This is a genomic window from Lysobacter auxotrophicus (assembly GCF_027924565.1).
Lineage (GTDB): Bacteria > Pseudomonadota > Gammaproteobacteria > Xanthomonadales > Xanthomonadaceae > Lysobacter_J > Lysobacter_J auxotrophicus.
Genome location: NZ_AP027041.1, coordinates 1,417,211 through 1,532,553, shown reverse-complemented (window position 1 = coordinate 1,532,553; position 115,343 = coordinate 1,417,211). Strand labels below are relative to the sequence as shown.

97 protein-coding genes, 4 tRNA genes and 1 pseudogene (2 of these 102 running past the window's edge) are annotated in these 115,343 nt (G+C 68.8%); 48 read left to right on the top strand and 54 right to left on the bottom strand.

Features of this window, described 5'->3' with window-relative positions; all coding sequences use genetic code 11:
• From LA521A_RS06900 to tpiA, 7 genes are all read right to left on the bottom strand, one after another.
• Positions 1-675, bottom strand: partial view of an NADH-quinone oxidoreductase subunit D gene (locus tag LA521A_RS06900; RefSeq protein ID WP_281781570.1) — the 5' portion only. The gene continues 606 nt to the left of window position 1, outside the view; the window shows 675 of its 1,281 coding nt (coding positions 1-675); its start codon is at positions 673-675; the stop codon falls past the left edge of the window.
• 23 nt (positions 676-698) lie between these two features.
• A complete protein-coding gene (locus tag LA521A_RS06895) occupies positions 699-1,442 on the bottom strand; it encodes an NADH-quinone oxidoreductase subunit C (protein ID WP_281781569.1) in 744 nt (247 codons plus the stop codon).
• Position 1,443: 1 nt separating this feature from the next.
• Positions 1,444-2,016 (bottom strand): NuoB/complex I 20 kDa subunit family protein, encoded by a 573-nt coding sequence (locus LA521A_RS06890; protein WP_281781568.1) that lies wholly within the window; start codon positions 2,014-2,016, stop codon positions 1,444-1,446.
• Positions 2,007-2,363 (bottom strand): NADH-quinone oxidoreductase subunit A, encoded by a 357-nt coding sequence (locus LA521A_RS06885; RefSeq protein ID WP_281781567.1) that lies wholly within the window; start codon positions 2,361-2,363, stop codon positions 2,007-2,009. The genes LA521A_RS06890 and LA521A_RS06885 overlap by 10 nt, the downstream gene beginning before the upstream one ends.
• A gap of 169 nt (positions 2,364-2,532) precedes the next feature.
• A tRNA-Leu gene (locus tag LA521A_RS06880) sits at positions 2,533-2,617 on the bottom strand.
• A 137-nt stretch (positions 2,618-2,754) separates the two neighbouring features.
• Positions 2,755-3,252 carry a preprotein translocase subunit SecG gene (gene secG / locus LA521A_RS06875; protein ID WP_281781566.1) on the bottom strand — a complete coding sequence of 166 codons (498 nt, stop codon included), beginning with the start codon at positions 3,250-3,252 and terminating at the stop codon, positions 2,755-2,757.
• A gap of 59 nt (positions 3,253-3,311) precedes the next feature.
• Positions 3,312-4,064 carry a triose-phosphate isomerase gene (tpiA, locus tag LA521A_RS06870; RefSeq protein ID WP_281781565.1) on the bottom strand — a complete coding sequence of 251 codons (753 nt, stop codon included), beginning with the start codon at positions 4,062-4,064 and terminating at the stop codon, positions 3,312-3,314.
• 90 nt (positions 4,065-4,154) lie between these two features.
• Here tpiA and LA521A_RS06865 point away from each other — a divergent pair, with 90 nt between their 5' ends.
• A complete protein-coding gene (locus tag LA521A_RS06865) occupies positions 4,155-4,697 on the top strand; it encodes a DNA-deoxyinosine glycosylase (RefSeq protein WP_281781564.1) in 543 nt (180 codons plus the stop codon).
• A gap of 11 nt (positions 4,698-4,708) precedes the next feature.
• Here the strand turns inward: LA521A_RS06865 and LA521A_RS06860 are convergent, their stop codons facing one another.
• Positions 4,709-5,698 carry an isopenicillin N synthase family dioxygenase gene (locus LA521A_RS06860; protein ID WP_281781563.1) on the bottom strand — a complete coding sequence of 330 codons (990 nt, stop codon included), beginning with the start codon at positions 5,696-5,698 and terminating at the stop codon, positions 4,709-4,711.
• A 136-nt stretch (positions 5,699-5,834) separates the two neighbouring features.
• On the opposite strand from LA521A_RS06860, the gene LA521A_RS06855 reads away from it, so the two are divergent.
• The gene (locus LA521A_RS06855) at positions 5,835-7,682 is read left to right on the top strand and encodes a DUF3413 domain-containing protein (RefSeq protein WP_281781562.1); all 1,848 of its coding nucleotides are present in this window, start codon (positions 5,835-5,837) and stop codon (positions 7,680-7,682) included.
• Positions 7,683-7,739: 57 nt separating this feature from the next.
• Here the strand turns inward: LA521A_RS06855 and glmM are convergent, their stop codons facing one another.
• From glmM to trpB, 4 genes are all read right to left on the bottom strand, one after another.
• On the bottom strand, positions 7,740-9,080 hold the full coding sequence (gene glmM, locus LA521A_RS06850; RefSeq protein WP_281781561.1) for a phosphoglucosamine mutase: 1,341 nt from the start codon (positions 9,078-9,080) through the stop codon (positions 7,740-7,742).
• Positions 9,077-9,964, bottom strand: coding sequence for an acetyl-CoA carboxylase, carboxyltransferase subunit beta (gene accD / locus LA521A_RS06845; protein WP_281781560.1), 888 nt, complete (start codon positions 9,962-9,964; stop codon positions 9,077-9,079). Before accD ends, glmM begins: the two co-directional genes overlap by 4 nt.
• 99 nt (positions 9,965-10,063) lie before the next feature.
• Positions 10,064-10,882 (bottom strand): tryptophan synthase subunit alpha, encoded by an 819-nt coding sequence (gene trpA / locus LA521A_RS06840; RefSeq protein ID WP_281781559.1) that lies wholly within the window; start codon positions 10,880-10,882, stop codon positions 10,064-10,066.
• A gap of 133 nt (positions 10,883-11,015) precedes the next feature.
• The gene (trpB, locus tag LA521A_RS06835; protein ID WP_281781558.1) at positions 11,016-12,224 is read right to left on the bottom strand and encodes a tryptophan synthase subunit beta; all 1,209 of its coding nucleotides are present in this window, start codon (positions 12,222-12,224) and stop codon (positions 11,016-11,018) included.
• Positions 12,225-12,303: 79 nt separating this feature from the next.
• Between trpB and LA521A_RS06830 the strand changes: the two genes are divergently transcribed.
• A complete protein-coding gene (locus LA521A_RS06830; protein ID WP_281781557.1) occupies positions 12,304-13,191 on the top strand; it encodes a LysR family transcriptional regulator in 888 nt (295 codons plus the stop codon).
• A 29-nt stretch (positions 13,192-13,220) separates the two neighbouring features.
• Here the strand turns inward: LA521A_RS06830 and LA521A_RS06825 are convergent, their stop codons facing one another.
• From LA521A_RS06825 to prmB, 8 genes are all read right to left on the bottom strand, one after another.
• Complete coding sequence (locus tag LA521A_RS06825) at positions 13,221-13,862, bottom strand: phosphoribosylanthranilate isomerase (RefSeq protein WP_281781556.1); 642 nt, start codon at positions 13,860-13,862, stop codon at positions 13,221-13,223.
• Positions 13,859-14,662 carry a tRNA pseudouridine(38-40) synthase TruA gene (truA, locus tag LA521A_RS06820; RefSeq protein WP_281782041.1) on the bottom strand — a complete coding sequence of 268 codons (804 nt, stop codon included), beginning with the start codon at positions 14,660-14,662 and terminating at the stop codon, positions 13,859-13,861. The genes LA521A_RS06825 and truA overlap by 4 nt, the downstream gene beginning before the upstream one ends.
• A 228-nt stretch (positions 14,663-14,890) precedes the next feature.
• Positions 14,891-16,795, bottom strand: a complete 1,905-nt coding sequence (locus LA521A_RS06815) for a motility hub landmark protein FimV (RefSeq protein ID WP_425494575.1) — start codon at positions 16,793-16,795, stop codon at positions 14,891-14,893.
• A 123-nt stretch (positions 16,796-16,918) separates the two neighbouring features.
• On the bottom strand, positions 16,919-17,944 hold the full coding sequence (locus LA521A_RS06810) for an aspartate-semialdehyde dehydrogenase (protein WP_281781555.1): 1,026 nt from the start codon (positions 17,942-17,944) through the stop codon (positions 16,919-16,921).
• Between the two features lie 85 nt (positions 17,945-18,029).
• Positions 18,030-18,398, bottom strand: coding sequence for an NIPSNAP family protein (locus LA521A_RS06805; RefSeq protein WP_281781554.1), 369 nt, complete (start codon positions 18,396-18,398; stop codon positions 18,030-18,032).
• A gap of 76 nt (positions 18,399-18,474) precedes the next feature.
• Positions 18,475-19,497, bottom strand: a complete 1,023-nt coding sequence (locus LA521A_RS06800; RefSeq protein WP_281781553.1) for a 2-hydroxyacid dehydrogenase — start codon at positions 19,495-19,497, stop codon at positions 18,475-18,477.
• Positions 19,490-20,593: a chorismate synthase gene (gene aroC, locus LA521A_RS06795; protein ID WP_281781552.1), complete on the bottom strand. Its 1,104-nt coding sequence runs from the start codon at positions 20,591-20,593 to the stop codon at positions 19,490-19,492. The genes LA521A_RS06800 and aroC overlap by 8 nt, the downstream gene beginning before the upstream one ends.
• Before the next feature lie 211 nt (positions 20,594-20,804).
• Entirely contained in the window at positions 20,805-21,743 is a 939-nt protein-coding gene (prmB, locus tag LA521A_RS06790; protein WP_281781551.1) for a 50S ribosomal protein L3 N(5)-glutamine methyltransferase, read from the bottom strand.
• Positions 21,744-21,832: 89 nt separating this feature from the next.
• Between prmB and LA521A_RS06785 the strand changes: the two genes are divergently transcribed.
• Entirely contained in the window at positions 21,833-22,489 is a 657-nt protein-coding gene (locus LA521A_RS06785) for an SCO family protein (RefSeq protein ID WP_281781550.1), read from the top strand.
• Positions 22,490-22,579: 90 nt separating this feature from the next.
• Positions 22,580-23,425 (top strand): archaetidylserine decarboxylase, encoded by an 846-nt coding sequence (asd, locus tag LA521A_RS06780; RefSeq protein ID WP_281781549.1) that lies wholly within the window; start codon positions 22,580-22,582, stop codon positions 23,423-23,425.
• Positions 23,426-23,527: 102 nt separating this feature from the next.
• On the opposite strand, the gene LA521A_RS06775 is transcribed toward asd, so the two are convergent.
• From LA521A_RS06775 to LA521A_RS06765, 3 genes are read right to left on the bottom strand one after another with little or no spacing between them, the layout of a single operon-like run.
• Complete coding sequence (locus tag LA521A_RS06775) at positions 23,528-24,181, bottom strand: lysoplasmalogenase (RefSeq protein ID WP_281781548.1); 654 nt, start codon at positions 24,179-24,181, stop codon at positions 23,528-23,530.
• Positions 24,178-24,825 carry a DUF6891 domain-containing protein gene (locus LA521A_RS06770; protein ID WP_281781547.1) on the bottom strand — a complete coding sequence of 216 codons (648 nt, stop codon included), beginning with the start codon at positions 24,823-24,825 and terminating at the stop codon, positions 24,178-24,180. Before LA521A_RS06770 ends, LA521A_RS06775 begins: the two co-directional genes overlap by 4 nt.
• A 57-nt stretch (positions 24,826-24,882) precedes the next feature.
• Positions 24,883-26,439: a transglycosylase SLT domain-containing protein gene (locus tag LA521A_RS06765; RefSeq protein WP_281781546.1), complete on the bottom strand. Its 1,557-nt coding sequence runs from the start codon at positions 26,437-26,439 to the stop codon at positions 24,883-24,885.
• Between the two features lie 221 nt (positions 26,440-26,660).
• On the opposite strand from LA521A_RS06765, the gene LA521A_RS06760 reads away from it, so the two are divergent.
• The 5 genes from LA521A_RS06760 to LA521A_RS06740 all read left to right on the top strand — a co-directional run bounded on the left by LA521A_RS06760 (position 26,661) and on the right by LA521A_RS06740 (position 31,208).
• Positions 26,661-28,190 (top strand): helicase HerA-like domain-containing protein, encoded by a 1,530-nt coding sequence (locus LA521A_RS06760; RefSeq protein WP_281781545.1) that lies wholly within the window; start codon positions 26,661-26,663, stop codon positions 28,188-28,190.
• A gap of 38 nt (positions 28,191-28,228) precedes the next feature.
• Positions 28,229-28,735: a copper resistance protein NlpE gene (locus LA521A_RS06755; RefSeq protein ID WP_281781544.1), complete on the top strand. Its 507-nt coding sequence runs from the start codon at positions 28,229-28,231 to the stop codon at positions 28,733-28,735.
• 236 nt (positions 28,736-28,971) lie between these two features.
• A complete protein-coding gene (greB, locus tag LA521A_RS06750) occupies positions 28,972-29,472 on the top strand; it encodes a transcription elongation factor GreB (RefSeq protein WP_281781543.1) in 501 nt (166 codons plus the stop codon).
• Entirely contained in the window at positions 29,469-29,936 is a 468-nt protein-coding gene (locus LA521A_RS06745) for a GNAT family N-acetyltransferase (RefSeq protein WP_281781542.1), read from the top strand. Before greB ends, LA521A_RS06745 begins: the two co-directional genes overlap by 4 nt.
• Before the next feature lie 33 nt (positions 29,937-29,969).
• Positions 29,970-31,208: an MgtC/SapB family protein gene (locus tag LA521A_RS06740; protein WP_281781541.1), complete on the top strand. Its 1,239-nt coding sequence runs from the start codon at positions 29,970-29,972 to the stop codon at positions 31,206-31,208.
• An 80-nt stretch (positions 31,209-31,288) separates the two neighbouring features.
• Here the strand turns inward: LA521A_RS06740 and rimO are convergent, their stop codons facing one another.
• Positions 31,289-32,620: a 30S ribosomal protein S12 methylthiotransferase RimO gene (gene rimO / locus LA521A_RS06735; protein ID WP_281781540.1), complete on the bottom strand. Its 1,332-nt coding sequence runs from the start codon at positions 32,618-32,620 to the stop codon at positions 31,289-31,291.
• Positions 32,621-32,753: 133 nt separating this feature from the next.
• Here rimO and LA521A_RS06730 point away from each other — a divergent pair, with 133 nt between their 5' ends.
• The 9 genes from LA521A_RS06730 to pcp are packed head-to-tail and all read left to right on the top strand — an operon-like array spanning position 32,754 to position 38,809.
• Positions 32,754-33,422, top strand: coding sequence for a dienelactone hydrolase family protein (locus LA521A_RS06730; RefSeq protein ID WP_281781539.1), 669 nt, complete (start codon positions 32,754-32,756; stop codon positions 33,420-33,422).
• Positions 33,419-33,847, top strand: a complete 429-nt coding sequence (locus LA521A_RS06725; protein WP_281781538.1) for an HIT domain-containing protein — start codon at positions 33,419-33,421, stop codon at positions 33,845-33,847. The genes LA521A_RS06730 and LA521A_RS06725 overlap by 4 nt, the downstream gene beginning before the upstream one ends.
• A complete protein-coding gene (gene pxpB / locus LA521A_RS06720) occupies positions 33,844-34,569 on the top strand; it encodes a 5-oxoprolinase subunit PxpB (RefSeq protein ID WP_281781537.1) in 726 nt (241 codons plus the stop codon). The genes LA521A_RS06725 and pxpB overlap by 4 nt, the downstream gene beginning before the upstream one ends.
• Positions 34,569-35,510 carry a 5-oxoprolinase subunit C family protein gene (locus LA521A_RS06715; protein ID WP_281781536.1) on the top strand — a complete coding sequence of 314 codons (942 nt, stop codon included), beginning with the start codon at positions 34,569-34,571 and terminating at the stop codon, positions 35,508-35,510. Before pxpB ends, LA521A_RS06715 begins: the two co-directional genes overlap by 1 nt.
• A gap of 25 nt (positions 35,511-35,535) precedes the next feature.
• Positions 35,536-35,700, top strand: a complete 165-nt coding sequence (locus LA521A_RS06710) for a LiaI-LiaF-like domain-containing protein (protein ID WP_281781535.1) — start codon at positions 35,536-35,538, stop codon at positions 35,698-35,700.
• Between the two features lie 20 nt (positions 35,701-35,720).
• Positions 35,721-36,476, top strand: a complete 756-nt coding sequence (locus LA521A_RS06705) for a LamB/YcsF family protein (protein ID WP_281781534.1) — start codon at positions 35,721-35,723, stop codon at positions 36,474-36,476.
• Positions 36,473-37,201, top strand: a complete 729-nt coding sequence (locus LA521A_RS06700) for a DUF969 domain-containing protein (protein WP_281781533.1) — start codon at positions 36,473-36,475, stop codon at positions 37,199-37,201. Before LA521A_RS06705 ends, LA521A_RS06700 begins: the two co-directional genes overlap by 4 nt.
• Positions 37,188-38,153: a DUF979 domain-containing protein gene (locus LA521A_RS06695; RefSeq protein ID WP_281781532.1), complete on the top strand. Its 966-nt coding sequence runs from the start codon at positions 37,188-37,190 to the stop codon at positions 38,151-38,153. The genes LA521A_RS06700 and LA521A_RS06695 overlap by 14 nt, the downstream gene beginning before the upstream one ends.
• Positions 38,150-38,809 carry a pyroglutamyl-peptidase I gene (gene pcp / locus LA521A_RS06690; protein WP_281781531.1) on the top strand — a complete coding sequence of 220 codons (660 nt, stop codon included), beginning with the start codon at positions 38,150-38,152 and terminating at the stop codon, positions 38,807-38,809. The genes LA521A_RS06695 and pcp overlap by 4 nt, the downstream gene beginning before the upstream one ends.
• 60 nt (positions 38,810-38,869) lie before the next feature.
• Here pcp and LA521A_RS06685 read toward each other — a convergent pair whose 3' ends face one another.
• The 3 genes from LA521A_RS06685 to apbC all read right to left on the bottom strand — a co-directional run bounded on the left by LA521A_RS06685 (position 38,870) and on the right by apbC (position 41,587).
• Positions 38,870-39,664 carry a M48 family metallopeptidase gene (locus LA521A_RS06685; protein WP_281781530.1) on the bottom strand — a complete coding sequence of 265 codons (795 nt, stop codon included), beginning with the start codon at positions 39,662-39,664 and terminating at the stop codon, positions 38,870-38,872.
• Positions 39,665-39,802: 138 nt separating this feature from the next.
• Positions 39,803-40,375: a dCTP deaminase gene (gene dcd, locus LA521A_RS06680; RefSeq protein WP_281781529.1), complete on the bottom strand. Its 573-nt coding sequence runs from the start codon at positions 40,373-40,375 to the stop codon at positions 39,803-39,805.
• Between the two features lie 132 nt (positions 40,376-40,507).
• Positions 40,508-41,587: an iron-sulfur cluster carrier protein ApbC gene (gene apbC / locus LA521A_RS06675; protein ID WP_425494586.1), complete on the bottom strand. Its 1,080-nt coding sequence runs from the start codon at positions 41,585-41,587 to the stop codon at positions 40,508-40,510.
• A 164-nt stretch (positions 41,588-41,751) separates the two neighbouring features.
• Here apbC and LA521A_RS06670 point away from each other — a divergent pair, with 164 nt between their 5' ends.
• From LA521A_RS06670 to rnfB, 4 genes are all read left to right on the top strand, one after another.
• Positions 41,752-44,574: a TonB-dependent receptor plug domain-containing protein gene (locus tag LA521A_RS06670; RefSeq protein ID WP_425494574.1), complete on the top strand. Its 2,823-nt coding sequence runs from the start codon at positions 41,752-41,754 to the stop codon at positions 44,572-44,574.
• A gap of 135 nt (positions 44,575-44,709) precedes the next feature.
• The gene (locus tag LA521A_RS06665; RefSeq protein ID WP_281781527.1) at positions 44,710-45,159 is read left to right on the top strand and encodes a DUF2147 domain-containing protein; all 450 of its coding nucleotides are present in this window, start codon (positions 44,710-44,712) and stop codon (positions 45,157-45,159) included.
• A 220-nt stretch (positions 45,160-45,379) separates the two neighbouring features.
• Positions 45,380-47,467 (top strand): methionine--tRNA ligase, encoded by a 2,088-nt coding sequence (metG, locus tag LA521A_RS06660; RefSeq protein ID WP_281781526.1) that lies wholly within the window; start codon positions 45,380-45,382, stop codon positions 47,465-47,467.
• Between the two features lie 87 nt (positions 47,468-47,554).
• Positions 47,555-47,956 (top strand): Rnf electron transport complex subunit RnfB, encoded by a 402-nt coding sequence (gene rnfB / locus LA521A_RS06655; RefSeq protein WP_281781525.1) that lies wholly within the window; start codon positions 47,555-47,557, stop codon positions 47,954-47,956.
• Between the two features lie 216 nt (positions 47,957-48,172).
• Here rnfB and LA521A_RS06650 read toward each other — a convergent pair whose 3' ends face one another.
• From LA521A_RS06650 to LA521A_RS06625, 6 genes are all read right to left on the bottom strand, one after another.
• Positions 48,173-49,210, bottom strand: a complete 1,038-nt coding sequence (locus LA521A_RS06650) for a TraB/GumN family protein (RefSeq protein WP_281781524.1) — start codon at positions 49,208-49,210, stop codon at positions 48,173-48,175.
• Between the two features lie 17 nt (positions 49,211-49,227).
• Complete coding sequence (locus LA521A_RS06645; RefSeq protein WP_425494585.1) at positions 49,228-50,139, bottom strand: DUF1684 domain-containing protein; 912 nt, start codon at positions 50,137-50,139, stop codon at positions 49,228-49,230.
• A 32-nt stretch (positions 50,140-50,171) separates the two neighbouring features.
• The gene (mutL, locus tag LA521A_RS06640; protein WP_281781522.1) at positions 50,172-52,007 is read right to left on the bottom strand and encodes a DNA mismatch repair endonuclease MutL; all 1,836 of its coding nucleotides are present in this window, start codon (positions 52,005-52,007) and stop codon (positions 50,172-50,174) included.
• 135 nt (positions 52,008-52,142) lie between these two features.
• The gene (locus LA521A_RS06635) at positions 52,143-53,837 is read right to left on the bottom strand and encodes an N-acetylmuramoyl-L-alanine amidase (RefSeq protein ID WP_281781521.1); all 1,695 of its coding nucleotides are present in this window, start codon (positions 53,835-53,837) and stop codon (positions 52,143-52,145) included.
• An 87-nt stretch (positions 53,838-53,924) separates the two neighbouring features.
• Positions 53,925-54,398, bottom strand: a complete 474-nt coding sequence (tsaE, locus tag LA521A_RS06630) for a tRNA (adenosine(37)-N6)-threonylcarbamoyltransferase complex ATPase subunit type 1 TsaE (RefSeq protein ID WP_281781520.1) — start codon at positions 54,396-54,398, stop codon at positions 53,925-53,927.
• A complete protein-coding gene (locus tag LA521A_RS06625) occupies positions 54,395-55,912 on the bottom strand; it encodes an NAD(P)H-hydrate dehydratase (protein ID WP_281781519.1) in 1,518 nt (505 codons plus the stop codon). The genes tsaE and LA521A_RS06625 overlap by 4 nt, the downstream gene beginning before the upstream one ends.
• A gap of 52 nt (positions 55,913-55,964) precedes the next feature.
• Here LA521A_RS06625 and queG point away from each other — a divergent pair, with 52 nt between their 5' ends.
• Positions 55,965-57,035, top strand: coding sequence for a tRNA epoxyqueuosine(34) reductase QueG (gene queG / locus LA521A_RS06620; RefSeq protein WP_281782038.1), 1,071 nt, complete (start codon positions 55,965-55,967; stop codon positions 57,033-57,035).
• A 112-nt stretch (positions 57,036-57,147) separates the two neighbouring features.
• Here queG and pgi read toward each other — a convergent pair whose 3' ends face one another.
• From pgi to pcnB, 6 genes and pseudogenes are all read right to left on the bottom strand, one after another.
• A complete protein-coding gene (gene pgi, locus LA521A_RS06615) occupies positions 57,148-58,659 on the bottom strand; it encodes a glucose-6-phosphate isomerase (protein ID WP_281781518.1) in 1,512 nt (503 codons plus the stop codon).
• Between the two features lie 6 nt (positions 58,660-58,665).
• Positions 58,666-59,046: an aspartate 1-decarboxylase gene (gene panD, locus LA521A_RS06610; protein WP_206859352.1), complete on the bottom strand. Its 381-nt coding sequence runs from the start codon at positions 59,044-59,046 to the stop codon at positions 58,666-58,668.
• Between the two features lie 148 nt (positions 59,047-59,194).
• A complete protein-coding gene (gene panC, locus LA521A_RS06605; protein ID WP_281781517.1) occupies positions 59,195-60,043 on the bottom strand; it encodes a pantoate--beta-alanine ligase in 849 nt (282 codons plus the stop codon).
• 34 nt (positions 60,044-60,077) lie between these two features.
• Positions 60,078-60,896, bottom strand: coding sequence for a 3-methyl-2-oxobutanoate hydroxymethyltransferase (panB, locus tag LA521A_RS06600; RefSeq protein WP_281781516.1), 819 nt, complete (start codon positions 60,894-60,896; stop codon positions 60,078-60,080).
• A 27-nt stretch (positions 60,897-60,923) separates the two neighbouring features.
• Positions 60,924-61,454, bottom strand: a complete 531-nt coding sequence (gene folK, locus LA521A_RS06595; RefSeq protein ID WP_281781515.1) for a 2-amino-4-hydroxy-6-hydroxymethyldihydropteridine diphosphokinase — start codon at positions 61,452-61,454, stop codon at positions 60,924-60,926.
• Positions 61,451-62,755 (bottom strand): annotated as a pseudogene (pcnB, locus tag LA521A_RS06590) (polynucleotide adenylyltransferase PcnB); the annotation flags it as partial. The gene folK and the pseudogene pcnB, both read right to left, overlap by 4 nt.
• Positions 62,756-62,894: 139 nt before the next feature.
• Here pcnB and LA521A_RS06585 point away from each other — a divergent pair.
• Together LA521A_RS06585 and fdxA are read left to right on the top strand one after the other, a co-directional pair.
• Positions 62,895-62,970 (top strand) — tRNA-Glu (locus LA521A_RS06585).
• Positions 62,971-63,145: 175 nt separating this feature from the next.
• Positions 63,146-63,469 carry a ferredoxin FdxA gene (gene fdxA, locus LA521A_RS06580; protein ID WP_206859357.1) on the top strand — a complete coding sequence of 108 codons (324 nt, stop codon included), beginning with the start codon at positions 63,146-63,148 and terminating at the stop codon, positions 63,467-63,469.
• A 131-nt stretch (positions 63,470-63,600) separates the two neighbouring features.
• Here fdxA and LA521A_RS06575 read toward each other — a convergent pair whose 3' ends face one another.
• Both LA521A_RS06575 and dapA read right to left on the bottom strand, forming a co-directional pair.
• Positions 63,601-64,101, bottom strand: a complete 501-nt coding sequence (locus tag LA521A_RS06575) for a hypothetical protein (RefSeq protein WP_281781513.1) — start codon at positions 64,099-64,101, stop codon at positions 63,601-63,603.
• 18 nt (positions 64,102-64,119) lie between these two features.
• A complete protein-coding gene (dapA, locus tag LA521A_RS06570; protein ID WP_281781512.1) occupies positions 64,120-65,025 on the bottom strand; it encodes a 4-hydroxy-tetrahydrodipicolinate synthase in 906 nt (301 codons plus the stop codon).
• Between the two features lie 236 nt (positions 65,026-65,261).
• Between dapA and LA521A_RS06565 the strand changes: the two genes are divergently transcribed.
• The 7 genes from LA521A_RS06565 (at position 65,262) to LA521A_RS06535 (ending at position 72,481) form a co-directional block, all read left to right on the top strand.
• Positions 65,262-65,822, top strand: coding sequence for a glycine cleavage system transcriptional repressor (locus LA521A_RS06565; RefSeq protein WP_115840728.1), 561 nt, complete (start codon positions 65,262-65,264; stop codon positions 65,820-65,822).
• 29 nt (positions 65,823-65,851) lie between these two features.
• The gene (locus tag LA521A_RS06560) at positions 65,852-66,334 is read left to right on the top strand and encodes a peroxiredoxin (RefSeq protein ID WP_281781511.1); all 483 of its coding nucleotides are present in this window, start codon (positions 65,852-65,854) and stop codon (positions 66,332-66,334) included.
• 178 nt (positions 66,335-66,512) lie between these two features.
• A complete protein-coding gene (locus LA521A_RS06555) occupies positions 66,513-67,910 on the top strand; it encodes a PhoH family protein (protein WP_281781510.1) in 1,398 nt (465 codons plus the stop codon).
• Between the two features lie 278 nt (positions 67,911-68,188).
• The gene (locus LA521A_RS06550) at positions 68,189-68,869 is read left to right on the top strand and encodes a YoaK family protein (protein WP_281781509.1); all 681 of its coding nucleotides are present in this window, start codon (positions 68,189-68,191) and stop codon (positions 68,867-68,869) included.
• On the top strand, positions 68,866-69,687 hold the full coding sequence (gene thiD, locus LA521A_RS06545) for a bifunctional hydroxymethylpyrimidine kinase/phosphomethylpyrimidine kinase (protein WP_281781508.1): 822 nt from the start codon (positions 68,866-68,868) through the stop codon (positions 69,685-69,687). The genes LA521A_RS06550 and thiD overlap by 4 nt, the downstream gene beginning before the upstream one ends.
• Positions 69,680-70,537 (top strand): alpha/beta hydrolase family protein, encoded by an 858-nt coding sequence (locus LA521A_RS06540; RefSeq protein WP_281781507.1) that lies wholly within the window; start codon positions 69,680-69,682, stop codon positions 70,535-70,537. The genes thiD and LA521A_RS06540 overlap by 8 nt, the downstream gene beginning before the upstream one ends.
• 192 nt (positions 70,538-70,729) lie before the next feature.
• Positions 70,730-72,481, top strand: coding sequence for a sulfatase-like hydrolase/transferase (locus tag LA521A_RS06535; protein WP_281781506.1), 1,752 nt, complete (start codon positions 70,730-70,732; stop codon positions 72,479-72,481).
• A gap of 55 nt (positions 72,482-72,536) precedes the next feature.
• Here LA521A_RS06535 and galE read toward each other — a convergent pair whose 3' ends face one another.
• Positions 72,537-73,625: a UDP-glucose 4-epimerase GalE gene (gene galE, locus LA521A_RS06530; protein WP_281781505.1), complete on the bottom strand. Its 1,089-nt coding sequence runs from the start codon at positions 73,623-73,625 to the stop codon at positions 72,537-72,539.
• 244 nt (positions 73,626-73,869) lie between these two features.
• Between galE and LA521A_RS06525 the strand changes: the two genes are divergently transcribed.
• The 11 genes from LA521A_RS06525 to LA521A_RS06475 are packed head-to-tail and all read left to right on the top strand — an operon-like array spanning position 73,870 to position 86,154.
• A complete protein-coding gene (locus LA521A_RS06525; protein WP_281781504.1) occupies positions 73,870-74,499 on the top strand; it encodes an XrtA/PEP-CTERM system exopolysaccharide export protein in 630 nt (209 codons plus the stop codon).
• Entirely contained in the window at positions 74,496-76,103 is a 1,608-nt protein-coding gene (locus LA521A_RS06520) for an XrtA system polysaccharide chain length determinant (protein ID WP_281781503.1), read from the top strand. The genes LA521A_RS06525 and LA521A_RS06520 overlap by 4 nt, the downstream gene beginning before the upstream one ends.
• Positions 76,100-76,867, top strand: coding sequence for a P-loop NTPase family protein (locus LA521A_RS06515; RefSeq protein ID WP_281781502.1), 768 nt, complete (start codon positions 76,100-76,102; stop codon positions 76,865-76,867). Before LA521A_RS06520 ends, LA521A_RS06515 begins: the two co-directional genes overlap by 4 nt.
• A gap of 45 nt (positions 76,868-76,912) precedes the next feature.
• Complete coding sequence (locus LA521A_RS06510) at positions 76,913-78,271, top strand: outer membrane beta-barrel protein (protein ID WP_281781501.1); 1,359 nt, start codon at positions 76,913-76,915, stop codon at positions 78,269-78,271.
• A complete protein-coding gene (locus tag LA521A_RS06505; protein ID WP_281781500.1) occupies positions 78,237-79,442 on the top strand; it encodes a glycosyltransferase in 1,206 nt (401 codons plus the stop codon). The genes LA521A_RS06510 and LA521A_RS06505 overlap by 35 nt, the downstream gene beginning before the upstream one ends.
• Before the next feature lie 7 nt (positions 79,443-79,449).
• The gene (locus tag LA521A_RS06500) at positions 79,450-80,619 is read left to right on the top strand and encodes a glycosyltransferase (RefSeq protein ID WP_281781499.1); all 1,170 of its coding nucleotides are present in this window, start codon (positions 79,450-79,452) and stop codon (positions 80,617-80,619) included.
• Positions 80,600-81,958 (top strand): O-antigen ligase family protein, encoded by a 1,359-nt coding sequence (locus tag LA521A_RS06495; RefSeq protein WP_281781498.1) that lies wholly within the window; start codon positions 80,600-80,602, stop codon positions 81,956-81,958. Before LA521A_RS06500 ends, LA521A_RS06495 begins: the two co-directional genes overlap by 20 nt.
• Positions 81,955-82,992, top strand: coding sequence for a polysaccharide deacetylase family protein (locus tag LA521A_RS06490; RefSeq protein WP_281781497.1), 1,038 nt, complete (start codon positions 81,955-81,957; stop codon positions 82,990-82,992). Before LA521A_RS06495 ends, LA521A_RS06490 begins: the two co-directional genes overlap by 4 nt.
• Positions 82,993-83,015: 23 nt before the next feature.
• On the top strand, positions 83,016-83,777 hold the full coding sequence (locus tag LA521A_RS06485) for a polysaccharide deacetylase family protein (protein WP_281781496.1): 762 nt from the start codon (positions 83,016-83,018) through the stop codon (positions 83,775-83,777).
• On the top strand, positions 83,774-84,907 hold the full coding sequence (locus LA521A_RS06480; RefSeq protein ID WP_281781495.1) for a glycosyltransferase family 2 protein: 1,134 nt from the start codon (positions 83,774-83,776) through the stop codon (positions 84,905-84,907). Before LA521A_RS06485 ends, LA521A_RS06480 begins: the two co-directional genes overlap by 4 nt.
• The gene (locus LA521A_RS06475) at positions 84,907-86,154 is read left to right on the top strand and encodes a glycosyltransferase family 4 protein (RefSeq protein WP_281781494.1); all 1,248 of its coding nucleotides are present in this window, start codon (positions 84,907-84,909) and stop codon (positions 86,152-86,154) included. The genes LA521A_RS06480 and LA521A_RS06475 overlap by 1 nt, the downstream gene beginning before the upstream one ends.
• Here LA521A_RS06475 and LA521A_RS06470 read toward each other — a convergent pair.
• The gene (locus LA521A_RS06470; RefSeq protein ID WP_281781493.1) at positions 86,151-86,897 is read right to left on the bottom strand and encodes a YdcF family protein; all 747 of its coding nucleotides are present in this window, start codon (positions 86,895-86,897) and stop codon (positions 86,151-86,153) included. The genes LA521A_RS06475 and LA521A_RS06470 overlap by 4 nt on opposite strands.
• 16 nt (positions 86,898-86,913) lie before the next feature.
• On the opposite strand from LA521A_RS06470, the gene LA521A_RS06465 reads away from it, so the two are divergent.
• Positions 86,914-88,845 (top strand): choice-of-anchor Q domain-containing protein, encoded by a 1,932-nt coding sequence (locus tag LA521A_RS06465; RefSeq protein ID WP_281781492.1) that lies wholly within the window; start codon positions 86,914-86,916, stop codon positions 88,843-88,845.
• A gap of 355 nt (positions 88,846-89,200) precedes the next feature.
• On the opposite strand, the gene LA521A_RS06460 is transcribed toward LA521A_RS06465, so the two are convergent.
• From LA521A_RS06460 to LA521A_RS06440, 5 genes are read right to left on the bottom strand one after another with little or no spacing between them, the layout of a single operon-like run.
• A complete protein-coding gene (locus LA521A_RS06460; protein WP_281781491.1) occupies positions 89,201-90,694 on the bottom strand; it encodes an oligosaccharide flippase family protein in 1,494 nt (497 codons plus the stop codon).
• Between the two features lie 4 nt (positions 90,695-90,698).
• Positions 90,699-91,580, bottom strand: coding sequence for an alpha/beta hydrolase family protein (locus tag LA521A_RS06455; protein ID WP_281781490.1), 882 nt, complete (start codon positions 91,578-91,580; stop codon positions 90,699-90,701).
• The gene (locus LA521A_RS06450; protein WP_281781489.1) at positions 91,577-92,386 is read right to left on the bottom strand and encodes an alpha/beta hydrolase family protein; all 810 of its coding nucleotides are present in this window, start codon (positions 92,384-92,386) and stop codon (positions 91,577-91,579) included. The genes LA521A_RS06455 and LA521A_RS06450 overlap by 4 nt, the downstream gene beginning before the upstream one ends.
• Entirely contained in the window at positions 92,383-98,508 is a 6,126-nt protein-coding gene (locus LA521A_RS06445) for a non-ribosomal peptide synthetase (protein WP_281781488.1), read from the bottom strand. The genes LA521A_RS06450 and LA521A_RS06445 overlap by 4 nt, the downstream gene beginning before the upstream one ends.
• Entirely contained in the window at positions 98,505-105,788 is a 7,284-nt protein-coding gene (locus tag LA521A_RS06440) for a polyketide synthase (RefSeq protein ID WP_281781487.1), read from the bottom strand. Before LA521A_RS06440 ends, LA521A_RS06445 begins: the two co-directional genes overlap by 4 nt.
• A 442-nt stretch (positions 105,789-106,230) precedes the next feature.
• On the opposite strand from LA521A_RS06440, the gene LA521A_RS06435 reads away from it, so the two are divergent.
• The gene (locus LA521A_RS06435; protein ID WP_281781486.1) at positions 106,231-106,923 is read left to right on the top strand and encodes a J domain-containing protein; all 693 of its coding nucleotides are present in this window, start codon (positions 106,231-106,233) and stop codon (positions 106,921-106,923) included.
• Between the two features lie 211 nt (positions 106,924-107,134).
• On the opposite strand, the gene LA521A_RS06430 is transcribed toward LA521A_RS06435, so the two are convergent.
• Both LA521A_RS06430 and LA521A_RS06425 read right to left on the bottom strand, forming a co-directional pair.
• Complete coding sequence (locus LA521A_RS06430) at positions 107,135-108,529, bottom strand: TIGR03013 family XrtA/PEP-CTERM system glycosyltransferase (protein WP_281781485.1); 1,395 nt, start codon at positions 108,527-108,529, stop codon at positions 107,135-107,137.
• A 138-nt stretch (positions 108,530-108,667) separates the two neighbouring features.
• Positions 108,668-109,516 (bottom strand): 4'-phosphopantetheinyl transferase family protein, encoded by an 849-nt coding sequence (locus tag LA521A_RS06425; protein WP_281781484.1) that lies wholly within the window; start codon positions 109,514-109,516, stop codon positions 108,668-108,670.
• A 260-nt stretch (positions 109,517-109,776) separates the two neighbouring features.
• On the opposite strand from LA521A_RS06425, the gene tviB reads away from it, so the two are divergent.
• Both tviB and LA521A_RS06415 read left to right on the top strand, forming a co-directional pair.
• A complete protein-coding gene (gene tviB, locus LA521A_RS06420; RefSeq protein ID WP_425494584.1) occupies positions 109,777-111,045 on the top strand; it encodes a Vi polysaccharide biosynthesis UDP-N-acetylglucosamine C-6 dehydrogenase TviB in 1,269 nt (422 codons plus the stop codon).
• Entirely contained in the window at positions 111,042-112,094 is a 1,053-nt protein-coding gene (locus LA521A_RS06415) for an NAD-dependent epimerase (protein WP_281781483.1), read from the top strand. Before tviB ends, LA521A_RS06415 begins: the two co-directional genes overlap by 4 nt.
• Positions 112,095-112,376: 282 nt before the next feature.
• Here the strand turns inward: LA521A_RS06415 and LA521A_RS06410 are convergent.
• From LA521A_RS06410 to alaS, 4 genes are all read right to left on the bottom strand, one after another.
• Positions 112,377-112,453 (bottom strand) — tRNA-Arg (locus LA521A_RS06410).
• Positions 112,454-112,655: 202 nt separating this feature from the next.
• Positions 112,656-112,748, bottom strand: a tRNA-Ser gene (locus tag LA521A_RS06405).
• Positions 112,749-112,813: 65 nt separating this feature from the next.
• Positions 112,814-113,020 carry a carbon storage regulator CsrA gene (gene csrA / locus LA521A_RS06400; RefSeq protein WP_281781482.1) on the bottom strand — a complete coding sequence of 69 codons (207 nt, stop codon included), beginning with the start codon at positions 113,018-113,020 and terminating at the stop codon, positions 112,814-112,816.
• 138 nt (positions 113,021-113,158) lie between these two features.
• Positions 113,159-115,343: the 3' portion of an alanine--tRNA ligase gene (gene alaS, locus LA521A_RS06395; RefSeq protein WP_281781481.1), read on the bottom strand. The gene runs 449 nt beyond the window's last position; only the last 2,185 of its 2,634 coding nucleotides appear in the window; the start codon falls outside the window, past its right edge; its stop codon occupies positions 113,159-113,161.

Below are 115,343 nucleotides of genomic sequence, written 5' to 3'. Positions count from 1 at the left end.
GTCAGTGAGCAGCGTTTCGTACTCGTCGACACGGTTCGGGAAGTCGTTGGTGAACGCTTCCAGGTAATCCAGCAGCGAACCTTCTCGCCATTCGTTGAAGCGCTTGAGCTTGCCGCCCTTGCGCCACGGCGATTCCTTGTACTTCGGCATGTGGTCCGGCAGGTCGCGGTACACGCCGCCCGGACGGTAGTACGCCGCGTGCATGCGCGCGCCGGAGACCGCTTCGTAGCAGTCCATCAGCTCTTCGCGCTCGCGGAAGGCGTACAGGAACACCGCCATCGCACCCAGGTCGAGCGCGTTGGAGCCGATCCACATCAGGTGGTTCAGGATGCGGGTGATTTCGTCGAACATCGTGCGGATGTACTGCGCACGCTCCGGCGCCTCGATGCCCAGCAGGGTCTCGATCGCGCGCACGTAGGCGTGCTCGTTGCACATCATCGACACGTAATCCAGGCGATCCATGTAGCCGATCGACTGGTTGAACGGCTTGGACTCGGCGAGCTTCTCGGTCGCGCGATGCAGCAGGCCGACGTGCGGGTCGGCGCGATGCACGACTTCGCCGTCCATTTCCAGGATCAGGCGCAGCACGCCGTGCGCGGCCGGATGCTGCGGGCCGAAGTTCAACGTGTAGTTGCGGATCTCGGCACCGCTGCCGAGACCGGAGGTCTTGCTCACGGTCGAATTGGAAAGCTGGGCGCTCACTTCTTCACCTCACCGCGCTGGGCCGCCTCGCCCTGCGCCGTCTCGTAGCGGGCATCGTCGCGGATCACGCGCGGCACGAGCACGCGCGGCTCGATCGACACCGGCTCGTACACCACGCGCTTGCGATCGGCGTCGTAACGCACTTCGACGTTGCCGATCAGCGGGAAATCCTTGCGGAACGGATGGCCGACGAAACCGTAGTCGGTCAGGATGCGGCGCAGATCCGGATGGCCTTCGAACACGATGCCGTACAGGTCGAACGCCTCGCGCTCGAACCAGTTCACGCCCGGCCACACGGAGGTGAGCGAATCCACCACCGGCAGGTCGTCGTTGTCGGCGAACGTGCGCAGGCGCACGCGCAGGTTGTGCTGGCACGAAAGCAGGTGCGCCACGGCGGCGAAACGGCGTTCCGGCGCGGCGGCCGCGCCGTTGGGCGCCTCGCCCCAGACGAAGCGGCCGGCGCTCTTGCCTTCGACGCCGCGCGAGAAACCTTCGGAGGACACATCGGTGTCCCACTCGTCGCTGCCGTAGCTGAGGTAGTCGACGCCGCTGACGTCGACGCACTGCTCGAAGCCGAACTCGTCGCGCAGCGCGACCGCGGTGGCGAGCCACTGCGGCGCGGCGACATCGAGGGTGACTTCGCCGCGACCCGGCGCGATGACGACCATCGCATCGGCGAAGCGCGCGGTCAGGCGCCCGGAAAGCGCCTGGGCATCCATGAAATCGTAGGGCTGTGCCATGTCAGCGGACGCCCTGGATGTTTTCGCCGAAGTTGGTACCGCGGCGGATCTTCTTCTGCAGCTGCAGGATGCCGTAGACCAGCGCTTCGGCCGTCGGCGGGCAACCCGGAACGTACACGTCCACCGGCACCACGCGATCGCAACCGCGCACCACCGAATACGAGTAGTGGTAGTAGCCGCCGCCGTTGGCGCAACTGCCCATCGAGATGACCCACTTCGGGTCCGGCATCTGGTCGTAGACCTTGCGCAGCGCCGGGGCCATCTTGTTGACCAGCGTACCGGCCACGATCATCACGTCGGACTGGCGCGGCGACGGGCGGAACACCACGCCGTAGCGGTCCAGGTCCAGGCGTGCGGCACCGGCGTGCATCATCTCCACGGCGCAGCAGGCCAGGCCGAAGGTCATCGGCCACATCGAGCCGGTGCGCGCCCAGTTCCACAGCGCGTCCATGCTCGTGGTGACGAAGCCGTTCTGCAGCAGCGGGTTGTCGCCCTCGGGGCGCAGGATGTCGTCCAGCCGCCCTTCGGGCAGCGGGTTGTGCATGAGGTCAGAGACGCTCTGGATCACTCCCATTCGAGTGCTCCCTTCTTCCAGACGTAGACGAAGCCGAGCAGCAACATGCCGGCGAAGATGCCCATTTCGACGAGGCCGACCACGCCGAGTTCGCGGAACACGGTGGCCCAGGGCACGATGAAGATGATTTCCAGATCGAAGATGATGAACTGGATCGCGATGAGGTAATAGCGCACATCGAACTGCATGCGCGCGTCCTCGAACGCCTCGAAGCCGCACTCGTAGGGCGAGAGCTTCTCGATGGACGGACGCTGGGGGCCGAGCACCTTGCCCACCACCAGCAGGGCGACGCCGATACCTCCGGCGACGATCAGGAACAGCAGGGTCGGCAGGTATTCGGCCAGCACTCGGTGTTCTCTCGCTTCGTTTAGCTCGATCGCGTTACCGCGACCTGGCTCGGCGGCAGCCGCCTGGGTGATCCCCGCGCGAGACTCGGCCCGCCGTGCGTGCCGCACCTCGGTCGGTGGTGCTTGTGGTACTTGTGCTGCAATTCACTGACAGCAGTGTTGTTCGGTGTGGTGCCCAAGGGGGGACTCGAACCCCCACGACTTACGTCGCTACCACCTCAAGGTAGTGCGTCTACCAATTCCGCCACCTGGGCAATCAAACCCACGCCATCGCTGGCATGTTGTCTTCCTGACGCGATCGGTGCCGTGTGGGCGTTGATCGCTCCGGTCATCGCTGACCGTACCCGGCAATCCGTGCCGGGCCGATGAAAACAAAGTTTACCGCGTTAAGTCAGCCGCCCGCAGGGGGTTGCGGCTTTGCCGGTTCCGGCGACTGCGCTGCAGGCGCCTGCTGCGCGGGTGCCGGAGCGGCCGGGACCGCTTCCTGCGAGGCCGGCGCCTGCGGAACCGTGCTGGCCGGCGCGGTGCTCGCGGGAGCCGGAGCAGCCGTCGGCGCGGTCGGCACCGCGGCGTTGCCCGTGGTCGGCGCGGGAGCGCTCGGAACCGCCGGGACTTCGGCCATCACGCCACTCGGCGCGGCACCGGTGGTGCCGGTGGCCTTGCGCGTCGCCTGCCAGGCCATGAAGAGGCTGATCGCGAAGAACGCGATGGCGAGCCACTTCGTCGCCTTGGACAGGAAGTTCGCCGAACCGCGCGCACCGAAGACGGTGGCCGACGCGCCGCCGCCGAAGCCGGAACCGGCCTGGGCGCCTGCGCCGCGCTGCATCAGGATCAGCGCAACCATCGCGATCGCGATCAGCACATAGATGACGTTGAGCAGCAACAGCATCGGTGGGTTCTACGAATGGGTTCAACTACGAATGGCGGGTCGACGAACCGGTGGGAACGTCAGGGTGCCGCCGCGACTGCGATGGCGTGGAAGTCGTCGGCCACCAGCGAGGCGCCTCCGACCAGGCCGCCATCGACGTCCGGCTGCGCGAACAGCGCGGCGGCATTGTCGGCCTTTACGCTTCCGCCGTACAGGATCGGTAGCGAGCCAGCGATTCTAGCATCGCGCGCGGCGATTTCGCTACGGATGAATGCATGGACCTCCTGGGCCTGCTCCGGCGACGCGGTCCGGCCGGTGCCGATGGCCCAGACGGGCTCGTACGCCACGATCGCGCCATCGAACACGTCCTTGCCGCCCAGCTCGAACAGCGGCGCCAGCTGCTTCTCGATGCGCCACTGCGTCTGGTCGTCCTCGCGCTCGGACAGGCTTTCGCCCACGCACAGGATCGGCGTGAGGCCCGCGGCCTTGCAGGCGAGGAACTTGCGCGCGACCAGCTCGCTGGTTTCGCCGTGGTACTGGCGGCGCTCGGAATGGCCGACCAGGCCGTAGCCCGCGCCGACGTCCTTCAGCATCGTCGCCGACACCTCACCGGTGTAGGCGCCCTTCTGGTTCGCGCTCACGTCCTGCGCGCCGAAAGTGAGGCCCTTTCCGCCGTAACGCACGACCAGGCCGGCCAGATACGGAAGCGGCGGCAGGATCAGGCGCTCCACGCCCTGCGGCGCCGGCTGCGCGACGAGCGCGTCCAGCAGCGCAAGCGCGAAATCGCGATCGCCATGCAACTTCCAGTTTCCGGCAACGATCTTGCGGCGCATGACCACTCCTTCAGCGTCCTTCGGGATTGCGCGCGACCGGTCCGGCGCGAGCGGCGGCAAGTTTACTCCACGTCGGCGAAAATCGACCCCATGGACACGCCTTCGCTTCCAGATGCACCGCTGCTGCAAGGATTTGCGCCGGTGGCCGCGCGGAATGCGCGCGTGCTGGTACTGGGCAGCATGCCGGGCGTCGCCTCTTTGCAGGCTCGCCGGTATTACGCGCATCCGCGCAACGCGTTCTGGCCGATCATGGGCGCGCTGGTCGGCGCGGGGCCCGACCTGCCCTATGCGGATCGACTCGCCCGGCTGAAGTCGGCAGGCATCGCGCTGTGGGACGTCCTGGATCGTTGCGAGCGCGAAGGCAGCCTGGACTCGGCGATCGTCGACGCGACCGCGCAGGCGAACGATTTCGCCGCGTTCTTCCAGCGCCACGCGATGTTGACGGCGGTGCTCTTCAACGGGGCGAAGGCCGAAGCCGCGTTTCGCCGCTTCGGCCCGCCGCTGGACGCGTTCGGCCTGCGCGCATGGCGCCTGCCGTCGACAAGCCCGGCGAACGCGTCGGTGCCCTTCGCAAAAAAACTGGCCGCCTGGCGCGAAGCGCTGCAGGCGGCCGGTATCGCCACATCGGATTGAAACGAGGGCGATTACTTCAGCTTGATCTCGCGCAGGCGCTCTTCCAGGTAACCGTGCGCGGTGATCGCTTCCGGATAGCGGCTCGGGTTCTGGGCGCTCACGCACGAGGGCAGCACGTCGATCAGGAAGTCCGGATTGGGATGCAGGAAGAACGGCGTGGAATAGCGCGGCTGGCGCGCTTTCTCGCCCTTCGGGTTCACCACGCGGTGCGTCGTGGACGGATACACGTGGTTGGTGAGGCGCTGCAGCATGTCGCCGATGTTCACCACGATGGTGTCGGCGTCGGCCGTGAAGGGCACCCACTCGCCCTTGCGCGACAGCACTTCCAGGCCTTCGGCGCTGGCGCCGACCAGCAGCGTGATCAGGTTGATGTCCTCATGCGCGCCGGCACGCACGTTCGGGATGTCGTCGGTGGTGATCGGCGGATAGTGGATCGGACGCAGGATCGAATTGCCCGAGTCGGTCTTGTCGGCGAAGTAGGTCTCCGGCAGGCCGATGTGCAGCGCCAGCGCGCTCAGCACGCGCGAACCCAGGCGATCCAGCGACTCGTACAAGCCATAGCCGACCTCGCGGAACTCCGGGATTTCCTCCGGCCAGAGGTTGGGCGGCATCACGTCGGCGTACTGCGAATCGCGCGGGATCTCGCGGCCGATGTGCCAGAACTCCTTCAGGTCGAAGTGCTTGGAATCCTTCGCCGTCTCCACGCCGAAGGGCGTGTAGCCGCGCGCGCCCCCGCTGCCGGGCACGTTGTACTTGCGCTTGACCTCGTCCGGCAGCGCGAAGAAGCGCTTGAACACGTCGTAGGCGGTGTCGATCTGCGCGTCGGAGATGCCGTGGCCGCGGATGCCGCAGAAACCCCACTCGCGGTACGCCGCGCCGAGTTCGGCCACGAAGGCCTCGCGATCGCCCGGGCTGGCGGGTTCGCTGAAGCGGCGGATGTCGAGGGTCGGGATGCGGTTCACGTCGGTTCCTGCAGGGCGGGTCGAGGGAGAGCCGCACATGATACCGCCCGCGCACGCCGCTCCGGGGCGGCGGGCCCGCCTGCGGGCCGTTCAGCCAGGCTCGGCTTTTTGCACGCGGCTCGCGGCACCGGCTTCCGGGATAATGGCGCGTTTTTTTCCTGCCCCCTTCGGACGAATGGAACACGTCACCCCTCCCCTGCGCCCGCGCGCGCTCGCCTGGCTGACCGGACTGATCCTGGCGAACGCCGCGCTCGCCTGCCTCATCACGCTCAGCAACATCCCGCTCACCGAGGCCGGAAGCGCCTGGCACTCGGTGCTGTTCCTGTTGCTGGCGCTGCCGGGCCATTTCATTTTCTTCGGCACGCTCGTGGCGCTGCCGGCGTACCTGCTCGGGCGCCTCCTGCGCAATCCGCGCTGGATGATCGGCACCGCGATCGTGCTGCAGACCTTGTGGCTGCTCCTGCTGCTCGCCGATGCGAAGGTGTTCGCGCTGTACCGCTTCCACCTCAATGCGATGGTGGCGAACATGATCTTCGGCGGTGCGCTGCAGGATCAGGTCGCCTTCTCGGCGAAGATGTGGATGTTGATAGCACTGGGCGCAGCCACGCTGCTCGCGCTGGAAATCCTGCTCTCCCGCGTGTGGTGGCAGGCGCTGCGTCGCCGGCCGGTGCTGCTCCGCATCCGCGCGATGTGGTGGGTCGCCGGCGCGTTGTTCCTCGTCAGCCAGGGCATGGTGGCGTACTCGGATGCGCGCGGCGATCGGGCCGTGATGTCGCAGCTGACCTACATCCCGTGGGCGCAGCCGATCACGCTGAAGAACGCGCTGCATCGTTTCGGCGTGCAGACCGCGCAGGCCACCGAACTGCCCGACACGGGCGATCGCCTGGGCTATCCGCGACGCGCGCCGCAATGCGCGGCATCGCCCTCGCTCAACGTGCTGGTGATCCTCGTCGAATCGTTGCGTCACGACGTGCTCGATCCGGCGGTGATGCCCAACACCTGGCATTACGCGCAGGACGCGCAGTGGTTCCAGAACCACTACAGCACCGGCAACGCGACGCGCTTCGGTCTCTTCGGCCTGATGTACGGCCTCCCGGGCGGCTACTGGCAGGCGATGCTGGCGCAGCAGCGCGGGCCGGTGATGATCGACGCGATGCTGGCCGACGACTACGCGATGCACGTCTACGGCAGCGCGCCGCTCTACAGCCCGGAGTTCGACCGGACCGTGTTCTCGAAGGTGCGCGAGCGCATCGTGAACGGGCCGTCGAAGATGAAGAGCGCGCAGCGCGATCGCTACGTGGTCTCGCGCATGCAGGACGACATCCGCCGGCATCCGAAGGGGAAGCCGTTCTTCGGTTTCGTGTTCCTGGATTCGCCGCACGCGCCGTACCACCTGCCGGCTGGATACCGGTCGCTGTTCCAGCCGATGGCGCAGGACGTGAACTTCCTCAACCTCGGCCCGGATCACGACCCCACGCCGGAGTTCAACCGCTATCGCGCCGCCGTGCACTACAGCGACGCGTTGATCGGCGAACTGCTGCGCACGCTCGAACAAAGCCCGCTGGCGGCGAACACCGTCGTGCTCATCACCGGCGACCACGGCGAGGAGTTCAACGACATGCGCAAGAACTACTGGGGCCACAACGGCAATTTCTCGGATTACCAGCTGCGCACGCCGTTCGTGCTGCACTGGCCGGGTCGGCCCGCGCGTCGCATCGACGCGGCGACGTCGCACGAGGATTTCGTGCCGACGGTGATGCGCCATGCGCTGGGCTGCGATGGCGCCAGCGCGGATTATTCGACCGGGTTGGACCTGTTCGGCGAGCTGCCGCGCAAGCGTCCGCTGCTGGTGGAAAGCTGGTCGCAGCGCGGCATCCGCGACGGCGCGCTGATTTACCTGTTCGACAACTTCGGCTCGGCCACGGTGGTGGACCGGAACTACGACCCCGTCGAGGATGCCGACGTGTCGGCCGATGCGGTGCGGGAGTCGTGGGAAATGCTGACGCGCTTCCAGAAGCGGTAAGCGCGCCCTGGGCCCTCTTCCGTTACGGGAGAGGGCCGGCTTGATCGACGAAGGTGGTTACGCGGCGGCGGAGACAGCCGCGGCGAGCTTGTCGAGCGTGTCCTGCATCAGCGTCGCGTCGTCGGCTTCCACCGTGACCCGCACGACCGGCTCGGTGCCGGACGGACGCAGGAAGGCACGCCCGCGACCGGCGACCGCCTGCTCGGCCTGCGCGAGCGCGGCTTTCACCGAATCGGCTTCGGTCGGCTTGGAACCTGCCGCGAACCGCACGTTGACCGTCTTCTGCGGCACCTTGCGGAAACCTTCCAGCGCCTCGCGCAGCGAGATGCCACGGCGCTGCAGCACTTCCAGCACCTGCAGCGCGCTGACGATGCCGTCGCCGGTATTGGCGCGATCCAGGCACAGCATGTGGCCCGACGTCTCGCCGCCCAGCACGCCGCCGTTGGCGACGAGTTGCTGGTGCACGTACCGGTCGCCGACCTTCGCGCGGATGAAGCCGATGCCGCGCTCGGCGAAGGCGCGCTCCAGCGCGTAGTTGGTCATCAGCGTGCCGACGACGGGACCGCGCAGTCGACCGGTCTGCTGCCAGTCGGTCGCCATCACGAATAGCAGGTCGTCGCCATCGCAGACCACGCCGTTGCCATCGACGAACAGCACGCGATCGCCGTCGCCGTCGAACGCGATGCCGATGTCGGCGCCGGTCGCGCGGACGTGCTGGACCAGCGTGTCCGGATGCGTCGATCCGACGCCGTCGTTGATGTTGATGCCGTTGGGATCGATGCCGATGGCGTCCACGCGCGCGCCGAGTTCGCGCAGCACGAGCGGACCGAGCTGGTACGTCGCACCGTTCGCGCAGTCCATGGCGATGCGCAGACCGCCCAGGTCGAAGCCTTTCGGCACGGAACTCTTGCAGTGTTCGATGTAGCGGCCCAGCGCGTCGCGCGTCCGCACGGCCTTGCCGAGCTGCTCGGACGGCACCGTGCGGAACGGATGGTCCAGCGCGGCTTCGATCGCCAGTTCGGTGGCGTCATCGAGCTTCTCGCCCTGAGCGGAGAAGAACTTGATGCCGTTGTCGTGGTGCGGGTTGTGCGAGGCGGAGATCACGATGCCGCCATCGGCGCGCATCGAATGCGTCAGGTGCGCGACCGCCGGCGTGGGCATCGGGCCCATCAGCTGCACGTCGACGCCCGCGGCGACCAGGCCGGCTTCCAGCGCGGCCTCGAACATGTAGTTCGAAATACGCGTGTCCTTGCCGATGATGACCACCGGGTTGCGCCAGTCGCGACGGGCCAGTGCGTGGCCGTAGGCGTTGCCCAGGCGCAGGACGAAATCGGCCGAAATCGGCCCCTCGCCCACTCGCCCCCGGATGCCGTCGGTGCCGAAATACCGCCGGCTCATGCAGCCACCTCGTCCGCCGGCGGCTGCGGCTGCTTCATCATCAGTGCGAACAGCGTGGCCAGACGCTCGCGCAGTTCGCGGCGGTCGCAGATCTGATCCAACGCGCCGTGATCGAGCAGGAATTCCGAACGCTGGAAGCCTTCCGGCAGCGTTTCGCGCACGGTCTGTTCGATGACGCGCGGGCCGGCGAAACCGATGAGGGCCTCGGGCTCGGCGAGGTTCAGATCGCCCAGCATCGCGAACGACGCCGACACGCCGCCGGTGGTCGGATGCGTCATCACCGAAATGAAAGGCAGGCCGCGCGCGCGCATGCGCCCGAGCGCGGCGGACGTCTTGGCCATCTGCATCAGCGAGAACAGGCTCTCCTGCATGCGCGCGCCGCCGGTGGCGGTGAAGCAGACCATCGGGCAGCCCAGTTCGACGGCGCGTTCGGCCGCGCGGGTGAAGCGCTCGCCGACGACCGAACCCATCGAGCCGCCCATGAAGGCGAAGTCGAACGCGGCGGCGACCAGCGGCCGCTGCTTGAGCGTGCCTTCCATCGCGATCAGCGCATCGCGCTCGCCGGTGGATTTCTGCGCGGCCTTGATGCGATCGGCGTAGCGCTTCTGGTCCTTGAACTTGAGCACGTCGGTCGGGCCGAGTTCGGCCGCGATCTCGCGCGTGCTGCCTTCATCGAGCAACGCGGTCAACCGCACGCGCGCGCGGATGGCCATGTGGTAGTTGCACTTCGGGCAGACCTCGAGGTTCTCCTCGAGCTCGGGGCGGTACAGCACCGCGCCGCATCGGTCGCACTTTTCCCACAGGCCTTCGGGCACGCTGCGGCGCTTGGCGGCGCCGGTTTCGGTGCGGATGCCCGAGGGCATGAGTTTCTTGAGCCAGGACATGCGTTGAGAGTATTCCCGTTCAGGCGTGAAGAATGCCGGAGCGGGCCCCGGCCGAAGCGGGGCAGTGTAGCGCAGCGGGCGTCGGCGCCCGCCCTGCCCTCACGCGGGATGGGCGGTGGTGGGAAGCCCGTCCAGCGCCGCGCGCAACGGCGCCAGGAACGTGCGGGCCTGTATGGCCGGCTCGACCGCGTCGGCCAGTGCGGCTACCAGCGCACTGCCGACGACGACACCCTCGGCCTCCCGGGCCATCGCCGCGGCACTGGCAGCGTCCTTGATGCCGAATCCGGCGACCACCGGCACGCGGCTTCGCTGACGGATGGCGTGCAGCCGCTCGCCCGCCGCGCCGGTGTCGAGGCGGTCCGCGGCGCCGGTGACGCCGGCGAAGCTCACGTAGTAGAGATAGCCCTGCGCGTCGTCGCAAAGCTGCTGCAGTCGCGCGTCGGTGGTCGTCGGCGACGCAAGCAGGATCAGCGCGAGGTCGTGCGATGCGAACGCGGCACGGAATTCGTCGGATTCCTCCGGTGGCAGGTCCACCAGCAGCACGCCGTCGACTCCGGCTTCGGTCGCTTCGCGGGCGAAACGCTCGGCGCCGCGGATCTCGACGGGATTCAGATACCCCATCAACACCACCGGCGTGTCGCTGTCGCGCTCGCGGAAACGGCGCACGGTGTCGAACACGAACGACAGCCCCGCACCGCGCGACAGCGCGCGTTCGGAACTGCGCTGGATGGTGGGGCCGTCCGCCATGGGATCTGAAAACGGCACGCCCAGTTCGATCACGTCCGCGCCCGCGTCCACGAGCGCATGCATCACCGGCACCGTGGTTTCCAGGGAGGGATCGCCTGCGGTGACGAACGGGATCAACGCCTTGCGGCGATCGGAGCGCAACTGGGTAAAGCGTCGGTCGATTCGGTTCATGACGATGCCGTGTTCGGAGCGCGGCCGCTCAAGGGGAAGGTCCGGAAGGCGTTGGATGGGAGGGAGGGAGTCCCGCCGCGTCCCCGACCTTCCCCTTGAGAGGCCGCCGGATGCCGTTGGAAGCGGCAATGCGCTACAGCGAAATACCCTCGCGCGCGGCGATGGTGTGCACGTCCTTGTCGCCGCGTCCGGAAAGGTTGCACAGCACGATCGCATCGGAAGGAAGCTCGCGCGCGAGCTTGATGGCCTGCGCGATCGCATGGCTGGATTCCAGCGCCGGCAGGATGCCTTCGGTACGCGACAACTGGTGGAACGCCGACAGCGCCTCGGCGTCGGTCACGCCAGCGTAATCCGCGCGACCGGTGTCCTTGAGGAACGCGTGCTCCGGTCCGACGCCGGGGTAGTCGAGTCCTGCGGAAACCGAATGCGTTTCGATGATCTGGCCGTCGTCATCGCACAGCACGTAGGTGCGGTTGCCGTGCAGGACGCCGGGGCGTCCCGCGGCCAGCGACGCGGCGTGATGCCCGGTGCCGATGCCCTCGCCCGCGGCCTCCGCGCCGACGAGCCGCACGTCGGCATCGTTGAGGAAGGCGTGGAAGATGCCGATGGCATTGCTGCCGCCGCCGACGCACGCGGTCACGGCGTCGGGCAGTCGGCCGTATTCGGCGAGCATCTGCGCGCGCGCCTCGCGGCCGACGATGGCGTTGAAGTCGCGCACCATGCGCGGATACGGGTCGGGCCCGGCCACGGTGCCGATGATGTAGAACGTGTCGCGCACGTTGGTGACCCAGTCGCGCATCGCTTCGTTGAGCGCGTCCTTCAGGGTCGCCGAACCGCTGGTCACCGGCACCACCGTCGCGCCGAGCAGCTTCATGCGGTAGACGTTGATCTTCTGGCGCTCGATGTCGGTGGCGCCCATGTAGACCACGCACTCCAGCCCGAGCCGCGCGGCGACCGTCGCGCTGGCAACGCCGTGCTGGCCTGCGCCGGTCTCGGCGATGATCCGCGTCTTGCCCATCCGGCTGGCGAGCAGCGCCTGGCCGATGGTGTTGTTGATCTTGTGCGCGCCGGTGTGGTTCAGGTCCTCGCGCTTGAGCAGGATGCGCGCGCCGCCCACCTCGCGGCTCAGCCGTTCGGCGAAATAGATCGGGCTCGGTCGGCCCACGTAATGGGCGAGATCGGCATCGAAGGCGGCATTGAACGCCGGATCGACGCGGGCGGCGTCGTAAGCGGCGGCCAGCTCTTCCAGCGGACCGATCAGGGTTTCGGCGACGAAACGGCCGCCATAGCGCCCGAAATGGCCGGCGGCATCGGGGTAGGCGTGGAAGTCGGGACGGGACATGTCGTGACTTTAGCGAACGACATCGCCGCGGAACATGCATAAAATCGGATTGTCCTGTCAGAAAACCTCACACATTCGCATGAGCCGAGACCTACCCCCGCTCAACGCGCTGCGCGCCTTCGAGGCCGTGGCGCGGCTCGACAGCGTCAGCCGGGCCGCCGAGGAACTCCACGTGACCCACGGTGCCGTCAGCCGGCACCTCAAGTCGCTGGAGGAAGCCCTGGGGACCGCCCTCTTCGTCCGCGAAGGCCGGGGGCTCGCCCTCACGCCCGCCGGCCATCGGCTGCATGAGGCGGCCGACGGCGCGTTCGCCCTGCTCCGCCAGGGCTGGAGCGACCTGCGCCGCCGCCCGCAGCAGGCGCCGCTGGTGCTCGGCTGCCCCGGAAGCGTGCTGGCGCGCTGGATGATTCCGCGGCTGGATCGACTGGCCCGCGAACGTCCCGATCTCACCCTGCATCTGGCCGCCAGCGAGAACACGCCGGACGCCGCCCTGACGGGGCTCGACGCCGCGCTGCTCATCGACCGGGCGCCTTGGCCGGGCGACTGGCAGGTGCACGAACTCGCGCCCGAACGCATCGGCCCGGTCGTGAGCCCGCGCTTTGCCGGCTTCGAGCGGCTGCGCGATGCGACGCCCGACGCGCTGATGCACGAAGCGCTCCTGCACACGCAATCGCGCCCACAGGCGTGGGCGGACTGGGCGCAGCGCAACGGGCTCGACGCCGGCGCGCTGCGCATGGGCACGGGGTTTCCGCACCTGTACTACCTGCTCGAAGCCGCGAACGCCGGGCTCGGCGTGGCGATCGCGCCCGAGCCGCTGGTGGCCGAGGATCTCGCGGCTGGCCGGCTGGTCGCGCCGTGCGGGTTCGTCCAGACGCAGGCGCGCTGGGTGCTCGTCACGCGGCGGCGCGCGAACGATCCGCGCGTGGCCTCATTGGCGGACTGGCTGCGTGCGGAACTTGCGCGCTGACGCCCCGCAGCCCGGGCGACCGGGCGACGTCAGCGTTCCGACGAATCCGCCCGCCGCACTTCTTCGACGAAGCGCCGCATCTTCGCGGCGTCCTTCTCGCCCGGTGCCGACTCGATGCCGCTGGAGACGTCCACGCCCCACGGATGCACGGCCGTCACCGCGTCGAAGATGTTTTCCGGATGCAGCCCGCCGGCAAGCAGGAACGGCCGCGCGGATTCGCGCGGGATGCGCGACCAGTCGAAGGCGTGACCGGTGCCGCCCGCGCCGCCGGACGCATGGCTGTCGAGCAACAGCGCGACGGCGCGCGGATGATGCGACAACGCATCGGCCGCGACGTCGCCGCCCATCGCGACCGCCTTGAAATACGGCATGTCGAACGCGGCGCAGAATGCTTCGTCCTCGCGGCCGTGGAACTGCAGTACCGTCGGTCGCACGGCGTCGATCACGCGCTGCACGGTGGCCGCGTCGTTATCCATGAAGAGCGCGACGACTTCGATGCCTTCGGCGATTCCGGCGCGCAACGCCCTCGCCTGCTCGATCGTCAGCCGCCGCGAACTGCGCTCCGCGAACACCAGGCCGATCGCATCCACGCCCAGCTCGCACGCCAGCGCGATGTCGTCCGCATGCGTCATGCCGCAGAACTTGATGCGCGTATGCGTCTGCGCATTCATAGCGTGATTTCCGCGGGAAGATTCCATTCCGCCGGGTAGCGCGGTCCGAGGAACACCAGCCCCGTCGGCGGCGCGGTCGGACCGGCGACCGTCCGGTCGCGCGTGGCGAGCAGTTCGGCGATCCAGCGTTCGGGCTTTTCGCCGCTGCCGACCATCAGCAGGCTGCCGACGATGTTGCGCACCATGTGGTGCAGGAACGCGTTCGCCTGCACTTCCACTTCGACCACGTCGCCGCTGCGCGTGACGCGGATCTCCTGCAACTCGCGCCACGCGTGCGGCGACTGGCAATGCACGGTGCGGAAGGAGGAGAAGTCGTTTTCCCCCAGCAGCGCCTGCGCGGCACGGTGCATGGCATCGGCGTCGAGCGGCCGGCGTTCCCAGCTGAGGTATTGCCGGCCGAGCGCGGCGCGCACCGGGCGATTGAGGATGCGATAGCGATAGCGGCGCGCACGCGCGGAGAAGCGCGCATGGAAATCGTGTGCCACAGGCCGGCACCAACGCACGGCGATCGACGGCGGCAGACGGCTGGTGACGCCGAGCATCCAGCTGCGTGCGTCGCGCACGGCGTGGCTGTCGAAGTGCACGACCTGGCATTCGGCGTGCACGCCGGCGTCGGTGCGCCCGGCGCAGATCGTTTCGACCGGATGGCCGGCGACGAAGGAGATCGCGAATTCCAGCGCGGCCTGCAGCGTTTCCTCGCCTTCGCGCTCGGGTTCGCCGTGCTTGCTCAACCGCTGCCAGCCGCAGAAGCCGTTGCCGTCGTATTCGATGCCGAGGGCGAAGCGTTGGGTGGGCGCGATCTGCGTCGGAGTGGATTCGGCGGGGGTGTTCACGGCGGAAAGGGTGTGCGTTACGGCAGGGACCGGACTAGGCGTCGATCGTGCTTCGCGGGCTGGGCGAAGGCAAATGGCGCTTGGAAAACGAGCAGCGCGGCGACGTGCGACGAAGTGACTTCTTCGCCGCTCCAACCCCTCTCCCATCGGGAGAGGGCCACGCGCGAGCGTTCGCCCCGCCGTTTCGGGAGTGCGTCAGCCCAGGTCCTGCAGCATCCGCGATGCCGCCTGGCGCGCGGCGAGGTCGCCGTTGATGACGACTTCGCTCAGCAGCTGGCGAGCGCTCTCGCGATCGCCCAGGTCGATGTAAGCGCGGGCGAGTTCCAGTCGTTCCTGGCCGGGCTGCGTGGCGAGCGTCGGTTCGACATGGCCGCGACGGCCATTGCCGTTCGCCGCGATGTGCCACGCGGGTGCGATCGGGGCCGTCGGCGCGGCCGGAGCGGTGGGACGCACCGGCGCCTGCGGTTCCGGCGTCAGTTCGAACGCGGGCTCCTCGGGCGCGCGCACGTCAACCGCACGCTCTTCCGGTGCGGGCGGCTCGACGACGGTTTCCGGGGCCTCGCGCGCCTCGATATCCGGGCCGGGCGCGAACGCGTCGGCGATGGAAGGCGTCGTCGACGCGGCGTCGGACGGCGCGCGGAACGCCGGCTTGTTCGGGCGACGTCCCATCCACCAGCCGCCCAGCAGCGCCAGCAGCAGCGCACCGCCGCCGATGATCCACGGCAGCGGCGAGCCGGACTGGGCCGCGGCCTGTTCGTTGGTCTTGGCGACGCGCTGCTGCGCGGCGGCCAGCTCGCTGTCCTTCATCGCGATGAGCTGTTGCTGCTGCTTCTGCAGCTGCTCGAGCTCGGCGACGCGGCTCTTGAGTTCCTGGACCTCGGCCTCGCGGGCGGCGACCGTTTCCTGGGTCTGTTGCAGTTCCTGTCGCAGCATCTGGCCCTCGCCGCCGGCCTGGATGCCGGACTGGGTGCCCGCCTGCGCGGCGCGCGCGGCCTCGGGCGGAACGATTTCGAGGCGGGCGTCGGCGCTCGCCGAACCGCCCGCCGTTGCGTTGTTGCCTGGCGCGTTCGACGCCGGAGCGCCGGCGGCCGAGGCGACCGCGCCTTCCATCGCCGGTTGCGGCACGGCACGGCGCGCATCGCGCCACTGCTGCACGTGCTGCGCGACGAGACGGCGGGCTTCGCCGGCATCGACGCTGGCCAGCTCGTCGCCCGGCGGCACTTCGAGCACCGCGCCGGCCTTGAGCAGGTTGATGTTGCCGTCGATGAAGGCGTCGGGGTTCGCGCGCAGCAGCGCGATCATGGCCTGGTCGAGGCTGGCCTGGCCTTCCATGCGGCCGGCGATTTCCGACAGCGTGTCGCCACGGCGCACCGTGTAATCGCCGGACAGTTCGCGCGCGGCATCCGGCACCGGCGCGCGCGGCGGCGTGGCCACGGCGACCTGCGGCTGCGCTTGGGGCTGCGGCGGCGCGGCGGGGATCTCGTTGTCCGCCGCGGCGTTTTCCTCGCGCGCGATGGCCTGCTCGACCTCTTCCTCGGGCGTGGTCGCGGGCGGTGCTTCGGCGGTCTGCGGCGCAGCGGCTTCCGGCTCGCGCTCGATGATGTTGGGTTCGGAGACGACCGTCTCCTCGATGGCCGGCTGCATCGGCGCCGACACCGTGCGCGGCGCGTCGACCAGCGCCGCGTATTCGCGCACCAGCCTGCCCTGCCCCCAATCCACCGACACCAGGAAGGTCAGCAGCGGCTCGTTGACCGGCTGCGCGGTGGTGACCCGGATGACCGGACGGCCGGCCGCGTCGAGCGCCGAGGTGAACTGCAGTTCGGCGATGACGCCCATCGGCGGCTGCAGGCCGACGCGGGCGAAGACGAGCGGCGAAGCGAGCTCGGCCTGGAGGTTTTCCAGTTCGGCCGGATCGCTGGAAATGATCGGGATTTCGGCCAGGAACGGCTGTCCCAGGCGCGACTTGACCTCGATCTGCCCGAGGCCGAGCGCGGAAGCGGCGCCGCTGGCCAGCGCGAGCGCCAGCCCGAGCGCGGTGCGCACGTAGCGGCTGGCGGAGCTTTGTCTGGCAACTGGCTGTTTTGCTTCGGGTTGTTTCACTTCGGATCCCTGCCTTCCCCGGCGCGACTCTAAGCCCTCGCCGGGTAGCAGGGCAATGAAAAACGCCGCCGGACGTGACTCCAGCGGCGTTTGGGGTCCATCAACCGGGCTGATCGGCTGCGATCAGCCCCGCTCGGCCAGTACCAGCTCGGCCAGCTGCACGGCGTTCAACGCGGCGCCCTTGCGGATGTTGTCCGACACGATCCACAGGTTCACCGCACGCGGGTGCGAGAAATCGTCGCGGATGCGCCCGACGTAGACCGGATCGTTGCCCGACGCGTGCGTCACCGGCGTCGGATACCCGCCCGCCTTCGGCTCGTCGACGATCTCCACGCCCGGCGCGGTTTCCAGCAGCTTGCGCACCTCCGCCGCGCTGATCTTCTCGCGCGTCTCGATATTCACCGCCTCCGAATGCCCGTAGAACACCGGCACGCGCACCGCGGTCGGGTTCACCTGGATGCTGTCGTCGGCCAGGATCTTGCGCGTTTCCCACACCAGCTTCATTTCTTCCTTGGTGTAGCCGTTGTCCTGGAACTCGTCGATGTGCGGGATCAGGTTGAACGCGATCTGCACCGGGAAACGCTCCGGGTTGGGTTCCTGGAAGCCCAGCAGCGCGGCGGTCTGGCGGCCGAGCTCCTCCAGCGCCGAGCGGCCGGCGCCCGACACCGACTGGTACGTCGCCACGTTGATGCGATCGATGCCGACCTTGCGATGGATCGGCGCCAGCGCGACGAGCATCTGCATGGTCGAGCAGTTGGGATTGGCGATGATCCCGCGCGGACGGTTCTTCGCCGCGTCGGGGTTCACTTCCGACACCACCAGCGGCACGTCGTCGTCGTAACGGAACGCCGAGGAGTTGTCGATCACCACCGCGCCCGCGGCGGCGAACTTCGGCGCGTATTCCTTCGACACGCTGCCGCCGGCGGAGAACAGCGCGATGTCGATGCCGGTCGGGTCGAACGTCGCCAGGTCCTCCACCACGATTTTTTTCGCGCCGAACTCGATTTTCTCGCCAGCCGAACGCTCGCTGGCCAGCAGGTGCAAGTTGCCAATGGGGAATTTCCGCTCGACGAGGATGCGCAGCATCGTCTCGCCCACGGCGCCGGTCGCACCGACGATGGCCACGTTGCAGGAGTTCTTGGCGTTCATTGGTTCCTTCTTTCGGGTGGAGGAGTACAGCGGTGAAGCCCGGCCGGAACCATTCCGGCGGGTGTTGCGAATATCTGCTTGCGGCTCAGCCCGTCGGTGCCGCGTCGCCGGCATTGCGGCGCCGCAGGTCGTCGATGGCCTCGGGAGACGCCCACAGTACCGCATCCTGGTAGTGGCGGATCATCGCCAGCACGTGCTCGCGCGGTCCCTGACGCCATTCGGGCGAACCATAGAAGGCGTCCTGCCGCGCGTTCAGATCGGCCAGGTCGTCGTAGGCGCGGAGGAGGAAATAGGCGTCGTCCTGGTGCGGCGACGGGCCGAACGCCACGACCTCATGCGCCCAGCGCTGCAGCATCGGCACGGCCTGTTCGACAAAGGCACGGTGGAAGCCCTCGCGCGAGCCCGGTGCGAGCTGGTACGTGCGGATCTGGAGCAATCGCGGGTGGCTCGACATGGCGGCGGTTCCGGCGTGGTTCGAAAGACGCATTGGGATGATCGCGCAACACGGAGGCAGACGCTCTGGCGTCTGCTTATTTCGATATGCCGGGTTTTCGCTGCGCGCCAAGCGCCGCGGCGTTGACCGGCGACGGTGGATCGCCCGCGCGCGGCCCGACGCCCAACGCCGCGGTCAGGTTTTCCACCGCCAGCGACACCATCGCGCGGCGCGTGGCGAGGCTGCCGCTGGCGATGTGCGGCGTGAGCACGACGTTGCGCAGCGCGAGCAGGCGCGGATGGATCGCCGGCTCGCCTTCGTAGACGTCGAGCCCCGCCGCGGCGAGCCGGCCGCTTTCCAGTGCGTCGGCGAGCGCGTCCTCGTCGACGATGCCGCCGCGCGCGATGTTCGTCAGCGTCGCCGTCGGCTTCATCTTCGCAATCGCCGTCGCATCAATGAGGTGGTGCACCGCCGGCGAATACGGCAACACGAGCACGAGGTGGTCGGCCTGCGCGAGCAGCGTGTCGAAATCGACGTACTGCGCGCGGCACGTGCCTTCGATGTCGGCGCGGAGCCGCGAACGGTTGTGGTACAGCACGCGCATGCGGAAGCCCGCCGCGCGGCACGCGATCGCCTGCCCGATGCGTCCCATCCCGAGGATGCCCAGCGTCGTGCCGTGCACGTCGCCGCCGAGCATCGTCTCGAAGCTCCACTGTTTCCACTGGCCGTCACGCAGCCAGCGCTCGGCTTCGGTGATGCGGCGCGCGGCGGCCATCATCAGCGCGAAGCCGAAATCGGCCGTGGTTTCGGTCAGCACGTCGGGCGTGTTGGTCACGACGATGCCGGCCTGCGTGAGCGCGGGAACGTCGAGGTTGTTGTAGCCGACGCCGACGTTCGCGATCGCGCGAAGGCGCGGCGCATTGGCGATTTCCGCCGCGCCGATGCGGTCGTTGAGCGTGACCAGCGCGCCGTCGCACGAGGCGAGCATCGCCGCGATTTCGTCCTGCGGATGCTTGCCGACCGCGGCGGTTTCGATCACGTCGAAGTGTTCGCGCAGGCGCCCGACGATGTCGCCGAACAGCGGCTGCGAGACCCAGACGCGGGGACGCACGTCAGCCATCGCGCTGCGCGGGAATGCGGGGCGTCACCTCGCCGACGTCGCCGCATTGCGCGCGATGGCGCAGCGCCTGGTCCATCAGCACCAGCGCGACCATCGCCTCGCAGATCGGCGTGGCGCGGATGCCGACGCACGGATCGTGGCGGCCGGTGGTGATCACTTCGACGACGTCGCCGTGGGTGTCGAGGCTGTCGATCGGCAAGCGCAGGCTGGACGTCGGCTTGAACGCCACCGAACAGCGCAGCGGCTGGCCCGTGCTGATGCCGCCGAGGATGCCGCCGGCGTGGTTGCTGGCGAAGCCCTGCGGCGTGAGCTGGTCGCGATGCTCGCTGCCCTTCTGCGCGACGACGCCGAAACCATCGCCGATCTCCACGCCCTTCACCGCGTTGATGCTCATCAGCGCGCTGGCGAGTTCGCCGTCGAGCTTGCCGTAGATCGGCTCGCCCCAGCCCGGCGGCACGTTGGTCGCGATCACGTCCACGCGGGCGCCGACCGAATCGCCGGACTTGCGCAGCGCGTCCATGTACAGCTCCAGCTCCGTGACCTGGCGCGTGTCGGGCCAGAAGAACGGGTTGTTCTCCACGGCGGAAAGATCGAAACCGTGCGGCACGATCTCGCCGATCTGCGACAACCAGCCCTGCACCTGCACGCCGAAACGATCGGCGAGCCACTTCTTCGCGATGACGCCGGCGGCCACACGCATGGTCGTCTCGCGGGCGGACGAGCGGCCGCCGCCGCGCGGATCGCGGATGCCGTATTTCTGCCAGTAGGTGTAGTCCGCGTGGCCGGGGCGGAACTGTTCGGCGATCTTCGCGTAGTCCTTGCTGCGTTGATCCGTGTTCCGGATCAGCAGCGCGATCGGCGTACCGGTGGTGACGCCTTCGTACACGCCGCTGAGGATCTCGACCTCGTCGGCTTCGTGGCGCTGCGAGGTGTGGCGCGTGCGGCCGGTGGCGCGGCGTTCGAGATCGTGGCGGAAGTCGTCCGGCGCGATGGCAATGCCGGGCGGACACCCGTCGACCACGCAACCGATGGCGGGGCCATGGCTTTCGCCGAACGTGGTGACGGTAAGGAGTTTGCCGAAGCTGTTGCTGGACACGGGGCGGCCTGTGCCGGGATCAGGCCTTCACTTTAGCAACGTGGATTGGTTGCTGCTGGAACCTGATTGAGCTCCCTCCCTGCTTGCAGGGGAGGGTTGGGGAGGGGTGAAGTGCACAGCGCCGTGCAGCAATGTGCAATGCGCAGATCGCTGCATCGCACGCCCCGCCCCTCTCCCCAACCCCTCTCCCGTTGGGAGAGGGGCTCAAACCTCAGCGCGCGTCCGCCAGCGCCTTGATCTTCGCGTGATGCTCGACCAGGTCCGCGCGCTCGACCACGAAGATGCCCATCTGGCCGACCTTGAACTCCACCCACGCCATCGGCAGTTCCGGCAGCAGCTCGACCAGCGCGCGCTCGGCCTCGCCGACTTCGCAGATCAGCAGGCCGTTTTCCGTCAGATGCTCCGGCGCGTCGCGCAGGATCTTCAGCGCGAGGTCCAGGCCGTCGTCGCCGGCGCGCAGGCCGAGTTCCGGCTCGTGCGAATACTCCTGCGGCAGCGCGTCGGTTTCGTCGTTGGTGACGTACGGCGGGTTGGTGACGATGAGGTCGTACACCTGGCCCTGCAGCTGGTTGAACAGGTCCGACTTGCGCAGCGTGACATTGTCGGCGTGCAGGCGCTGCTTGTTTTCCTGTGCGAGCGAGAGCGCGTCGTCGTTGATGTCAACGCCATCGACCTCCCAGTGCGGGTGGTAGTGCGCGGTGGCGATCGCGATGCAGCCCGAACCGGTGCACAGGTCGAGCACGCGCTCGATCTCGCGGCCGCCCAGCCAGGGCTCGTAGCTGTGCGGGATCAGTTCGGCGATCGGCGAACGCGGCACCAGCGCGCGGCGGTCGCTCTTGAAGCTCAGGCCAGCGAACCACGCCTCGCCCGTCAGGTACGCCGCCGGCACGCGCTCGTCGATGCGGCGCTGGAACAGCGCCAGCACCTTCGCCTGCTCCGCCGCGGTGACGCGCGAGGCGCCATACACGGGGCTGAGGTCGTGCGGCAGGTGCAGCGCGTGCAGGACCAGTTGGGTCGCTTCGTCCACCGCGTTGTCGTAGCTGTGGCCGAAGGTCAGGCCGGCCTCGTTGAAGCGGCTGCCGCCATAACGGATCAGGTCGATGATCGAGACCTGCTCGAAGGTGACGGGAGTGGGGGTCGAGCCGTTCATGGCGGGGCCTTTCGAAGGGGGCGAGGATTATACGAGGCCCGGCCCGGTATCATGCCCGCGCCCATTGCCGGGCGCGATTCGACGCCGCCATGTTCAGCCGCACCACGGTCACCATCCTGATCGCCGCCCTCGCCGCCGCCCTCGGCCTGTGGGCCGCGCAGCACTTCTTCGCGCCGTCCGCAGGCTCCTCGCTGCCGCAGACGCGTGCCGTTCGCCTGTTCGAGCCGGCCCGCACGCTGCCCGCCTTCACGCTGCGCCAGTCCGACGGCACGCCGCTGGTGCCGGGCGAACTGAAGGGCCACTGGACGCTGGTCTTCCTGGGCTTCACGCATTGCCCGGACGTGTGCCCCACCACGCTGGCCGAAATGGCCAAGGCGCAGAAGCAGTGGGCCGCGCTGCCGGAAACCACGCGTCCGCGCGTGCTGTTCGTGTCGGTGGACCCCGAGCGCGACACGCCCGATCGCATCGGCGAATACGCGCACGCGTTCCATCGCGACACCATCGCCGCCACCGCCGACATCCCGGCGCTTGAGCAGTTCGCCAAGTCGTTGAGCATGGTGTTCGCGAAGGTGCCGCCGCCGGAAGGCGTGCGCGCCGACCAGTACAGCGTGGACCACAGCGCCTCGATGGCGGTGCTCGACCCGCAGGGCCGCATGGCGGGCCTGGTGCAGCCGCCGTTCGATCCGGCGGCGATCGCCGCCGACATGACCGCGCTGACCCAGGCGTGGAAACCGGTGAAGGAATGAACCGGAGCAGGAAGGGAGTCGCGCCTCGCTTCTCGTTCCTTTGCACTCGTTGCCACTAACCTCGATCCCATTCGAAGCCACGCCGACTCCATGAGCCTGATCACCGCCCTCACCTACGTCCTGCCGCACCGGCTGCTCTCGTCGATGGCGCGCGCGCTCGCGTATTCGGATAACCCGCGCCTGAAGCAGTGGCTCATCGATGCGGTGACGCGCCGGTTCGGCGTGAACCTCGCCGAGGCCGCGCAGCCAGATCCGACGAAATACCCGACGTTCAATGCCTTCTTCACCCGTGCGCTGAAGCCCGGCGCACGCGTCGCCGATCCCGATCCGCGTGCGCTGGTGATGCCGGCCGACGGCCACATCAGCCAGTGCGGTCCGATCGAGAACGGCCGCATCTTCCAGGCGAAGGGCCAGTCGTTCACCGCGGCCGAACTGCTCGGCGACGCGAACGATGCGGTGCCCTTCAACGATGGCCTGTTCGCGACGGTCTATCTGTCGCCGCGCGATTACCACCGCGTGCACATGCCCTGGACCGGCCGCCTGCGCGAAACCGTGCACGTCCCGGGCCGCCTGTTCAGCGTCGGCACCGCGGCGGTGGCGAACGTGCCGCGCCTGTTCGCGCGCAACGAGCGCCTGGTGTGCCACTTCGATACCGACTTCGGCCCGATGGCGTGCGTGATGGTCGGCGCGCTGCTGGTGTCGGGCGTGGAAACGGTGTGGAGCGGCGAGGAAATCCCCGCGTACGGCGATCGCATCAACCGCAAGGACTGGCGCGCGGAGAACATCACGCTCGACCGCTTCGCCGAGATGGCGCGCTTCAACTACGGCTCCACCGTCATCGTGCTGCTGCCGCGTGGCGTGGCGACGCTGGATCCGTCGCTCGGTGCGGAATCGCCGGTGCGGCTGGGGCAGAAGCTGGCGACGCGTACGATCTGATGCTCCCGTAGCTGTTGTAGCCCGGGTAAGCGAAGCGCACCCGGGTTCGACGTTGCGAGCGATCATCCCGGGTGCGCTCCGCTTACCCGGGCTACAAAACCGTTATTCGGTTCTGGGCACCGACCGCGCCAGGCCCCGCTGCGCCAGCCAGTAGCTCGTGAGCACCGCGAACGACGCCGCCGCGAACGGCGCAACGAAACGGTCCCACGCCAGCAATGCGTCGGACAGCACGAACAACGCCCCACCCCACGCGCCGCACAGCGCGGCGCCGTCGCGTCGGCGCCACCACACCGCCGACGCCTGCGCAGCCATCGCGGCGAGCACGATCACGTAGACGATCACCGGCACGCGCAGTTCTCCGGGCAAACCGGGCCACAACTGCGCGAGCACCGCGCCGGCGACGAGCGCGTACAGCACGAACGGCCAGGCCGCAGCGAAGAAGCGTTCGCGCTGGCGCAGCGCGAGCAGGTAGGCCAGGTGCGCGAGCAGGAAACTCGCCAGCCCCGCCACGAACGCATCGACCGGCAGCATCAGGAACACGTCGCCTGCCGTCGACAGCGCGAGGCCGACCAGCAACCACGTGCGATAACGCGGCGCGTCCGAGGGCAAGCGCCACACCGACCAGGCGATCAGCAGCGTCGTCAGCGGCTTGAAAACCCAGTGCAGCCACGGCATCGCCGGACAGTACGCACCGACGATCGCGAGCAACGCGGTGGCGGCCACGACGACCGCGAGCGCGACCGGCGTACGCGTCACAGCGCGAGCCGGCGTTGCCATTGCAGCGGCACGTGGATGCGCTTGGTCCAGTCGTTGTCCCAGTCGACCGCGAGGCCGGCAAGGCGCAACGCATCGGCGATGCGCGCGCCTACCGCGAGCGCCGGGGCTTCGCCGCCTTCGGTCGCGCCGTAGTTCAGCCACAGTCCGCCGCCTTCGACCGCGCGCTCGGTGTCCTGCATGTGGAAGAACGCGTACCCGTGCACCGGGCCGCCGCGTTCCCGCGCGGCGTCGATCTCGTCGCCGATCTCCGCCACGCCGCAGGTGCCGCAGCAGGTGAAGTTCTGCCGGCACACCACGCCCTGCGTTTCCAGCGCGGCGAAAGCCTGCTCCAGGCGATCGTGATCGGTCAGCTCGGGCCAGCCGGCCGCCTCGTGGCGATAGGCCTCGGCCTCGTCTTCGAGGATGCGTCGCGCGTGCGTGCGCAGCACGTCTTCGCCGTGCGGCTGGAGTTCCAGCACTTCCAGCGCGTTGTCGATGATGGAATCGCCCTCGACGTACCCGCCGCGAAGATCGCGTGCGATGTAGCCGCGCAGTTCGTCCAGTTGTTCTTCCAGCGAGGGCGCGCCGTGCGTCGGTCGCGCCTGCTTACGCTGGAACAGCCCCACGATCTTCCCCCAGACCATGCCCCACTCCCCTGCGTCCCTGTGGTGGGCGCAGCATGGACGGTCCGGCGGCGCGACTCAACCTTCGCAGGCGTCGAGCTTGAGCTTCTGCCCGGGCTTGATCGCGAACCGCGGCGCCTTGAGCTTGTTCGCGCGGGCCAGATCGCCGGTGTCGCACTGGAACTTCTGCGCGATGGCGGTCAGCGTTTCGCCGCGCTTGACGGTGTAGGTCGAAGGCTTGGCGGGCTTGGACGGCTTGCTGCGAACCGGCGCCGGCGTGGCCGACGCGCTGCCGATGCCGGCGCTTTCGGCCTCGTACACCGCGTCCTCGGCCTGCACCGGCGTCACCGGGCCGGTGCGCACGATGGCGCGCGAGGCATCGCTCATCACCAGCGTGTGCGCCAGTTCGGCGCGTTGGCCCTGCGTGCAGTAACGGCCATAGAGCCCGGCGATCTTGGTGGTCGCGGCGAGCGTGGTGCCGGTCGGCAGGTACTGGTCGGCCTGGTAGCGCGGGTTGAGGTTGCGCAGCGCGCGCATGAACCCCTCGCGCGTACCGCCATTGCCCAGGCAGATGGTGAGTTCGTAGATCGAACTGGGCTTGACCAGGCGCAGCGCCGCCGGGCGCGCGTCGACGCGCGGCATCGTCAGGCCGTATTCCTTCGGATGCAGGAACAGCCACGCCGCGGCGATCACCATCGGCACGTAGTCGCGGGTTTCGGCCGGGAACTGGTTGTAGACCGACTCGTCCCAGAAATTGCCGCCGCCGGAGCTGTTGAACACGCGCTGGGCGCGGCCTTCGCCGCCGTTGTAGGCGGCCAGCGACAGCTCGATGCTCCTGTTGAGCGTGCCCAGGCGCTCGTTGAAATACTCCGCCGCGGCGGCCGCGGAGGCGCGCGCGTCGTAGCGCGTGTCGAACCCGGTGCCGTCGTCGCCCAGGCCGAAGCGGCGGCCCGTGGCGTACATGAACTGCATCGGCCCGGCGGCGCCGGCCCGCGAGGTCGAGTGCACGCGGCCATTGGATTCCTTCGCCATCACGCCGAACAGCAGCGCTTCGGGCAGCCCGGCGCGCTGGAACTGCGGCCACATCGTCTGGCGCAGGTACTGGTAGTTCTCGAACGTGTCGATCAGCGACGGCCGCATGTCGGTGAGCCAGCGGCGGATGCCCGCCTGCACGGCCGGGTTGTACTGGACCATCTTCACGAACTGCTGCCCGTCGGCGCTGAGCAGCGCGGCCGCGCGCGCGGCTTCGGGCACGTCGGCGGCGATGGTGCCGGCGATGTTCTCGTCGTCGTTGTCCTCGGGCACTTCATCGCCCGAGGCCACGTCGGCGTTCTGTTTCAGCAGGCGCTTGTACGCGGCGAGCATGGTGGTGGGCGAGCAGCCCTTCTGCTTCACGCAGGCGGCCATCACGTCTTCCATGTCCTCCAGCGCGGCGTCGACTTCGGTGCGGCCGGCCGGATCGGCATTGCCGATCTTCACCAGCCCGGCGCGATAGCGCGTCTCGGCGGCCTGCATGCGCGTGTTGAGTGCGTCCACCGCGGCCTGGTCGCGCTTGGACAGCGCGTGCGCCTGCGGCATGGCGGCAAGGAGAGCCAGCGCGAGCAGCGCGGCGGAAGAGCGGGCGATCACGTGCATGGACAGCGCAGAAGCGTGGAAGCGGGGGCAACGCAGGGTATCCGGCCGCGAGCGAGCAGGACAAGCCGGAAACGTCCGATATGTGGGGACCGTCCCGCGCGGCGTGGCCGGATGAACGGCGTCGATGCCGGCGATTCAGGCAGATTCGCAAGATGAACACGGCGGCGGGCGCGCGCGCCTAGAATCGCCGCAACTCCGCTGCTGCACTCCCCGAGATCCCTATGGACCCCATCCTGCTTGGCAAGGCCGTCACCACGCCGCAATCGCTGCCCGACTCGCAGGGGCACGTCTTCCTGCAGCCGAAGTTCGGCAACCGCCACGGGCTTGTCGCGGGCGCCACCGGCACGGGCAAGACGGTCACGCTGATGACGCTGGCCGAAGGCTTCTCGCGCCTGGGCGTGCCGGTCTTCCTGGCCGACGTGAAGGGCGACGTGGCCGGCCTGGCCGTCGCGGGCACGGCGAACGACAAGCTGCTTGCCCGCGTCGCCGAGATCGGGCTCGCGAACTACGCCGCCGAAGCCAACCCCGTCGTGTTCTGGGACATGTTTGGCAAGCTCGGCCATCCGGTGCGCACCACCGTCAGCGAGATGGGGCCGACGCTGCTCTCGCGCGTGCTCGAACTCAACGACACGCAATCGGGCGTGCTCGACATCGTCTTCAAGCTCGCCGACGACCGCGGCCTGCTGCTGCTCGACCTGCACGACCTGCGCGCACTGCTCGGGCTGGTGGCCGAAGAGCGCAAGGACATCTCGACCAGCTACGGCCTGGTGAGCGCGCAGTCCATCGGCGCGATCCAGCGTGCGCTGCTGCGTCTGGAACAGGAAGGCGGCGAACTGTTCTTCGGCGAGCCGGCGCTTGAGCTGGTCGACCTGATGCGCACCACGCCCGATGGCCGCGGCGTGATCAACATCCTGGCGTCCGAGCAACTGGTGCTGAAACCGCGCCTGTATTCGAGCTTCCTGCTGTGGCTGCTGTCGGAGTTGTTCGAAACGCTGCCGGAAGTGGGCGATCTGGACAAACCCAAACTCGTGTTCGTGTTCGACGAAGCGCACCTGCTGTTCGACGATGCGCCGCCGGCGCTGCAGCAGCGCGTCGAGCAGGTGGTGCGACTGATCCGCTCCAAGGGCGTAGGCGTGTATTTCTGCTCGCAATTCCCCGACGACGTGCCCGACGACATCCTCGGCCAGCTCGGCAATCGCGTGCAGCACGCGCTGCGTGCGTTCACGCCGCGCGACCAGAAAGCGGTGAAGACCGCGGCCGAAACCTTCGTGCCCAATCCGGCGCTGGACGTGGCGAAGACGATCTCGCAGCTCGGCACGGGCGAGGCGCTGGTGTCCACGCTCCAGGACAAGGGCGTGCCGATGCCGGTGGAGAAGACGCTGATCGCGCCGCCGCGCTGCCGCATGGGCGCGATCACCGAGGCCGAACGCCTGCAGGTGCGTAATACCAGCGCGGTGGGCCACAAGTACGACGAACGCGTGGATCGCGAATCGGCATCGGAGATCCTCGCCGCGCGCGCCGACAACGCGGCGCAGCACAGCAAGGCGCCGCCGGCGCGGTCGCGCGCGCAGGACGAGGCCGAGGACAGCGGCTTCGGCCAGGCCGTCAAGGATGCGGTGTTCGGTACGAAGCGGCGCCAGGGCATGGTCGAGACCATGGCCAAGCAAACGGCGCGCACCGTCGGCAGCCGCATCGGGCAGCAGATCGTGCGCGGACTGCTCGGCAGCATCTTCGGTGGCTCGAAGCGTTGAACGTCGCCGCCTTTCTTCCCCCTCGCAAGGAGCTTGTGATGTCGAAGTCCGCCGTGAACGCACGAACCGTCCTGCTCGCCGCGCTGGCCGTCGCCGCGTTGTCGGCGTGCAAGCCGCAGGCGCCGACAGAGCCCGCCGCAACGCCCGCCCCGCCCGAAGCCGCGGCGCCACCGGCTGCGCCCGCCGCCGATGCGCGTCCCTCCGCGCAAGGCGCGCCGTTCGACGCGAAGGCCTTCGCCGGCACGTTCACGGGCACGCTGCCCTGCGCCGACTGCCCCGGCATCGACACGCGCATCGAGCTCGCGGCCGACGGAACGTACACCGTCACCGAGTCCTACCGCGAGCGACCGGCGCAGGAGCTCAAGGGCGACGGCACGTGGACGGTCGAAGAAAACAACCAGCGTCTGCGGCTGGATCCCAACAGCAAGTCGGACCACGACCGTTTGTTCGCGATCCTGTCGAACGACGAGATCCGTCAGCTCGACATGGAAGGCAAGCCCATCGAAAGCAGCCTGCCGTACAACCTGAAGCGTTCCGCGCAGTAAGGCATTTGTAGCCCGGGTAACCGAAGCGCGCCCCGGATGTTTTGAGCCCCTCTCCCTCCGGGAGAGGGGTTGGGGTGAGGGTCGGGACGTGCAGTGCAGCGATGCGGCCGATGTCATCGCATCGGTTCGCAGGCTTCGTGAACGTTACGGCGCTGCACTTCACCCCTCCCCAACCCTCCCCTGCATTCGCAGGGGAGGGAGTCCCTGCATCACGACGCGTACCAACCGGAGTCCCCATGGGCCGCTGGCGTCCACCGCAAGAAAAAAGCACCGCGCTCATCACCCGCGAGGGACACGACCGGCTGAAGGCCGAGCTGGACGAGCTGTGGCGCGTGAAGCGTCCCGAAGTGGTCAAAGCGCTCGCCGCCGCCGCGGCCGAGGGCGACCGCTCGGAGAATGCCGAGTACACCTATCGCAAGAAACAGCTCGGCGAGATCGATCGCCGCGTGCGTTACCTGTCCAAGCGCGTGCCCGCGCTGCGCGTGGTGGACACCGTGCCCAGCGATCCGGACGCGGTGTTCTTCGGCGCGCGCGTGGAGATCGAGAACGTCGCGACCGGCGACACGCAGCGCTATCGCATCGTCGGCCCCGACGAAACCGATGCGAAGACCGGCGCCATCAGCATCGATTCGCCGCTGGCGCGCGCGATGCTCAAGAAGCGCCTCGACGACGAGTTCGAGGCGATGTTGCCCGGTGGCGCGACGCGTTTCGCGATCATCGACGTCGCCTACGAGTGACGACGCCTGGCGCCATCACCTTCCGCGATGCGCGCATGGAGGACGCCGAGGCGATGAGCGCGCTCGTCATCACGCTGACGCAGCGCTGGATCGCACCGGACTGCACGCAGGGCGGCGTGGCGCGGCTGATGGATTCGATGTCGCCCGCCCGCACGGCGCAACGACTGCGCGAAGGCCACCGTCACGTCGTCGCCGAACGCGACCGGCGCATAGTCGGTGTCGCCGCGTTGCGCCTGCCCTCGCACCTCTACCACCTGTTCGTCGCCGACGACGCGCAGCGGTGCGGCATCGCACGGCGTCTCTGGAACGAAGTGCGGACGAGCGCCGCGCCCGGGACACCGATCACCGTGAACGCATCGCTGCACGCGTTTGATGCCTACCTGCGCATGGGTTTCGAACCGGCGGGACCCGCGCGGCTGGAGGACGGCGTGCGTTCCGTGCCGATGGTGTTTCCGGCGCGGTAAGCACGTCGGGCACGCTTGGGTTAGCTTGCGCGCATGGACACCGACGACCTCCGGGGCCTGCTGACGGCCATCGCGATCGGCCTGCTCATCGGCGTGGTGCGCGAACGCGGCCACGGCGAAGGCGGCGCGATCGTCGCCGGCATCCGCACGCATGCGATGGTCGCCACCGCCGCCGGGGTCGCGGCCGTCATCGGGCCCGCCGCGCTGGCGGCGGTGCTGTTGGCGATCGGTGCGCTGGCGCTGGCGGCTTACGTGCGCACGCGCGACGACGACCCGGGCCTGACCGGCGAGATGGCGCTCCTCGTTACCGCGACGCTTGCCGCGCTCGCGCTGATCCACACGGCCGTTGCCGCGGGCCTGGCGGTGGTCAGCGCCGTGCTGCTGTTCGCGAAGCATCCGCTGCGGCGTTTCGCGCGCGAGGTCGTCAGCGAACGCGAGGTGCAGGACGCGCTGCTTCTCGCGGCGTCCGCGCTGGTGATCCTGCCGTTGCTGCCCGACGAGCCCGTCGACCCGTGGGGCGTGCTGGTGCCCTCCAAGTTGTGGAAGCTGGTCGTGCTGGTGATGGCGGTCGGCATGCTCGGCCATGTGGCGCTGCGCGCGGTCGGCGCACGCTGGGGCTTGCCGGTCGCGGGGTTTTTCGCGGGATTCGCCTCGTCGACCGCTGCCGTCGCCGGCTTCGGTCAGCGCTCACGGGAGGCGGACGAACTCACCGCCGGTGCGGCATCCGCCGCGCTGCTCGCCAACCTCGCCTCGTTGCTGCTGCTGGTGGGCATCGTCGCCACGGCGGCGCCCGCGCTGTTGCGGGCGAGCGCGTGGCCGCTGGCGGCCGCGGCGGTGGTGCTGGCGTTGGGTGCGGCGATCGGGCTAAGACGCCAGGGCGCGGCGCCGACGCTGCCGGACGAACCGCAGGCGCGCGCGTTCAAGCTGAGCCACGGACTGTTGCTTGCGTTGATGATCGCCGTCGTGCTCGTCGCATCGGCGTGGTTGCGCAGCGTGTTCGGCGACATCGGCGCGTTGGCGACGGCGGTGCTGGTCGCGCTGGTGGAACTGCACGCTTCCGCGGCGAGCATCGCGCAGTTGTCGGCGGCCGGCGGGCTGACGATGACCCATGCGCAGTGGGGCATCGCGGCGTTGCTCGCATCGAGCGCGATAGCCAAGACCGTGCTCGCGTTCGCCAGCGGGAACCGGCGTTACGGGCTGCTGGTCGGCGGCGGGCTGATGGGGATGGCGGTCGCGTGCGCGGTGGCGACGGGAGTGGTCGTCGCCGGTTGAACGCCGTTTGCTATGCGGTTGCCGGGCGGTCGGCCTGACGCTTCGGGGCGATGACAGACGCATTTGCCGCCGGCGAGGAATCAATCCTCGAACGGCACTTCGCCGAACAGGTCGTGTTCGTCGCTGCCCATGATCTCCACGTCGACGAATTCGCCCGGCTTCACGCCGGCCATGAAGCCGTTCTGGATCTGCACGAGGCCGTCGATTTCCGGCGCGTCGTACATCGTGCGCGCGATGGCGAGTTCGCCGTCGACCGCATCGACGAGGCAGCGCTGCCTCGTGCCGACCTTGGCTTCCAGCTTCATCGCGGAAATCCCGGCCTGCTTCTCCATGAAGCGCGCCAGGCGCTCCTGCTTCACTTCTTCCGGGATCGAATCCGGCAGTGCGTTCGCGGTGGCGCCTTCCACCGGCGAATAGGCGAACGCGCCAACGCGGTCGAGCTGCGCTTCATCGAGGAAATCCAGTAGTTCCTCGAACTCGGCTTCCGTCTCGCCCGGGAAACCGACGATGAAGGTGGAGCGGATGGCGATGTCGGGCGCGATGGTGCGCCAGCGCTGGATGCGTTCGAGCGTCTTGTCGACCGCGCCCGGACGCTTCATCAGCTTGAGCACGCGCGGGCTGGCGTGCTGGAACGGGATGTCCAGGTACGGCAGCAGCTTTCCGTCCGCCATCAGCGGGATGATGTCGTCCACGTGCGGGTACGGGTACACGTAGTGCAGGCGCGTCCAGATGCCCAGCTCGCCCAGTCCTTCGCACAACGCCTTCATGCGCGTCTGGTACGACTTGCCGCGCCATTCGCGCTCGGCGTACTTCACGTCGACGCCGTAGGCGGAGGTGTCCTGCGAGATGACCAGCAGCTCCTTCACGCCGCCCATCGCGAGCTTCTCGGCTTCGCGCAGCACCTGGTCGACCGGACGGCTGACCAGGTCGCCGCGCATCGACGGGATGATGCAGAAGCTGCAGCGGTGATTGCAGCCTTCGGAAATCTTGAGGTACGCGTAGTGCTTGGGCGTGAGCTTGATGCCGGTGTCCGGGACGAGGTCCAGGAACGGATCGTGCTTGGGCGGAAGCGCCGCATGCACGGCGGTCATCACGCTGCCGTAGTCCTGCGGTCCGCTGATGGACAGCACGCCCGGATGGGCTTCGCGGATCTGCTCGGGCTTCTTGCCCAGGCAGCCGGTGACGATGACCTTGCCGTTCTCCGCGATGGCCTCGCCAATGGCGTCCAGCGATTCGGTCACCGCCGAGTCGATGAAGCCGCAGGTGTTGACCACGACGACGTCGGCGTCGTCGTAGGTCTGCACGATGTCGTACCCCTCCACGCGCAACTGGGTGAGGATGCGTTCGGAATCGACGAGCGCCTTCGGGCAACCGAGGCTGACGAAACCGACTTTGGGATTGGCAAGGGACATGGAGCGGACCGGCGACGATGGGACAGGCGCGGCGGCCATCCGGAAGGACGGCAGGCGGCGGCGGGAGGGCTGCGGATTATAGCCCCGCGCTAGAATCGGCCGGGCCCCTTTCCCCCGTTCAAGCTGAACAGACATGGCCCTCTGGACCGAACTGGACACTCCCCACGGCCCCGTCCGCGCCTGGCGCGCCGAGCCGGGCGGCCCCTCGCGCGGCGCCGTGATCGTGCTGCAGGAGATCTTCGGCCTGAACGCGCACGTGCGCGAGGTCGCGGACCGCTTCGCCGCGGCGGGCTTCGTCGCGCTGGCCCCCGCGCTGTACGACCCGGTCGCGCCCGGCGTCGAACTTCCCTACGACGAAGCCGGCACCCAGCGCGGCGTCGCGCTGCGCAACGAGCTGGGCTTCGATCGCGCGGTGGATATCGTCGGCGTCGCGGCGGAAACGCTGCACGAGGAAGGCCTGCGTGCAGGCGCGGTCGGCTTCTGCTGGGGCGGGAGCGTGGCGTTCCTCGCCAATACCCGTCTTGGCCTGCCGGCGGTGTCGTATTACGGCGCACGCACCCTGCCCTTCCTCGACGAGCCGCTGCGCGCACCGATGATGTTCCACTTCGGGCAGGCCGATCACTCGATCTCCGAACAGGCGATCGAACAGCACCGCCAGAAGCAGCCGCGCGCGACGATCCACGTCTACGCCGGCGCGGGCCACGCGTTCAACCGCGATGTCGACAACCACGTGTTCGATCCGGACGCCGCGGAGCTCGCCTGGACGCGCACGCTCGACTTCCTCCAGGAGAACCTGCGATGAACCGTTCGGGCCACGCCGGCGGGTGGCAACTGCACGCGCAACTGGCGCAGGACACGCATCCGGTCGCGCACCTCGGGTTGAGCGAGCTGAGGCTGATGGACGATGCGAACCACCCGTGGCTGATCCTCGTGCCGCGCGTGGCCGACGCGGTCGAACTGGTCGATCTGGACGCGACGCAGCAGGCCGCGCTGCTGGCGGAGATCAACCTGGCAAGCCACGCACTGCGCGCGTTGTTCAAGCCGCACAAGCTCAACGTGGCGGCGCTCGGCAACGTCGTGTCGCAGCTGCACGTGCATGTGATCGCGCGTTTCCCCGACGACATCGCGTGGCCGCGCCCCGTGTGGGGCACGGCGACCGCGCAGCCGTATTCGCCCGAGGCACTGGTCGATCGCATCCAGCAACTGCAGGGCGCGCTGAAGCAGTGAGTCCGCACCTGGCCTGCGACATCGAAGCGCTGGCCGACGACGCGTGGCTGCTGCGCTTCGGCGATCGGATCGATCCGGAACTCAACGCCGCCGTGCACGCGATGGCCGCGCGATTGCGCGCGCTCGATCCGCCGTGGCTGCGCGACGTGGTGCCGGCGTTCGCGAGCTTGGGCGTGTTCTTCAATGCGGCGGTCGATCCGGCGTTCGTACATGCCGAACTGATCGCGTTGATGGACGACAGCACGGCGCTTGCGGCGTTGGCGGCGGATCCATCGCGGGCGAACGGCCGGCAGGTCGAAATCCCCGTCCTCTACGGCGGCGACCACGGCCAGGACCTGGCATCGTCCGCGACCGAACTGGGCCTCACGCCGGACGAACTGATCGAACGCCACACCGCCGGCGATTACACCGTCGCCATGATCGGTTTCGCGCCGGGCTTTCCGTATCTTTCCGGACTGGATCCCGCGCTCGCGCTGCCGCGCCTGGCGACGCCGCGCGCACGCGTGGCCGCAGGCAGCGTCGCCATTGGCGGCGCGCAGACCGGCATCTATCCGCGCGAAAGTCCCGGCGGCTGGCGGCTGCTCGGGCGCACGCCGTGGGTGTTGTTCGATCCGCGACGCAAACCGCCGGCGCGATTGCAACCCGGCGATCGCGTGCGCTTTCGCGCGATCGACGCCGGCGAGTTCGCGCGCATCGCCGCGCAAGCGGACGCGCACCTGTGATGCGCAGCCTCCACGTGCTCGCGCCGGGCCTGTTGACGACGGTGCAGGATCGCGGCCGCAGCGGTTGGCGCCACCTCGGCGTCGCGCACGCGGGCGCGCTCGATGCGGGCGCCGCGCGCATCGCGAACCGCCTCGTCGGCAATGACGGCGATGCCGCGGTGCTCGAAATCACCCTGCGCGGCCCCACGTTGCGCCTGGAGGCGCCGGCACGCATCGCGTTGATCGGCGCCCCCTGTGCCCCGCGATTGGACGGCGAATCCGTGCCGCACGGCCGACCGGTCGAACTCCCCGCAGGCACGCTGGAGATCGGCGCGCTGCGCGGCGGCGCGCGCGCGTGGCTGGCGATCGACGGCGGCATCGATCTGCCTCCCGTGCTCGGCAGCCGCAGCACCGATCTGCGCGGCGGCTTCGGCGGGCTCGACGGGCGAGCGCTGCGTGCCGGCGACATGCTGCCCCTCGCCCCGGGCGCGGCGCGGCCCGTCGATGGACCCACGGCGCCGGCATGGTGGATCGATCCCGCGCACGACGCGCACCTGCCGATCCGCTATCGCGCGAGCGCGCATCCGGCGGCATCCGCCCTTGCCCGTCGCGGCTGGACGGTCAGCGCCAGCAGCAACCGGCAGGGGCTTCGATTGCAGGGCGACGCGCTGCCTTCGCCCGGCGGCGATGGCGTGTCCGAGCCCGTTGCGCCCGGCACGATCCAGTTACCCGCCGACGGCTGCCCCATCGTGCTCCTCGCCGACGCGCAGACCGTCGGCGGCTACGCGAAGCTCGGGCACGTGATCGCCGCCGACCTGCCGCGCCTGGCGCAGTGCGTTCCGGGACAGCCGCTGCACTTCGCGCCCGTGGATGCCGCCACCGCCCATCGACTGGCTTGCGCGGCACGTGCACGCATCGCCAGAATCGGCGTGATGATCGACGCGCGCCTGCCCGCGGTCTGAACCTTCCACTCCTTTGGGCAATTCAATGAAATCCAACATCGTCGGCGCGCTCGTGCTGGTCGTGATCGGCACGCTGTTCCTGCTCAACAACCTCGGCTTCACCGACATGAGCCTCGGCCGCCTGCTGATGACCTGGTGGCCGGCGCTCCTGATCGTCGTCGGCCTGGGCATGCTGTTCAAGCGCGGCTGAGGCCGCGCGATCGGACGCCCGTGGGCACGCGCATCGACTTCAACTGCGACCTCGGCGAAGGCTGCGGAAACGACGCGGCGATCCTGCCGCACGTGACTTCCGCCAGCATCGCCTGCGGCGGCCACGCGGGCGACGAGACGACGATGCGGCAGACGCTGCGCCTGTGCCGCGAGCACGGCGTGGCGGCCGGCGCGCATCCGTCCTACGAGGATCGCGAACACTTCGGCCGCCGCATCCTCGACGTCGCACCGGCCGACGTCGCGCGCATGGTGCGCGACCAGGTGGCGCGTCTTCGCGCGATCGCACGCGAGGAAGGCGTCGCGCTCGCGCACGTCAAGCCGCACGGCGCGCTGTACAACGTCGCGGCCGACGATCGCGCCGTGGCCGATGCGATCGCGGCGACCGTCGCCGACTTCGACCCCGCGCTTGCGCTGTATGCGCTGTCGGGTTCGGCGCTCGCGCAAGCGGGTATCGAACACGGCCTGCGCGTGGCGCACGAGGTCTTCGCCGAGCGCGGTTACGACACGCGCGGCCGTTTGCGTCCGCGCGGCACGCCCGGTGCGGTGATCGAATCGCTCGACGCGTCGATCGTGCAGGTTCGTCGCCTCGTGGCTCACGGCGAAGTGCTGGCCGACGACGGCAGCGTCGTGCACCTACGCGCCGACACGCTGTGCCTGCACGGCGATCGGCCGGACGCAGTGGCGTTCGCCCGCGCGGTGCGTGAGGCGCTGGAAGCCGGCGGCATCGCGGTGCGTCCCTTCGGAGCCGCCGCATGAGCGAGGCCATCAATTACTGGCCGCTGATCGGCGTTGCGTGGGTCGTCGTCGGCTTCGTGCTGCGCGCCAATCCGGTGATCGTGGTGGTCAGCGCGGGACTGGTGAGCGGGCTGCTGGCCGGCAAGTCGATGGGCGAACTGCTCGCGCTGCTCGGCGAGAGTTTCGTGTCGAACCGTGCGCTGCTGATGTTCGCGATGACGCTGCCGACCATCGGCCTGCTCGAACGCGCCGGCCTTCGCGAACACGCGCTGCGCTGGATTGAAGGGTGGCGCGCTCTGACACTGTCGCGACTGCTCGCCGGTTATCTCGCCGCGCGGCAGGGCCTGAGCATGCTCGGACTGATCGACATCGCCGGGCACGCGCAGACCGTGCGGCCGCTGCTTGCGCCGATGGCCGAATCCGCGGCGTCGAAGCCCAACGGCGAGATCTCGCGCGACGACACGCAGAAGGTGTACGCACTCGCCGCGGCCACCGACAACGTCGGGCGCTTCTTCGGCGAGGACGTGTTCCTCGCGTTCGGCGCGGTGCTGCTGATCCAGGGCTTCTACGCCGAACACGGCATCCACCTGGAACCGCTGCAGATCGCGTTGTGGGCGTTGCCGACGGCGATCGCCGCGTTCGTGATCCACGCGATCCGCATCGTGTTCTTCCAGCGTCGCCTCGATCGCCGCACCGCGGCGCGGCGCGCGACGCAACCGGGCAGTCGCGCCGATGCTGACGATTGAGCACTTCTACCTGTTGCTCGCGCTGTTCCTGGCGTACGCGGGACTGCGCAACCTGCGCGATCGCCGCTTCGCGCACGCCGCGTTCTGGATCCTGATCGCGGGGCTGTTCGCGGCCGGCAAGTTCGTGCTCGAGGCATCGAAGGCCGGCGACAAGCTCCCCGCGCAACTGGCCGGCGCGGGCGTGATCGCGCTGGCGCTGCTCGCCACGCGCATGCGCCGCGAGCCCATCGACGAAGCGCCGCACGCACAGCGCCTCGCCTCGGCGCAGCGGTTGGGGCACAAGCTGTTCGTGCCGGCGTTGATCATTCCCGTCGTTACCGTGCTGATCGTGCTGTTCGGGCCGACGCTCGCGTTCGGCGTCACCGCGCTGTTCGGCGAAGGCAGCATCACACTGATCGGGCTTGCGCTGGCGTGCGTGGTGGCGACGTTCGCGGCGATCCTCGTCACGCGTGAGCGCCCCATCGCGGCGCTAGGCGAAGGACGACGACTGCTCGACACGATGGGCTGGGCCGCGCTGTTGCCGCTGGTGCTGGCGACGCTCGGCGGCGTGTTCGCGGCCAGTGGCGTCGGCGAGGCGGTGGCGTCGATCGTGTCGGCGCTGATTCCGGCCGACAGCCGCCTCGCGTGCGTGCTCGCCTACGGGCTCGGGATGGTGCTGTTCACCGTGATCATGGGCAACGCGTTCGCGGCGTTCCCGGTGATGACCGCGGGCATCGGCCTGCCGCTGCTGATCCAGCAACACGGCGCCGCGCCGGCGATCCTGGGCTCCATCGGCATGCTCACCGGCTACTGCGGCACGCTGATGACGCCGATGGCGGCGAACTTCAATCTGGTTCCGGCCGCGCTGCTGGAGCTCGACGACCCCAACGCGGTGATCCGCGCGCAATTGCCGACGGCGATTCCGCTGCTGCTGGTCAACCTCGCGCTGATGTACTGGCTCGCCTTCCGATGAATGCCACGCCGCTTCCGCACGTGCTGCTGACCGGCTTCGCCCCATTCGGCGGCGAGTCCACGAACCCGAGCTGGGAAGCCGTGCAGGCACTGGAAGGTGAGATCGTCGCCGGGCACCGCATCGTCGCGCGTTGCCTGCCGGTGGAGTTCGACGCCTCGCTGCACGCGCTGCGGCAGGCGCTGGACGAACTCGCGCCGGCGCTGGTGATCTGCGTCGGCCAGGCCGGCGGACGCGCGCAGATCTCGCTGGAACGCGTAGCGATCAACGTCATCGACGCGCGCATTCCCGACAACGCGGGCCTGCAGCCGATCGACGAGCCGGTCGCGGCGGAGGGCCCGGCGGCTTACTTCACGGGACTGCCGATCAAGGCGATGCTCGCCGCGCTGCGCAACGCGGGGTTTCCGGTGGAGATCTCGCAAACCGCCGGTACCTACGTGTGCAACCACGTGTTCTACGGGCTGATGCACGCATTGCACGGCATGCCCGGCGTGCGTGGTGGGTTCGTGCACATCCCCTACTCGCCCGCGCAGGCCGCGCTGCATGCGGGCGCGCCGAGCCTGCCTGCGGCGGTCGTGGCGCAGGCCCTGCGGCTGGCGGTGGGCATCGCGCTCACCATCGAGCACGACGTGCGGATGGGCGGCGGCGCGACGCATTGATCGGGCCGATGGCGAGGAGTGAGCGTGAGCGTTCTTGCTCACGCCCCACTCCCGTCCCACTCACTTCTTGCGGGCGATGTACTTCTGCAGGTGCGACACGCGCTCCTGCGACGCCGGATGATCGTCGAGGAAGGACGTCTTCGCCTTGCCGTCCTGCGAGGCCAGCTTCTGCATGCCCCGGACCGACGCGTTCGGGTCCATGTTGTGGCGACGCAGGAAATCCACGCCGTATTCGTCGGCCTGCGTTTCGTTCGCGCGGCTGAACCTGGCGTTGACCGCGGCTTCGCCGATCGCGCCGAGGTCGGACGCGGCGAGCTTGCCGACGGCACCGCCGATGGCGGCCACGCCCTTGCGTGCGGCGCTGGACAGGTACGCGGCGCGGTAATGCTCCTTGCTGTGGCCGAGCTTCACGTGGCCGATCTCGTGGCCGATGACCGACATCAGTTCGGCGTCGTCGGGCATCAGGTCCATGAGGCCGGCGAACACGCGCACCGAGCCGTCCGGCACGGCGAAGGCGTTGACGTCCTTCACCAGGTACACCTTGAAATTGAGCGTCAGCCCGTCCTCGCGCTCCATGCCCTGCGAGAGCTTCGCCAGGCGCCTGGCGTACGCGTTGTCGGCGGGCGCCACCGGGTTGTCCTGGTCCATCTGCGCGACGGATTTCGCGCCCAGCTCGATCACCTGCGCATCGGTCAGCGCCAAGCCGGTGATGGCGGTGTTGCCGGCGTCCTTCAGGCCCTGGCTGCCGAGCAGGTCGGCTAGCTTCCCGGCTTGTGCGGTCCCGGCCAGGCACATCGCGCCGGCCATCGCCAGGACGAGTCGTGTGGTGTGCAGCGGCTTCTTGTCGCGTGTCATGCCATGTCTCCAGCGCGCGGGGATTCGCGCGTCCTGCATTCTCGATAGCGTGCTTCGCATGCCCCATCGGAGGAATCCGAATGCCGCATGAAAAAGGCCCGCATCGCGGGCCTTCGTTCAGTGTGCCGCGATGCGCGATCAGGTGCGCGGCAGCGTGACGCCGGTCTGTCCCTGGTACTTGCCGCCGCGATCCTTGTACGAGGTTCCGCACACTTCATCGGACTGGAAGAACAGCATCTGCGCGACGCCCTCGTTGGCGTAGATGCGCGCCGGCAGCGGCGTGGTGTTGCTGAATTCCAGGGTGACGTGGCCTTCCCATTCCGGCTCCAGCGGCGTCACGTTGACGATGATGCCGCAGCGCGCGTAGGTGCTCTTGCCGAGGCACACGACCAGCACGTCGCGCGGGATGCGGAAGTACTCGACGGTGCGCGCCAGTGCGAAGGAATTGGGCGGGATGATGCAGACGTCGCTCTCGATGTCCACGAAGCTGCCCGAATCGAAATGCTTCGGATCGACGATCGTCGAGTTGATGTTGGTGAACACCTTGAACTCGCGCGAGCAGCGCACGTCGTAGCCGTAGCTGGAGGTGCCGTAGCTGACGATGCGGTGGCCGTCCGCGGCGGTCTTGACCTGGCCGGCCTCGAAGGGCTCGATCATGCCGTTCGCCTGCTCGGACATGCGACGGATCCAGCGGTCGGACTTGATGCTCATGCGGGTCGGGCGGCTCGTGCGTGGGAGGGGGATTGTGCCGGAAAAGCGGGAACGAGTGACGGGGAACGGCCAAAAACCGGGCGTTTGGGTCGCGCCCCGTTCCTGCCTGCTCGCCCCGTCCCTCGTCCCTGCCTACACCAGCGACGCCGACAGCGGCGTGGCGACGCGCGGGCGGCGGGCCAGCTCGATCGCCATGCGCAGCGCGGTGGCGCGATACGCCGCGGCGGCGGCGCTCGCCGGTGCGGAGGCGACCACCGGCGAACCGGCATCGCCCTGCTCGCGGATCGCGATCTCCAGCGGCAGGCTTCCCAGCAACGGCACGCCGTACTGCTCGGCCATGCGCTGTCCGCCGCCTTCGCCGAAGACGTGCTCGGCGTGGCCGCAGTTCGAACACACGTGCACGGCCATGTTCTCCACGAGCCCGAGCACCGGCACGCTCACCTTCTCGAACATCTTCAGCGCCTTGCGCGCATCCAGCGTGGCGACCTCCTGCGGCGTCGTCACGATGACCGCGCCCGCCACCGGAATCTTCTGCGACAACGTCAGCTGGATGTCGCCGGTGCCCGGCGGCAGGTCGACGATGAGGTAGTCCAGATCGCCGCCGAGCGAGTGCCCCCAGCGCGTCTCGCCGAGCAGCTGCGTCAGCGCGGAGGTCGCCATCGGGCCGCGCCAGATCATCGGCGTGTCCTGGTCGACGAGCAGGCCGATCGACATCGCTTCCACGCCGTGCGCCTGCATCGGCTCGATCGTCTTGCCGTCGGGACTGTCGGGACGACCTGAAAGGCCCAGCATCGTCGGGATGCTCGGGCCGTAGATGTCGGCATCGAGCACGCCGACACGTGCGCCTTCGCTTGCGAGAGCGAGCGCGAGATTCACCGCCGTCGTCGATTTGCCCACGCCGCCCTTTCCGGAACCCACCGCGATGAGGTTGCGCACGTTCGACAGGGGCGAGAGATTCGGCTGCACCGCGTGCGAGACGATGCGCGGATGCAGGTCCATTCGCGTGAGCGTTAGCGATTCGTCGGCGAGCAGACGCTGCACCTGTGCGTCGAGCCACGGCCGAAGCGAAGCGCACGGAAAGCCCGAGAGAATTTCGACCACCGCGCGCCCATCGGCGACGGCAACGCGCACACGCACGTTTGCATTTGTGAGCGTGACGTTCACGTCGGGAATGGAAAGCGCGCCGATGCGCTGCTCAAGCAGTTGATTGATCACATCGCAACCTTTGGTTTTTGCCAATTCTGGCGACAAGTAAACCGCCGCTAATTTCAAGTTAAGCCCATGTTACGTTCGAATGACCGGGCCATTGCAGGACAGAGTCCGGAATGAACGGAAGCGTCGTTTCGCTCTTTGACGTCCATTAGGGGTTCAACCAAATGCCAGTATCCAATAATCGGCTGCGCCGCAGCCGTTTGAGCACCGCTTTGCTTGTCGCATCGCTCATGCCGCTCGCCGGCGCCGCGATGGCCCAGGAAGGTGGCAACGCCACCGATCTCGACAAGGTCACCGTCACCGGATCGCTGATCCCGCAGACGCAGATCGAGAACTTCACGCCGGTCACCGTGATCTCGGCCGAAGACATCCAGATGCGCGGCTTCACCAGCGTGGCTGACGTGCTGCAGCAGTCCTCCTACCAGACCGGCGGCCTGCAGGGCGGCCAGACCTCGGCCTCGTTCACCCAGGGCGCCGAAGCCTCGGGCATGTTCGGCCTGGATCCGGGCTACACCAAGTACCTGATCAACGGCCGCCCGATGGCCAACTACCCGGCCCTCTACAACGGTTCGGACACCTTCAACAACATCAGCGGCATCCCGGTCGACCTGGTCGAACGCATCGAGATCCTGCCGGGCGGCCAGTCGTCCCTGTACGGTTCCGACGCCATCGCCGGCGTGGTCAACATCATCCTGAAGAAGCAGGTCAACGGCCTGTCGATCAACCTGCGCGGCGGCATGTACAGCGAAGGCGGCGGCGACAGCTTCCGCGTGAGCGTGTCCGACGGCTGGAGCAGCGCCGACGGCCGACTGAACCTGATGGGCGGCATCCAGTTCGAAACGCGCGACCCGATCTGGGGTTACCAGCGCGACCTGTCCAAGCAGTACAACACGCAGGGTTATTCGGCCCCGGCCGCGAGCCGCGACTACGTCGTGATCAACGGCTCGGCCCGCAACACCTACCTGTTCCTGGATCCGGCCAACTGCGGCAACGTCACCGGCCAGTTCGACGGCACCGAAGCGCTGCAGACGCGTGCGGGCTTCGGCCGGTACTGCGGTTCGTTCAGCACGCCGGGCTACCGCACGCTGATGAACGGCAAGGACGCCACGCAGATCTATGCGCACGGCACCTATGACGTCAACGACAACATCCAGCTGTACGGCGACCTGCTCACCAGCCACGAGGACGTCGAGTACACCGCCGGTTCCAGCTACGTCTGGTGGGGCACCAGCGCGAAGTACGGCTACTACTACGATCCGGACCAGGATGCGTTCCTGAACCTGCAGCGCGCGTTCTCGCCCGAGGACATCGGCGGCCAGGGCTTCAAGGACATCCTCAACACCGACAAGAACCGTTCCTATCAGGTCACCCTGGGCGGCAAGGGTTCGTTCGGCGACTGGGACCTGGATGTCGGTTTCACCCGCACTGAGTACAAGCTGACCGAGAAGAACTGGGTCCGCTTCGCCGATCCGATCAACGACTACTTCCTGACGCACGTCCTCGGTCCGCAGCTGGGCGAGGAAAGCGGTTATCCGATCTTCCGTCCGAACTACGCGGCGTTCTACCAGCCGATGTCGCCGAGCGATTTCGCCAGCTTCACCGGCTTCGTCGACACCGACAGCAAGACCACCGACAACACCCTGCGCGCCCAGCTGACCAACGCGTCGCTGTTCTCGCTGCCGGGCGGCGACGCCGGCCTGGCGATCGTGGTGGAAGGCGGCACGCAGGAGTGGAACTACACGCCGGACGCGCGCCTGCTGCAGGATCCGGACACGCTCGAATCGGAAATCTGGGGCCTGACCTCGGTCAACGGCGCGGGCGATCGCGACCGTTACGCCGTGACCAGCGAACTGCGCCTGCCGCTGTGGGAGCCGCTGACGGTCACCCTGTCGGGCCGCTACGACGCGTTCAAGGTCGCCGGCCAGACGATCGACAAGCCGACCTACAGCATCGGCGTGGAATACCGTCCGGTCGAAAGCTTCCTGCTGCGTGGCAAGTACGGCACCGCGTTCCGTGCGCCGACGCTGTCGGACACGTTCATGGGCCTGAGCGGTTACTACAGCTCCAACACCGACTACTACCGCTGCTCGCTGGAAGGTTTCACCCCGGGCAACACCGACGACTGCACCTACGATTCGCAGCAGTTCTTCGGCCAGCAGTCGGGTAACCCGGACCTGCAGCCGATCGAAGCGGATGTGTGGAACGCCGGCTTCGTGTGGGCGCCGATGAACAACCTGTCGATGTCGGTGGACTACTTCCGTTGGGACATCCGCGACGAAGTCGACCAGCTCAGCAGCGACCAGCTGCTGCTGGCCGAGTACTTCTGCCGCACCGGCCAGACCAACACGGCCTCGGCCAGCTGCGACAACGCCCTGGCCTGGGTGACGCGCGGTGCGAACAACGAGATCGAGCGCATCTACACGCCGAAGGTCAACGTCTCGCAGCAGAAGCTGGAAGCCGTCACCGCCAGCCTGAACTACGTGCTGGACATCGGTAAGTGGGGTTCGCTGGCCTTCGCCGGCAACTACACCAACAACCTCGAGCACACCGTCACCCCGCTGCCGGGCGACGAGCCGATCGACCTGCTGCGTGATCCGTACAACATGTGGATCTACGACGCCTATGCGAAGACCCGCGCCGACGCGTCGTTGGGCTGGAGCATCGGCAAGTGGACGACCACCGCGTACGCCAACCGCATCGGCAAGACCCCGAACTACCTGGCGTACACCTCGGGTTCGTGGGATTACGAGACGGGCGGCCAGAAGGCCGGCTGGTGGGCGCCGTACACCACCTACAACCTGACCTTCAACTACGACGCGACCGACCAGATCCGCCTGTCGCTGCTGGTCAACAACGCGCTCAACAAGATGCCGGAAGAGCAGGCGAAGAACTACCCGGGCACGTCCACCACGCCCTGGAACAACTACCTGTACAACATCTACGGGCGTTCGGTTTACCTGGAGATGCGCTACAACTTCGGCAAGTAAGCGGCCCGCCGCGAGCACCGACAGACCCCGCCGGAAGGCGGGGTCTTTTTTTGCGGATGACGTCGCGCCGGGCGGGCTTCCGTACGGCAACGGATGCGGTATAACTGGTCGGAATTCGATCCCTGGGAGGGGAACATGCGCACCAAGTTGCTCGCTCTTCTGTTGCTGGCCCTGCCGCTGGGCGCCGTCGCCCAGAACGCGTCCACGCAGGCCTCGCCGGTCGGCCACTGGACGACCATCGACGACAAGACGCAGAAGCCCAAGTCCGTGGTGGAGATCTACGAAGCCAAGGACGGCAGCCTCGCCGGCCGCGTGACCGAGATCCTGCAGTCCGACCGCGGTCCGAACCCGGTCTGCGACAAGTGCTCCGGCGACCGCAAGGGCAAGCCGGTCAAGGGCATGGTGATCCTGTGGGGCATCAAGCAGAAGGGCGAGACGTGGGAAGGCGGCCAGATCCTGGATCCGGCCAGCGGCAAGGTCTATTCGGTGAAGGTCACCCCGGTGGAAAGCGGCCGCAAGCTGGAAGTCCGCGGCTTCATGGGCTTTTCGCTGCTGGGCCGGACGCAGACCTGGAACCGTCGCTGACGGTTCGCTGCGCCCACTGCCTGACGAACGCCCCGGCTTCCGGGGCGTTCTGCTTTTGTGGCCCGGCGAAGCCGAGCGCCGTATCGGGGGCGCAAGACGTCACGCGTCCCCGGGTGCGCTTCGCTTCCCCGGGCTACGACGGCCACGCCGCCCGGGAGGCGGTCGGGGACGCGCGGCACGCATGCGATAATCCCCGGCTCACTTTGCATTCCGGTTCGCCATGTCCCGCGAGTTCGTCGTTTCCTGCGCCCTGCCCTACGCCAACGGGCAACTGCACCTGGGCCATCTGGTCGGCTACACCCAGGCCGACATCTGGTGCCGCGCCCAGCGCATGTCGGGCCACAAGGCCTGGTACGTGTGCGCCGACGACACCCACGGCACCCCGATCATGCTCGCGGCAGAAAAGGCCGGGCAGACGCCGGAAGCCTTCATCGCCGGCATCCAGCGCGACCACGAACGCGATTTCGCCGACTTCGGCGTCGCCTTCGACCATTACGATTCGACCAACTCCGAGCGTAACCGCGTCCTGACCGAGGCGATCTACGCCAAGCTCGACAACAACGGCCACATCGGCCGCCGCTCGGTGGAGCAGCTGTACGACCCGGTGAAGGGCATGTTCCTGCCCGACCGCTACGTGAAGGGCATCTGCCCCAACTGCGGCACGCCCGACCAGTACGGCGACAACTGCGAGAACTGCGGCGCGACGTATTCGCCGACGGAGCTGAAGGAACCGCGTTCGGTGGTCAGCGGCGCCACGCCGGAACTGCGCGAGTCGGAACATTTCTTCTTCGAAGTGGGCCAGTTCGAGGGCTTCCTGCGCGAATGGCTCGCCGGCGACGTCGCGCTGCCCGGCGTGAAGGCGAAGCTGCAGGAATGGCTGGATGCCGAAGGCGGCCTGCGCGCGTGGGACATCTCGCGCGATGCGCCGTATTTCGGCTTCCAGATCCCGGGGCATCCGGGCAAGTACCTGTACGTGTGGATCGACGCGCCGATCGGCTACCTGTCGAGCTTCCAGGCGCTGTGCGAGCGCGAAGGCCTGGACTTCTGGTCCTACCTGCGACGCGACAGCACCGCCGAACTCCACCATTTCATCGGCAAGGACATCGTCAACTTCCACGGCCTGTTCTGGCCCGCGATGCTGCACGGCGCCGGTTTCCGCGCGCCCACGCGCCTGCACGTCAACGGTTACCTGACCGTCGATGGCGCCAAGATGTCCAAGTCGCGCGGCACGTTCGTCATGGCGCGCACGTACCTCGATGTCGGCCTGGAGCCCGAGGCGCTGCGTTACTACTACGCGACCAAGACCACCGGCGGCGTCGACGACCTCGACCTCAACCTCACCGACTTCGTCGCGCGCGTGAATGCCGACCTGGTCGGCAAGTTCGTGAACCTCGCCAGCCGCTGCGCCGGCTTCATCGAAAAGCGCTTCGACGGCCGCCTTGCCGATGCGCTGCCCGACGCCGCGCAGTACGCGCGCTTCGTCGAACAGCTCGCGCCGATCGCCCAGGCCTATGAACGCAACGAGGCCGCCACCGCATTGCGCCTGACCATGGCGCTGGCCGATGAAGCCAACAAGTACATCGACGAACACAAGCCGTGGGTGCTGGCCAAGCAGGACGGCATGGAAGCGCAGCTGCAGGCCGTGTGCACCCAGGGACTGAACCTGTTCCGCGTGCTCAACACGGCGCTCAAGCCGGTGCTGCCGCGCGTGACCGCGCAGGCCGAGGCGTTCCTCGCCGCGCCGGTCGCCCACTGGGGCGACGTGTCCGCGCCGCTGGTCGCGCATCGCATCAACGCCTACACCCCGCTTTTCACCCGTATCGACCCGAAGCAGATCCAGACCATGATCGACGCCTCCAAGGATTCGCTGGCCCCGAAGGCCGACGCCCAGCCCGACACCGCCGCCAAGGCCGAACCGAAGGCCGCTGCTGCGCCCGCGCCTGCTGCAACCGCGCCTGCCGCGACCGCCGCCGCGCCGACGATCGGCATCGACGACTTCGCCAAGCTCGACCTGCGTGTCGGCAAGGTGGTCGCATGCGAGTTCGTCGAAGGCTCCGACAAACTGCTGCGCTTCGAGCTCGACGCGGGCGACCTGGGCACGCGCCAGATCTTTTCCGGCATCCGCGGTTCCTACGGCGAGCCGGAAAAACTCGTCGGCCGCAGCGTCGTGTTCATCGCCAACCTCGCCCCGCGCAAGATGCGTTTCGGCATCAGCGAGGGAATGATCCTGTCGGCCGGTTTCGACGGCGGCTCGCTGCACCTGCTCGACGCCGACGCCGGCGTGCAGCCGGGCGCGCCGGTGCGCTGAACGACCAGGAACGGGTGATCAGGCGCGAGGAAGCGTAACGCCGGCGCTCCCGCTCGTTCACGGTTCCTCTCCCCTCGTTTCCCGCCGATGGATCTGACCGAACGCCTCGATCGCCTGCTCCCGCAAACCCAGTGCGGGCAGTGCGGTTACGCCGGTTGCCGTCCGTATGCGGAGGCGATGGCGCGCGGTGAAGCCGACGTAGACCACTGCCCGCCCGGCGGCGACGAAGGCGCGCGCGCGCTCGCGCGCCTGCTGGACGTTCCGGCGAAACCGTTCGATCGAACGCGCGGCGAACACAAGCCGCCGCAGGTCGCGTTGATCGTCGAGGCCGACTGCATCGGCTGCACCAAGTGCATCCAGGCGTGCCCCGTGGACGCGATCGTCGGCGGCAACAAACACATGCACACCGTCATCGATCCGCTGTGCACCGGCTGCGAGCTGTGCGTCCCGGCGTGCCCGGTGGATTGCATCGTGCTGGTGGCGGCGTAGGCGGAACGTCCCGAAAGGCCGTCATTCCGGCGAAGACGGCATCCCACCTGCCAACGACCCACGCATCGACGAATGCGATACGCGATCGTGCGCGACAACGCTTCGATGAGCGGGTTGTCGCCGCCCCAAGGCTCCCCGCCTTCGCGAGATGCCGGCCGATGGGGATGACGACGGGAAGGTCTGCGTTACACGTTCGGACCTACGTCGGAACCACGCCTACTTCGCCGGAACGGCCTGCAACGCTTCGCCAGCCGATGAGGCAGGCGCCGTCTCCGGCGCGCACGCCGAGCACACGCGTTCGACCGTGTAGCCTTTCGCGCGCAGCTTCTCGACCACGCCGTCCTCGCCGAGCAGGTGCAGCGCGCCGACGACGACCATCGTGTCGCCCTTCTTCTGGCCGTCGAGCATCTGCTGGATCTGCGGCACCCACGCGTCATTGCGTTCGACGTTGACGATGCGATACGTCTGCGGCGTCTTGTCGCGCATCTCCTCGCGCGTGAGGGTGTCCAGCTTCGCGACGTCGCCATCGCGCCAAGCGTTGTGCAGTTCGCTCAACATGCCCGGCATTTCCGTCGGCTTGTCGAGGAACTCCCTGAGCGATTTCACCTGCTCGTCCATCGGCGTGGAATCGAGCACGCCCAGCTGCAGGTCGATCGACTCCAGCCCGCCGGTCGCCTTCCTGCTGGCGATCGCCTGCTGCATCAGTACCTGGTCGAGGCCACGGTCGGGACGAAAGCCCATCTGCTGCGAGACGCCGAGCATCAGCGACAGGTTCACGAACCACGGCTCGTAGGCGTCGAACTGCGCGATCGACGCGCCGCGCTGCGCGAGGATGCGGTTGAACTTCTCGCGCAACGTCGCCGGCAGCACCTGGCTCAGCGTGCGGCCGTCGGCGTAGCCCGCCGCGGCGAGGAATTTCTGCGCCATCGCCGGATCGAGCATCTGTTCCGGCGGCACTTCGAAGACGATGCGGTCGGCGCTGGCGAAGGCCTGGTCGATGTCGCCGGACACCGGGTAGTCGTCCGCCTTGAGCAGGTGGAACGACCCGAGCAGGTACACCGCGTTGTCGCGATCGGACACCTTCCACAGCAGCGGCACCGGCGGCGGCTTGCTTGTCACCGGCGCGGCGCTCGCGGGCTGGGCCGGCGTCGCCGGTTGGGCCGGCGAGCGCGCCTGCTCGACGGCGAGCGCCACCGACATCAGGCCGACGGCGGCGGCGAGCGAAAGGCACAACAGCTTGAGGCGGCGACGCATCGGGAACGGGATCCGGATCAGTTGGCGGAGTGGGCGTAGGTCTTTTCGCCGGCCTGGATCGCCACGTCCAGCCGGTTTTCCGGCGGCGGCAGCGGGCAGGTCGCGAACGGCGTGAACGCGCACGGCGGGTTGCGCGACTGGTTGAAATCGAGCACGACGGTGCCGCCGACGCCCGGCTTGGCGACATCGAGGAAGCGCCCCGCCGGATAGCTGCCATGGCCGCTGGTGCGATCGGCGAACACCAGGAACAGCGTCTCGGCGCCTTCGTCCAGCGCTTCGATGCGGAAGGTCTTGCCGTCGCGTTCGAACTCGATCGCGCCCGGGTTCGGCACCGCATCGGTGGTGCCGATGATGTTCGCGATCTCCAGCGTCTTGCCCGCCGGATGCGGCACGAAGCGGCCCTCCACGCGCCAGTCGGCGGTGGTGGGCCAGTACTCGATGCCGCGGAAGCCCGTGCGCGTCGGCGCGTCGGCGTGCTTCACGCGCAGCAGGTAGCGGTCGCCGCGCTTGATCACCGTTGCCTGGCCCTTGCCTTCATCGAAGGCGATGACGCTCGGGCCGGTCGGTGCGTCGTCGGCGCGCAGGATGGCTTCGCTGGTGAACGGCTGGCCGTCGAGCGTGATCGCCGCGCCCTTCTCGGGAACGAAACGCACACGGTTCTGGCTGAGGTCGACCATGCCCAGGTGCGCCGGGCCGACCGCGAGCTTGATGCCGTTACCCGCGGACGAGCCGATGTAATGCGAGCCCGGGTCGATCCAGTGCAACCCGACCAGGCTGGTCCAGCCGTCGGGCTTGGTGAGTTCGGTGATGCGCAGCTGGCGCGTCACGTCGAGCTCCTGCTGGAACGCCACGCGCGCCGCCTTCGACTGCTCGGCCGTAGTGGCGTCGTCCGGCTTGGGCCCGCAGGCAGTGATCGCACCCAGCATCATGAAGATCATTGCGCCCTTCGCGACAGAAGCCATTAACGTCCTCGCAGGAACCAGCGGTCGATGTCGGGCAGCGTGAAACGCGCCCAAGTGGGACGGCCATGATTGCACTGGCCGGAGCGTTCGGTGATTTCCATTTCGCGCAGCAGGGCGTTCATCTCGGGCAGAGTGAGACGCCGGTTGGCGCGAACCGCGCCGTGGCAGGCCATGGTGGCGAGCAGTTCGTCGCGCGCGGCGGCCACGCGCAGCGACTCGCCATGCTCGCGTAGATCGGCCAGCACGTCGCGCAGCAGCGCTTCGACGTCGCCATGCGCGAGCAGCGCGGGCACCGAGCGCAAGGCCAGCGACTGCGGCCCGCTGCGGGTCACTTCGAACCCCAGTTCGGCCAGCGTCTGCGCTTCGCGTTCGGCGACTTCGGCCTCGCGTTCGGACACGGCGAGCGTCGCCGGCACGAGCAGCGGCTGCGTGCGCAGGCCTTCGCCGTCGTGCGCGTTCTTGAGTTTCTCGTAGCCGATGCGCTCGTGCGCGGCGTGCATGTCGACGACGATCAGGCCCTCGGCGCTCTCGGCCAGGATGTAGATGCCGTGCAGCTGCGCGATCGCATAACCCAGCGGCGGGAGCGTGGCGTTGTCGCTGTGCGGCAAGGTGGCTGGTTGCGCATTCTGCGCGAACGACGGCGCGACAGCCGTCGCGGCACCGTTGCCGTACAGCGCCGCGTAGCCCGCGCGCGTCTCCGCCACCTGCATCGGCAGCGGCGATTGCGAGGCGCGGTCGAGGTAGGTGTACGCGGGTGCGGCCGCAGCCCCGTATCCGCCGAATGGCGTCGCGACCGGCGCATCGTTCGCCGGCATGCCGGGCACGCCCGCGACCGTACCGGCGCGCGTTTCGGCCAATGCGTTCTGCAACGTGCGGTACACGAAATCGTGGATCAGGCGCGCATCGCGGAAGCGCACTTCGTGCTTGGCCGGATGCACGTTGACGTCGACGCGGCGCGGATCGAGTTCCAGGAACAGCACGTACGCCGGTTGCCGCCCGTGGAACAGCACGTCGGCATACGCCTGCTTGATCGCGTGCGCGATGCTGCGATCGCGCACGGCGCGCCCGTTGACGTAGAGGTACTGCTGGTCGGCACTGGCGCGGTTGTACGCCGGCTGCGCGATCCAGCCGTGCAGTCGCAAGCCGGCGCCTTCGTGTTCGATGCGCAGCGCGTTGCGCGCGAATTCCTCGCCGAGCGCTTCGTGCAGGCGGACTTCGGACAGAAGATCGCCCTCGCCTTTCCAGCGACGCGACGGCTTGCCGTTGTGCGAGACGCGCAGTTCGACGTCCGGACGCGCGAGCGCGAGCTGGCGCAGCCATTCCTCGATGTGGCCCAGCTCGGTGCGTTCGGCCTTCAGGAACTTCCGGCGCGCCGGCACGTTGAAGAACAGGTCGCGAACCTCGACCGTCGTGCCTTGCGGGTGCGACTTCGGCATCACCTCCCCGAGGCGACCGCCGTCGATTTCCAGCGTCGCCGCGCGGTCGCTGCCGTCGCGGCGCGAGGTGAGCGCGAAGCGGCTGACGGAGGCGATCGAAGGCAGCGCCTCACCGCGGAAACCGAGCGTGGCCACGCCTTCCAGGTCGTCGAGCGAGGCGATCTTGCTGGTCGCGTGGCGCGACACGGCGAGCGGCAACTGGTCGGGGTCGATGCCCTTGCCGTCGTCGCGGATGCGGATGAGGCGGACGCCGCCTTCCTCCAGGTCGATGTCGATGCGCCGCGCGCCGGCATCGAGCGCGTTCTCGACCAGCTCCTTGACCACCGAAGCGGGACGCTCGATGACCTCGCCGGCGGCGATCTGATTGATGAGGGTGTCGGGGAGCTGGCGGATCGTCACGGCTTGGCGATGCGGCCCGGCATCGTCGAGGGAATCGCGTTCATCATAGCCGACGAAGCGGGCCGTCAGGCCGCTCGCGCAAACGAAAACGCCCGGGAATCCCGGGCGTCTTCAGGTGGCGGTCGCGCGGCGCGATCAGAGGCTGCCGCCGCTCGATTCGCCGGTGGTGGCGATCTGGGCGTCCGCGCGGGCGGCGTAGAGCGTGCCCGGCGGCGGCTGGCGGGTGAAGTAGGTGTTGACGCCATCCAGCACCGCACGCGCCAGCTTGGTCTGGTGCGCCGGATCGTTGAGGCGCTTTTCCTCGTCCGGATTGGAGATGAAGGCCGTTTCGACCAGCATCGCCGGCATGTCGGAGGTGCGCAGCACGGCGAAGTTCGCGCGTTCGATGTTCGGCTTGTGGTTGGCGCCGACGCGCTTGAGGCCGTCCAGCACGTGGCCGGCGGCGTCTTCGGACGCGCGCATGTGGCCGCTCTGGGTGAGGTCCAGCAGCACCGAGGCCAGCGTGTTGTTGGCCTGCTCCAGGCGCACGCCGCCGATCAGGTCGGAGGCGTTTTCCTTGTCGGCCAGCCAGCGGGCGCGCTGCGAGGACGCGCCCTTCAGCGAGAGCACGTACACCGACGAACCCCGCGCCGCGCGGTTCTCGGCGGCATCGGCGTGGATGGAGATGAACATGTCGGCCTTGGCCGCGCGCGCCAGCTGCGCGCGACGCGGCAGCGGGATGAACACGTCGGTGTCGCGGGTGAGATAGGCCTTCAGACCCGGCGTGGCGTTGACCTGGCGCGCGAGTTCGCGGGCGATCGCGAGCGTCGCGTCCTTCTCGCGCTTGCCGGACGGGCCGATCGCGCCCGGGTCCTGGCCGCCGTGGCCGGCGTCGATGGCGATGACCAAGGGACGCATGCCGCGACCGCGCATCACGTCCTTCATCGTCTTGACCGGCGCCTGCGCGGCGGGCGTTTCCGACGTCGCCGTAACGGGCGAGCCCGGCATCGGCGTCGGCACGCCGGTCGCGATCCGGGTCGGAACACCCGTCGCGATCGTCGTGGCGACCGGCGCCTTGACCGCGCCCGCTGCCGGCGGCGCGAGCGTGTTCTGCGACGCCGCCGACGGGCCCGACGCCGCGATCTGCGCCGCGGTCGGTGTCGGCGTGACGGTGGGCATGGCGGACGGCGGGACCGTCGCCGGCGTCACCGGCGCCGTTGCGGGCGTCGCGTGCGTCGATGCGGTTGCCGTCGGCGTGTTGTCGTTGCGCGCGACGATCTCGGAAATCAGGCGCGTCGTCGCGGCGGACGACGCCGCCGGGTCGAACTTCTGCGCCATCTGCGGGTTCGCCGGCGCGGCTTCGGCCGCGGCGGTGGAGGACGGGGTCGCGGTCGGCGCAACGGGCGCGCTGGTCGCCACCGTCGACGCGGCCGTTGCGGACATCGCGCCGTCGCCCGGCCATTCGAGCACCAGGCGCGGGCCGTCGCCGGCCTGTTCGATACGCGGCTTCAGCACGGCGACGGGTTGGGCCAAGTCGAACACGATGCGTGCCGTGCCCGGCGTGGGTTCGCCGGTGCGGACGGCCTTCACCACGCCGCTGGCGGCCGGCAGGCGGAAACCGCGCGCCAGCGCCGAGGACGGCAGGTCGATGACCAGACGGTCCGGCCCCTTGAGGCTGATGACCTTGAAGTCGGCGGCGCGATCGAGGGCGATCTCGGCGCGGGTGCCGGTGGCGCCGTCGCGCAGCTCCAAGCCTTTGATTTCACTCGCGTGCGCAAGATTCCACGCCACCGCGCCGAGCAGCGCGAGGCCGAGCAGACATTTCTGGACGGTGGCGGCCGTGACACGCATGGGCGCTAGTCAAGCACCGGGAAATTAATTTTGCAAGCACTTTTCCCTTACGAATCCGGGACCTGCCGAGTTTTCCTGCAAATCCGTTCAGGAGTCGCCCGCAACTTCGTGCCCGACCGACACCCGTCCGACCCAGGCGTCCCCGACCGGAGAGCCGGCGTGCAGCCGGGCGATCCGGCCCGGCCCACGCATCGACAGCTCAATCGTCAGGTCTGGCGCGGCCAACGCCCCGGCGCCCCGTTCGGGCCATTCCACCAGCCACAGCCGCACCTCGGCCCCGTCCAGACCGAGGAACTCGAGTTCGCCCGGATCCGCGATTCGATACAGGTCCAGATGCCACGCTTCGCCGTCGGCGAGCGGATAGCGTTCGACCAGCGTGTACGTCGGGCTGCGGATCGCACCCTGCACGCCGAGCGCCCGCAACAGCGCGCGCGCGATCGTCGACTTGCCCGCGCCCAGATCGCCGTGCAGGTGCACGGTCGCCTGCGCGGGACGCGTTATCGCCAGGCGTGCGCCGAGCGCATCGGTCGCGTCGGCATCGGGCAACCACAGTTCGATCATCGGGTCGGCTCCCGGCCGTAAGGTTCCTGGTTCGAAAAGTGCCGCAGCCACGGCATCAGATCGCTGGGCAACAGGCCGCGTTCGCCGCCGTCGTGCGCGGCTGCGTCGCCCGCTGAGGAATGCAGCAACGCGCCGCACGCCGCAGCGTCGAACGCGCCCATGCCCTGCGCGCGCAGCGCGGCGATGACGCCACTGAGCACGTCGCCCATGCCACCCACTGCCATGCCCGGATTGCCCGCCGTGACGACGCGCGGCGTTTCGTGCGCGGACATCACGATCGTACCGGCGCCTTTCAGCACGACCACGCACGCATAGCGATCGCACAACGCGCGCGCCGCGGCGAAGCGATCGCGCTGGATGTCGGCGGTGTTCGTATCGAGCAGGCGCGCCGCTTCGCCCGGATGCGGCGTGATCACCGCATCGGCCGGCAAAGCGAACGGGCGCGTCGCCAGCAGGTTGAGTGCATCGGCATCGAGCAGCAGCGGTTTTCCGCTGGCGATCGCGCGTTCGTACAGCGCGACGCTCCACTCCCCGCGTCCGAGCCCCGGCCCGAGCGCGATCGCATCCGCGCGATCGAGCGCCGCCTGCAATGCATCGGCATCGCCGACGTCGTGCGCCATCGCTTCGGGCAAGCGCGCGAGCAAGGGTCCGACGTGACGTTCGCGCGTCGCGACTTCGACCAGCCCGGCGCCGCTACGCAACGCCGCTTCGGCGCACAGCAGGATCGCGCCGCCGCTGCCGTGATCGCCGCCGATGCACAGCACGCGCCCGTTGCGGCCCTTGTGGCTGTCGCGCGGACGCGGTGCGAGCCATCGCGGCAGATCGGTCGCGGCAATACGTTCGGCGACGGGGGCAACGCCGCCGAAATCATCCGCCGCCAGTTCGAGCGGTGCGAGCGACAGCACTCCCGCGTGATCGAGCGCGGCGCCGGTACGCAGCCCCGCTTTCGGCGCGATGAATTCGATCGTTCGCGTCGCGATCACCGCTGCGCCCGGCACCGCACCGCGATCGGCATCGACGCCGCTGGGTACGTCGAGCGCGAACACCGGTGCCTCGTGCGTGTTGATCGCGGCGATCAGATCCTGCGTCGTCGCGTCGGGCAAGCGCGAAAAACCGATGCCGAACAGCGCATCGACGATGAGGTCGCATCCCGGTAGGTCGCTGGCGACGTCAGCGATACGGCCGCCTGCCGCGGCGTATTCATCGGCGGCGCGACGGGCGAGCTCGCTGCGCGGCGCGTGTTCAGGCAGACGCACGACACGCACGCCACGTCCGGCTTCGTGTGCATGGCGTGCAAGAACATAGCCGTCGCCGCCGTTGTTGCCCGGCCCGCACACGACAAGGATGCCCATCGCATCCGGCCAGCGCGCGAGCAGGTCGCGCCACGCGGCCTGCCCGGCGCGGCGCATCAGTTCGAAACCGTCGCCCAGCCGCTGCGTGGCGCGCGCCTCCAGCGCCCGCAGCGCGGTCGCATCGTAGAGCGCATGAACGAACGGAGCGGCGGCGTGGGGCATCGCGCGATTCTATACTTGCCATGCCGTGAACCCGTCCGCATCGCCCGCTCCCCTGCCCGCCTCCGCGCCCGACTACGACGCGCTGTCTTTGCGCGTGCGCGAGCTGGCACGCGAGTTCGGATTCCAGCGCTGCGGCATCGCCGGAATCGACCTCGGCGAGGACGAGGCCTACCTGCGCGACTGGCTCGCGCAGGGACTGTACGGGTCGATGGACTGGATGGCGCGCCACGGCGAACTGCGTGCGCGCCCGCACGAGCTGCATCCGGGCACGGTGCGCGTGATCTCGGTCGGACTGGATTACGGGCGCGACGCCGACGAGGCCTGGGCGACGCTCGACGATTCCGAGCGCGCCTACGTGGCGCGCTATGCGCTGGGCCGCGACTACCACAAGCTGATGCGCCAGCGCCTGCAACGCCTCGCCGACCGCATCGCGGAAGTCGTCGGCCCGTTCGGCCATCGCGTGTTCGTCGACTCCGCGCCGGTGCTCGAACGCGCGCTCGCACGCAACGCCGGGCTTGGCTGGATCGGCAAGCACACGTGCCTCATCGACAAGGACGGCGGCTCGTTCTTCTTCCTTGGCGAGATCTACGTCGACCTGCCGCTTCCCATCGACGCGCCGGCGAGCGCGCATTGCGGCACGTGCCGTCGCTGCATCGACATCTGCCCGACGCAGGCGATCGTCGCGCCCTATCGCCTCGATGCGCGGCGCTGCATCGCGTACCTGACGATCGAACACGAAGGCGCGATTCCCGAAGACCTGCGCGCGCCCATCGGCAACCGCATCTTCGGCTGCGACGACTGCCAGCTCGTGTGCCCCTGGAACAAATTCGCGCAACGCACCGACGAGCCGGATTTCCGCGTGCGCAACGACCTGGACAAAGCGACGCTGGTGGACCTGTTCGCGTGGAGCGAAGAAGACTTCCTGCAGCGCACCGAAGGTTCGGCGATCCGGCGTAGCGGGCACGAGCGATGGCTGCGCAACATCGCCGTCGCACTGGGAAATGCGCGTTCGACGCCGGAGGTGATCGACGCGCTGCGTGGTCGATTAGCGACCGTGAGCCCGATGGTGCGTGAGCACATCGAGTGGGCGTTGCGGCGCCATGGGGTGGATCCGGCGAGCTGACGCTGCGCTCGTGTAGCCCGGGTAAGCGAAGCGCACCCGGGGACCTTGATGCATGACCCGGGTGCGCTTCGCTTACCCGGGCTACAAGAGCCTTGCTACAAGCGCGCGGCTATCAGCGCCGCAGCTGTTCGAGCAACGCGCGCGTCACCGGATCGTCCGCCTGCGCCTCGCCTTCCAGCGCGGGCAGCAGACGCGACGCGACCTGCTTGCCGAGTTCCACGCCGAACTGGTCGAAGGCGTTGATGCCCCACACCAGCGACTGCAGGTACACGCTGTGTTCGTACAGCGCGAGCAGCGCGCCAAACGATTGCGGCGTCAGCGCATCGAGCAGGATCGTCGTCGTCGGGCGACCGCCCGCATACGCGCGGTGCGGATCGTCGCTCGCCTGGCCGTTCGCGAACGCTTCGGTCTGCGCGAGCAGGTTGGCCTGCAAGGCGCGATGGTTCTGCGGATACGGCGCGTCGGCACGGATCACGCCGATGAAGTCCGCCGGCACGATCGACGTGCCCTGGTGCAGCGCCTGAAAGAAGCTGTGCTGCGTGTCGGTGCCGGCGCCGCCCCACCACACGGGCACGGTCTCGACACCCACCGGCGAGCCGTCGGTGCGTACCGACTTGCCGAGGCTCTCCATCACCAGCTGCTGCAGGTAGTTCGACAGCAGCTTCAGGCGCTCGTCGTACGGCAGCACTGCCTGCGTCGCGTAGCCCAGGCCGTTGCGGTTCCACACGCTGGTCAGCGCGTGCCAGAACGCGAGGTTGGTTTCGGCAGGCGTGTGCAGCACGTGCGCATCCATCTGCGCGGCGCCGTCGAGCAGTTGCTCGAACGCGTCCATGCCGATCGCCAGCGCGATCGGAAACCCGACCGCCGACCAGAGCGAATAACGCCCGCCCACCCAGTCCCACATCGGCAGGATGCGTTCGGCGGGAATCGAGAACGACTGCGCCGCACGTTCGACGTTCGCCGACACGGCGTACAGACGCTCCGTGCCGCCCAGCCAGTCGCGCAGGATCGCGCCGTTGAGCAGCGTTTCCTGCGTGCCGAAGGTCTTGGAAATCAGCACCGCGGCGGTGCGCGCGGGATCGAGGCCGGCCAGCACGCGCTGCGCGGCATGGCCGTCGACGTTGCTGAGGAAATGCACGCGGAAGCGGCCCGGCTTCGGCCCGCTCAATGCATCGACCGCCAGGCGCGGCCCGAGATCGGAACCGCCGATGCCGACGCTGACGATGTCGGTGATCCCGCTGGCGGCGAGCGAATCGACCAGCTCGCGCATGCGCTTTCGCGCTTCGAGTGCCTGCGCGTGCGCGGCCTTGGCGACGGGCGCGTCGGACAGATCGCTGCGCAGCGACGTGTGCAGCACGCTGCGACCTTCGGTGAGGTTGATCTTCTCGCCGTCGAAAAGCGCCTTCAGGCGCGAAGGCGCATCGACGGACTGCGCGAGCGCGAACAGCGCGGCGAGCGCGTCGCGGTCGTAATGCTGGCGGGCGAAGTTGGCGTAGATCGGCCCGACGCGCAGGGCGAAATCCTGCGCGCGCGCCGGGTCCTGCGCGATCAGCTTCGCCAGCGGGGTGTGTTGGATGCGCCCGGCCTGGGCGCGCAGTTGGCTCAGACGGGAAGCGGCATCCATGGGCGATCAGGCCGCCTGTGCCGGCATCGAACGGTTGGTATGCGTGAGCGCGTTGTCGCGGTCCACGTACACCAGCGTCGGCTTGTACTTGGCCGCTTCGGCCTCGTCGCACACGCCGTAGGCGCAGATGATCACCAGGTCGCCCGGCTGCGCGCAGTGCGCGGCGGCGCCGTTCACCGAGATCACGCCGCTGCCCTCTTCGCCGCGGATGGCGTAGGTGACGAAGCGCTGGCCGTTGTTCACGTTGTAGATGTGGATCTGCTCGTACTCGCGGATGCCGGAAATGTCGAGCAGGCGGCCGTCGATCGCGCAGGAGCCTTCGTAGTGAAGCTCCGCGTGGGTCACCGTCGCGCGGTGGATCTTGGCCTTGAGGATGTTCAGTTGCATGGATTTCGACTCCGGCCGCAACGCGCAAGCGCTGGGCGTGCAAGGGATTTGGGCAAGTCTAGCAGCGCATGGCGCGGTGCAACATCATCCGGCCTTCGCGATTGGCGCCGGCGCTGGAACGCTCAGGATCGTGCGCGTCCAGGCGCGTTCAGGCGGTGAATTCGAGGTTGTCGATCAACCGCGTGCGGCCCAGCCTGGCAGCGATCAACGCCACCATGGAACCGGTTTCATGGTTCGCCGGCTCGGTCAGGTCGGGCCGGCGCACGACCGCGTAGTCCGGCTGGAAACCGGCCTCGACCAGGCGCTTGGTCGCCTCGCTTTCGACGGCCTCGCGCGGGCGGCCCGCGGCGATCGCCTCCGCCATCGTCGCCAGGCAGCGGCGGATCTGCGCGGCCTGTTCGCGCTCCTCGTCGGACAGGTACTGGTTGCGCGAACTCATCGCCAACCCGTTCGCCTCGCGGACGATGTCGGCGCCGACGATCGCGATCGGGAACGCGAGGTCGCGCACCATGTAGCGCACGACGGCGAGCTGCTGGTAATCCTTCCGGCCAAACACCGCGACGTCCGGCTGCACCTGGTTGAACAGGCGCGACACCACCGTCGCGACGCCGTCGAAATGCCCGGGCCGCGAGGCGCCTTCCAGCGTCGAGGTCACGTCGGGCACCTGCACGCGCACGGTCGCCTCGACGCCGTACGGATACATCGCCTCGACCGATGGCAGCCACAGCGCATCGCACCCGGCCGCTTCCAGGCCGCGTGCGTCGGCGCCGGGCGTGCGCGGATAGCGCGCGAAGTCCTCGTTCGGGCCGAACTGGGTCGGATTGACGAACACGCTGGCGACCACGCGATCGGCGTGTTCGCGCGCGAGGCGCACCAGCGAGAAATGGCCGTCGTGCAGGTTGCCCATCGTGGGCACGAAGGCGACGCGCAGGCCGTCGCGCTTCCAGCTGCGCACGCGTTCGCGGAGCAGTTCCAGGTCGGTGAAGGTTTCGATCATTGCGGTGTTCTGGCGAATCCGGGAGTGGATCGGCTCAAGCGTAGGAATGTTCCGCGTCCGGGAACGACCCGTCGCGGACCGCCTGCGCGTACGCGGCGAAGGCGCCGGCGATCGAGCCGCCTCCGGCGAGGAAGTCCTTCACGAAACGCGGGCGACGGTGGCCGGAATTCACGCCGAGGAGGTCGTGCAGCACGAGCACCTGGCCGTCGCATTGCGGGCCCGCGCCGATGCCGATGGTAGGGATGTCGAGGTCGGACGTGATCGCCGCGGCGACCGGCGTCGGCACGCACTCGAGCACGAGCAGCGTGGCGCCGGCGTCCTGCACGGCATGCGCGTCCTCGCGCAGGCGCCGGGCGGCGACTTCATCGCGACCCTGCACCTTGTAGCCGCCCAGGCGCAGCACCGACTGCGGTGTCAGGCCCAGGTGGGCGCAGACCGGGATCTCGCGATCGACGAGGAAGCGGATGACCTCGAGCTTGTGCGCGGCGCCTTCCAGCTTGACCATCGCCGCGCCCGACTGCAGCAGCCGGAGCGATGCGTCGAGCGCGCGCTCCGGCGTGGCATCGGCGCCGAACGGCAGGTCGGCGATCAGCAGCGCCTTGTCGAGGCCGCGCGCGACGCAGGCCGTGTGGTAGGCGACGTCGGCGGTGGTCACCGGGATCGTGCTGTCGTGGCCCTGCATCACCATGCCGAGCGAATCGCCGACCAGCACCAGGTCGATGCCGACCTCGTCCATCGTCCGCGCAAAACCGGCGTCGTAGCAGGTCAGCATGACCAGCTTCCGGCCGTCGCGCTTGGCCTGCGCGAGCGCGGGAACGGTCCAGGGCTTTTCGTTCGGCGTTCCGCTGTACATGGGGGTTTTGTGCGCCGGCGCGAACGCTCAGGCGGGATCGAGGGGGTCCGCATACGTTACCCCCTCGACCTGCGAGGGTGCCATCCTGGCCAGTGCCTGCGCGGCGGTACCTACGTCGGGGATGCGCGCATCGGGCGCGATTTCGGCCAGCGGTACCAGCACGAACGCGCGCTCGTGCAGGCGCGGATGCGGCACGTGGAGGCCGGGCTCGTCGATGCGTGCCTCGCCATAGAGCAGCAGGTCCAGGTCCAGCGTGCGCGGCCCCCAGCGGTCGCTGCCGTCCTCGAGCCGGCGACGTCCGGCCTCGCGCTCGATCGCCAGCAGGTCCCCGAGCAGTTCACGCGGCGCGCGACGGGTGCGCAGCAGCGCGACGGCGTTGATGAAGTCCGGCTGCTCGGTCACGCCCCACGCGGCGGTGCGGTAGAGCCTGGACGCCCGCGCGACACGGGTATCCGGGAGCGCATCGAGCGCGCGAAGCGCGTGCTTCAGCGTGGCGATGCTGTCGCCCAGGTTGCTGCCCATGCCGATGAAGGCCTGGCTTTCGGGCGTTTCGTTCATTCGCCGCCGTGGGCGGTCTTGCGACGGCGGCGACGACGCTTGCGCGGCGCCTCGCCCTCTTCGTTCGACTCGATGTCGCGATGCGCCTCGGCCTGCACCGCCAGCGCATGACCCGGATCGGTCTGCGCCTCGCGCCAGAACGCGACGTCATCGGCGTGCTCGTCGGACGCGGCCAGTCGAAGGTTGAGGAAATCGAAGGCCGCACGGAAACGCGGATGCGCCAGCGTGCGGAACACGCGCTTGCGCTGGCGCTGCGAGAAGCGCGATTGCAGCAGCCAGATTTCCTGCATCGGCAGTGAGAACCGACGCGGCAGCGCGATCGTTTCCAGCTGGTGCACGGTGACGCGATCGGCCGCGCGACGCTGCGCTTCGGTCGCATGCACGCCCTGCGCCTGCAGCGTGATCAGCGCGCGGCAGTACGCCGGCCACAGCAGCAGCGCGAAGAGGAACGCCGGCGACACCGGTTCGTCGTTCGCCACGCGCGTGTCGGTTCCCTTCAGGCCTTCCAGCAGCATCCGACGCAGCGCGCCGCTGCGGTTGGACTTCAGCGCGGCCGCGGTTTCCGGCAGCAGCGCCGGCAGCAGGCCGTGGCGCTCCAGGCCGAGGAAGCTCTTCACGGCGTGGCCCGACAGGAACAGCTTCAGGCATTCCTCGAACAGGCGCGCCGGCGCGGCTTCGCGCAGCAGCGGGGCCAGTTGCGCAATGGGCTTGGCGGTCTCCGATTCGATCTCGAAGTCGAGCTTCGCCGCCAGGCGCACCGCGCGCAGCATGCGCACGGGGTCTTCGCGATAACGCGTTTCCGGATCGCCGATCAGGCGCATCAGCCGGTTGCGCACGTCCTCGAAGCCACCGGTGTAGTCGCGCACCGAGAAGTCCTCGATCGCGTAGTACAGCGCGTTGGCGGTGAAGTCGCGACGCACCGCGTCGTCCTCGATCGTGCCGTACACGTTGTCGCGCAGCACGCGGCCGCCTTCGTGCAGTTCGCGATCGCCGCTGCCGTCGTCGCTGTTCGCGCGGAAGGTCGCCACTTCGATGATTTCGCGGCCGTAGACCACGTGCGCCAGGCGAAAGCGGCGACCGATCAGGCGGCAGTTGCGGAACAGGCCCTTGACCTCTTCGGGCGTCGCGTTGGTGGCGACGTCGAAGTCCTTCGGGTGTCCGCCGATGAGCAGGTCGCGGACGGCGCCGCCCACCAGGTACGCGTCGAAACCGCCTTCACGCAGGCGGTAAAGCACGCGCAGGGCATTGGGGCTGATGTCGCGCCGCGAGACGTTGTGCTGGTCGCGCGGAATGATCTGCAATTGGGTTCGGATTTGAGGTTGCATCAGGCGGGCGTGCCGCGGATCCTTGGAAAGATGGCCGTTGCCGCCGGCAACAGCGGCGCATATACTAGCAAGCCGCGTTACGTTGAGAGCCTGCGCGGGGTTCACCGCTTCACATGCTCCCATCGTCTAGAGGCCTAGGACACCGCCCTCTCAAGGCAGTAACACGGGTTCGAATCCCGTTGGGAGTACCAATTCCGAAGCCCGCGCAGCGATGCGCGGGCTTTTTGTTTGCGGGCCCGCGGCCCGTGTACCCCGTCCCAGCCGAGCCCATCCGCCAAGCCCGGCTTGGGGCTCGCGGCGGCGAATCGCTAGACTATTGCGATGCCCGGCGCCGTCGCGGCGCCACTTTTCACGGAAATCCCGGCCATGCCCTTCGTCGTCACCGAGAACTGCATCAAGTGCAAGTACACCGACTGCGTGGAGGTGTGCCCGGTCGACTGCTTCCATGAGGGCCCGAATTTCCTGGTGATCGACCCGGACGAGTGCATCGACTGCACCCTGTGCGAGCCGGAATGCCCCATCAACGCGATCTACCCCGAGGACGACGTGCCCGCCGGGCAGGAGGTCTACGTCGCGCTCAACGCCGAGCTGTCGAAGGCCTGGCCGGTGATCACCACGCGCAAGGACCCGCTGCCGGACGCCAAGGAGTGGGAAGGCAAGCCGGGCAAGCTGGATCTGCTGGAGCGCTGAGCGCAACGCGCCCTACCCTGCCGACGCATCGCCCGGTGCGCTTCGCTTACCCGGGCCTATAAAAGCCGCCGCTTACCCCAACGAAAACGGGCGCCTTCCGGCGCCCGTTTCGCGTTTTTCTGGCCGACGCCTTACTGCGCGCCGAGTGCCGTGCGCAGCGTGTCGACGAGCTTCTTCGGCGCGTCGCCCGTGGCGGGCAGGCCGCGCGGGTCGACGGCCGACACGTAGGCGCCGGCGGACGCACCGGCCACGCGCACGAGGAAGTTCGCGCCTTCGTAGCTGACGTCGTAGACGCCAAGCGCTTCGGCGCGGCTGGTGATGGTCACGCCCTGGATGGCGGCGAGCGCTTCACCGACCTTCGCGAAGGCTTCCTCGCGACCGATCGCCAGGCCGAAACCGCCCGACGCCTGGCCCGATTCCACCGACTGGCGCGCGGCGGCCGAAGGCACGTTCACGGCGGTGTCGGTGCGCGGCTGGTCGAGGTCCGGCGGGACTTCCAGCGGACGCGTTTCCGGGCTCTGCGCGTAGAGGTCGCTGCCCTTGCGGAACCAGCTGCAGCCGGAGCCGAGCGCGACACCCGCCAGCAACAGGCCGGCCACGGCGGCGCGGGTGATCGAAACGTTGGGACGCATGTAAGTCTCCTGCAGGGTTCAGGCCACGAGCGATTCGTGGCATTCCAGTTCGAGTTCGGCCACCAGCGCGGCGATCGCCGCGGCGGTGCCGGCATGTGCGGCCGAGAGCGGCAGCAACGGCAGACGCAGCCCGTGGCCGATGCCCTGTCGCGCCAACAGCGCCTTGACGGGAATCGGATTGGGCTCGACGCCGAGGAAGTCGTAGGTCGTCTGCAGGCGCGCATCGAGCGCGAGCGCGGCATCGCGCTGGCCGGCGCGCGCCAGGTCGGCGAGGCGGCGGAAGGCGTGCGGCACGACGTTCGAGGCCACCGAGATGACGCCGTCCGCGCCGGCGAACATCGCGCGGCACGCGGTCGGGTCGTCGCCGCTGAGGATCGCGAAGCCGTCGCCCTTGAGTTCGAGCAGCGCGGCCATGCGCTCGGGTTCGCTGCGCGCTTCCTTGATGGCGACGATGCGCGGGTGTGACACGAGTTCGGCAACGGTCTCCGGCAGCAGGTCGCCGCCGGTGCGGCCGGGCACGTTGTAGAGCACGACGGGGAGCGCGTCGTCGTCGGCGATGGCGCGGTAGTGCGCGAGAAGGCCGGCCTGTGTCGGACGCACGTAGGGCGGCGTCACGACCAGCGCCGCGTCGGCGCCGAGCGCGGCGACGCGGCGGGTAAGTTCGATGGTTTTGGCGGTGTTCGACAGGCCGGTGCCGGCCAGGACCGGAATGCGCCCGGCGACGCGCTCAACGGCGGTGCGCAGCAGCGTGTCGTACTCGGCGTCGAACAGTGCCGCCGCCTCGCCCGTGGAGCCGGCGACGACGATGCCCTGGGTGCCCGCCGCGAGCTGCCCGTCGAGCAGCCGGTTCCATGCGTCGAGGTCGATTTCGCCGGTCGCGGTGAAAGGCGTCGCCAGCGCGGTGATGCTGCCGGAAAGTCGCAAGGTCTTGTGTTCCGAGGGGACGCGTTTGCAGGAGTCCGCGCCGGTCCGCGCGGGGGTTGGGTGACTTCGTCTTGGTGCCGTCTCAGCGCCGTTCCGACGGCGCCGAGCGCGCGCGCAGCGCTTGGCGATGTTACTTGCGGCGTGAAAGCGTGGGCAAGTATGCTCCCGCCAAGCACGGGCCCCTCACGGGCCACCATTCAGTATCCGAGCCCAGGCTCACCAGGACAGGCGCCGCCTTGACCGATTCCGCTTCCCGGCCGTCGCCGAACGAAAACCACCTCCTGATCAACGCCTACACGACGCATCCGGAGTCGCCGCTGCTGTCGGTGACGCGTCGCATCGCCGATTCGGGGTGCAATCTCGTCGACGCCCGTCTGGCGACGGTGGGTCGCGACGTGTCGGTGACGACGCTGGCGGTGGGCTCGTGGGATTCGGTGGCCAAGCTCGAAGCCATGCTCACGCGCCTGGAGCGCGAGGAAGGCCTGAAGCTGGTGTGGTACCGCACCGGCGCCAAGCAGGTGCAATCGAGCCTGCTGCCGTACGTGGTCGAGGTCGTGGCCGCCGACAAGCCGGGCATCCTGTTCCAGCTGGCCGACTTCTTCGACCGCCAGGGCATCACGATCGAAAGCCTGCACTCCTCGCGTTACCGCGCGATGCAGACCGGCGCGGAAATGTTCTCCGCGCAGATCACCATCGGCGTGCCCTCGAGCATGCACATCGCCGCGTTGCGCGACGATTTCCTCGAGTTCTGCGACCACCTCAACCTCGACGCGATCATGGACCCGATGAAGTTCTGATCGCCCGCGCGATACGAACTGACACGACGATGCTCGACACCGGCGACCGAATTCCGAAAGACGTTTCCGCCCTGCCCCTGTCGCTGTCCAGCGGCGAGACCGCGCAGTTGAAGGACTTCGCAGGCAGTTGGCTGGTGCTCTACTTCTACCCGAAGGACAGCACGCCCGGCTGCACCACCGAAGGCATCGACTTCAACGCGCTGCTGCCGAAGTTCCGGAAGCTGGGCGCGACCGTGCTCGGCGTCTCGCGCGACTCCATCAAGTCGCACCAGAACTTCTGCGCGAAGCAGGGTTTCAAGTTCGACCTCGTCAGCGACGGCGACGAAGCGCTGTGCAACGCCTTCGGGGTGATCAAGCCCAAGAAGCTCTACGGCCGCGAGTATGTCGGCGTGGAGCGCAGCACCTTCCTCATCGATCCCAAGGGCGTCATCGTGCAGTCATGGCGCCCGGTGAAAGTGCCCGGCCATGCGCAGGCCGTGCTCGATTCGCTCAAGGAACACACGACGCAGTGACCCCCTCCGGATGCCCGCCACACCGCCGTCCCGCAACGCGGGCCACGGCGGCGTCGCCGTGCACGAATGCCTCGTCGGCGGCCTGCCCGCGCGCAGTCAGGTTTCCGGCGGGACGAAGCAGTACACCACGCAGCAGCATCCCGTTTTCCAGGCAGTCCCACCCGCATCGGAGCGTTCGATGACCAGAAGCAAGCGGATCTACGTGCTCGACACCAATGTCCTCATGCACGACCCGACCGCGCTGTTCAAATTCGAGGAACACGATGTCTTCCTGCCCATGCAGGTGATCGAGGAACTCGACAACGCCAAGAAAGGCAACTCCGAAGCCAGCCGCAACGCGCGCCAGGTCAGCCGCTTCCTCAACGAACTGATCGAAGCCGGCGGCTCGGACAAGATCAGCGAAGGCATTCCGCTCAACCGGCCGCAGGGCCTGCAGTTGCGCGGCGAACAGAGCATCGGCCGCCTGCGTTTCCAGACGCGCGACTTCGATTCGGGCAAGCGCTTCGGCGCGGTGATTCCCGACAACCACATCCTGGGCTCGATCCTCACGCTGAAGGAGAGCGACCCCGGCGTGCCGGTGGTGTTCATCTCCAAGGACGTGAACCTGCGCATCAAGGCGTCGATCGCAGGCATCGTGTCGGAGGATTACGAGAACGATCGCGCGCTCGACGATTTCAGCCTGCTCTACACCGGCGCGACCGCGCTGCCGGAGGATTTCTGGCAGCGCTACGGCAAGGACCTCAAGTCCTGGACCGAAAAGGGCCGCACGTTCTACGAGATGCACCGCCAGGAAGGGGACGACTTCCATCCGAACCAGTTCCTCTACCTGCCCGGCGACGAGGAATCGGAGCTGAAGGTCGCGCGCGTCAACGACGAGAAGGTGGTGCTGCAGATCGTCGACGACTACCGCCATCACCAGCACGCGGTGTGGGGCATCGCCGCGCGCAACCGCGAACAGAATTTCGCGCTCAACGCGCTGATGGATCCGGAGATCGACTTCGTCACGCTGCTCGGCACCGCGGGCACGGGCAAGACGCTGCTCGCGCTGGCCGCGGGCCTGGCGCAGACGATGGACCAGCAGCGTTACCGCGAGATCATCATGACCCGCGCGACGGTGAGCGTCGGCGAGGACATCGGCTTCCTGCCCGGCACGGAAGAGGAAAAGATGACGCCGTGGATGGGCGCGCTGACCGACAACCTGGAAGTGCTCACGCACAACCAGGAAGGCGGCAGCTGGGGGCGCGCGGCGACCAACGACCTGCTCGCCAGCCGCATCAAGATCCGCTCGATGAACTTCATGCGCGGCCGCACGTTCCTGAGCCGCTGGCTGATCCTGGACGAAGCGCAGAACCTCACGCCCAAGCAGATGAAGACGCTGATCACGCGCGCCGGCCCCGGCACGAAGATCGTGTGCCTGGGCAACGTCGAGCAGATCGATACGCCGTACCTCACCGAAACGACGTCGGGCCTGACGTACGCGGTGGACCGGTTCAAGAACTGGGAACACAGCGCGCACATCACGCTGCGTCGCGGCGAACGCTCGCGCCTGGCGGATTACGCGTCGGAAGTGTTGTAAGGCTACCCTCTCGCACGTACGCCGACGCGCGCGGCGTCCGGCCCCTCTCCACCGGGAGAGGGGTTGGGAGGGTCGGAACGCGCAACGCCGCTCACTCGCGAATGGCTCTGTAAGCCTGCCTTTGTAGCCCGGGTAAGCGAAGCGCACCCGGGATCGCAGCAAGTCCCCGGGTGCGCTTCGCTTACCCGGGCTACAAAAGCGGATCGTGGACGCGCAAACCCGCCGCTCCCGCGACACGGCACAATCCAACGCATTCCGTCCAAGGACGCGCACACCCCATGATCACCCGCCTCCCGACCTGGGTCTGGCTCGGCGCCGCTTCGCTCGCCATGGTCGCGGGCATGGTGAACGTCGTCGGCTACCTCGGCTTCGAACACCAGGCCATCACGCACCTCACCGGCACCACGTCGCTGCTGGGCGCGTCGCTCGCACACGGCGACCTGCGCGCGAGCACGCATCTGCTGCTGATCGTCTTCGCGTTCGTCGGCGGCGCGGTGCTGAGCGGCGCGATCATCCAGGACAGCACGCTGCGACTGGGCCGCCGCTACGGCGTCGCGCTGGCGATCGAAGCGGGGCTGCTGGTGGCGGCCGTGCCGTTGTTCGAACGGCAGCAGATCGCCGGCGCCGCGCTCGCCGCGATGGCGTGCGGCCTGCAGAACGCGATGACCGCGACCTACAGCGGCGCGCTGGTGCGCACCTCGCACCTTACGGGAATGTTCACCGACCTGGGCGTGTTCCTGGGCCACCGCCTGCGCGGCGTGCCGGCCGAACCGCGCCGGCTGTGGCTGTGCCTGGCGATCATCGGCGGCTTCCTGCTCGGCGGCATCGTCGGTGCGTTGCTGTTCCCGCACCTGTCGTACCGGACGTTGTACGTGCCCGCCGCACTGACCGGCACCGCAGGGCTCGCCTACGTCGCCTATCGCCTGCATCGCGGGCCAGCAGGCACACTGTCGCCATGAACGACGCCACCCTGCCCTCCTGCGCCCTCACCATCGCCGGTTCCGATTCCGGCGGCGGTGCCGGCATCCAGGCCGACCTGAAAACCTTCGCCGCGCATCGCGTGCATGGCCTCAGTGCGCTTGCCGCCCTGACCGCGCAGCACACGCGCGCCGTCACCGCCGTACACGTGCCCGACGTCGGCTTCCTGCGCGCACAGATCGACGCCTGCTTCGACGACTTCGCCATCGGCGCGGTGAAGCTGGGCATGCTCGCAAACGCCGAGGTGATCCTCGCCGTCGCCGACGCGCTCGAACACCACCGGCCCGCGCACGTCGTGCTCGATCCGGTGATGGTGTCGACCTCCGGCGCGCGCCTGCTGGAAGCCAGTGCGCTCGATGCGCTGCGCACGCGCCTGCTGCCGATGGCGACGCTGGTGACGCCGAACCTGCCCGAAGCCGAACTGCTGATCGGCGAGCGCGTCGAGGACGTCGACGCCATGCACGGCGCGATCGACGCACTGCAGGCGCTCGGCACGAAGGCGGTGCTGCTCAAGGGCGGCCATCTGCCGGTGGACGCCGCGCGCGATGAAGTCGTCGACCTGTTCGCCGACGGCAGCCTCGTGCATCCGATGTCGCATGCACGGCTGAAGATCGACGCGCACGGCACCGGCTGCACGCTCGCCTCCGCAGTCGCGGCGAACCTGTGCCTGGGCCGCGACCTGCGCGAATCGAGCATCGCCGCCACCGACTACGTGCACGCCGCGCTTCGACGCGGCTACCGTCCGGGCCGCGGCAACGTCCTGGTGCTCGATCATTTCGGAGCCGCGCCGCATGGATGACGCACTTTCGTCGCGCGACATCCGCGAAACCGAACTCGATGCGCACGCGGCCGACGGCCATCGCTTCCAACTGATCGCACGCCTCCCGGCCGCGCCGCGCGGCAGCCTGCTGTGGCTGCCGGCGATGGGCATCGGCGCGAAGCACTACATTCCTTTCGCCGATGCACTCGCACGTCGCGGCATCGCCGTGTTCGTGCACGAATGGCGCGGCGCCGGCTCCAGCAGCGTGCGCGCGAGCCGCGAAACCGACTGGGGCTATCGCGAACTGCTCACGCTCGACATCCCCGCCAGCGAAGCGCTCGTCGCACAGCACGTGCCCGATGGACCGCGCACGCTGGGCGGCCACAGTCTCGGCGGCCAGCTCGCGTGCTGCCGGCTCGGGCTGTCGCCGGAAAGCGCGCAGCGCCTGTGGCTGGTCGGCAGCGGCGCGCCGTACTGGCGCGCGTTCCCGGCGCGGACCGCGTGGTGGTTGCCGCTCGTCTACCGGTTCCTTCCGTGGCTCGCCGATTTCCACGGCGTGCTGCCCGGCCGCCGCATCGGCTTCGGCGGGCAGGAAGCGCGCGGCGTGATCCGCGACTGGAGCCGCAGCGGCCTGTCCGGCCGTTACGCTGCCGCCGGCGTCGACGTCGATCTGGAAGCCGCGATGGCCGCGCTCACGCTGGACGCGCACGCCGTCGCGCTGGCGAACGACTGGCTCGGTCCGGTGTCGTCGCTGCGGTTCCTGCTGTCGAAACTGCGCCGCGTCGAGCCGCGCATCGAGGTCCTCGACGCGGACGCGCTGGGCGCGCGCGCCGACCACTACGCCTGGATGAAGCGCCCCGACGCCGTCGCCGACGCGCTCCTGCGCTGACCGTTCGTCCGCGCCGCGACCGAACCGGCCGCGGCCTTGCGTTAACCCGAAGTGAGGCCCTCCCGCGCCGAGCGGGAGTGGCCGGAACCCGGCCGCGCGCCGGACACAAGCGGTTCCGCCGGAAGGCGGCGCAACGGGGGGCGAGATCGCATGGGCGGATGGGTTTCCAGGGCACCGGCTGCATGGATCGCAGTGAAGCTGGTGCTGATCGGCGCCTATCTGCTGGGCACCAACCGCCTGCTCGCCGAGCGCGTGGCCCACATCGGGCTGCAGCCCGGCCTGGCGGTGTTCGCCGCGGTCTGGCTGTTGTGCATCGTGACGATGCTGGTACTCGCGTTCCATGCCCGCGCGACCACGCGCGTGGTGTGGAGCGCGATCTTCTTCCTCGGCAGCACTTTCACCCTCGCCCACGCGCTGATCGTCTCGCGCCATCTGGGCCTGATCGAATTCGAGCAGCTCCTGGGCCTGATCGGCTTCGCCGGCAACCTGAAGGGTTTCCACGACGCGCAGGTGTTGCAGGCTGTCGCGTGGTCGGCGCTGGGCGTGGTGGCGATCAATCTGCCGCCGTGGCTCGCACCGCCGAACTCGCCCTCGCTGCTGCGCTGGCCGCAGCGCAACCCGGGGCTGCTGCAGTTGTTCCCGGTGGTCGCCATCGGCGCGATCCTCTACCTGCGCGGCGGCGAAGGGTCCAACGGATTTCCCGGCCAGTACACGACCGCGGCATTCGCCGGCGTGCTCGGCGCCGAGAAGGTGCTCGCGCCGCCACGGCCGGAACGCGAGGACATCGCGCTCGCGCACCTCGGCCAGCGACCGTTCCGCCACATCGTGCTGGTGATGGACGAAAGCGTGCGCGGCGATTACGTCGACCTCAACGTCGAGGACGGCGTGGAAACCGGCCTGCGTCCGCTCGGCAGCGCGCTGGCGAACTTCGGCATCGCCGCATCGACGGCGAACTGCTCGGCCACCTCCAACGCCAGTGTGCGCTACGGCGTCACGCGCGACAGTTATCTCAAGGACCTCCAGCTCAATCCGTCGTTCTGGCGCTACGCGAACCGCGCGGGCTATCGCACGATCTACATCGATGCGCAGCGTCACGACGGCAAGCTGCAGAACTTCATGGACCCGCGCGAAGTCGGCGAGATCGACGAGTTCGTGCAGGTCGGCACGGCGTTCGCGCCGGACGCGAAGGACATCGAGGCCGGCCGCCTGCTCAACCGCGTGCTGCTGCGCGATCGCCCCAGCTTCACCTACGTCAACAAGATGGGCTGCCATTTCCCGTACGAAGGCAAGTACCCGACCGCCAACACTCTGTATTCGCCGACGATGTCGCGCGCGTTCGTGTCGAAGGAAACCGACGACGGCTCCGGCTTCCGGCAGGCCCGGAACGCCGAGCAGCGCTGGCGCCAGGTCAACAGTTATCGGAACTGCCTGGCATGGAACACGCGCGGCTTCTTCCGCGAAGCACTGGCGAACGTGGACCTGGAGGACACGTTGATCGTCTACACCGCCGACCACGGCCAGAACTTCCACGAAGACGGCAGCCCCGGCGAGCAGACGCATTGCACGATCGGCACCGCGTCGCCGACCGAAGGCCGCATCCCGCTGGCGACGATCACGCGAAACGCCGAACTCTCACCGCTCCTGCGCGATGCCGCACGCCGCAACCAGGACCGCGCCAGCGCCTTCAACGTGTACCCCACCCTGCTCACGCTCATGGGCTACGGCCCGCCCGGCATCGACGCGAACCTGGAAGCCGACCTGTTCGACGCACTCCCGGAAGACAACACCCGCTTCCTCTCGACCTACTTCGTCCGCTTCGGCCGCGAACCGGTGTGGAATCCCATCGGCCAGCCGACGCAATTGCGCGATGGATTGCAGCGCGTGCTGGCGGAGGATCGGCGAGCCGCGGGCGAGGATGCAGGCGCGGCGAGTGGTGCGCCCTAGTCGAACGCGCGACGCCGCAGGACGCCTCGCTGCTTGCGCCCTAGCGCGGCACAACTCAAACCGCATCCACCACCCGCGACACGCCGATCCGCGCTCGCCGTCCGCGCGGTGACGCCACCTCACGGCGCACCACCGTCCGATACCCATCCGGATTCATCGACTGCCAGCGCCATGCGTCGCGGCACATCGCGTCGACGTCGAATTCCGCGCGCCAGCCGAGCAGTTCGTGCGCCAGCGACGGATCGGCGTAGACCGATGCCGCGTCGCCCGGGCGGCGCTCGACGATCTCGTACGGGATGCGGCGTCCGCTCGCGCGCTCGAACGCGTGTACCAGGTCCAGCACGCTCACGCCGCGGCCGGTGCCGAGGTTGACGGTGAGGCTGCGGTCCGCGCGCGCCATGAACTCCAGCGCGTCCACGTGCGCGCGTGCCAGGTCGACGACGTGGATGTAGTCGCGAACGCCGGTGCCGTCCGGCGTCGGGTAATCGCCGCCGAACACGCGCAGCTTCTCGCGCGCGCCCACGGCGACCTGGCAGATGTAGGGCATCAGGTTCGTCGGTTCGCCGCACGGATCCTCGCCGATCGTGCCCGATGCATGCGCGCCGACCGGGTTGAAGTAACGCAGGTTCGCCGCGCGGAAATCCGCATCCGCCGTGCACACATCGCCGATCAGCTGCTCGGCGACGAGTTTCGTGCGGCCGTAGGGATTCATCACCGACAGGCCCGCGTCCTCGCGCACCGGCACCTGCGCCGGCTCGCCGTACACGGTCGCCGATGAGCTGAACACCAGCCGCCGCACGCCCGCGGCCTTCATCGCCTGCAACAGGACGATGGTGCCGCTGATGTTGTTGTCGAAGTAGTCCAGCGGGCGCCGGCACGAATCGCCGACGGCCTTCAGCGCTGCGAAATGCAGCACCGCGTCGAAGCGGTAGGTCGCGAACAACGCGGTCAGCGCGACGCGATCGCGCAGGTCCACGCGATGCACGGGCAGCGGCACGCCGGCGAGGCGGCGCAGGCGCGGCACGACGCGCGGCGACGAGTTCACGCCGCTGTCGGCGATCACGACCTGGTGGCCGCGTTCGATGAGGCTCAGGCAGGTGTGGCTGCCGATGTAACCGGCGCCTCCGCAGACGAGGATTCGCATTCGATGGATGTTCCGGAACGCCTTCGCAGGACGACGCGCCCACGGCCGCCGGGCGTCCGTCGCGCACACGCCGCCGTGTGGCTGGCGGCTCCCCGGACGGCGACCGTCCGCCGTCCTGATTCCTCCAACGCAATGCGCGCCCGGTCCCGGCAAACGTGGCGGCCCCCTTGGATGCGCTGCGGAACGCTGGCCGGAAATCCGCCGCCGCGCCGTTCGATCTGGACGAATGCAAGGGGGTTTCCGTATGCGCACGTTCCGCTTCATCTCCGTCGCCGCCGTTTTCGCAGCGACGCTCTTCCTGTCCGCCTGCGCCTCGTCCGGTCGTGGCGCCATCGCCCCGCCGCCGGCGGAATCGGAGAACCTGGTCGACGCCTACCAGATCGGCATCGACGACATCGTGCAGGTCTCCGTGTGGCGCAACCCGGAACTGGGCATCACCGTCCCGGTGCGTCCGGACGGCAAGATTTCCGTGCCGCTGGTGGGCGACGTCGCCGCCGGTGGCCGCACCCCGAACGAAGTCGCGAAGGAAATCCAGGAACGCCTGGGCGCGTTCGTCCGCGATCCGCAGGTCGCGGTGATCCTCACCGACCTTCGCAGCCACGAATACCTCTCGCGCGTGCGCGTCACCGGCGCGGTGCGACAACCCATTTCGATCCCGTTCCGCCAAGGCATGACGGTCCTCGACGCGGTGCTCGCCGCCGGCGGCGTGACCGAATTCGCCGCGCCCGCGAAGTCCGACCTGTATCGGAAGACCGGCGACAGCACGCGCAGCTATGCGGTGCGGCTGGACCACATCCTGGAAGACGGCGACCTCACCACCAATTTCAAGGTGGCCCCGGGCGACGTCATCACCGTTCCGGAACGCACGCTGTGAACGGCGCGTCGACGGAACTCACGATCCCGGAGGCCCGCCCGTCCGCGATCGCGGCGATGGTGCCGGTCGCCTTCGAGGAATGGCGTCGCCGCCCCGTGCTGCTGGCGACGGTGTTCACGCTGATCGCGCTCGGCGCGCTCGTGTTCGGGATGCTGCTGCCGAAGAAGTACAACTCGCAGACGACGATCCTGGTCGAGGAAAGCAACATCATCAAGCCGCTGATGGAAGGCCGCGCCGTGCCGACCAGCGTGGTGAGCCGCGCCGCGATCACGCGCGAAGTCGCCTTCAGCCGCAAGACGATGGAGGACATCCTCAAGACCGGCGGCTGGATGGCGAAGAATCCCACGCCCGTGCAGCAGGACCAGATCATCGAGCTGATCACCGGCCGCACCATCATCTCCAACCCGCGCGACAACCTGATCCGCGTGTCGTACACCGACACCGATCCGGCGCGCGCGCACGCGGTGACCAAGCGCTTCGCCGAACTGATCATCCAGGAAAGCCTGGCGACGAAGGAACGCGAAAGCCGCGACGCCTACGACTTCATCGACTCGCAGGTGCGCGCGTACCACAAGAAGCTCACCGATGCCGAATCGAAGCTGGAGGCCTATCGCAAGTCCAATCCGGACGCGCGCCCGGGCATCGACGGCGACGTGAACTCGCGCATCGCCGAGCTGCGCCGCATGGTCGACACCTCGCGCATGGAACTGATGGACCTGGAGTCGCAGGGCAACGCGCTGCAGGGCCAGCTCAATGGCGAGAACGAGGTGAACCTGGTGCAGACGCGCTCGGGCCAGCTGCTGGCGCGCATGGCCGAGCTGGAGGCCGAGCACGACAAGCTGCTGATGAACTACACCGAGCAGCATCCGGACGTGGTCCGCGTGCAGCATCAGATCCGCGATCTGGAAGAGGAAGTGCGCCGCGAGGACGCGCGACAGGCCGCGCTGAAGGACGCGCCGCCCTCGCCTTCGGACGCCTCGCGCGTCGGCGGCACCGCGCTGGGTGGCGTCGCCTCGTTCAACCCGCTGTACGGCGAACTCAAGAGCAAGACGGCCGAGAACCGCCGCCAGGCTGCTGCGGTGCAGTCGCGCATCAACACCAGCCAGGCGCTGCTCGACCAGGAACTCGCGCGCAGCCGCCACATCGCCGCGTCCGAAAGCACGATGGCCGAGCTCTCGCGCGACTACGAAGTCAATCGCGACCTCTACCAGGACCTGCTCAAGCGCCGCGAAAACGCCCGCGTGTCGATGAGCCTGGACGCGGAACAACGCGGTTTGAGTTTCCGCGTGCAGGAACCGGCGAGCTATCCGCTGCGTGGCGTCGGCCTGCGCCTGGTACACGTCGCCAGCGCCGGCCTCGGTGCCGCCGCCCTCGCACCGCTCCTGCTGCTGTTCGGCTTCGTGCGCCTGGATCCGCGCGTGCGCTCGCCGTACCAGATCGAAACCGCATCGGCGCTGCCGGTGCTGGGCAGCGTGCCGCGTTACCAGACGGCGCCGTCGCGTCGCCTCGGCACGCGCCGCTTCGTCATCGCCGCGATGATCTTCCTGGTGGTGCCGCTCGTGTACGGCGCGGTCCTCGCCCTGAAAATGGTGAACCTGCAATGACTCTCCCGTCCGAAGCCGTACTCGACACCGATACCGAACGCGAACAGGCGCAGCGCGAGCCCGCGCCCGAGCCCGACCTGCGCCCCGCCATCACGCGCACCGCCGGCGTCGAGCTGCTCACGCCGACGCAGCTGGAAGACCGCGCGATCATCCATCGCGGCGGCGTCTCGCGCCCCGAGGTCGATGCGTTCCGCGAATTGCGCACGCGCCTGCTGGCCGCGGTGGAAGGCAGCTTCGTCGCGCTGGTCGCACCGGTGAGCACCGGCAGCGGCGGAAGTTTCGTCGCGCGCAACCTGGCCACGGCGATGGCGTTCGATGAAACCAAGAGCGCGCTGCTGGTCGACTGCGACGTGCGCCATCCCTCGCAGGCGCGCACGATGAAGATCGACACCGACAACGGCGGGCTCGTCGAATACCTGGAAAACCCCGACGCGGACCTCTCCGACGTCATCTACGAAACCGGCGTGAACGGGCTGCGCCTGATCCCGGCCGGCACGACGCGCGAAGTCGGCGCGGAGTATTTCTCCTCGGTGCGCATGCGCCTGCTGCTGGACTCCATCCGCAGCCGCCATCCGAACTGCTACGTCTTCCTCGACGGGCCGCCGGTGCGCGGCACGCCGGACGCACGCATCCTGGCCGACATCGCCGACGTGGTGATCCTGGTCGCCGGTTACGGCCGCGACACCGCATCGACCATCGCGCAGGCCGCGGCGAACTTCGATCCGGCCAAGTTCGCCGGCGTGGTCTTCAACGAAGGCGTCTGAACGCAGTTGCGGACATCCGGCACCTGGCAACCACGGGGAGATGCAATGGCCAGCGGAAGACTCCAACCGGTCGCGGGTTCGTCCCGTCGATCCGCGCTCTGCCTCGCGCTGCTGGCCACGCTGCCGGCGGCGGTGCCGGGCGCGCGTGCGGCGCAGATCAACTACTCCATCGGCGGGCGCGTCGAGCACAGCGACAACATCGCGCTGACGCAGACCAACCCGATGGAGGAAAGCACGTTCGCCACCGACGTGGATTTCGACCTCACCCAGACCGGCCGCAACACCACGCTGGCCGCGCGCGGCGGCGTGGAATACCTGTACTACACCGGCGGCGTGTTCGACGACGACGTGCTCGCCTCGCTGGTGGGCACGTTCAACTGGACGACCTGGCAGGACCGCATGAAGGTCATCGTCGAGGACTACGCCAACTACGAGCCCATCGACGTGCTCTCGCCCGACGCGCCGGGCAACCAGCAGCAGGTGAACGTCTTCGTCGCCGGCACGCAGTTCAACCTGCGCCCGGGCGACGCGACGCGCGTGCGGCTGGACCTTCGCTACAACAACTACTGGGCCGAGGAAAGCGACGACTTCAACGGCGATCGCTACAACGCGGCGTTTACGCTGTGGCAGGAGCCCAGCGCGACCACGCGCATCGGCTTCACCGTGGAAGGCAGCGAGGTGCAGTACGACCAGGTCAGCCTGGACACGCTCGGCGCGGACTACCGCCGCCTGGACAGCTACGTCACCTGGAACCGCAACCTCGCCAACATCGACCTGGAAATCCGCGCCGGTTATTCGTGGGTCGAGCTGACCGACTACAACACCAAGGACGACGCGCCGCTGTTCCGCACCGTGCTGACGTGGCGGCCGACCTCGCGCAGCACGCTCGACATGGGCGTGTACTACCAGTTCTCCGACGCGGCGCAGGAGCTGATGACCAACGCGGTCGATCCGACCGGCGTGCCGGCCACGCCGGGCGGCGCGCCCTCGCCCGATCCCAGCGACGTCACCATCGGTCCCGATCTGTACCGCCAGCGCCGCATCGACATCGGCTACCGCTACAACGGCGAGCGCTGGGACGCGACGATCCGTCCGTACTACGAGGACAACGACTACGTCGACCCCACCGCCGAGAGCGAAGGCAGCTACGGCATCGGCGCCGGCGTGAGCTGGTCGATCACCCCGTCGTGGTTCCTCAACGTGTCGGCGTCCGCCGGCTTCCGCAGTTTCGACAGCTTCGACCGCGACGACGACGACTTCTCGGTCTACATCGGCATGTCGAAGATCCTCACCCGCCACTGGAGCCTGGGGTTCGACCTGCGCCACCAGGAACGCGACAGCAACGCCAACGAAGCGAGCTATGACGAGAATGCCGCCATCTTCAGCGTTCGCTATACCCGCTGAACCGCTCGCCCCCGCGCACGTCGCGGACCGGCGCATCCGGCTGCTGCTGGTCACCGACACGCCCGTGCTCGCGCCCGGCGGCAGCGAACGCTTCCTGCAGAACCTCGCCACGCGCCTGCCGGCCGATGCGTACCGCATCACGCTGGTGCAGCTGCACGAGCAGCAGATGCCGGGCAACCACGGCCGCCACCTGCTGACGCAGCCGCACCTGCGCATGATGTCGCTGCCGGTGCACGCGGTGTACGACCGCACCGGCCTGCGGGCATTGCGCGAGCTCTCGGCGATGCTGCGCCGCGAGCGCTTCGACGTCGTGCAGTCGCAGCACGAGAAGGCCGACGTGCTCAACGCGCTGCTGCCGCGCCTGCCGGGCACGGTGTACATCTCGAACCGTCGCGACATGGGCTTCAAGAAGAGCCCGAAACTGCAGCACGCATTCCGCTGGCTCAACCCGCGTTACGACACCGTCGTGGCGCCGGCGCGGCAGATCCTGTCGGGCCTGGCGCAGTGCGAGCGGCTCGATCCGATGCGGATGACGTGGATCCCCAACGGCGTGGACACGCGGCATTACGCGCCCGCGCCGCTGCAGCGCCGGCTCGATGCCCGTTCCGTGCTCGGCCTGGACGCCGACGCCATCGTCTTCGGCTGCGTCGCGCGCATCACGCCGGTGAAGCGCCACGTCGACCTGCTCGACGCCTTCGCCAACGTGCGCCGCAACGTGCCGCAGGCGCGCCTGCTGCTCGTCGGCGATGGCCCGGGGCTGCCGGAGATCAAGGCGAAGATCGCCGAGCTTGGCCTGGGCGAGGACGTGCACCTGCTCAGCTTCCGCGACGATGTCGCCGACCTGCTGCCGGCGATGGACGCGCTGGTGCTGTGCTCGTCGAGCGAGGGCATGTCCAACGCGATCCTCGAAGCGATGGCCTGCGCCCTGCCGGTGGTGGCGACCGCCGTCGGCGGCAACCTGCACCTGGTGCAGCACGAACAGACCGGCCTGCTGGTGCCGCCGCTGGACCCGATCTCGCTGGCGGCTTCCCTGCAATGGCTGGCGCAATCGCCGCACGCGCGCCGCCGCATGGGCCTGGCCGCGCGCACGCGCATCGAACGCGAATTCTCGCTCGACGCGATGGTGCTCGCCTTCGACCGCCTCTATCGCCGCCTGCTCGGTCGCGAGTGAGGTCGCGATGAACGAACTGCGCCCGTTCGCCCTGCAGGTCCGCTCCAGCGCCGGCCTCTACGGCGCCGATCGCGTGGTGCTCGCGCTCAACCGCGCGCTCGACCGCAGCGGCGCGCGCAGCCGGCTGCTGAGCATCAACAACTACCGCATGTCCGAACAGGCGCTGCACGACATCGCCTCCACCCGCGGCCAGGACGCCGTGCTGCTGCCGTGCCGCGGCCGGGTGGATGCCTCGACGATCGGCGCGCTCGCCGCCCAGGTCGGTGCCGCGCGCGACCGCGCCGGCCTGCCGCCGGTCGTGCACGTGCACGACTACAAGAGCGCCTTCTACGCCTGGATCGCCACGCGCCGCGAACACCACGCCGCCGCGCCCGCGCCGCTGGTCGCGACGCTGCACGGCTGGGTCGAAGGCTCCACGGCGTTGCGCCTGTACACGCGGCTGGAACTCGCGCTGCTGCGCCGCTTCGACGCGCTGGTCGTGGTGGCCGCCGAACAGATCGACCGCCTCGCGCGCGCGGGCGTTCCGCGCTCGCGCATCCGCCACATCGGCAACGGCATCGAATACCCGGTGCGCGACGAATCCGCCGCGACGGCGCTTCGCACGCAGCTTCGCATCGCACCCGATGCGCACGTGTTTTCCGCCGTCGCCCGACTTTCCAGCGAGAAGAACCTCGCGATGCTGCTACGCGCGTTCGCCTGCGTTGCGAACCGCCAGCCGCTCGCGGTGCTGCTGGTCGTCGGCGACGGGCCCGAACGCGAGGAACTCGAAGCGCTCGCGCACAGCCTCGCGCTGAACGACCGCGTGCATTTCCTCGGGATGCGCCACGACATGCCCGCGATCTACACGCTCACCGACCACCTCGTGCTGCCCTCGCTCACCGAAGGCATGCCGCTGGTCGTACTCGAAGCGATGGCCTGCGAGGTCCCGGTGATCGCCAGCGCCGTCGGCGACATCCCGCGACTGCTCGAACACGCCGCGCACGGACGCACGATTCCGCCCGGCGACGCGGCCGCGCTGGAATCCGCGCTGGAAGCGGCGTTGGCCGCGCCGCGCACGCGCGATGTCGCCGCGCGCGACCACGTGCGCGAGCGCCACGGCGCCCAGGCGATGGCCGCCGATTACGTCGCGCTGTACCGCGACCTGCTGGAGAAGCGCCATGCGCGGCGCGCATCCTGACGCCGGCGGTTCGCGCTTCCCGCTCGCGGCGAAAGCGCTGCGCGGCGCGATGCCCTCGGCCACGCGCACGCGCCTGCCGGTCGTGCCCGGTTCGGCCGACACCGCGCAGGCGTCCGCGCGGGCGACCACGCGCGCGCCACGCAACTGGCCGCTGTTCGCGTTCCTGATCCTGCTGCCGCTGCAGAACATCACCGCCGGCTACCTGCCCAACATCGGCGGCGGCTTCAATTTCCTCAACGTGATGTTCCTGATCTCGCTGTTCACGGCCATGGCGCAGGGCGGCAAGCTCGCGCCGAACGAGCCGATGAACACCTGGACGGCGGTCTACGCGATCTACATGACGCTGTCGCTTCTGATCGGCTTCCACTTCGTGGACGATCCGACCAACCACTTCAACCAGCTCAAGGACCACATGGTCGGGCTGTTCGTCATCTACGTCGTGCAGATGAGCGTGCGCGACTGGAACGGCGTGCGCCTGGTCGTGCTCGCCACGCTGCTGCCGCTGCCGTACATCGCCAAGGTGGTGTGGAACCAGCACCGCAGCGTCGCCAGCACGCACTACACCGACGACCTGCGCATCAGCGGCACCTTCGCGCTGCTGGGCGCCAACGAATTCGCCGCGTTCTGCGTGACCGTCGCGGTGGTGCTGTTCGCGCTGCTGCTCGCGTGCCGGCTGTCGCGCAAGTGGAAGATCGTGCTGATGGGCGGCATCGGCTGCATGATCGTCGGCGTGCTCTATGCGTACTCGCGCACGGCGTACATCAGCCTGATCATGGGCATGGTGGTGGTCATCATGGTCTGGCGCGGGCGGCTGAAGCTGATCCTGCCGCTGTGCCTGGCGGTGGTGGTGCTGCCGGCGGTGCTGCCGGCGTCGGTCGTCGAACGCTTCGACAGCACGACGGTGGAGGAAGGCAAGCGCGACGAGAGCACCGAGCTGCGCATCGAATACTGGAAGATCGCGTGGGCGAACTTCCTGCGCAACCCGGTGGTGGGCACCGGCTACCACACCTTCCACCACCGCGAGATCAACCCCTACGGCCGCGACACGCACAACCTCTACATCCGCACCCTGAGCGAAGGTGGCGTGCTTGGCGCCATCGCACTGCTGGGCATCCTGATCGCGGTGCTGCGCACGGCGATGCGCGAGGTGCGCGAGGCGCGGACCGGCACCTGGCGGTATGCGCTGGCCCTGGGAATGATGGGCGCGTGGGTGTCGATGGTCATCGCCAACCTCTTCGGCGACCGTTTTACGTATTACCCGGTAATCGCCTACTTCTGGGCCTACATGGGCCTGGTGGTGAAGGCGCGCCACCTGCCGCCGGAGGATTCCGCACGATGACCGCCCTGCTTCGCACCTGGCTGCGTTACTCGCTCGCGCTGTGCAGCCACTACAGCGGGCTCGACGGCCTCTACCGCCGGGTCAGCGGCGCCGGGCTGGTGATCCTGATGCTGCACCGCCTGCGCGAGGACCACGATCCGTTCCCGCTCAGCGTCTCGCGCACGCAGCTGCGGCAGATGCTGGCGTGGCTGCGCACGCGCAATGCGCTGGTCGGGCTGGACGACGGCCTGCGTTCGCTCGCGCCGGAGCGCGCGCAGAAGATCCACTACGCACTCACCTTCGACGACGGCTACCGCGACAACCTCGGGCTGATCGACGCCAGCCTCGGCGGCCCGGTGCCGGCGGTGGTCTACGTCGCAACGGGCCACATCGGCGGCGAGCCGATCTGGGCGTACCGCCTCGTGCATGCGGTGGAATCGCGCAGCCGCGACCAGATCGATCTTGGCGGGCTTGGGCTGGGCCACTTCGATCTGTCGCTACGCGACGATCGCAACCGCCTGTACGAACTGCTCCCGCCGCGCCTGAAGACGCTGGAACCGGCCGAGCTGGAAGCCTGGGTCGACCACGTCTGCGAGCAGGCGCGCCCTCGCCCGCTCCCGCACGAAGACCGCGAGATGCTCGACTGGAGCGACGTGCGGCGCCTGGCCGACGGCGGCGTGGAGATCGGCGGCCACACCTGCAGCCACGCGATCCTGAGCCGGCTCGACGACGCCGCGGCCAGCGAGGAAATCGGGCTGTCGCGCGCGAGCATCGCCGCCGAACTGGGCAACGCGCCGCGCCATTTCGCGTACCCGAACGGCGGGCGCGCCGATTTCAGCGACCGCGATGTGCGCCTGGTGCGCGACGCGGGCTTCGCCACGGCGACCACGTCCATCGAAGGCGTGAACCGTCAGGGTGCCGATCCGTATCGCCTGTTGCGTTTCAACGTGCACGAGGCGCGTTTCCGTTCGCCGTCGGGCCGCCTTTCCAAGGCGCTGTTCTTCAGCGAGACGAGCGGGATGCTCGGCTGGCTGCGCGGACTGCGCGCTGCATGACCGCACTTCGCTGAGACCTCGCCATGGGCACGCTGCCGATCCTCATGTACCACGGCCTGCACCGCGAGGAGTCCTCGCGCGGCCGGTTCGACCCCGTCTACAGCGTGCATCCGGAGATGTTCGCGCGGCAGCTCGACTGGCTGGTGCAGCAGGGCCATCGCGTGCCGCTGCTCGACGATGCGCTCGCGTCCGGCAACGCGCGCGACGTGATCATCACCTTCGATGATGGCGACGTGTCCAACGTCGAGGTCGCGTTGCCGCTGCTGCTCGAACGCGGCCTGCGCGCGGAGTTCTTCGTCACCACCGATTTCATCGGCCAGTGCGGCATGCTCGCGCCGGACGACATCCGCCGCCTCGCCGCGCACGGCATGGGCATCGGTTCGCACGGGCGCACGCATTCGTTCCTCTCCGATCTCGACCTCGCGCAGTTGCACGCCGAACTGGACGACAGCCGCAGCCGGTTGCAGCAGATCTGCGGGCGCGCCATCGAGTCGATCGCGTTGCCCGGCGGACGCGGCGGCGAACGCGAACTGCTCGCGGCGCAGCAGCTGGGCTATCGCCATCTGCTCGGTTCGGTACCCGGGCCGAACAAGCGCCGGCGCACGGATGCGTGGCTGCAACGCCTGCCGGTGACGCGCAACCTGTCGCTCGACGATTTCGCTGCGCTGGTGCACTGGCGCGGACTGCCGGCGCGCTGGATGCAGGCGCGGCATGCGGCGCTCGCGCTGCCCAAGCGCGTGCTCGGCAATGGCGGCTACCAGCGCCTGCGCGAGCGCCTGCTGTGACCGCCGCGCTGCTGTTCTGGTCGTGCATCGCGCTGGTCGCGTGGGCCTACGCGGGGTATCCGCTGCTCGCCGCTCTGCTGGCGCGGCGCTACGGGCACGCGCCGTTCCAGGACGCCGATGACTGCGAGCACGTCACCGTCGTCGTCGCCGCGTTCGACGAGGAAGCACGCATCGCCGCGCGCGTGCGCGACATCCTGATGCAGGACTATCCCGCCGATCGCCTGCAGGTGCTGGTCGTCAGTGACGGCAGCCGCGACGGCACCGCGCGGGCCGCGGCCTCCGTCCACGACGAGCGCGTGCGCGTGCTCGATCTGCCGCACAACGTCGGCAAGGCCGCGGCGCTGACGCTCGCGCTGGGCCATGTCGACACCCCGTTGGTGGCGTTCACCGATGTCCGCCAGCGCTTCTCGCCCGGCGCCCTGCGCGCGTTGTGCGCGCCGTTCGCCGATCCCGCCGTCGGCGCCGTGAGCGGCGAGCTGGTGATCGCCGCGGCCGACCACGGCACCGGCGAAGGCGTCGGCCTGTACTGGCGCATGGAAAAACGCCTGCGTTCGGACGAGGCGCGCCTGGGCTGGCTGCATGGCGTGAGCGGCTCGATCCACGCACTGCGCCGCACGCTGTTCGTGTCGATTCCCGCCGGCACCGTGCTCGACGACATGTGGATGCCGCTGCACGTGCTGCGCTCGGGCCATCGCGTGTGGATGGTGCGCGACGCACTCGCGTTCGATCGCGCCAGCCACAGCGTCGACGAGGAATTCCAGCGCAAACTGCGCACGCTTGCCGGCAACTGGCAACTCGTGGCGCGCTTGCCGTGGCTGGTGAATCCGTTCGGCAACCCGGTGTTCTTCGCGTGGTTCTCGCACAAGTTCCTGCGCCTGCTCGTGCCGTGGGCGCTGCTGGTCGCGTTGGCCGCGTGCGCGTTCGCCGATGGCCCGGTGTACCGGATGCTGTTCGGCCTGCAGTTGCTCGCCTATGCGGGCGCGCTGGGCGGCCTCGTGTTGCCGCGCCTGGCCGCGCGATTGCCGCTGCTGCCGGCCGCGAGCAGTTTCGTGATGCTGAACTTCGCCGCGCTGCTGTCGTTGCCGGCCTCGCTGGCGATGGATCCGTCGCGCCTGTGGAAGAAGCACTGATGGCCCGCATCCTCGCCGTGACCAGCCGCTTGCCGTTCCCGCCGCGCGAAGGCCACCAGCTGCGCGCGTGGCACGTGCTGCGTGCGCTGGCCTCCAGGCATGAGGTGACGCTGCTCAGCTTCCAGCGCAACGACGACCTGCCGACCGACGCCGCGCCGCTGCATGCCGCCATGGCGCGCGTGGAAACCTTCCGCATCCCGAGCGAACGCTCGCGCACCGCACTCGCGCGCGGGGCGCTGCGCGGCATGCTTACGCCGACGCCGTTCCTCGTCGCGAAATACGACGCGCCCGCGCTGCGTGCACGATTGACCGCCCTGGCCCGCGACGCGGACCTAGTCCATTTCGACATGCTGCCGCTGATCGCGCACGCCGACTGCGTGCCCGAGGGCGTGCCCGTCACGCTCAACGCGCACAACGTCGAACATCGCCTGCTCGCCACGCGAGCACGCATCGAACCACGCGCGTGGGCGCGGCGGTTCCTCGCCGGCCAGGTGGGCAAGCTGGAAGCCTTCGAGCGCCGCGCCTGCGAACGCGCCGACGCGGTGCTGGCGTGTTCGGAGGTCGACGCGCAGGGGCTTCGCGAACTGGCGCCGGGCTGCAACGTGCACGTCGTCGTCAATGGCGTGGATCTGCACACCAACCAGCCGGCGGCGCACGCGCCCGACCCCGACCGGCTGGTGTTCGTCGGGCAGATGGGCTGGTTCCCGAACCGCGATGGCGTCGAATGGTTCCTGCGCGAGGTATTCCCGCGCATCCTCGCGCGGCGACCGGCGACGCGTTTCGAGCTGGTGGGCAAGGCGGAGGGTTTCGAAGTACCGGACGCGGTCCGCGCCCACGTCGATCTCGCCGGCTTCGTCGACGACCTGCGTCCGCACGTGCACGACGCCTCGGTCTACGTGGTGCCGCTGCGCGCGGGAAGCGGCACGCGGCTGAAGGTGCTGGAGGCGATGGCGCTGGGCAAGGCGATCGTCACCACGAGCGTGGGCAGCGAAGGCATCGCGCTGCGCCACGATCACAGCGCGTTGTACGCCGACGACGCCGACGGCTTCGCGAATGCGGTGCTGTCGCTGCTGGAATCGCCTTCCCGCGTCGCCGAACTCGGCATCGAGGCGCGGCGCCTGGCGGAAGACGAGTACGGGTGGGAGGCGATCGGGACGCGGCTGTTGCGGGCGTACGAGCCGCTTGTCGCCGGCGGTGCGCGACCGGTGCGCGCGGGCGTCGGCAACTTCGACGCGATCGAGGCCTAGCGCCTGGCGCCGGCGCCCCTCGCCTTCCAGCGATAACTCGCCACGCCCAACGCCTCGTACAGCGCGATCTGCGTTTTCTGCATCGCCGACAACTGCGGCAGGAAGTAGCCGACGCTGCCCATCGGCACGTACAGCGAATCGCTGGCGACCATGCAGGGCGTGAAGCCGGCCGCTTCGAACGCCACGCGCGCACGCGGCAAGTGCGTCGCCGAACTCACCACCCGCACGCGCGGCGGCAGCGTGCCGCGCAGGGCCATCGCGCTTTCCCACGTGGTCGTCGATCGGGTTTCCTCGTGCAGCCACTGCGCCGGCACGCCCCAGTCCTGCGCGAGCCGTCCGAGCACCGCCGCTTCGCTGATGGCGAACGGACCGCCGCCGGCGATCGTCATCGACACCGGCGATGCACGGCGCCACAGCTCCACGCCGCCGCGCAACCGTCGCCAGCTCGATGGCGTCAGCGCGATGTAGTCGTCCTGCGCGCGCGGTTCGTCCTGCAGGCCGCCGGCCAGCACGACGATGGGAGATGCGGCATCCGCGGCCGTGCAACGCGCCGATGCGGGCACGCTGGACTCCACCGCGCGGATCAGCCGGTTCGCGCCAACGGGCGCGCACAGCAGCACGATGGCGGTACCGACGACGACCAGCATCGCGCGCCACCACGCGCGGGCGCGCGTCCACGTGAGCCACGCCGCCGCCATCCACAGCAGGGCCCAGGTCATCGGCGAAAGCAGGATGTGGCTCATGGCGCCGCAGTCTTGCATGAACAGGCCGCGCACGCGACACGGCCGAACGCAGCCGCGCAACGCGTTCTTCACCGTAACGGGCACGCCCGCTCCCCTTCCCGCGCCGGAACACACCATGGCCATCCCGCGGCTTCGCGCCCTTCGCTTCTTCCTGCCGATCGCGATGCTCGTCGCGTCGGTCGTGCTGCCGTCGCACGCGTTCGCGGCAACGACCTACTACGTGCGCACCGACGGCGGCACCGACGAACAGTGCAACGGCCGCGCCGACGCGCCGTATCCCGGCAGCGGCAACGGCGTGGATTGCGCGTGGAGCCACCCGAACTACGCGCTGCCGACCAACGATCGCCCGCGCATCGACGGCGGCGACACGCTGATCATCGGCCCGGGCGACTACATGATCGGCTGGGAATCGCCGGGACTTTCGACCAAGAGCCTGCGCTGCGACCGTTCCTCGCCGTACGACTGCTATCCGGCCGCGCCGCCGAGCGGCACGCCGCAGCAGCGCACGCGCATCCTCGGTGCGGGGTTCGACGCCGGCTGCAAGGCGCCGCCCAGACTGTGGGGCACCAACCGCGTCGACCTCGTGTTCAACCTGCAGGACGCCGACAACGTCGAGGTCGGTTGCCTGGAAATCACCGACAAGAGCGACTGCGTGGAATTCCATGCCAACGACGAAGTGCGTTGCGAACGCGACGCGCCGCCGTTCGGCCAGTGGGCGTCGATCGGCATCGGTGCGAAACGCTCGAGGAACGTGTGGCTGCACGATCTCAACATCCACGGTCTGTCCGGCCGCGGCGTGATGGCGGGCGGCCTGCGCGACTGGACGATCGAACGCGTGCGCATCCACGCCAACGGCTGGGCGGGATGGGATGGCGACGTTGGGGAAGGCGAGAGCTCCAACGACGGCGACATCGTGTTCCGCAACGTGGAAATCGCCTGGAACGGCTGCGCCGAGCACTGGCAGACCGGCGAGCCGTTCGCGTGCTGGGCGCAGGAGGAAGGTGGCTACGGCGACGGCCTGGGCACCGGCAAGACCGACGGGCACTGGCTGGTGGAGGATTCGCGCATCCACCACAACACCTCCGACGGCCTGGACCTGCTCTACACCGATGAATCGAAGACCGCCACGGTCGTCGTGCGCCGCGTGTACGCCGCCGCGAACGCGGGCAACCAGGTGAAGACCGCCGGCAACGCGCTGATCGAGAACTCGGTGATCGTCGGCCAGTGCGCGTACTTCCACAAGAAATACGAAATGAGCGACGGCGACATGTGCCGCGCATACGGCAACGCGCTGTCGATCGGCGTCGGCCCCAAGCAGACCGCGACCGTGCGGCACAACACCATCACCGGCGAGGGCGATTGCCTGATCCTCACCGCGGGCGGCAACCAGACCTCGCGCGTGGACATCTACAACAACGCGCTGATCGGCCAGAAGGACGTCACCGCCAGCGACGGCGACATGCGCAGCTGCGCGCATTACGCCGACGACAGCACCGCGGTGGTGAACTTCGACGGCAACGCGTTCTGGAACGTCAAGGACGACATGTGCCCGCCGGGCAACGTGTGCGGGCGCGAACCGAAGATCGCGAGCCTCGACATAGCGAACTTCGACCCCGCCCCGCTCGCCGGCAGCCCGCTAATCGACCATGCGACGCAGAACACGAGCGTGACGTCGGACTTCCTGCGCCAGTCGCGCCCGATGGGCGCCGCGGCGGACATCGGCGCGATCGAGTACCAGGGCGGCCAGGCATCGGCGCCTGCGTCGCCGCCGCCGGAGGGTTCGAAAGCTGCGCCGGCGAAGGTGGAAGGCAACGCGTCGAACGACACCTCCGGCGCATCCGCGCCGCGGCAGGGCTCGGCGCTGATAATCGGCACGCTCGCTGCGGCGTCGCTGCTGACAGCGGGCGTGGCGGCGGCGATGCGGAAGGGGCGTGGGCGGAAGTCTTAGAGCGTAGCCTTGGGACGGGTTGCGTTGTGCGTTGTGCGCTGTGCGACGCGCGGCGAGTGCCGGCGTGGTCGCCTGTCCCGCCCCTCACCCCAACCCCTCTCCCGTGGGGAGAGGGGCTGACAGCATCGGCATCGGCGAGGCTCGGACTTGGCTCTTGTAGCCCGGGTAAGCGAAGCGCACCCGGGGCTTTCGTCGAGAAGGCACGGCAGGTTCCAGCGTGATCGCACGCCCCGCCCCTCACCCCAACCCCTCTCCCGTGGGGAAAGGTGGCCGCGTCCCCGGGTGCGCTTCGCTTACCCGGGCTACAAAAGCGCGGCGCTTTGGCCTCGCTGGATGACGACCGGAAAGCGAAGCCCTATCCCACCACCCCCTCAACCCGCCGCTCCACCGCCCGCAACTTCGGATACAACATCCCCCGAAGCCGCGAGTCGAGCGCCAGCAGCACCAGCAGGTACGGCCCGCCGATCAGCAGGCCGCCGACCAGCATCCGCTGCCAGCCCGGACGCAGCGCCAGCTGCATCGTGATCCACTCGCCGATGAGGGCCGCGACCGCGGCAATCGCCACTGTCGCCAGCGTCTTCGCATCCGGGAACTGGCGCAGCGAACGGTCGACCAGCAGGCACGCGGCGACGCTCGACACCACCGAGCTCGCCAGCGTCGCGTAGGCCGCGCCCATCACGCCGAACGCCGGGATCCACCACAGGTTGAGCAGCGTGTTGACCACGACGGCAACGCCCATCAGCGCCATCACGGTTTTCGTGCGCCGCTCGAGCACCAGACCGAAACCGCACACCAGCATCACCGGAAGCACCGCGTTCATCGCGCCCATCAGTTCGAACACCGGGCCGGACTGCGCCTTTCCCGCGCCGCTGAGCGCGATGATCAGGTCCGTGCCCAGGCACCACAGCAGCATCGCCACGCCGATGGCCGCGTAGGTCATCGGCATCAGCATCGTGCGCTTGAGCGCGCGCACGGCGGCGGCGCCGTCGGTGGTGAACACGCGGTTGGCGGCGGGCGTGAACGATTCGAACACGGTGAGGTTCATGAACATGTGCACCTGCATCGCCAGCGCCGCGCCGACGCTGTAGATGCCGACGACCGCGAAGTCGCCGGAAAGGTTCTTCAGCATGATGCGGTCCACCGACACCAGCGCGACAGCGAGGATCTCCGTCGCCACCAGCGGCATGCCGTAGGCGAACGACTGGCGCAGTTCGGCGGCATCCATCGTGCTGCGCGCGAAATGCAGGTTCCGGCGCGCCCAGCCGAAGTAGAACACCATGCCGATCACCACGGCGAGCAGCTTGCCGCCATACGCCGCGGCGGCGGTGTGCTGCACCGCGAGCACCGCGCCGAGCATCAGCGCCAGTTGCAGCCATCGCCACGCGACGCGCGTGAGCATCACCGTGCGCGACTGCTCCGTCACCCGCAGCACGGTTTCCACGAGGCTGGAGTACACCAGCATCGGCGTCATCACCAGCGCCATCCAGAACACGGGCGAATGCCCGTCGCCGGTGACGTAGCCGTGCACGATCACCACCGCCCCGACGAACGCCCACAGCGACAGCGAGCCGATCATCGGCAGGTAGAACAGGTTGGTGGCGAACGCGCGCATGCGCTGCTCGTCGCCGCCGTGCGGATAGAAGCGCTGGATCGAGTGCTGCGCGCCGAGCTTGGCGACGGCCACCGCCATCAGCACCCAGGTTTCGTAGTACCCGAGGATGCCGTACTGCGTGTTGTCGAGCAGCCGCGTGAGCAGCGGGAACGACACCAGCCCGGCCATCAACACCAGCAGGTTGGCGGTGGAGTAACGCAGGTAGTGCCGGGCGAGGCCGGGCGTGGAAGCGGTCATCGGATCAAGGCGTCCCCGTGCCGAACTCGTCATGCATCCACGCCGCGATGCGCTTGAACAGCATGTTGCGGTGCTTGCGCAGGAAGAAGGTGTGGTCGTACTCGCGCCAGAATTCCAGGCTCACCTGCCTCGCTTCGGCCGCGCGCCCCAGGCACCCGGGCAGTTGCGCGCGATGGTTGAAATAGTGGTACGCGCCGCCGGTGAAGACGAACAGCAGGCGCGTGTCGCGCGCGACCATGTCGGCGAGCATGCGGCGCGCCTGCGCGCGTTCGGGCCAGTCGCGGAAATCCGACAGCGACGGCCCGGGATTGCGACGCGACATCAGGAAGCGCAGCACCTTGCCGACATCGAACAGGCGCGGCAGCACGTGCCGCAGCCAGAAGCCCGTCGTCGGATACGCGACGCCGTCGAGCAGGATCTCGCCGGCAACGCGCGCATCGACCGCGCCGACGTGGAACGCGTCGTCCGCACCGGAACACAGCCCGGCGAGCACGAAACGCTCCACGCCCGCTTCCTGCGCGAGCAGGCGCATGGCCGCGTCGGTCTCGCGCTGGCGACGTTCGCCCGCGGCCTTGCCCGGCAGCGCGCTGTCGCCCAGTCCCGACTGGTCGAACCGCAGCACCGCGAAACCCTGCGCGGCAAGCGCGCGCGCCAGTTCCACGTGCATGCGGAACGGTCCGGTGTGGCGCGTAAGGCCGGCGTTGAGCAGCAGCACGCCGGTCGTCGATGCGGCGCCGACCGGCCGCGTGATCACGCCGACCAGGCCGTCGCCGAAACCGTGCGCGGTTTCCTCGAATGGCGCGTGCGAAACCGCCGATGCGCGATGCCGCGACGGCGCGACTTCCGTGCGGGCTTCCAATGCCTTCTCGTCGAGTTGCAGGTTCACCACGGCACCTGTTCGGTCATGCGTTGCGCGAGCTGGGCGACCGCGCGACGCGGGAACACCTGGCCGCCGAAACGCGACGGCACGTCCCATTCCGGGCGCTCGCCTTCGTCGAGCAGCACCGCTTCCACCGACACGCCACCGGCGCGCTGTTCGCGCGCGAAGCGATCGAGCGATTCGTCCATCTCCCAGACCGCCATGCGCACGCGGCTTCCGTTCGGCAGGCGCAGGTGCGCGGCGTCAAGCGCCGACAACGCGGTAAGCAGCGCATCGTCGACGGCGAATCCCAGCAGTTCGCCGTCGTCGGACTCGTGCGCGACCTTCACGTAGCGGCCGCTTTCGTGCAGCTGCTCGCGATGCTGCTTCTTCCACGACGCGACCACCTGCGCGCCGTCCAGTTGCGGATCCCACAGCACGACGTCGACCGGATCGACGCGGCGTTCCAGCGCGGCGAGCAGCGGCAACGCGGCGCTGCGCAGCGCGAGGAACTGCACGGCGTCCACTTCGCCACGACGCAGCAGTTCGGCGCTGGCGTGTTCGAGATCGTCGAGCATGCCGGGCAGTCCGAGTTCGCCGTCCTGCCCGGCGGAATCGCCCGTGGCGTACCAGTCGAACGTCAGCGCGGGAATGCCGAACTGCCCCACCGTCTGCGCGAGCGACCACAACGCGCGATGGCTGCGGATGCCATCCTGCAGTAGCGGCGCGCACAGCAGCACGCCGTGTCTGGACGCCGGTTCCGCATCGGGCTGCGAGTGCAGCAACCCGAACAGGCTGCGTCCCGGTGCGCCGAAGAAGAACGGCGCGCTCATTCCACCGTCCCCGGGGTGCGCAGCAGGCGCTTCATCGTGCGCGCCATGCGCGAGCCCATGCCGCTCTTCTCCTCGCGCACGATGTGCATCGGCAGGTCGGCGGCGATCTGCGCGAGATTCGTCGCGGCCAGCCGCATCAGCTGGATGCGCACGCCCGTGTCCTTCGCGACGCGGCTCGACATCTGCACGGCCAGCATCGAGTTGCCGCCGAGGTCGAAGAAGTTGTCCTGCGCGCCGACGTCCACGCCGAGCAGTTCCTTCCACAGCTCGCGCAGGTAGATCGCGCGCGGATCGTGCTCGGCGACGGTGCCGTCGTGTTTCGAAACCGGGGGCGCCTCGTCCACCGGCGCTTCGCCGCGCCCCTGCGCACGCAGGATCGCCGACGCCAGTCGCGCAACCAGCGCGGGCGATTCGATCATGCCCTGGTGATCGCCCGGGATCGCCACGACGTCCACGTCGGCGCACATCGCTTCCCAGCCGAGCAGCGGCTTGGCGCGCAGCTCCGGCGGCTGGTTTTCCGCGCGGAACAGCACGATGCCGCCGGCATACGGCTTGACGATGTACTTCATGTACGCGTGCATGTGCGTGGCTTCCAGCTCGGCGTAGCGCACGCTGTGCGGCAGCGCCTGCCCGGCCTCACGCGCCTGCTGCGCCTGCTGGCGAAGCTTCGACGCGTGGCGACGGCCGTTCACGACCTCGCCGATCGTCGCGATGCGCTGGCCCAGCGACTGCCCCTGCATGCGGCGATGCAGCCGCTGCACGCGCCCGGAGAGGCCGCTTTGCGCCTGCGCGCGGTAGCGGATGCCGAACTCGGCCGAGGTATCGACCAGGCCGAGCATCGCGACCGTTTCGCCTGCGGCCACCAGCTGCTGCGCCATTTCGAAGGCGATGATGCCGCCCATCGAGCCGCCGGCCAGGTGGTACGGCCCCTGCGGCTGCACGGTGCGGATTTCGCGCACGTAGCGTTCGGCCATCTTCTCCACGCTGTCCAGCGGCGCGGTGCGGCCGTCCAGGCCCAGCGCCTGCAGGCCGTACACGGGAATGCCCTGCGGCATCGCCTCGGCGAGCGGACGGTAGTTCAGCACGTTGCCGCCGACGGCATGCACGAGGAACAGCGGCGCGCCTTCGCCCTGCGGACGGATCGGCACCAGGGGCGCCCACGGATCGGGGCGCGTGCCGTCGGCCGGCGCGGCGTCGCCGTGCGTGTCGATGTCGTTGCGCACGCGCTGGTATTCGCGCGCGAGCGCACGCACGGTGCGCGCGGTGAGCAGCGTGGCCAGCGGCAGGTTGACGCCGGTCTGCCGGTTGAAGCGATGGAACATCTGCACGGCCTGCAGCGAATGCCCGCCGAGCGAGAAGAAATCATCGTCCGCGCCGATATCGGGCTTGCGCAGCAGGTCGCGCCAGATCTCCAGCAACTGCTCGCCCAGCTCGTCGAGCGGCTCGTTCGTGGCCGCGTCGGCCACGGCCGGCGCCTCGGCCGACGCGCCCGCGCCCGACGCATCCGACGTCGCGTCGGTCGCGCGACCGAAGCGCAGCGGCTGGCCATCGTCGAACTGCGTGATCTGCGCCAGCGTCAGCGAGGGATCGCGGCCCAGCGCCTTGAGGACGGCGACGTAGCGGTCGCGCAGCAGCGCCGCGGTATCGTCGAGGAAGATGTCGGCGTTGTAGATGAAACCGCCCGACAGCCCCGTGTCCTGTTCGACGAACCACAGGCCCAGGTCCTGCGTGGACGCCGTCTGGAACACCGGGTAGCGCTCGTGCGTGAGCGGACCCCATTCGCACATGCGCTGGCGGATGTCCTGGAACGAGAACAGCGCGTGGTACAGCACCGCGCCCCCTTCGCGACTGCGCACGCTCAGTTCGCGCACGAGATCCTCCAGCCGGATGTCGGGATGCGCGAAGCTGTCCAGCACCACGTCCTTCACCTGCTTGACCGCCTGCGCGAAGGTCATCGACGGATCGATCTCCATGCGCAGCGGCAACAGGCTGGTGAAATAGCCCATCAGGTTCTCGACTTCGGCCGTGTTGCGCCCGCGTACCGGCGTGCCGACGATCAGCTCGCGCAGGTTCGAGGTGCGGCTGATCAGCGCGAAATACGCGGTGAGCAGCACCATGTACAGCGTCGCGTCGACCTTGCGCGCGGTGTCGTGCAGCGCCGCGGTCACGTCGTTGGCGACGGTGATTCGGTGCGTGACGCCGCGTCCGGACATGCCGGGACGGCGCGGCATGTCGGTCGGCAACGCTTCGATCGCGTGCCCGACACCGCCGAGGCGTTCGCGCCAGAACGTCAGTTGTTTCGCGTATTCCGGCCCCTGCAGCCAGTCGCGGTGCCATGCGGAGAAGTCGGCGTAGGTCACCGTGAGTTCCGGCAGCTTCGGCTCGCGCTTTTCCAACTGCGCGGCGTACAGCTCGGCCATGTCGGTGTACATCAGGTCGAACGACCAGCCGTCCCAGATCAGGTGGTGGGTCATGAAGAACCACACGTGTTCTTCCGGGCCGAGGCGGAACAGGCGCGAGCGGATCAGCGGCGCGCGGTCGAGTTCGAACGGCGTCTGGATCAGCGCGTCCATCAACCGCGACACTTCCGCCTCGCGCTCGTCTTTCGCCAGGTCGCTCACGTCGACGACGTCGGTGATACCCACGTCGACCGCGTCGTGCACGACCTGCATCGGCTCGCCATCGACCAGGGCGATGGTCGTGCGCAGCACGCTCTGGCGCTGGATCATCGCGTTCAGCGCGGCCTGGAACGCGTCCAGCTGCAACGGACCGCGCAGGCGATGCGCGCTCGGCGTGTTGTAGGTGATCTGGCCGGGATTGAACTGTTCGAGCAGGTAAAGACGCTCCTGCATCACCGACATCGGCCCGCGCGTGCGGTCGGCGAGCGGCTTGATCGGCTCGCGTTTCGGCGCGGCCTCGCCGTCGATCCCCTGCACCATGCGCGCGAGCTTCGCGACGGTGGGGCCGTCGAACAGCGCCCGCAGCGACAGCGCGATGCCCAGTTCCTTGTTGATGCGCGAGGTCAGCTGCGCGGCAAGCAGCGAATGGCCGCCGAGCGAGAAGAAATCATCGTCCACGCCGACTTCGGCGACGCCGAGCACCTTCGCCATCGCGTCGGCGATGGTGCGCTCCAGCGCGTTGCGCGGCGCCACGCGCTCGCCGGCGAGCTTCACGTTGAGGTCCGGCGCCGGCAGCGACTTGCGGTCGATCTTGCCGTTGGGCAGCAGCGGGATCGCGTCAAGAAACAGGATGTGCTGCGGGATCATGTAGTCCGGCAGCGAGCCCTTGAGGTACGACGCGAGCGCGGCTTCGTCCAGCGACGCCGCCCCCTCGCCCACCACGTACGCGACCAGGCGCACGTCGCCGGGGCGATCCTCGCGTGCGACCACGACCGCGCGCGCGACCTGCGCATGCGCCGCGAGCAGCGCTTCGATCTCGCCCAGCTCGATGCGGTAACCGCGCACTTTCACCTGGAAATCCAGGCGCCCCTGGTGTTCGAGCACGCCGTCGGGCCGCCAGCGGCCGCGGTCGCCGGTGCGATACAGCAACGCGTGCTTCGATGCCGCGAACGGATCGGGCACGAAGCGCTCGGCGGTGAGTTCGGCGCGATCCAGGTAGCCCAGCGTCACGCCGTCGCCGCCGATCCAGATCTCGCCGGGCACGCCGAGCGGGCACAGCTCGCCACGCGGATCGAGGATCCACACCTGCGTGTTGTCGATCGGCCGGCCGATGTGGATGTCGGACGCATCGGTGACGCGCGAGCACGTCGACCACACCGTCGTTTCGGTCGGACCGTACACGTTCCACAGCGAGCCGCAGCGCTTGAGCAGTTGGGTCGCAAGATCCGGCGGCAGCGCTTCGCCGCCGCAGAGGATCTTGAACCGCGCGTCGCCCTGCCATTCGGCGTCGAGCAGCAACCGCCACGAGGCCGGCGTCGCCTGCATCACCGTCGCGCCGCTGCTGGCGATGAGCGCCTTCAACGCGACGCCGTCGGCCGCGGTTGCGCGGTCGGCGAGCACGATGCGCGCGCCGACCGACAGCGGTAGCAGCAGTTCGAGCACGGCGATGTCGAACGACAGCGTGGTGACCGCGACGAGGCGGTCGTCCGCGTCCAGGCCCGGCTCCTTCGCCATGCTCGACAGGAAATTGCTGACCGCGCGATGCGGCACCTGCACGCCCTTCGGGCGACCGGTCGAACCGGAGGTGTAGATCACGTAGGCGACCGATTCGGGCTCGGCGGCGCCTTCATCGCGGCCGATGCGAGCGGCGGGCAGCGCGGCGAGTTCGTCCTGCAGCGTGTCCAGCGACAGCACCGGGCGCCCGCGCAGGTCGAAGTTGCCGGCATGCTTCGTCGTCGTAAGCAGCGCCGCAAGGCCCGCGTCGCTGGCCATGTACGACAGGCGTTCTGCCGGGAAATTCGGATCGAGCGGCACGTAGCCCGCCCCCGCCTTGAGCACACCGAGCAGGCCCGCGAGCATGTCGACGCCGCGATCGAGCACGAGTCCGACCAGCGAGCCGCGACGCACGCCGCGCGCGCGCAGCAGGTGCGCGATGCGGTTGGCGCGCGCTTCCAGCTCGTCGTAGCGCACGTGCTCGCCATTGAACTCCACCGCGATGCGATCGGGCGTGCGGTCGCACTGCCGCTCGAACGCCTCGTGCATGCGGCATTCGCGATCGAACGCGACCGGCGCCGGCTGCAGCGCCTGGAGCTGCGCGCGTGCGCTTTCGGACACCACGGAAAGACGGCCGAACGGCAGGTCCGGGCGCGCGACGGCTTCGCGCAGCAGCGTCTCGTACGCGGCCAGCCAGCGGCGGATCGTCGCGTTGTCGAACAGGTCGGTGTTGTACTGGCACTCCAGCCGCATGCCGCCCTGCACCTGCACCGCGTTGACGAACAGTTCGAAGTTCTCGTAACTGCGCGGGTTGGTGATCAGGCGCATGCCCAGGCCGTGGAAGCCGGTGCTTTCCTGGTCCATCGCCTGGTCGATGTTGAACATCACGCTGCACAGCGGCAGGCGCGCGGGATCGCGCTGCATCGGCAGCTTCTTCAGCAGCGTGCCGAAGGTGTAGCGCTGGTGCTCGATGGCGTCCAGCAGCGTCGACTGCGCGACGCCCAGCGCCTGCTCGAACGGCTGCGCGTGGTCCAGCTCGAAGCGCAGCGGCAGCAGGTTCACGCAATGGCCGACGAGATGATCGTGGCCGTCCACCGATTGCCCGGCGGCGGGAATGCCGACGACGACTTCGTTCTGCGCGGTCAGGCGCGACAGCAGGCCGGCGAAGCTCGCCAGCAACGTCGCAAACAGGCTCGCGCCCTGGCGCGCGCCGAGGCGGCGCACGGCGGCGACGAGATCGTTGTCGAGCAGGTGGTCCTCGCGGATCGACGGGAACGTGCGGCGCGTCGGACGCGGGCGATCGGTCGGCAGGTCGAGGATCGGCCCCCCGTCGGCGAAGCGCGACAGCCAGTACGCCTCGTCGGCGCGATAGGTCGCGCCGTGCGGGTGTTCGGCTTCGGCCAGCGCGTAATCGGCGAAGGATTCGGCCGCCGGCAGCACGGGCGCATCCTGGCCCAGCGCCTGCGAGTACAACGCGCCCAGCTCGCGCACGATCACCCACCACGACCAGCCGTCGCAGACGATGTGGTGCGCGGTCAGCACGAGGTGGTGGCGGTCTTCCGACAGGCGCAGCAGGTGCGCGCGCAGCAGCGTGCCGTGGTCCAGGTCGAACGGGGTTTCGACGACCTCGCGCGCGTGCGCGGCGATGCGCGCGTTGCGTTCGCCGTCGTCCATCGACGACAGGTCGATCAGCGGCAATTCGATTGACCGGTCGTCGCTCACGCACAGCGTGCGGCCGTCGGGGCCGAAGTTCGCGCGCAGGATGTCGTGGCGCGCGACGAGGCCGCGCAACGCGTCGCGCAGTGCGGTGGCGTCGAGTTTCCCGCGAAAATCCAGCGAGATCGACTCGTTGTACGCCAGCGACGCATCCTCGCCGAGGCGATCGGCGAGCCACACTTCGCGCTGCGGTTCGGTGGTCGGGGCGACGCGCGACAGCGGTCCTTCCGCGAACGGGTCGTAATCGACCGTCGCTTCGTCGCGCACGCCCTCGTTCATCACGGCTGCATTCATGCACTCACCTTCATGTACTTGCCCGGCTGCTCCGGGTTGGGCACGAACCACGCCGGCGTGCCGTCGGGTTCGCGACCCAGTCGTGCGCCGGGCACGACGGGCTTGCTGGCGTCCATCACCGTCTTCGGCGTCGCGGCGCTGCGCGGAAGCAGCTCCATGTCCTGCAGCTCCGCCACCGCTTCCTTGAACGCCGTCGCGATGCGCGCGATGTCCTCGTCGCTGTGCGCGGTGGTGATGAAGCAGGGGAAGTTGTCGAGGATGTGGATGCCGCGCAGGCGCATCGAGGCGAACAGCAGGTCCTGCAGCGGATGCGCCTCGTGCCAGTGCGTCTTCCACACCGACGCGTACTGCTTCACCGACACCGGCGCGCCGACGTCGGCGCAGTAGGCGTTGATGTCGGCCGCCAGCGCTTCGGTCTTCGCGTTGAGGCGCTTCTGCAGCTCGCCGCCGTCGGCCTTGAAGTGTTCGAGCACCGCCTTCGCCGCGACCAGCGCGAGCGGATGGCGCACGAACGTGCCGGCGAAATACGTCACGCCGACGGTGGGCACCGAGTCGTCGCCGTACTGCCAGTGGCCGCCGTCGAGCGCGTCCATGTACTCGCGCTTGCCGGCGATCACGCCGATCGGGAAACCGCCGCCGACCACCTTGCCGTACGTCGCCAGGTCGGCCTTGATGCCGAAGATCGCCTGCACCCCGCCCGGGTTGGAGCGGAAACCGGTAACCACTTCGTCGAAGATCAGCAGCGCGCCATTGTCCTGCGTGAGCTGGCGCAGCTCCTTGAGGAATTCGACCGGACGGAAGTCCAGGCGGCGGCTCTGCACGGGTTCGACCAGGACTGCGGCAATCTCGTGGATGCGTGACTTGATGATCTCCATCGCCTCGGGCGTGCCGTAATCGAGCACGAGCACGTTTTCGGCGGTGTTGCGCAGGATGCCCGGCGCGGCCGGCACCGCGCGCAGCGACTTGGTGCCGCGCACGATCACTTCATCGACGATGCCGTGGTAGGAGCCGGTGAACAGCACCACCGTGCTGCGCGCGGTGATGGTGCGCGCGACGCGCAGCGCGCCGAGCACGGCTTCGGAACCGGTGTTGCACAGCGCGGCGCGATCGTGCCCGGTGAGTTCGCACACCAGCTGCGCGACGTCGCCGGCGACCGGATGCTGCGGGCCGATCTCGTAGCCCTTGTCGAGCTGTTCGCGCACGGCGTCGAGCACGAAATCCGGCTGCCAGCCGAACAGGCTCATGCCGAACCCGTTGAGCGCATCCACGTATTCGTTGCCGTCGATGTCGATGACGCGCGAACCCTTCGAACGCTCGACGACGATCTGGTAGACGATCTCCTTCGTCAGCGGACGGAAGCCGTTGACCACGCGCGGATCGGCCAGGTGCGAGCGGTTGGCCTGCGTGTAGTCCTTCGACTTGCGCGTACGCGCGGCGTAGCGGTCCATGAACGCGTCGAGCTTGGCCTTCTGCTGCGGCGACAGCTCGGTATCGACGTGGTTGTCGATGCGCGCGATCGCGCCGAAGGCCTTCTTGACGTCGTACTTCTGCTGCACCGCGCCGGTGTCTTCCTCGCCGTCGACGGCGGGCTTCGGCGCCGGCGCGGCGGCGACCGGTGATGCGACGGCGACAGGCGCGGCGGCGACAGGCGCGGGCGCGGCGAGCGTCGCGACGGAGACGGGCGCGGCCACGCCGCCCGACAGCAACGCGAGCTGCTGCGCCATCAGCTGCATCTGCTGGGCGATGACCTGGCGCGTGAAGTCGTTGCCGCCGTCCAGCGCCGGCAGCGCGACGGGCGCGACGGCGACGGGCGCGATGGCGACCGGGGCCGCGGCCACCGCCTGCACGGGCGCGGGCGCCGGTGCGGCGTCGGCGGGCATCGAGGCATCGAGCATGCCGGCCAGTCGATCCAGGCTGCTGCAGTCGCCCATCAGCTGGCGGAAGTTCACCGGCACCTCGAACGTCTTCTGCAGCTGCACGGCGACCTGCGTCAGCATCAGGCTGTCCAGGCCGAGTTCGATGAAGTTGGTGTCGGCATCGGCGTCGCTCATGTCGAAGCCGGCGACGTTCTCGAACAGGCCACGCAGTTGCCCGACCAGGCGTTCGCGACGGCCGGGAGCGGGCGCGGCGGGGACGGTGGCGACGGCGGGGGCGGACTGCGGCATGACGGTCTCCAGTACGGGATTGGTTCGTGCGGCGGCCGCGACGGCCGGATGGGGGATCACGTTGCCCGGGCTCGCGGCAACCGCCTCCACCCAATAACGTTGTCTCTCGAACGGATAGGTCGGCAGCCGCAGGCGATGGCGGATGGCCCGCGTATCGAAGGCGGCCGGCGCGATCGCCGCGCCCTGGCTCCAGAGCTTTCCGGCGGCGGCGATGAGGTCGCGGCGCTCGCTGGCCGGGCTGTCGGTGAGGCTCGCCACGGTGGCGATGCGCTGCTTCTGCACGACGGGCTGCTGCCGCGCGAGCGCGTTCAGCGTGCCGCGCGGGCCGACTTCCAGCAGCACGCGTGAGGCCGCGTCGTCGCCGTCGAGCAGCGCCTGCAACGCGCTGGAGAACCGCACCGGCTCGCGCAGGTGCCGCGCCCAGTAGTCGGGCGAAATGGCCTCTTCCGCCGTCAGCGGGGCGCCGGTGACGGTGGAGACGATGGACCGCGTCGGCGCGTTCAGGCGCACGGCGGCGACGGCGTCGCGGAACGGCGCGACTACCGGCTCCATCATCGCGGAGTGGAACGCGTGCGAGGTGCGCAGCGCACGGCAGGCGATGCCCTCGCCTTCGAGCTGCGCCTGGAACGCGGCGACGGCGTCGGATTCCCCGGCGACTACGCAGGCCAGCGGCGAATTCTCGGCAGCGAGCGACAACGACGCCGGCAGGCGATCGCGTACGGCATCGGCCGGCAACCGGATCGAAAGCATCGACCCCGCCGGCTGCGCCTGCATCAGCGCGCCACGGCGCGCGATGAGATGCAGCGCGTCGCGCAGTTCGAACACGCCGGCCAGGGTGGCGGCGACGAACTCGCCGATGCTGTGGCCGATCATCATCGAAGGCGTGATGCCGCGGCTCATCCACCACTTGGCCAGGGCGTATTCGATGGCGAACGTCGCCGGCTGCATGATCGACGTCGGCAGCAGCGCTTCGGCGTCCTCGGCGAACAGGCGTTCGCGCAGGTCGAAACCGAGGTCGGCCTGCAGCAGCTGCGCGCATTCATCCAGCGCATCGCGGAAGACGGGCTCGGCCTCGTACAGGCTGCGCCCCATGCCCGGGTAGGTGGCGCCCTGCCCCGGGAACATGAACACCACGCCCGCGGCACGCGCCGGGCGGCTGCGCGCGGCTTCGGCCAGCGTGTCCGGTCCGCGCAGTTGGTCGACGGCCGACGCGGCATCCTCGGCGGCGATCGCGATGCGATGCGCGAACGCCTTGCGGCCGACGGCCAGCGTCCACGCGACGTCGGCGAGGTTCGCATCGCGATTGGCATCGAGATGATCGGCGAGCCGGTTCACCGCCATGCCCAGCGCGGTGGGGGTGCGCGCCGACAGCACGAGCAGCTGCGGGCCGTCGGCGGCCTGGGATTCGGGCAGCAGCGGCGCTTCTTCCAGCACCGCGTGCGCGTTGGTGCCGCCCAAGCCGAACGAACTCACGCCGGCGCGGCGCGGCGCGTCGCCTTCGCGCTCCCACGCGCTCATGCGCGCGTTCACCACGAACGGCGTGCTGGCGAAATCGATCGTCGGGTTCGGCGATTCGAAATGGATGCTGGCGGGAATGCGCTTCTCGTGCAGCGACAACGCCGTCTTGATGACGCCCGCGGCGCCGGCGGCGGTCACCATGTGGCCGACGTTGCTCTTCAGCGAACCGATGCGGCAGAAGCCGGCGTCGCGGGTCGTGCGGCGGAACGCGCGCGTCAGGCCCTCGATTTCGATCGGATCGCCGAGCGGCGTCGCGGTGCCGTGCGCCTCCACGTAGCCGATGGTGCGTGCGTCGACGCCCGCCTTGTCGTGCGCGAGCGCGATCACGGCGGCCTGCCCTTCGCTGCTGGGCGCGGTGAAGCTGGCGCGATTGGCGCCGTCGTTGTTGAGCGCGCTGCCGCGGATGACGGCGTACACGGGATTGCCGTCGGCGATCGCATCAGACAACCGCTTGAGCAGCACGACCGCCGCGCCATCGCCGAAGACCGTGCCCTTCGCGTCCGCGTCGAACGTACGCGTGTGGCCGTCGGGCGACAGCATCGAACCTTCCTGGTACAGGTAGCCGCTGCGCGGCGGGCACGTGACCGCGATCCCGCCGGCCAGCGCCATGTCGCACAGGCCCGCCTGCAGGCTTTCCACCGCCTGCGCGATCGCCACCAGCGAGGTCGAGCACGCCGTATGCACGCTGACCGCCGGGCCGGTGAGGTTGAGTTTGTGCGCCACGCGCGTGGCGATGTAGTCCTTCTCGTTGCCGAGCATCACCTGCAGCGCGCCGACGCGATTGACCAGTTCGGGATGCGCGGACACATGGCGCTGGAAGTACGTCGCGTTGTTCATGCCGGCGAACACGCCCGTGACGCCGGCCGCGTCCGGCGCATGGCCGCCCCGTTCGAGGCATTCCCAGCACAGTTCCAGGAAGATGCGCTGCTGCGGGTCCATCAGCTCCGCCTCGCGCGGGCCGATGCCGAAGAACGCGGCGTCGAACAGCTCGACATCGTCGATCACGCCGCGCGCGGCGACGTAACCGGGATCGTTGCGATCGCTCGCGCTCACCGCGGGATCGAGTTCGTCGATGCGGAACTGGGTGATCGAATCGCGGCCTTCGCACAGGTTGTTCCAGAACGATTCGACGTCGCCTGCCCCCGGGAAGCGTCCGGCCATCGCGACGATGGCGATGGGCTCGCGCGCATCGACGCTGCGACGCGCCGGCGCCTGTGCGGCCTGCGCGCCTTCGAGCACCGCCGCGAGCTTCGCCGGCGTCGGATGCTGGAAGATCGTCGGCGCGGCCACGCGCGGGGCCGCCTCGTCGGACTGCCAGCCTTCCACGCGGATGTGCTCGGCCAGGCGCACGGCGAGCAGCGAGCTTCCGCCGAGCTCGAAGAAGTTGTCGTCGCGGCCGACGCCCTCGATGTCGAGCAGCGTGCCGAAGGCCTCGCAGAGCTTGCCTTCGAGCGCGTTGGCCGGCGCGGCGAAATCGACGGTGAGCTCGGGACGGCGGCGATCCGGCGCGGGCAAAGCGCGGCGATCGACCTTGCCGTTGTTCGTCAGCGGGAGTTCGTCCAGGCGCACGTAACGCGTCGGCACCATGTACGCCGGCAGCGCGGCGGCGAGATGCGCGCGAAGCTGCGGTGCATGCGCCCCGAGCCCGCTGTCGACGTAGTACGCGACCAGGCGCTTTTCGCCGGGGAAGTCGGCGCGCGCCACGACGACGCACGAGGCGATCGCCGGATGGCGCGCCAGCACGGTTTCGATTTCCGTCAGCTCGATGCGATGGCCGCGGATCTTCACCTGTGCGTCGGTGCGCCCGACGAATTCGATCAGCCCGTCTTCGCGCAGGCGCACCTGGTCGCCGGTGCGGTACAGCACGTCGCCGTCAAGGAACGGATTGGGCACGAAACGCTCCGCGTTGAGTTCGGGACGTGCGAGATAGCCGCGCGCAACGCCCGCGCCGCCCACGCACAGCTCGCCGATCACGCCGGCGGGCAGCAGTTGCAGGCGGCGGTTGAGCACGTAGGCACTGGCGTCCTGCATGGCACGGCCGATCGGGATCGACGTCGCATCGCGCGGCAGGTCGCGCGGGATCGCATGCGAGGTGCACATGATCGTGCACTCCGTCGGGCCGTAGCCGTTGTGCAGTTGCAGCTGCGGCGCGACGGCCTGCATGCGACGGATGTGTTCGACGGAGAGCGCTTCGCCGCCGACGATGAGCTCGCGCATGCCGGCGAAGATCGTCGCGTCCTCGTCGACGACCGCGTTGAACAACGCGGCCGACATGATCGCGGCGTTCGCGCCGTGTCGCGCGATCGTCTCGCGCAGGCGCGCGGCGGTCGGCGCCAGTTCGTCGTGCACGACGACGGTGCCGCCGTTGAACAGCGCGCCCCACAGTTCCAGGCCGGAAATATCGAAGCCCAGCGGCGCCTGGTGCAGCAGGCGCGTCTGGGCGTCGAGCGTGACGTAATCGACGCCGCGCAACCGGCGCACGAGCGAACGGTGGCGGATCTCCACGCCCTTCGGCACGCCGGTCGAGCCGGAGGTGAAGAGCACGTACGCGAGCGAGTCGCGGTTCGTGTCCGGCGTATCCGCCAGCGGCGCATCGTCGCCGTGCACGTCCACGCGACGCGGCTCGCGCGGCAGGTTCGATGCGTGCAGCGCGGGATCGGCGACGATCACGCGCACGCGGGCGTTATCGACCATGAAGGCGAGACGGTCGGCGGGCAGCGCGAGGTCCAACGGCAGGTACGCGCCGCCGGCCTTGATCACGCCGAGCAGCGCGACGACCGCGTCGAGCGAGCGCGGCAGCGCGACACCGACGATGTCGCCCGCGACGACGCCCGCATCGCGAAGCCGCGTGGCAAGCGAAGCGGCGCGGCGGTCGAGCTGCGCGTAGGTGAGGCTCGCCTCGCCGTGCACGACGGCGGTCTTGTCGGCAAACGCGGCGAGCGTCTGCGCGAAGCATTCGTGGACGGTGTCGAACTCGGCACGCGCGCGAGGCGCGACGGCCCAGTCGTCGATCTGGCGCGCGCGGTCGGTCGGATCGAGCGCGTCGATATGCGACAGCGGCAGCGTGGCGTCGTTCGCGATCGCACGCAGGCAACGCACGACGGCCTCGCCGATCAGCGCGGCGGCTTCGTTCGATAGCGGCGCGCGAAACTCCCCGCGAAGCTGCGCGTCGTCGATGCGCCAGTTCGATGCGGCGAACGCCGGAACGCCCGCCTCGTCCGAGACGGTCCAGACGCAGGGCTGCGGCGCTTCGTTCGTGTCGGCGCAGTCGATCGCCTCGGCGAGTGTCGCGGCGTTCGTCGAACCCACCGCGACGCGCAGCTGGCGCCATGCGTTGCCGCGGCCCATCGTGGCGAGCGCATCGTCGGCGCCCGACAGCCAGGCATCCACGGCGACCAGCGCGGCGGTGAGCGCGTTGCGGGCGTCATCGTGGTGCAACGCGAGTGCAACATCGGGCGGCAGCGCGAACGCGAGCGATCCGACGGCGCCGTCGGCGTTGCCGGCGGGCTGCGGAAGCACGTCCAGCAGCGGCGAATCGATGGCCGGCGTCGCGCCGCGAAAGTCGTCGTCCTGTGTCGCTGCTGCCCGCGTACTCATGCGCCTGCTCCTTCTCCACTGCGCGGCGGCCGTGGCCGTCGGCAACAATCACGTCCAAACCGGCGTCGAACGGCCGGCGGTCTGCGTCAAAACCGGTTGTCGCGCCGGCTCCGCTGCGTCATTGCGCGCGGATGCGTTGGGCGGTCGAAGGCAGGCGCGTCGTTGCGATCCGGTGCGGCGAAACCGCTGCCACGCACCGCGCGTCCGGCACCACGTCGCGGGCCGCCTCGGGCCTGCGCGTTGGCTGTGTGCCGGCACTCCACGACATCGCTCACCCCACATGCGGCACGACCGATGCCGACCGCGGCATTCGTGTCTTCCCTGCCCCTCTCGTCGAACCAAACGGTGCGCACGGGCGCGAGCGGCCACGTTCGCCGCGCATCCGCCAGACGATGCACGGCGCGTGAAGCCGCGCTAGGATTGACCCCGACAAGGGGGCCCCATGAGCCAGGACTTCGCGCTTCTGTACATGCAGCTTGGCCTGCATCCGGACTGCAGCCTCGAAGACCTCAAGCGTGCGTATCGCGTCCGCGTGGCCGAACTGCATCCGGACCGCCATCTCGATCGCCCTTCCTCCGACGAGGCGAACAGCGCGCTGACCGAACTGACCGCGCTGTATTCGGGCGCGATCCGCTTCCACCGCATCCATGGGCGTTTGCCGGGCTCCACGCCGCGCGGACCGGCGATGAATTCGCGTCCCATGCCCGACGCGTCGCATGCGCCGTCCGCCGCCGCGGGTTCGCGTCACCTGCCCGCCAGCGAACGCACGACGCAGAGCGTGACGCCGCGCATCGCGGTGCTCAGCGTGCTGGTGCTGGTGGTGGTGATGGTGGTGCTGCACTGGTCGGAAACCGCGCAGGTTGCGCCGCATGCGGAACACGAGGCCGCGGTGGCGGCCGCCGATCCGAACGCGCCCCGGCTGGAACTGGGCATGGAGGAAGCGGCGGTCGTCGCGATCCAGGGCGCGCCCGAACGCGTGCAGGACGACGTGTGGAACTACGGCTCCTCGTGGGTGCGTTTCGAGGAGGGCCACGTCGTCGACTGGGCCAGCGTGCCGCCGAACCGGCTGATGACGTTGACGCCTCGGCCGGTCAAGGAGGACGAGGACGGCGAGGAAGAGGCGTTCGGGCCCTGACTGCTCTTTGCTCTTGATGTTGCCCCTCTCCCGCTCGCGGGAGAGGGTTGGGGTGAGGGCAAACCGCGAACGCGCCTCGAAAAAAGCGACCGGCCGCCTGCCCTCACCCCTTGCCCTCTCCCGCACGCGGGAGAGGGGGAGTGATCGCCGTGCGGGTCTGGCTTCGAAGTGTCACATCTCTCCTGCTGCGCGCCCGATCCTGATGCGCCTGCTATCGGGATCCGCGCTGGAACAGCACCACCTCGACCGTCTGCAACAGGATGATCAGGTCGAACACCAGGCCGTGGTTCTTGACGTAGAACAGGTCGAATTTCAGCTTCTCTTCCGCGTCGCGCACCGAGGCGCCATACGGATAGCGCAGCTGCGCCCAGCCCGTCAGGCCGGGCTTCACGCAATGACGCACGGCGTAGTAACGGATCTCGCGACTGAGCATGTCGACGAACTGCGGACGTTCCGGGCGCGGGCCGACGATGCTCATCTCACCGCGCAGGATGTTGAACAGCTGCGGCAGTTCGTCCAGCCGCGTCAGGCGGATGAACTTGCCCACGCGCGTGGTGCGGTCGTCGCCGCGCTGCGCCCACCGCGCCACGCCATCGCCTTCGGCATCCACGCGCATGCTGCGGAACTTGATCAGTTCGAACGGCCGCCCGCCTTCGCCGATGCGCGTCTGCTGGTAGAGGATGGGGCCGCTCGATTCCAGGCGGACCAGCGCCGCGACCAGCACCATGAACGGCCATGCGATCAACAGCAGCGCGGACGCGGCGAGCACGTCGAACAGCCGCTTGTTCATGCAGCGCGAGGTCGAGTGGTCGAAACCGCCTGAAAACACCAGCCACGACGGGTCGCACAGGTTCGTCGTCACCAGGCCCGCTTCGCGTTCGAAGAAGGTCGACAGGTCGGTCATCGCCACGCCGCGCTGCACGCAGGTGAGCATTTCCTCCATCGGCAGGCCGCCGCGGCGCTCGTCCGGCGCGACGACGACCTCGCTGATCTGCAACCGGTGCACGATGTCGGCCAGGCCGTCGGGCGCGGCAATGCGCATCGAATCGGGCACGCAGGCTTCCTGTCCGTCGATGGGCACGAAGCCGATCAGCGTGAACGCGCGGCGATCGCTACCACGGCGCATGCGCGTGTTGATCAGGTCCGCGTTGTGTCCCGCGCCGAGCACCAGCACGCGACGCTTGAACAGATCGCCGCGGAACACGTGCATCACGCAGAAGCGCAGCGCGGCCATGCCCACCAGGCCGAGCACCATCGCGATGACGATCACGCCGCGGCCGATGTAGGCATTCGGAACCAGGTAGTACAGCACCATCAGCCCGATGCCGCCGATGGCGAACGACACCAGCAGGCGCAGCGCGAACTCGAAGCGGTTCAGGCGCACGTGCACCTGGTACAGGCCGAGCGCGGCCATCGCGGTGGTGACGAACGCCGCGACCAGCAACGCGCGGACCGTGAGGTTCTCGGAGAAGATCTCGTGACCTTCGGGGTCGTTCATGAAGCGCAGCCACGCCGCGCCCATCACCGCCGCCATCACCAGCAGTACCTCGAGCAGCCACAGAAGCAGCAACGCCCGGTTCTTCAGACTCGCTCTACCGAACATCATAAACCGCACTCCTACGCGGTGCGCGCGCATCGCGCACGCACATCCGTCAGACAGCCTGGTGGAAGTTCCGGAGAAGTCCCGGCCGGGGCCGGGCGTCGCGCGTCATCGTGGCGATGACGTTCCCCCCTTGCGACGCGATCACGACACGTACAACGACCTCCCGTCGACGCTCCGGCCAGAGGGCGGGGCGTCCAGCGGATGCAACTGCTGGCATTCGACCGCGGCCTCGCGCGGCGCCGCTACGGCCGCGGTCCATCGCTCGCCCACATCGAGCATGGCCAGGCGCACGCTGCACGCCGCAGGTAGTTCCCGCGCGCTCCCGGCCAGGAAGAACTCCGCGCCGGCGGCGGCGCGGAAGCTGCACATCTCGCGCGCCAGGCCGATGCCTTCGGCCTTGAGCAGCGCTTCCTTCCGCACCCACAACGCCAGCAGCGCGCGACTGCGCGCCGGCTCGGCGAAATTCGCCAGCGATTCCAGTTCGGTCGGATGGCACACGCTCGTCGCGATGCCCGGCAATTCCGCCGCACGGAAGGCGGCTTCGACATCGATCCCCACCGGCCCCAGCGCGCACAGCGCGAACGCGGCCACGCCGTCGGCGTGACTCAGGCTGGTGCGCACGTTGCGACCTTCCAGCGTCATGCCCGGCAGGTGCGGCGCGCCTTCGGCATCGCGCGCGATGGAGAACGCATGCGGTTCGATCCGCAGCGACCCGGCGACAAACAGGCGGTGCAGCGCGTAGGTCAGCGCGAGCGCTTCGCGGTCCTGCGCGAAACGACGCTGGCTGGCGCGCTGGCGTTCGGACGCGTCGAGCAGGGACCACGCCTCGTCGCGCCAGGGTTGCCACTCACGCAGATCGACGATGGCGGTCGCACAGGCGCCGGGTGCCATCGGCCCGCACGCGAACGCGTCGCGCAACGAGCACGCCGATGTTGCCTGTCGCCATGCGACCGCCACCTTCGCCCCCTGTCCGGTCCTGCCGGTGTCCATTCGGATTCAACGAACACGAACGCAGGCATGGCGCGAAGGCGGACACGGCGGCCCGCGCGTCCTGTCCCGGGCGGCGACTGCGTTTGGTGCATCAAGGCGACTGCGGGCAAGGCCGGCGGCCGTCACGTCAACGAACGAGTGAGCGAATGGACACCACCGAGATTGGGGAACGGCTGGTCCACCGGGCCGTGCTGGACACGGCCCGGCGCGACGCGGACGCGGCGGTGCACGGCGCACCCGACACCGCCGCCCTGCCGACGCTGGACACGGTACGGCTGGGCGTGGTCGGGCTGGGGTACGTGGGATTGCCTTTGGCGGTGGCATTCGGCCGCCGCTACGACACCGTGGGCTTCGACATCAACGCGCAACGCGTGGTCGAACTGCGCGAAGGGCGCGACAGCACGCTGGAAGTCGACGCGGGCGAACTCGCGCTCGCCCGGCGCCTGCGCTGCAGCAGCGACCTGGGCATGTTGCAGCGATGCAACGTCTACATCGTCACCGTGCCGACGCCGATCGACGCCGCCAAGCGTCCGGACCTCGGTCCGCTGGTGCGCGCGAGCGAGGCGCTCGGCCAGGTGCTCAAGCGCGGCGACGTCGTCGTGTACGAATCCACCGTGTACCCCGGTTGCACCGAGGAAGTGTGCGTGCCCATCCTGGAGCGCGCGTCCGGGCTGGTGTTCAACCGCGATTTCTTCGCCGGCTACAGCCCGGAACGCATCAACCCCGGCGACAAGGACCATCGCCTCACACGCATCCTGAAAATCACCTCCGGCTCGACGCCGCGCGCGGCGGATTTCGTCGATGCGCTGTACGGTTCGATCATCGAGGCGGGCACGCACAAGGCCAGTTCGATCAAGGTCGCCGAAGCGGCGAAGGTCATCGAGAACACGCAGCGCGACCTCAACATCGCGCTGGTGAACGACCTGGCGATCCTGTTCAACAAGCTCGGCATCGACACGCTGGAAGTGCTGCAGGCGGCAGGCACGAAGTGGAACTTCCTGCCGTTCCGTCCCGGCCTGGTCGGCGGGCACTGCATCGGCGTGGACCCGTACTACCTGACCCACAAGGCGCAGGAAATCGGCCATCACCCGGACGTGATCCTCGCCGGTCGTCGAACCAACGACGGCATGGGCGCGTACATCGCGAGCGAAGTGGTGCGGCTGATGGTGCGAAAGGGCATCAATCCGGTGCAGGCGCGCATCCTCGTGCTCGGCCTCGCGTTCAAGGAAAACTGCCCGGACCTTCGCAACACACGCGTCGTCGACATCGTGCACGCATTGCGCGGCTATAACGCGCAGGTCGACGTGCACGATCCGTGGGTCAACGCGAACGACGCCGCGCACGAATACGGCCTTTCGACGATCGAAGCACCCGCGCATGGCGACTACGACGCGGTGATCGTCGCGGTGGCGCATCGCGAGTTCGCGCAACTCGGCGCGGACGGCATTCGCGCGTTCGGCAAGCCGGTATCGATCGTCTACGACGTGAAATACGTGCTTCCGCGCGATGCCGTGGACGGTCGGCTGTGAAGGTACTGGTCACCGGCACGGCCGGCTTCATCGGATCGCACGTCGCGCAGGCGTTGCTCGCGCGCGGCGATGAAGTGGTCGGCTTCGACAACCTCAACGACTACTACGACGTGTCGCTCAAACGCGCACGATTGGCACGGTTCGCCAATGATCCGGCGTACACCCATGTGCACGGCGACCTGGCCGATCGCGACGCCGTGGACGCGCTGTTCCGCGAGCATCGTCCGCAGCGTGTCGTGCACCTCGCCGCGCAGGCGGGCGTGCGCTATGCGGCGGAGAATCCGCACGTGTACGTGGCGAGCAACGTCACCGGGTTCCTGCACGTGCTCGAAGGCGCGCGCCACCACGGCATCGAGCATCTGGTGTACGCGTCCACGAGTTCGGTCTATGGCGCGAACACCGCGATGCCTTTCTCCGAGCATCAATCCACCGAACATCCGCTCACGCTCTACGCCGCGACGAAGAAGGCGAACGAGGCAATGGCGCACAGCTACGCGCACCTGTACGGCGTGCCGTGCACGGGCCTTCGCTTCTTCACCGTGTACGGCCCGTGGGGTCGACCGGACATGGCGTTGTTCCTGTTCACGCGCGCGATCCTCGCGGGCGAGCCGATCCCGGTGTTCAACCACGGGCGCCACAAGCGCAGCTTCACCTACATCGACGACATCGTCGCCGGCGTGGTGCGTGCGCTCGATCGCGTGCCGGGCGTGGACGCTGCGTGGAACGGCGCGGCACCCGATCCGTCGAGCAGCGGCGTGGCGCCGTATCGCCTGTACAACATCGGCAGCGCGCAGAGCGTGGAGTTGCTTGGTTACATCGAAGTGCTGGAGCGATGCCTGGGCCGCAAGGCGACGCTGCGCATGCTGCCCCTCCAGGCTGGCGACGTGCCTGCGACGGAAGCGGACTGCACCGACCTGGCGCGCGACATGGGTTATGCGCCGAGCGTGACGGTGGAAGAAGGCGTGGCGCGATTCGTCGCGTGGTATCGCGAGTATTACGGCGATGCGCGTGACGGTGCGCGCGTCGATGCGACGGCGGTTACTGCCTAGTCGGTGCTCTGTAGCGCGGGTAAGCGACGACGGAATGACGTGAGGATGCTGCGGCCGTGATGGCCTGGGTCCCGGCCTTTGCCGGGATGACGGAATAGATAGCCGTTCACGCCATCACGCCATCACGCCATCACGAATCACGAATCACGAATCACGAATCACGAATCACGAATCACGAATCACGAATCACGAATCACGAATCACGAATCACGAATCACGAATCACCAAAGCAAAACGCAAACAAAAAGGCCGATGCTTTCGCATCGGCCTTTTTGTCTTGTATGGCGCGCCCGGAGAGATTCGAACTCCCGACCACCAAGTTCGTAGCCTGGTGCTCTATCCAGCTGAGCTACGGGCGCTGAGTTGAAAAATTATGAAGGATCGTTGCCGATTCGTCAAACATTTTTCGAACACTTTGATCGAAGCCGTTGAAGGCGCTTCGACCCTGCACGAACCGCGCGGATTCGTGCAACCGCCTGGATCGCTTGCACGTCGCCGATGGCGTCGTGCGTGACCAGCATGCGTTGCATCCTGGTGACCGATCCGGCCGGTCGATGGAACTGGCGGAGACTGAGGGATTCGAACCCTCGATGGAGCTTTTGACCCCATACTCCCTTAGCAGGGGAGCCCCTTCGGCCTCTCGGGCAAGTCTCCGCGGAACATCAAAACGGTGCGGGCGCAAAGGATAGCGGCTCGCTCCGCGTACGGCAAACGATTTCTCAGCCGGCGTTGTGCTTGCCCGCATCGTTGTCCGCGGGCTCTTCGCCACGCTGGATGCGCTGATAGATCTCTTCGCGGTGGACTGCAACATCTTTGGGCGCGGTAATACCGATACGCACCTGGTTTCCCTTGACGCCGAGCACGGTGACGGTCACCGAGTCGCCGATCATCAAGGTCTCACCGACGCGACGCGTCAGGATCAGCATCTAACATCTCCTATGGCCGCCCTTTCCGGGCCGGCATGTGGGAGCTCCGGGAGCTCCCCGATTCTTGAAACACAAACGTGAACCATCTTAGCGGCGGGTCAAACGCCCCCGCAACCGCAAGTGGTCAGCGTTCACCATTCAGCCAAGTTTGCTTTCGACCCAGGCCGGAACCTCGGCGAGGACCTGGACCAGGGCCGGCCCGTCTTCGCCACCGCCCTGCGCCATGTCGGGACGACCGCCGCCCTTGCCGTTGATGCGACTGGCGACATGCGCGAGGAGTTCCCCTGCCTTCACCTTGCCGGCCGCACTACCGTTCACACCGGCGACCAGGGCCGCCTTGCCCTCGCTCGCCCCGGCCAGGACGATCACCGCGTCGCCCATCTGCTGCTTGAGGCGGTCGACCGCGTCGCGCAGGGCCTTGGCGTCGAAACCCTCAAGGCGCGTCGCCACCACCTTCACGCCGCCCACCTGGGCAGCGGACCCGGCAAGGTCCGAGGTGGCGCCCGATGCGGCCTTCGCCTTCAGCGACTCGAGCTCGCGCTCGAGCTTCTTCTGGCGATCGAGCAGGCTGCGCAGCTTGTCCGACACGTCGGCCGCGTTGCCGCCCAGCAGGCGCGCAGCCTCGTCGAGACGACGCTCCTCCTCGGCCACGAAGTCCAGCGCGCCCTGCCCGGTCAGCGCCTCGATGCGGCGCACACCAGCGGACACACCGCCTTCGGAGACGATCTTGAACAGGCCGATGTCGCCGGTGCGCGAAACGTGCGTGCCGCCGCACAGCTCGGTCGAGGTGCCGCCCATGCGCAGCACGCGCACGCGGTCGCCGTACTTCTCGCCGAACAGCGCCATCGCACCGAAGTCGAGCGCTTCCTGCATGCCCATGTGGTGCACTTCGGCCGCGTGGTTGCCGCGGATTTCCGCGTTGACGAGGCGCTCGATCTCGGCGAGCTCGCCCGCGCCCAGCGGGGCGAAATGCGAGAAGTCGAAACGCAGGCGATCGGGCGCGACCAGCGAACCCTTCTGCACGACGTGGTCGCCGAGCACGGAACGCAGCGCCGAATGCAGCAGGTGCGTGGCCGAATGATTCAGCACGGTCGCGGCGCGGCGGACGGTGTCGACCGTCGCGCGCACGCGATCGCCGCGCTGCAGCGAACCGCTGGCGAGCGTGCCGACGTGCCCGTGGAACTGGCCGGCGAACTTCACCGTGTCGCGCACCGCGAAGCGCGCGGCGCCGGCCTCGAGGTCGCCGGTATCGCCGACCTGTCCACCGCTTTCGGCATAGAACGGCGTGCGATCGAGGATCACCGCGGCCTCTTCCCCCGCTTCGATGCGATCGACGGCGCGGCCGTTCTTCAGCAGCGCGACGACTTCCAGGCCTTCGTCGGCGAGCTGGTCGTAACCGAGGAACTGCGTCGGCGCGAGCTGCGCGGCGAGTTCGGCCGGCATCGTCGTGGTGTTGCCGAACTTGCCGGCGGCGCGCGCGGTTTCGCGCTGCTGTTCCATCGCGGTCTCGAAGCCTTCCATGTCCACCGCAAGACCACGCTCGCGCGCGATGTCGGCGGTCAGGTCGACCGGGAAACCGTAGGTGTCGTACAGGCGGAACGCGTCCACGCCCGGGATCGTCGTGTTCGAGCGCGCGGCGACTTCGTCGAAGATGCGCATGCCGGCGTCGAGGGTTTCGGCGAAACGCTCTTCCTCGGCGAGCAGCGCGCGCTCGACGAACTCGCGCTTGGCGGTCAGTTCGGGGTAGGCATCGCCCATCACCTCGACCAGCGGCGCGACCATCCGGTGGAAGAACGGGCCCTTCTGGCCCAGCATCCAGCCATGGCGCAGCGCGCGGCGGATGATGCGACGAAGGACGTAGCCGCGGCCTTCATTGCTCGGCAGCACGCCGTCGACGATGAGGAAGGAGCATGCGCGGATGTGATCGGCGATCACGCGCAAGGACTTGTTGTCCAGATCCGCGGTGGAGGTGAACTCCGCCGCCTTGGCGATCAGGTGGCGGAACAGGTCGATCTCGTAATTGCCGTGCACGCCCTGCAGCACGGCGGCCAGGCGTTCCAGGCCCATGCCGGTGTCGACGCACGGGGCCGGAAGCGGCAGCAGCGTGCCGTCGGGCTGGCGGTCGAACTGCATGAAGACCAGGTTCCAGATCTCGATGAAGCGGTCGCCGTCCTCGTCGGGCGAGCCCGGCGGGCCGCCGGCGATGTGCGCGCCGTGATCGTAGAAAATTTCGGTGCAGGGTCCGCACGGGCCGGTGTCGGCCATCTGCCAGAAATTGTCGGAGGCGAACGGTGCGCCCTTGTTGTCGCCGATGCGCACGATG

Excerpts from the sequence above, each read along its gene's own strand:
- LA521A_RS06440 (WP_281781487.1), bottom strand. The coding sequence starts at position 105,788 with ATGAGTACGCGGGCAGCAGCGACACAGGACGACGACTTTCGCGGCGCG.
- LA521A_RS06715 (WP_281781536.1), top strand. The coding sequence starts at position 34,569 with ATGCGCAGCCTCCACGTGCTCGCGCCGGGCCTGTTGACGACGGTGCAG.
- LA521A_RS06460 (WP_281781491.1), bottom strand. The coding sequence starts at position 90,694 with ATGACCGCTTCCACGCCCGGCCTCGCCCGGCACTACCTGCGTTACTCC.
- LA521A_RS06450 (WP_281781489.1), bottom strand. The coding sequence starts at position 92,386 with ATGAGCGCGCCGTTCTTCTTCGGCGCACCGGGACGCAGCCTGTTCGGG.
- LA521A_RS06695 (WP_281781532.1), top strand. The coding sequence starts at position 37,188 with ATGCTGACGATTGAGCACTTCTACCTGTTGCTCGCGCTGTTCCTGGCG.
- LA521A_RS06650 (WP_281781524.1), bottom strand. The coding sequence starts at position 49,210 with ATGCGTCGCCGCCTCAAGCTGTTGTGCCTTTCGCTCGCCGCCGCCGTC.
- LA521A_RS06525 (WP_281781504.1), top strand. The coding sequence starts at position 73,870 with ATGCGCACGTTCCGCTTCATCTCCGTCGCCGCCGTTTTCGCAGCGACG.
- LA521A_RS06855 (WP_281781562.1), top strand. The coding sequence starts at position 5,835 with ATGGAACACGTCACCCCTCCCCTGCGCCCGCGCGCGCTCGCCTGGCTG.
- csrA (WP_281781482.1), bottom strand. The coding sequence starts at position 113,020 with ATGCTGATCCTGACGCGTCGCGTCGGTGAGACCTTGATGATCGGCGAC.
- tsaE (WP_281781520.1), bottom strand. The coding sequence starts at position 54,398 with ATGATCGAACTGTGGTTGCCCGATGCCGACGCGACCGATGCGCTCGGC.
- LA521A_RS06685 (WP_281781530.1), bottom strand. The coding sequence starts at position 39,664 with ATGACACGCGACAAGAAGCCGCTGCACACCACACGACTCGTCCTGGCG.
- greB (WP_281781543.1), top strand. The coding sequence starts at position 28,972 with ATGGGCCGCTGGCGTCCACCGCAAGAAAAAAGCACCGCGCTCATCACC.
- LA521A_RS06670 (WP_425494574.1), top strand. The coding sequence starts at position 41,752 with ATGCCAGTATCCAATAATCGGCTGCGCCGCAGCCGTTTGAGCACCGCT.
- galE (WP_281781505.1), bottom strand. The coding sequence starts at position 73,625 with ATGCGAATCCTCGTCTGCGGAGGCGCCGGTTACATCGGCAGCCACACC.
- LA521A_RS06785 (WP_281781550.1), top strand. The coding sequence starts at position 21,833 with ATGTTCAGCCGCACCACGGTCACCATCCTGATCGCCGCCCTCGCCGCC.
- LA521A_RS06560 (WP_281781511.1), top strand. The coding sequence starts at position 65,852 with ATGCTCGACACCGGCGACCGAATTCCGAAAGACGTTTCCGCCCTGCCC.
- LA521A_RS06865 (WP_281781564.1), top strand. The coding sequence starts at position 4,155 with ATGGACACGCCTTCGCTTCCAGATGCACCGCTGCTGCAAGGATTTGCG.
- LA521A_RS06475 (WP_281781494.1), top strand. The coding sequence starts at position 84,907 with ATGGCCCGCATCCTCGCCGTGACCAGCCGCTTGCCGTTCCCGCCGCGC.
- tpiA (WP_281781565.1), bottom strand. The coding sequence starts at position 4,064 with ATGCGCCGCAAGATCGTTGCCGGAAACTGGAAGTTGCATGGCGATCGC.
- panC (WP_281781517.1), bottom strand. The coding sequence starts at position 60,043 with ATGATCGAAACCTTCACCGACCTGGAACTGCTCCGCGAACGCGTGCGC.
- LA521A_RS06800 (WP_281781553.1), bottom strand. The coding sequence starts at position 19,497 with ATGGCTGACGTGCGTCCCCGCGTCTGGGTCTCGCAGCCGCTGTTCGGC.
- LA521A_RS06485 (WP_281781496.1), top strand. The coding sequence starts at position 83,016 with ATGGGCACGCTGCCGATCCTCATGTACCACGGCCTGCACCGCGAGGAG.
- LA521A_RS06890 (WP_281781568.1), bottom strand. The coding sequence starts at position 2,016 with ATGGGAGTGATCCAGAGCGTCTCTGACCTCATGCACAACCCGCTGCCC.
- rnfB (WP_281781525.1), top strand. The coding sequence starts at position 47,555 with ATGGATCTGACCGAACGCCTCGATCGCCTGCTCCCGCAAACCCAGTGC.
- secG (WP_281781566.1), bottom strand. The coding sequence starts at position 3,252 with ATGCTGTTGCTGCTCAACGTCATCTATGTGCTGATCGCGATCGCGATG.
- LA521A_RS06895 (WP_281781569.1), bottom strand. The coding sequence starts at position 1,442 with ATGGCACAGCCCTACGATTTCATGGATGCCCAGGCGCTTTCCGGGCGC.
- LA521A_RS06805 (WP_281781554.1), bottom strand. The coding sequence starts at position 18,398 with ATGTCGAGCCACCCGCGATTGCTCCAGATCCGCACGTACCAGCTCGCA.
- prmB (WP_281781551.1), bottom strand. The coding sequence starts at position 21,743 with ATGAACGGCTCGACCCCCACTCCCGTCACCTTCGAGCAGGTCTCGATC.
- LA521A_RS06830 (WP_281781557.1), top strand. The coding sequence starts at position 12,304 with ATGAGCCGAGACCTACCCCCGCTCAACGCGCTGCGCGCCTTCGAGGCC.
- LA521A_RS06490 (WP_281781497.1), top strand. The coding sequence starts at position 81,955 with ATGACCGCCCTGCTTCGCACCTGGCTGCGTTACTCGCTCGCGCTGTGC.
- LA521A_RS06540 (WP_281781507.1), top strand. The coding sequence starts at position 69,680 with ATGGATGACGCACTTTCGTCGCGCGACATCCGCGAAACCGAACTCGAT.
- LA521A_RS06495 (WP_281781498.1), top strand. The coding sequence starts at position 80,600 with ATGCGCGGCGCGCATCCTGACGCCGGCGGTTCGCGCTTCCCGCTCGCG.
- metG (WP_281781526.1), top strand. The coding sequence starts at position 45,380 with ATGTCCCGCGAGTTCGTCGTTTCCTGCGCCCTGCCCTACGCCAACGGG.
- rimO (WP_281781540.1), bottom strand. The coding sequence starts at position 32,620 with ATGTCCCTTGCCAATCCCAAAGTCGGTTTCGTCAGCCTCGGTTGCCCG.
- LA521A_RS06710 (WP_281781535.1), top strand. The coding sequence starts at position 35,536 with ATGAAATCCAACATCGTCGGCGCGCTCGTGCTGGTCGTGATCGGCACG.
- panD (WP_206859352.1), bottom strand. The coding sequence starts at position 59,046 with ATGCAACTGAACATCCTCAAGGCCAAGATCCACCGCGCGACGGTGACC.
- LA521A_RS06445 (WP_281781488.1), bottom strand. The coding sequence starts at position 98,508 with ATGAATGCAGCCGTGATGAACGAGGGCGTGCGCGACGAAGCGACGGTC.
- pcp (WP_281781531.1), top strand. The coding sequence starts at position 38,150 with ATGAATGCCACGCCGCTTCCGCACGTGCTGCTGACCGGCTTCGCCCCA.
- LA521A_RS06770 (WP_281781547.1), bottom strand. The coding sequence starts at position 24,825 with ATGGTCTGGGGGAAGATCGTGGGGCTGTTCCAGCGTAAGCAGGCGCGA.
- LA521A_RS06510 (WP_281781501.1), top strand. The coding sequence starts at position 76,913 with ATGGCCAGCGGAAGACTCCAACCGGTCGCGGGTTCGTCCCGTCGATCC.
- LA521A_RS06810 (WP_281781555.1), bottom strand. The coding sequence starts at position 17,944 with ATGAACGCCAAGAACTCCTGCAACGTGGCCATCGTCGGTGCGACCGGC.
- LA521A_RS06665 (WP_281781527.1), top strand. The coding sequence starts at position 44,710 with ATGCGCACCAAGTTGCTCGCTCTTCTGTTGCTGGCCCTGCCGCTGGGC.
- LA521A_RS06730 (WP_281781539.1), top strand. The coding sequence starts at position 32,754 with ATGGCCCTCTGGACCGAACTGGACACTCCCCACGGCCCCGTCCGCGCC.
- LA521A_RS06425 (WP_281781484.1), bottom strand. The coding sequence starts at position 109,516 with ATGGACACCGGCAGGACCGGACAGGGGGCGAAGGTGGCGGTCGCATGG.
- thiD (WP_281781508.1), top strand. The coding sequence starts at position 68,866 with ATGAACGACGCCACCCTGCCCTCCTGCGCCCTCACCATCGCCGGTTCC.
- folK (WP_281781515.1), bottom strand. The coding sequence starts at position 61,454 with ATGAACGAAACGCCCGAAAGCCAGGCCTTCATCGGCATGGGCAGCAAC.
- LA521A_RS06515 (WP_281781502.1), top strand. The coding sequence starts at position 76,100 with ATGACTCTCCCGTCCGAAGCCGTACTCGACACCGATACCGAACGCGAA.
- LA521A_RS06860 (WP_281781563.1), bottom strand. The coding sequence starts at position 5,698 with ATGTGCGGCTCTCCCTCGACCCGCCCTGCAGGAACCGACGTGAACCGC.
- LA521A_RS06470 (WP_281781493.1), bottom strand. The coding sequence starts at position 86,897 with ATGAGCCACATCCTGCTTTCGCCGATGACCTGGGCCCTGCTGTGGATG.
- LA521A_RS06500 (WP_281781499.1), top strand. The coding sequence starts at position 79,450 with ATGAACGAACTGCGCCCGTTCGCCCTGCAGGTCCGCTCCAGCGCCGGC.
- accD (WP_281781560.1), bottom strand. The coding sequence starts at position 9,964 with ATGTCCTGGCTCAAGAAACTCATGCCCTCGGGCATCCGCACCGAAACC.
- fdxA (WP_206859357.1), top strand. The coding sequence starts at position 63,146 with ATGCCCTTCGTCGTCACCGAGAACTGCATCAAGTGCAAGTACACCGAC.
- LA521A_RS06575 (WP_281781513.1), bottom strand. The coding sequence starts at position 64,101 with ATGCGTCCCAACGTTTCGATCACCCGCGCCGCCGTGGCCGGCCTGTTG.
- LA521A_RS06550 (WP_281781509.1), top strand. The coding sequence starts at position 68,189 with ATGATCACCCGCCTCCCGACCTGGGTCTGGCTCGGCGCCGCTTCGCTC.
- asd (WP_281781549.1), top strand. The coding sequence starts at position 22,580 with ATGAGCCTGATCACCGCCCTCACCTACGTCCTGCCGCACCGGCTGCTC.
- glmM (WP_281781561.1), bottom strand. The coding sequence starts at position 9,080 with ATGAGCCGGCGGTATTTCGGCACCGACGGCATCCGGGGGCGAGTGGGC.
- LA521A_RS06635 (WP_281781521.1), bottom strand. The coding sequence starts at position 53,837 with ATGCGTGTCACGGCCGCCACCGTCCAGAAATGTCTGCTCGGCCTCGCG.
- LA521A_RS06755 (WP_281781544.1), top strand. The coding sequence starts at position 28,229 with ATGTCGAAGTCCGCCGTGAACGCACGAACCGTCCTGCTCGCCGCGCTG.
- LA521A_RS06555 (WP_281781510.1), top strand. The coding sequence starts at position 66,513 with ATGACCAGAAGCAAGCGGATCTACGTGCTCGACACCAATGTCCTCATG.
- LA521A_RS06625 (WP_281781519.1), bottom strand. The coding sequence starts at position 55,912 with ATGCCCCACGCCGCCGCTCCGTTCGTTCATGCGCTCTACGATGCGACC.
- LA521A_RS06430 (WP_281781485.1), bottom strand. The coding sequence starts at position 108,529 with ATGATGTTCGGTAGAGCGAGTCTGAAGAACCGGGCGTTGCTGCTTCTG.
- LA521A_RS06825 (WP_281781556.1), bottom strand. The coding sequence starts at position 13,862 with ATGAATGCGCAGACGCATACGCGCATCAAGTTCTGCGGCATGACGCAT.
- dcd (WP_281781529.1), bottom strand. The coding sequence starts at position 40,375 with ATGAGCATCAAGTCCGACCGCTGGATCCGTCGCATGTCCGAGCAGGCG.
- LA521A_RS06765 (WP_281781546.1), bottom strand. The coding sequence starts at position 26,439 with ATGCACGTGATCGCCCGCTCTTCCGCCGCGCTGCTCGCGCTGGCTCTC.
- LA521A_RS06645 (WP_425494585.1), bottom strand. The coding sequence starts at position 50,139 with ATGATGCTGGGTGCGATCACTGCCTGCGGGCCCAAGCCGGACGACGCC.
- panB (WP_281781516.1), bottom strand. The coding sequence starts at position 60,896 with ATGTACAGCGGAACGCCGAACGAAAAGCCCTGGACCGTTCCCGCGCTC.
- LA521A_RS06435 (WP_281781486.1), top strand. The coding sequence starts at position 106,231 with ATGAGCCAGGACTTCGCGCTTCTGTACATGCAGCTTGGCCTGCATCCG.
- LA521A_RS06760 (WP_281781545.1), top strand. The coding sequence starts at position 26,661 with ATGGACCCCATCCTGCTTGGCAAGGCCGTCACCACGCCGCAATCGCTG.
- LA521A_RS06740 (WP_281781541.1), top strand. The coding sequence starts at position 29,970 with ATGGACACCGACGACCTCCGGGGCCTGCTGACGGCCATCGCGATCGGC.
- trpA (WP_281781559.1), bottom strand. The coding sequence starts at position 10,882 with ATGAACCGAATCGACCGACGCTTTACCCAGTTGCGCTCCGATCGCCGC.
- pgi (WP_281781518.1), bottom strand. The coding sequence starts at position 58,659 with ATGGATGCCGCTTCCCGTCTGAGCCAACTGCGCGCCCAGGCCGGGCGC.
- LA521A_RS06725 (WP_281781538.1), top strand. The coding sequence starts at position 33,419 with ATGAACCGTTCGGGCCACGCCGGCGGGTGGCAACTGCACGCGCAACTG.
- LA521A_RS06465 (WP_281781492.1), top strand. The coding sequence starts at position 86,914 with ATGAACAGGCCGCGCACGCGACACGGCCGAACGCAGCCGCGCAACGCG.
- LA521A_RS06505 (WP_281781500.1), top strand. The coding sequence starts at position 78,237 with ATGCCGCCATCTTCAGCGTTCGCTATACCCGCTGAACCGCTCGCCCCC.
- LA521A_RS06700 (WP_281781533.1), top strand. The coding sequence starts at position 36,473 with ATGAGCGAGGCCATCAATTACTGGCCGCTGATCGGCGTTGCGTGGGTC.
- trpB (WP_281781558.1), bottom strand. The coding sequence starts at position 12,224 with ATGTCCCGTCCCGACTTCCACGCCTACCCCGATGCCGCCGGCCATTTC.